Origin of the sequence: Methylotenera versatilis 7 (assembly GCF_000799165.1) — a bacterium.
GTDB classification, from domain to species: Bacteria; Pseudomonadota; Gammaproteobacteria; order Burkholderiales; family Methylophilaceae; genus Methylotenera_A; species Methylotenera_A versatilis_A.
The window spans coordinates 346,030-461,372 of sequence record NZ_JUGF01000002.1 but is presented as its reverse complement, the minus strand read 5'-3'; the positions used below and the strand labels follow the sequence as shown (position 1 = coordinate 461,372).

The 115,343-nt window shown below is 42.9% G+C and carries 112 protein-coding genes, 1 tRNA gene, 1 other RNA gene, 1 pseudogene and 1 riboswitch (2 of these 116 only partly in view); of the genes and pseudogenes, 83 read left to right on the top strand and 32 right to left on the bottom strand.

The genetic code is table 11. The annotated features are described in order from the left end of the window. From K370_RS06230 to xerD, 29 genes are all read left to right on the top strand, one after another. Positions 1 to 331, top strand: partial view of a YybH family protein gene (locus K370_RS06230; protein ID WP_047539918.1) — the 3' portion only. 47 nt of this gene lie to the left of the window's left edge; the window shows 331 of its 378 coding nt (coding positions 48-378); the start codon falls outside the window, past its left edge; its stop codon occupies positions 329 to 331. An 84-nt stretch (positions 332 to 415) separates the two neighbouring features. After that, entirely contained in the window at positions 416 to 1,336 is a 921-nt protein-coding gene (locus tag K370_RS06225) for a DMT family transporter (protein ID WP_047539915.1), read from the top strand. Between the two features lie 224 nt (positions 1,337 to 1,560). Next, on the top strand, positions 1,561 to 2,880 hold the full coding sequence (locus tag K370_RS06220; RefSeq protein ID WP_047539913.1) for a hemolysin family protein: 1,320 nt from the start codon (positions 1,561 to 1,563) through the stop codon (positions 2,878 to 2,880). A gap of 98 nt (positions 2,881 to 2,978) precedes the next feature. Continuing rightward, positions 2,979 to 3,704, top strand: coding sequence for a YebC/PmpR family DNA-binding transcriptional regulator (locus tag K370_RS06215; RefSeq protein ID WP_047539911.1), 726 nt, complete (start codon positions 2,979 to 2,981; stop codon positions 3,702 to 3,704). Next, a complete protein-coding gene (ruvC, locus tag K370_RS06210) occupies positions 3,704 to 4,264 on the top strand; it encodes a crossover junction endodeoxyribonuclease RuvC (protein ID WP_047539909.1) in 561 nt (186 codons plus the stop codon). Before K370_RS06215 ends, ruvC begins: the two co-directional genes overlap by 1 nt. Continuing rightward, entirely contained in the window at positions 4,261 to 4,839 is a 579-nt protein-coding gene (gene ruvA, locus K370_RS06205; protein WP_047539907.1) for a Holliday junction branch migration protein RuvA, read from the top strand. The genes ruvC and ruvA overlap by 4 nt, the downstream gene beginning before the upstream one ends. 162 nt (positions 4,840 to 5,001) lie before the next feature. After that, positions 5,002 to 5,853 carry a DUF4349 domain-containing protein gene (locus K370_RS06200; protein ID WP_047539905.1) on the top strand — a complete coding sequence of 284 codons (852 nt, stop codon included), beginning with the start codon at positions 5,002 to 5,004 and terminating at the stop codon, positions 5,851 to 5,853. A 157-nt stretch (positions 5,854 to 6,010) separates the two neighbouring features. Next, positions 6,011 to 8,071, top strand: a complete 2,061-nt coding sequence (locus K370_RS06195; RefSeq protein WP_047539901.1) for a TonB-dependent receptor plug domain-containing protein — start codon at positions 6,011 to 6,013, stop codon at positions 8,069 to 8,071. Positions 8,072 to 8,152: 81 nt separating this feature from the next. After that, a complete protein-coding gene (locus K370_RS06190; RefSeq protein WP_081977173.1) occupies positions 8,153 to 9,079 on the top strand; it encodes an ABC transporter substrate-binding protein in 927 nt (308 codons plus the stop codon). Then, complete coding sequence (locus K370_RS06185; protein WP_047539896.1) at positions 9,069 to 11,210, top strand: EAL domain-containing protein; 2,142 nt, start codon at positions 9,069 to 9,071, stop codon at positions 11,208 to 11,210. The genes K370_RS06190 and K370_RS06185 overlap by 11 nt, the downstream gene beginning before the upstream one ends. A 34-nt stretch (positions 11,211 to 11,244) precedes the next feature. Then, positions 11,245 to 12,282 (top strand): Holliday junction branch migration DNA helicase RuvB, encoded by a 1,038-nt coding sequence (gene ruvB, locus K370_RS06180; RefSeq protein WP_047539894.1) that lies wholly within the window; start codon positions 11,245 to 11,247, stop codon positions 12,280 to 12,282. 32 nt (positions 12,283 to 12,314) lie between these two features. Then, positions 12,315 to 12,725 carry a tol-pal system-associated acyl-CoA thioesterase gene (gene ybgC, locus K370_RS06175; protein WP_419177399.1) on the top strand — a complete coding sequence of 137 codons (411 nt, stop codon included), beginning with the start codon at positions 12,315 to 12,317 and terminating at the stop codon, positions 12,723 to 12,725. Then, a complete protein-coding gene (gene tolQ, locus K370_RS06170) occupies positions 12,722 to 13,396 on the top strand; it encodes a protein TolQ (RefSeq protein ID WP_047539889.1) in 675 nt (224 codons plus the stop codon). The genes ybgC and tolQ overlap by 4 nt, the downstream gene beginning before the upstream one ends. Positions 13,397 to 13,411: 15 nt before the next feature. Beyond that, positions 13,412 to 13,801, top strand: a complete 390-nt coding sequence (locus K370_RS06165; RefSeq protein WP_047539887.1) for an ExbD/TolR family protein — start codon at positions 13,412 to 13,414, stop codon at positions 13,799 to 13,801. A 51-nt stretch (positions 13,802 to 13,852) separates the two neighbouring features. Then, positions 13,853 to 14,692, top strand: a complete 840-nt coding sequence (gene tolA, locus K370_RS06160) for a cell envelope integrity protein TolA (RefSeq protein WP_047539885.1) — start codon at positions 13,853 to 13,855, stop codon at positions 14,690 to 14,692. A gap of 176 nt (positions 14,693 to 14,868) precedes the next feature. Then, positions 14,869 to 16,143 (top strand): Tol-Pal system beta propeller repeat protein TolB, encoded by a 1,275-nt coding sequence (tolB, locus tag K370_RS06155; RefSeq protein ID WP_047539884.1) that lies wholly within the window; start codon positions 14,869 to 14,871, stop codon positions 16,141 to 16,143. 107 nt (positions 16,144 to 16,250) lie between these two features. Then, positions 16,251 to 16,814, top strand: coding sequence for an OmpA family protein (locus K370_RS06150; RefSeq protein WP_047539882.1), 564 nt, complete (start codon positions 16,251 to 16,253; stop codon positions 16,812 to 16,814). 5 nt (positions 16,815 to 16,819) lie between these two features. Then, on the top strand, positions 16,820 to 17,647 hold the full coding sequence (gene ybgF, locus K370_RS06145; protein WP_052185189.1) for a tol-pal system protein YbgF: 828 nt from the start codon (positions 16,820 to 16,822) through the stop codon (positions 17,645 to 17,647). Between the two features lie 59 nt (positions 17,648 to 17,706). Further along, on the top strand, positions 17,707 to 18,414 hold the full coding sequence (locus K370_RS06140; protein ID WP_047539880.1) for a phosphatase PAP2 family protein: 708 nt from the start codon (positions 17,707 to 17,709) through the stop codon (positions 18,412 to 18,414). A gap of 59 nt (positions 18,415 to 18,473) precedes the next feature. After that, positions 18,474 to 20,114 carry a phosphoethanolamine transferase gene (locus K370_RS06135; RefSeq protein ID WP_047541715.1) on the top strand — a complete coding sequence of 547 codons (1,641 nt, stop codon included), beginning with the start codon at positions 18,474 to 18,476 and terminating at the stop codon, positions 20,112 to 20,114. A 132-nt stretch (positions 20,115 to 20,246) separates the two neighbouring features. Then, positions 20,247 to 20,885 (top strand): 7-carboxy-7-deazaguanine synthase QueE, encoded by a 639-nt coding sequence (gene queE / locus K370_RS06130; RefSeq protein ID WP_047539878.1) that lies wholly within the window; start codon positions 20,247 to 20,249, stop codon positions 20,883 to 20,885. Beyond that, a complete protein-coding gene (gene queC / locus K370_RS06125; RefSeq protein ID WP_047539876.1) occupies positions 20,882 to 21,559 on the top strand; it encodes a 7-cyano-7-deazaguanine synthase QueC in 678 nt (225 codons plus the stop codon). Before queE ends, queC begins: the two co-directional genes overlap by 4 nt. A gap of 52 nt (positions 21,560 to 21,611) precedes the next feature. Further along, positions 21,612 to 22,238, top strand: a complete 627-nt coding sequence (locus K370_RS06120) for a helix-turn-helix domain-containing protein (protein ID WP_047539875.1) — start codon at positions 21,612 to 21,614, stop codon at positions 22,236 to 22,238. A gap of 135 nt (positions 22,239 to 22,373) precedes the next feature. Continuing rightward, complete coding sequence (gene rpsP, locus K370_RS06115; RefSeq protein WP_047539873.1) at positions 22,374 to 22,814, top strand: 30S ribosomal protein S16; 441 nt, start codon at positions 22,374 to 22,376, stop codon at positions 22,812 to 22,814. A gap of 100 nt (positions 22,815 to 22,914) precedes the next feature. After that, entirely contained in the window at positions 22,915 to 23,409 is a 495-nt protein-coding gene (rimM, locus tag K370_RS06110; RefSeq protein ID WP_052185251.1) for a ribosome maturation factor RimM, read from the top strand. A gap of 20 nt (positions 23,410 to 23,429) precedes the next feature. Continuing rightward, positions 23,430 to 24,191 (top strand): tRNA (guanosine(37)-N1)-methyltransferase TrmD, encoded by a 762-nt coding sequence (trmD, locus tag K370_RS06105; RefSeq protein WP_047539870.1) that lies wholly within the window; start codon positions 23,430 to 23,432, stop codon positions 24,189 to 24,191. Positions 24,192 to 24,391: 200 nt separating this feature from the next. Further along, positions 24,392 to 24,787 carry a 50S ribosomal protein L19 gene (gene rplS, locus K370_RS06100; RefSeq protein WP_047539868.1) on the top strand — a complete coding sequence of 132 codons (396 nt, stop codon included), beginning with the start codon at positions 24,392 to 24,394 and terminating at the stop codon, positions 24,785 to 24,787. Positions 24,788 to 24,924: 137 nt separating this feature from the next. Continuing rightward, the gene (locus tag K370_RS06095; RefSeq protein WP_047539866.1) at positions 24,925 to 25,491 is read left to right on the top strand and encodes a methylated-DNA--[protein]-cysteine S-methyltransferase; all 567 of its coding nucleotides are present in this window, start codon (positions 24,925 to 24,927) and stop codon (positions 25,489 to 25,491) included. A gap of 16 nt (positions 25,492 to 25,507) precedes the next feature. After that, positions 25,508 to 26,437, top strand: a complete 930-nt coding sequence (xerD, locus tag K370_RS06090) for a site-specific tyrosine recombinase XerD (RefSeq protein ID WP_419177398.1) — start codon at positions 25,508 to 25,510, stop codon at positions 26,435 to 26,437. Here the strand turns inward: xerD and K370_RS06085 are convergent. After that, positions 26,434 to 26,688 (bottom strand): DUF2007 domain-containing protein, encoded by a 255-nt coding sequence (locus tag K370_RS06085; RefSeq protein WP_047539862.1) that lies wholly within the window; start codon positions 26,686 to 26,688, stop codon positions 26,434 to 26,436. The genes xerD and K370_RS06085 overlap by 4 nt on opposite strands. Further along, positions 26,685 to 27,038: a dihydroneopterin aldolase gene (gene folB / locus K370_RS06080; protein ID WP_047539860.1), complete on the bottom strand. Its 354-nt coding sequence runs from the start codon at positions 27,036 to 27,038 to the stop codon at positions 26,685 to 26,687. Before folB ends, K370_RS06085 begins: the two co-directional genes overlap by 4 nt. A 52-nt stretch (positions 27,039 to 27,090) precedes the next feature. Between folB and plsY the strand changes: the two genes are divergently transcribed. Further along, positions 27,091 to 27,708 carry a glycerol-3-phosphate 1-O-acyltransferase PlsY gene (plsY, locus tag K370_RS06075; protein WP_047539858.1) on the top strand — a complete coding sequence of 206 codons (618 nt, stop codon included), beginning with the start codon at positions 27,091 to 27,093 and terminating at the stop codon, positions 27,706 to 27,708. A 50-nt stretch (positions 27,709 to 27,758) separates the two neighbouring features. Here the strand turns inward: plsY and tsaD are convergent, their stop codons facing one another. Further along, the gene (gene tsaD / locus K370_RS06070; protein ID WP_047539856.1) at positions 27,759 to 28,799 is read right to left on the bottom strand and encodes a tRNA (adenosine(37)-N6)-threonylcarbamoyltransferase complex transferase subunit TsaD; all 1,041 of its coding nucleotides are present in this window, start codon (positions 28,797 to 28,799) and stop codon (positions 27,759 to 27,761) included. Between the two features lie 188 nt (positions 28,800 to 28,987). On the opposite strand from tsaD, the gene rpsU reads away from it, so the two are divergent. From rpsU to crcB, 7 genes are all read left to right on the top strand, one after another. Then, positions 28,988 to 29,200, top strand: a complete 213-nt coding sequence (gene rpsU, locus K370_RS06065) for a 30S ribosomal protein S21 (protein WP_020167545.1) — start codon at positions 28,988 to 28,990, stop codon at positions 29,198 to 29,200. A 9-nt stretch (positions 29,201 to 29,209) separates the two neighbouring features. Next, positions 29,210 to 29,533 (top strand): DUF3144 domain-containing protein, encoded by a 324-nt coding sequence (locus tag K370_RS06060; RefSeq protein ID WP_047539854.1) that lies wholly within the window; start codon positions 29,210 to 29,212, stop codon positions 29,531 to 29,533. A gap of 18 nt (positions 29,534 to 29,551) precedes the next feature. Then, a complete protein-coding gene (locus K370_RS06055) occupies positions 29,552 to 29,995 on the top strand; it encodes a GatB/YqeY domain-containing protein (protein WP_047539852.1) in 444 nt (147 codons plus the stop codon). Positions 29,996 to 30,121: 126 nt separating this feature from the next. Continuing rightward, entirely contained in the window at positions 30,122 to 31,867 is a 1,746-nt protein-coding gene (dnaG, locus tag K370_RS06050) for a DNA primase (RefSeq protein WP_047539850.1), read from the top strand. 250 nt (positions 31,868 to 32,117) lie between these two features. Further along, positions 32,118 to 34,064 (top strand): RNA polymerase sigma factor RpoD, encoded by a 1,947-nt coding sequence (rpoD, locus tag K370_RS06045; protein WP_047539848.1) that lies wholly within the window; start codon positions 32,118 to 32,120, stop codon positions 34,062 to 34,064. A gap of 80 nt (positions 34,065 to 34,144) precedes the next feature. After that, positions 34,145 to 34,223: transfer RNA gene (locus tag K370_RS06040), tRNA-Ile, on the top strand. A 302-nt stretch (positions 34,224 to 34,525) separates the two neighbouring features. After that, positions 34,526 to 34,602, top strand: a riboswitch (Fluoride riboswitch). A 67-nt stretch (positions 34,603 to 34,669) separates the two neighbouring features. Then, the gene (gene crcB, locus K370_RS06035) at positions 34,670 to 35,050 is read left to right on the top strand and encodes a fluoride efflux transporter CrcB (protein ID WP_047539846.1); all 381 of its coding nucleotides are present in this window, start codon (positions 34,670 to 34,672) and stop codon (positions 35,048 to 35,050) included. Positions 35,051 to 36,108: 1,058 nt separating this feature from the next. Here the strand turns inward: crcB and K370_RS12390 are convergent. Further along, a pseudogene (locus K370_RS12390) lies at positions 36,109 to 36,271 on the bottom strand (IS481 family transposase); the annotation flags it as partial. A 250-nt stretch (positions 36,272 to 36,521) separates the two neighbouring features. Continuing rightward, a complete protein-coding gene (gene gdhA, locus K370_RS06025) occupies positions 36,522 to 37,874 on the bottom strand; it encodes an NADP-specific glutamate dehydrogenase (RefSeq protein WP_047539844.1) in 1,353 nt (450 codons plus the stop codon). 355 nt (positions 37,875 to 38,229) lie between these two features. Here gdhA and K370_RS06015 point away from each other — a divergent pair, with 355 nt between their 5' ends. The 6 genes from K370_RS06015 (at position 38,230) to K370_RS05990 (ending at position 42,895) form a co-directional block, all read left to right on the top strand. Continuing rightward, a complete protein-coding gene (locus tag K370_RS06015; protein WP_047539841.1) occupies positions 38,230 to 38,436 on the top strand; it encodes a hypothetical protein in 207 nt (68 codons plus the stop codon). A gap of 215 nt (positions 38,437 to 38,651) precedes the next feature. Then, the gene (locus K370_RS06010; protein ID WP_047539839.1) at positions 38,652 to 40,034 is read left to right on the top strand and encodes a diguanylate cyclase domain-containing protein; all 1,383 of its coding nucleotides are present in this window, start codon (positions 38,652 to 38,654) and stop codon (positions 40,032 to 40,034) included. A 93-nt stretch (positions 40,035 to 40,127) separates the two neighbouring features. Continuing rightward, positions 40,128 to 40,472 carry a PepSY domain-containing protein gene (locus K370_RS06005; RefSeq protein WP_047539837.1) on the top strand — a complete coding sequence of 115 codons (345 nt, stop codon included), beginning with the start codon at positions 40,128 to 40,130 and terminating at the stop codon, positions 40,470 to 40,472. A gap of 123 nt (positions 40,473 to 40,595) precedes the next feature. Further along, positions 40,596 to 40,850, top strand: coding sequence for a PepSY domain-containing protein (locus K370_RS06000; RefSeq protein ID WP_235272703.1), 255 nt, complete (start codon positions 40,596 to 40,598; stop codon positions 40,848 to 40,850). 2 nt (positions 40,851 to 40,852) lie between these two features. After that, a complete protein-coding gene (locus tag K370_RS05995) occupies positions 40,853 to 41,536 on the top strand; it encodes a response regulator transcription factor (RefSeq protein WP_052185188.1) in 684 nt (227 codons plus the stop codon). 36 nt (positions 41,537 to 41,572) lie between these two features. Next, positions 41,573 to 42,895 (top strand): sensor histidine kinase, encoded by a 1,323-nt coding sequence (locus tag K370_RS05990; RefSeq protein ID WP_047539833.1) that lies wholly within the window; start codon positions 41,573 to 41,575, stop codon positions 42,893 to 42,895. A 104-nt stretch (positions 42,896 to 42,999) separates the two neighbouring features. Here the strand turns inward: K370_RS05990 and K370_RS05985 are convergent, their stop codons facing one another. Next, entirely contained in the window at positions 43,000 to 44,241 is a 1,242-nt protein-coding gene (locus tag K370_RS05985; RefSeq protein ID WP_047539831.1) for an OmpP1/FadL family transporter, read from the bottom strand. Positions 44,242 to 44,531: 290 nt separating this feature from the next. On the opposite strand from K370_RS05985, the gene K370_RS05980 reads away from it, so the two are divergent. Beyond that, the gene (locus tag K370_RS05980) at positions 44,532 to 45,431 is read left to right on the top strand and encodes a crotonase/enoyl-CoA hydratase family protein (RefSeq protein WP_047539829.1); all 900 of its coding nucleotides are present in this window, start codon (positions 44,532 to 44,534) and stop codon (positions 45,429 to 45,431) included. Between the two features lie 17 nt (positions 45,432 to 45,448). Here the strand turns inward: K370_RS05980 and K370_RS05975 are convergent, their stop codons facing one another. The 6 genes from K370_RS05975 to pip form a co-directional block, all read right to left on the bottom strand. Then, positions 45,449 to 47,665 (bottom strand): ATP-binding protein, encoded by a 2,217-nt coding sequence (locus K370_RS05975; protein WP_047539827.1) that lies wholly within the window; start codon positions 47,663 to 47,665, stop codon positions 45,449 to 45,451. A 9-nt stretch (positions 47,666 to 47,674) separates the two neighbouring features. Next, positions 47,675 to 48,115: a response regulator gene (locus K370_RS05970; RefSeq protein WP_047539825.1), complete on the bottom strand. Its 441-nt coding sequence runs from the start codon at positions 48,113 to 48,115 to the stop codon at positions 47,675 to 47,677. A gap of 30 nt (positions 48,116 to 48,145) precedes the next feature. After that, positions 48,146 to 49,219 carry an HD-GYP domain-containing protein gene (locus K370_RS05965; RefSeq protein ID WP_235272702.1) on the bottom strand — a complete coding sequence of 358 codons (1,074 nt, stop codon included), beginning with the start codon at positions 49,217 to 49,219 and terminating at the stop codon, positions 48,146 to 48,148. 273 nt (positions 49,220 to 49,492) lie between these two features. After that, entirely contained in the window at positions 49,493 to 51,028 is a 1,536-nt protein-coding gene (locus K370_RS05960) for a tetratricopeptide repeat protein (protein ID WP_047539823.1), read from the bottom strand. Positions 51,029 to 51,079: 51 nt separating this feature from the next. Then, complete coding sequence (locus K370_RS05955; protein ID WP_047539821.1) at positions 51,080 to 52,453, bottom strand: YhjD/YihY/BrkB family envelope integrity protein; 1,374 nt, start codon at positions 52,451 to 52,453, stop codon at positions 51,080 to 51,082. 33 nt (positions 52,454 to 52,486) lie between these two features. Next, a complete protein-coding gene (gene pip / locus K370_RS05950) occupies positions 52,487 to 53,473 on the bottom strand; it encodes a prolyl aminopeptidase (protein ID WP_047539819.1) in 987 nt (328 codons plus the stop codon). A 287-nt stretch (positions 53,474 to 53,760) separates the two neighbouring features. On the opposite strand from pip, the gene K370_RS05945 reads away from it, so the two are divergent. From K370_RS05945 to K370_RS05925, 5 genes are all read left to right on the top strand, one after another. Next, the gene (locus tag K370_RS05945; RefSeq protein WP_047539817.1) at positions 53,761 to 55,638 is read left to right on the top strand and encodes a PQQ-dependent dehydrogenase, methanol/ethanol family; all 1,878 of its coding nucleotides are present in this window, start codon (positions 53,761 to 53,763) and stop codon (positions 55,636 to 55,638) included. 268 nt (positions 55,639 to 55,906) lie between these two features. Next, positions 55,907 to 56,794, top strand: a complete 888-nt coding sequence (locus K370_RS05940; protein WP_047539815.1) for a quinoprotein dehydrogenase-associated putative ABC transporter substrate-binding protein — start codon at positions 55,907 to 55,909, stop codon at positions 56,792 to 56,794. Between the two features lie 260 nt (positions 56,795 to 57,054). Continuing rightward, positions 57,055 to 57,570: a c-type cytochrome gene (locus K370_RS05935; RefSeq protein ID WP_047539813.1), complete on the top strand. Its 516-nt coding sequence runs from the start codon at positions 57,055 to 57,057 to the stop codon at positions 57,568 to 57,570. Positions 57,571 to 57,694: 124 nt separating this feature from the next. After that, entirely contained in the window at positions 57,695 to 58,237 is a 543-nt protein-coding gene (locus tag K370_RS05930) for a c-type cytochrome (RefSeq protein WP_047541706.1), read from the top strand. 85 nt (positions 58,238 to 58,322) lie between these two features. Next, positions 58,323 to 59,645, top strand: a complete 1,323-nt coding sequence (locus K370_RS05925) for an NAD(P)/FAD-dependent oxidoreductase (RefSeq protein ID WP_047539811.1) — start codon at positions 58,323 to 58,325, stop codon at positions 59,643 to 59,645. Positions 59,646 to 59,720: 75 nt separating this feature from the next. Here the strand turns inward: K370_RS05925 and lplT are convergent, their stop codons facing one another. From lplT to moaA, 9 genes are all read right to left on the bottom strand, one after another. Next, positions 59,721 to 60,887, bottom strand: a complete 1,167-nt coding sequence (gene lplT / locus K370_RS05920; RefSeq protein ID WP_047539810.1) for a lysophospholipid transporter LplT — start codon at positions 60,885 to 60,887, stop codon at positions 59,721 to 59,723. A gap of 50 nt (positions 60,888 to 60,937) precedes the next feature. Next, a complete protein-coding gene (locus K370_RS05915; RefSeq protein WP_047539808.1) occupies positions 60,938 to 62,386 on the bottom strand; it encodes a PhoH family protein in 1,449 nt (482 codons plus the stop codon). 14 nt (positions 62,387 to 62,400) lie between these two features. Then, positions 62,401 to 62,856, bottom strand: coding sequence for a peroxiredoxin (locus tag K370_RS05910; protein WP_047539806.1), 456 nt, complete (start codon positions 62,854 to 62,856; stop codon positions 62,401 to 62,403). A 172-nt stretch (positions 62,857 to 63,028) separates the two neighbouring features. Beyond that, positions 63,029 to 64,471 carry a sensor histidine kinase gene (locus K370_RS05905; RefSeq protein ID WP_047539803.1) on the bottom strand — a complete coding sequence of 481 codons (1,443 nt, stop codon included), beginning with the start codon at positions 64,469 to 64,471 and terminating at the stop codon, positions 63,029 to 63,031. A 33-nt stretch (positions 64,472 to 64,504) separates the two neighbouring features. After that, entirely contained in the window at positions 64,505 to 65,257 is a 753-nt protein-coding gene (locus K370_RS05900) for an energy transducer TonB (protein ID WP_047539801.1), read from the bottom strand. A 111-nt stretch (positions 65,258 to 65,368) separates the two neighbouring features. Next, a complete protein-coding gene (gene glp / locus K370_RS05895; protein WP_047541704.1) occupies positions 65,369 to 66,640 on the bottom strand; it encodes a gephyrin-like molybdotransferase Glp in 1,272 nt (423 codons plus the stop codon). Between the two features lie 14 nt (positions 66,641 to 66,654). Then, positions 66,655 to 67,203, bottom strand: coding sequence for a molybdopterin-guanine dinucleotide biosynthesis protein B (gene mobB, locus K370_RS05890; RefSeq protein WP_047539799.1), 549 nt, complete (start codon positions 67,201 to 67,203; stop codon positions 66,655 to 66,657). Further along, positions 67,196 to 67,807: a molybdenum cofactor guanylyltransferase MobA gene (gene mobA, locus K370_RS05885; protein ID WP_047541702.1), complete on the bottom strand. Its 612-nt coding sequence runs from the start codon at positions 67,805 to 67,807 to the stop codon at positions 67,196 to 67,198. Before mobA ends, mobB begins: the two co-directional genes overlap by 8 nt. A gap of 7 nt (positions 67,808 to 67,814) precedes the next feature. After that, positions 67,815 to 68,813, bottom strand: coding sequence for a GTP 3',8-cyclase MoaA (moaA, locus tag K370_RS05880; RefSeq protein ID WP_047539798.1), 999 nt, complete (start codon positions 68,811 to 68,813; stop codon positions 67,815 to 67,817). A 184-nt stretch (positions 68,814 to 68,997) separates the two neighbouring features. Between moaA and K370_RS05875 the strand changes: the two genes are divergently transcribed. The 5 genes from K370_RS05875 to K370_RS05855 all read left to right on the top strand — a co-directional run bounded on the left by K370_RS05875 (position 68,998) and on the right by K370_RS05855 (position 73,100). Next, entirely contained in the window at positions 68,998 to 69,192 is a 195-nt protein-coding gene (locus tag K370_RS05875; protein ID WP_047539796.1) for a YezD family protein, read from the top strand. An 82-nt stretch (positions 69,193 to 69,274) separates the two neighbouring features. Next, positions 69,275 to 70,849, top strand: a complete 1,575-nt coding sequence (locus K370_RS05870) for an OprO/OprP family phosphate-selective porin (RefSeq protein ID WP_047539795.1) — start codon at positions 69,275 to 69,277, stop codon at positions 70,847 to 70,849. A gap of 99 nt (positions 70,850 to 70,948) precedes the next feature. Further along, the gene (locus tag K370_RS05865; protein WP_047539792.1) at positions 70,949 to 71,959 is read left to right on the top strand and encodes a sulfate ABC transporter substrate-binding protein; all 1,011 of its coding nucleotides are present in this window, start codon (positions 70,949 to 70,951) and stop codon (positions 71,957 to 71,959) included. A gap of 83 nt (positions 71,960 to 72,042) precedes the next feature. Continuing rightward, positions 72,043 to 72,381 (top strand): DUF2325 domain-containing protein, encoded by a 339-nt coding sequence (locus tag K370_RS05860; RefSeq protein ID WP_047539790.1) that lies wholly within the window; start codon positions 72,043 to 72,045, stop codon positions 72,379 to 72,381. Positions 72,382 to 72,410: 29 nt separating this feature from the next. Next, the gene (locus K370_RS05855; protein WP_047539789.1) at positions 72,411 to 73,100 is read left to right on the top strand and encodes a peroxiredoxin; all 690 of its coding nucleotides are present in this window, start codon (positions 72,411 to 72,413) and stop codon (positions 73,098 to 73,100) included. A 92-nt stretch (positions 73,101 to 73,192) separates the two neighbouring features. Here K370_RS05855 and K370_RS05850 read toward each other — a convergent pair whose 3' ends face one another. From K370_RS05850 to epsC, 3 genes are read right to left on the bottom strand one after another with little or no spacing between them, the layout of a single operon-like run. After that, positions 73,193 to 75,055 carry a family 2A encapsulin nanocompartment cargo protein cysteine desulfurase gene (locus tag K370_RS05850; protein WP_047539787.1) on the bottom strand — a complete coding sequence of 621 codons (1,863 nt, stop codon included), beginning with the start codon at positions 75,053 to 75,055 and terminating at the stop codon, positions 73,193 to 73,195. Then, complete coding sequence (locus K370_RS05845) at positions 75,042 to 75,956, bottom strand: family 2A encapsulin nanocompartment shell protein (RefSeq protein WP_047539785.1); 915 nt, start codon at positions 75,954 to 75,956, stop codon at positions 75,042 to 75,044. Before K370_RS05845 ends, K370_RS05850 begins: the two co-directional genes overlap by 14 nt. Before the next feature lie 22 nt (positions 75,957 to 75,978). Then, a complete protein-coding gene (gene epsC / locus K370_RS05840) occupies positions 75,979 to 77,007 on the bottom strand; it encodes a serine O-acetyltransferase EpsC (RefSeq protein ID WP_047539783.1) in 1,029 nt (342 codons plus the stop codon). A 427-nt stretch (positions 77,008 to 77,434) separates the two neighbouring features. Here epsC and K370_RS05835 point away from each other — a divergent pair, with 427 nt between their 5' ends. From K370_RS05835 to modC, 12 genes are all read left to right on the top strand, one after another. Continuing rightward, a complete protein-coding gene (locus K370_RS05835; protein WP_047539781.1) occupies positions 77,435 to 78,445 on the top strand; it encodes a sulfate ABC transporter substrate-binding protein in 1,011 nt (336 codons plus the stop codon). Between the two features lie 55 nt (positions 78,446 to 78,500). Continuing rightward, entirely contained in the window at positions 78,501 to 79,376 is an 876-nt protein-coding gene (locus tag K370_RS05830; protein WP_047539780.1) for an EAL domain-containing protein, read from the top strand. A gap of 98 nt (positions 79,377 to 79,474) precedes the next feature. After that, entirely contained in the window at positions 79,475 to 80,305 is an 831-nt protein-coding gene (gene cysT, locus K370_RS05825; RefSeq protein WP_047541700.1) for a sulfate ABC transporter permease subunit CysT, read from the top strand. A gap of 45 nt (positions 80,306 to 80,350) precedes the next feature. Next, positions 80,351 to 81,274: a sulfate ABC transporter permease subunit CysW gene (gene cysW, locus K370_RS05820; protein WP_047539778.1), complete on the top strand. Its 924-nt coding sequence runs from the start codon at positions 80,351 to 80,353 to the stop codon at positions 81,272 to 81,274. 77 nt (positions 81,275 to 81,351) lie between these two features. Continuing rightward, positions 81,352 to 82,428 carry a sulfate/molybdate ABC transporter ATP-binding protein gene (locus tag K370_RS05815; RefSeq protein ID WP_047539776.1) on the top strand — a complete coding sequence of 359 codons (1,077 nt, stop codon included), beginning with the start codon at positions 81,352 to 81,354 and terminating at the stop codon, positions 82,426 to 82,428. Positions 82,429 to 82,625: 197 nt separating this feature from the next. Beyond that, positions 82,626 to 83,123 (top strand): formate dehydrogenase subunit gamma, encoded by a 498-nt coding sequence (locus tag K370_RS05810; RefSeq protein WP_047539774.1) that lies wholly within the window; start codon positions 82,626 to 82,628, stop codon positions 83,121 to 83,123. Further along, on the top strand, positions 83,123 to 84,736 hold the full coding sequence (locus K370_RS05805) for a formate dehydrogenase beta subunit (RefSeq protein ID WP_047539772.1): 1,614 nt from the start codon (positions 83,123 to 83,125) through the stop codon (positions 84,734 to 84,736). The genes K370_RS05810 and K370_RS05805 overlap by 1 nt, the downstream gene beginning before the upstream one ends. A 22-nt stretch (positions 84,737 to 84,758) precedes the next feature. Further along, positions 84,759 to 87,674 carry a formate dehydrogenase subunit alpha gene (fdhF, locus tag K370_RS05800; protein ID WP_047539769.1) on the top strand — a complete coding sequence of 972 codons (2,916 nt, stop codon included), beginning with the start codon at positions 84,759 to 84,761 and terminating at the stop codon, positions 87,672 to 87,674. Positions 87,675 to 87,793: 119 nt separating this feature from the next. Continuing rightward, a complete protein-coding gene (fdhD, locus tag K370_RS05795) occupies positions 87,794 to 88,615 on the top strand; it encodes a formate dehydrogenase accessory sulfurtransferase FdhD (RefSeq protein ID WP_052185250.1) in 822 nt (273 codons plus the stop codon). 25 nt (positions 88,616 to 88,640) lie between these two features. Continuing rightward, on the top strand, positions 88,641 to 88,862 hold the full coding sequence (locus tag K370_RS05790; protein WP_047539767.1) for a formate dehydrogenase subunit delta: 222 nt from the start codon (positions 88,641 to 88,643) through the stop codon (positions 88,860 to 88,862). Between the two features lie 94 nt (positions 88,863 to 88,956). Further along, positions 88,957 to 89,685: a molybdate ABC transporter permease subunit gene (gene modB / locus K370_RS05785; RefSeq protein ID WP_047539765.1), complete on the top strand. Its 729-nt coding sequence runs from the start codon at positions 88,957 to 88,959 to the stop codon at positions 89,683 to 89,685. After that, positions 89,678 to 90,763: a molybdenum ABC transporter ATP-binding protein gene (modC, locus tag K370_RS05780; protein ID WP_047539764.1), complete on the top strand. Its 1,086-nt coding sequence runs from the start codon at positions 89,678 to 89,680 to the stop codon at positions 90,761 to 90,763. Before modB ends, modC begins: the two co-directional genes overlap by 8 nt. Before the next feature lie 12 nt (positions 90,764 to 90,775). Here modC and K370_RS05775 read toward each other — a convergent pair whose 3' ends face one another. The 5 genes from K370_RS05775 to K370_RS05755 all read right to left on the bottom strand — a co-directional run bounded on the left by K370_RS05775 (position 90,776) and on the right by K370_RS05755 (position 96,436). Next, positions 90,776 to 92,428 carry an ArnT family glycosyltransferase gene (locus K370_RS05775; RefSeq protein WP_047539762.1) on the bottom strand — a complete coding sequence of 551 codons (1,653 nt, stop codon included), beginning with the start codon at positions 92,426 to 92,428 and terminating at the stop codon, positions 90,776 to 90,778. Between the two features lie 141 nt (positions 92,429 to 92,569). Next, on the bottom strand, positions 92,570 to 92,812 hold the full coding sequence (locus K370_RS05770; RefSeq protein ID WP_047539761.1) for a type B 50S ribosomal protein L31: 243 nt from the start codon (positions 92,810 to 92,812) through the stop codon (positions 92,570 to 92,572). A gap of 138 nt (positions 92,813 to 92,950) precedes the next feature. Continuing rightward, entirely contained in the window at positions 92,951 to 94,210 is a 1,260-nt protein-coding gene (rho, locus tag K370_RS05765; RefSeq protein ID WP_047539759.1) for a transcription termination factor Rho, read from the bottom strand. Positions 94,211 to 94,329: 119 nt separating this feature from the next. After that, positions 94,330 to 94,656, bottom strand: a complete 327-nt coding sequence (gene trxA, locus K370_RS05760; RefSeq protein ID WP_047539757.1) for a thioredoxin TrxA — start codon at positions 94,654 to 94,656, stop codon at positions 94,330 to 94,332. Positions 94,657 to 94,879: 223 nt separating this feature from the next. After that, positions 94,880 to 96,436, bottom strand: a complete 1,557-nt coding sequence (locus tag K370_RS05755) for a hypothetical protein (protein WP_047539755.1) — start codon at positions 96,434 to 96,436, stop codon at positions 94,880 to 94,882. A 214-nt stretch (positions 96,437 to 96,650) separates the two neighbouring features. On the opposite strand from K370_RS05755, the gene K370_RS05750 reads away from it, so the two are divergent. Further along, the gene (locus K370_RS05750; protein WP_047539752.1) at positions 96,651 to 97,151 is read left to right on the top strand and encodes a TlpA disulfide reductase family protein; all 501 of its coding nucleotides are present in this window, start codon (positions 96,651 to 96,653) and stop codon (positions 97,149 to 97,151) included. 35 nt (positions 97,152 to 97,186) lie between these two features. On the opposite strand, the gene K370_RS05745 is transcribed toward K370_RS05750, so the two are convergent. The 3 genes from K370_RS05745 to K370_RS05735 are packed head-to-tail and all read right to left on the bottom strand — an operon-like array spanning position 97,187 to position 98,478. Next, positions 97,187 to 97,486, bottom strand: a complete 300-nt coding sequence (locus tag K370_RS05745) for a DUF3579 domain-containing protein (protein WP_047539750.1) — start codon at positions 97,484 to 97,486, stop codon at positions 97,187 to 97,189. Between the two features lie 24 nt (positions 97,487 to 97,510). Next, positions 97,511 to 98,080, bottom strand: coding sequence for a BON domain-containing protein (locus K370_RS05740; protein ID WP_047539748.1), 570 nt, complete (start codon positions 98,078 to 98,080; stop codon positions 97,511 to 97,513). 44 nt (positions 98,081 to 98,124) lie between these two features. After that, entirely contained in the window at positions 98,125 to 98,478 is a 354-nt protein-coding gene (locus K370_RS05735) for a YraN family protein (protein ID WP_047539746.1), read from the bottom strand. Between the two features lie 97 nt (positions 98,479 to 98,575). Here K370_RS05735 and rsmI point away from each other — a divergent pair, with 97 nt between their 5' ends. The 16 genes from rsmI to K370_RS05655 form a co-directional block, all read left to right on the top strand. Next, a complete protein-coding gene (gene rsmI, locus K370_RS05730; protein WP_047539744.1) occupies positions 98,576 to 99,433 on the top strand; it encodes a 16S rRNA (cytidine(1402)-2'-O)-methyltransferase in 858 nt (285 codons plus the stop codon). Between the two features lie 15 nt (positions 99,434 to 99,448). Then, a complete protein-coding gene (gene pyrC, locus K370_RS05725; protein WP_047539742.1) occupies positions 99,449 to 100,510 on the top strand; it encodes a dihydroorotase in 1,062 nt (353 codons plus the stop codon). Between the two features lie 29 nt (positions 100,511 to 100,539). Further along, positions 100,540 to 100,890: RNase P RNA component class A (gene rnpB / locus K370_RS11905), an RNA gene on the top strand. A gap of 444 nt (positions 100,891 to 101,334) precedes the next feature. Next, a complete protein-coding gene (gene mraZ, locus K370_RS05715) occupies positions 101,335 to 101,781 on the top strand; it encodes a division/cell wall cluster transcriptional repressor MraZ (RefSeq protein ID WP_047539738.1) in 447 nt (148 codons plus the stop codon). Then, positions 101,778 to 102,809, top strand: a complete 1,032-nt coding sequence (gene rsmH / locus K370_RS05710) for a 16S rRNA (cytosine(1402)-N(4))-methyltransferase RsmH (RefSeq protein WP_047539736.1) — start codon at positions 101,778 to 101,780, stop codon at positions 102,807 to 102,809. Before mraZ ends, rsmH begins: the two co-directional genes overlap by 4 nt. 10 nt (positions 102,810 to 102,819) lie before the next feature. Beyond that, entirely contained in the window at positions 102,820 to 103,125 is a 306-nt protein-coding gene (ftsL, locus tag K370_RS05705) for a cell division protein FtsL (protein WP_081977170.1), read from the top strand. Positions 103,126 to 103,154: 29 nt separating this feature from the next. Continuing rightward, positions 103,155 to 104,882, top strand: coding sequence for a peptidoglycan D,D-transpeptidase FtsI family protein (locus K370_RS05700; protein ID WP_047539734.1), 1,728 nt, complete (start codon positions 103,155 to 103,157; stop codon positions 104,880 to 104,882). After that, on the top strand, positions 104,879 to 106,330 hold the full coding sequence (locus K370_RS05695) for a UDP-N-acetylmuramoyl-L-alanyl-D-glutamate--2,6-diaminopimelate ligase (RefSeq protein WP_047539731.1): 1,452 nt from the start codon (positions 104,879 to 104,881) through the stop codon (positions 106,328 to 106,330). The genes K370_RS05700 and K370_RS05695 overlap by 4 nt, the downstream gene beginning before the upstream one ends. Next, the gene (locus tag K370_RS05690; protein WP_047539729.1) at positions 106,327 to 107,718 is read left to right on the top strand and encodes a UDP-N-acetylmuramoyl-tripeptide--D-alanyl-D-alanine ligase; all 1,392 of its coding nucleotides are present in this window, start codon (positions 106,327 to 106,329) and stop codon (positions 107,716 to 107,718) included. The genes K370_RS05695 and K370_RS05690 overlap by 4 nt, the downstream gene beginning before the upstream one ends. Beyond that, a complete protein-coding gene (gene mraY, locus K370_RS05685) occupies positions 107,709 to 108,812 on the top strand; it encodes a phospho-N-acetylmuramoyl-pentapeptide-transferase (RefSeq protein WP_047539727.1) in 1,104 nt (367 codons plus the stop codon). Before K370_RS05690 ends, mraY begins: the two co-directional genes overlap by 10 nt. A 10-nt stretch (positions 108,813 to 108,822) precedes the next feature. Further along, positions 108,823 to 110,247: a UDP-N-acetylmuramoyl-L-alanine--D-glutamate ligase gene (gene murD, locus K370_RS05680; RefSeq protein WP_047539724.1), complete on the top strand. Its 1,425-nt coding sequence runs from the start codon at positions 108,823 to 108,825 to the stop codon at positions 110,245 to 110,247. Next, positions 110,241 to 111,407, top strand: coding sequence for a putative lipid II flippase FtsW (gene ftsW, locus K370_RS05675; protein ID WP_235272701.1), 1,167 nt, complete (start codon positions 110,241 to 110,243; stop codon positions 111,405 to 111,407). The genes murD and ftsW overlap by 7 nt, the downstream gene beginning before the upstream one ends. Further along, positions 111,404 to 112,516 carry an undecaprenyldiphospho-muramoylpentapeptide beta-N-acetylglucosaminyltransferase gene (gene murG / locus K370_RS05670; RefSeq protein ID WP_047539723.1) on the top strand — a complete coding sequence of 371 codons (1,113 nt, stop codon included), beginning with the start codon at positions 111,404 to 111,406 and terminating at the stop codon, positions 112,514 to 112,516. Before ftsW ends, murG begins: the two co-directional genes overlap by 4 nt. 12 nt (positions 112,517 to 112,528) lie before the next feature. Beyond that, entirely contained in the window at positions 112,529 to 113,962 is a 1,434-nt protein-coding gene (gene murC / locus K370_RS05665; protein WP_047539721.1) for a UDP-N-acetylmuramate--L-alanine ligase, read from the top strand. Next, positions 113,962 to 114,855, top strand: a complete 894-nt coding sequence (gene murB, locus K370_RS05660) for a UDP-N-acetylmuramate dehydrogenase (RefSeq protein ID WP_047539719.1) — start codon at positions 113,962 to 113,964, stop codon at positions 114,853 to 114,855. Before murC ends, murB begins: the two co-directional genes overlap by 1 nt. After that, positions 114,848 to 115,343 carry the 5' portion of a D-alanine--D-alanine ligase gene (locus tag K370_RS05655; RefSeq protein WP_047539717.1) on the top strand. The gene runs 449 nt beyond the window's last position, so 496 of the gene's 945 nt are visible here — the first part of the coding sequence; its start codon is at positions 114,848 to 114,850; its stop codon lies beyond the right edge, outside the window. The genes murB and K370_RS05655 overlap by 8 nt, the downstream gene beginning before the upstream one ends.

The window sequence follows — 115,343 nt, the reverse complement described above, 5'->3', positions numbered from 1 at the left end:
CCAGGCATTTAATGCAAAAAAACCAGCAGATATTGCGCAATTATATGATGCAAACGCAACAGTAATGCCGGCACCGGCTGGTGCGCCAGTTGTTGGTGCGGAAGCAATTCAGGCATTTTTTGCAGGTTTGATTGAAGCAGGTGTTATTGATCATAAACTTACATTGACTGAGGCAGTAGCCGATGGCAATTTAGCCTATCAACGTGGTAATTGGGCTGGCGCGATGATTGATGCAGAGGGTGTGCGCCAAACTTTTGGTGGCAATGTGCATCTTGTTTATCGCAAACAAGCTGATGGTGTTTGGAAAGCAGTAACGCATATTTGGAATTAATGCATTAATTAAAATACAGTCAAATTCCAGTCGATAAATTTAAGCCTATTAAAACTACAGCGCGCAAATAAGGTATAAAAACGTATGCAAAACAGCACAAAAGTGACTATTCGCGCGTTTATCGCGCTGCTGATATTAACCATTATTTGGGGTTATAACTGGGTGGTGATGAAAAGCGCGCTGCAATATGCAGGGCCTTTTCAGTTTGCCGCGATACGTACTTTTTTTGGCGGAATTGTGTTGTTTGTGGTGATGTACTTCACTAAAAGACCAATGGGCTTAAAAGAGTTTCCCACCATGCTAGTGCTGGGTTTGCTGCAAACAATTGGCTTTACAGGGTTGCTGGTATGGGCGCTGGTAGAAGGTGGCGCAGGCAAAACTGCTGTTTTGACTTACACCATGCCATTTTGGGTGATGTTATTCGCATGGCCAATGTTGGGTGAAAAAGTGCAAGGCTGGCAATGGTTGGCAGTATTCTCCGGAATATTTGGCATGGTGCTGATTTTTGATCCGCTGCATATCAAGGCAGATGGATTCAGCATGTTTTTGGCCTTATGTTCAGGCGTTTCATGGGCGTTATCGGCGATTATTTCTAAAAAACTGCATCAGCGTCGCCCGAATTTGGATTTGCTAAACTTAAGCGCTTGGCCAATGTTGCTAGGCTCAGTGCCGATGTTGGCAATTGCCTTTATCGTACCTGCACCGCCGATTCAATGGACTGGTTATTTTATTGGCTCGGTGTTGTTTAACGTGTTTTTAAGTGGTGCATTGGCTTGGTTATTATGGTTATATGCGCTGCAACGTTTGCCTGCAGGCGTGGCCAGCATGGCATCTATGTTGGCGCCTGTGATTGGCGTAATAGCAGCTTGGATACAGCTAAACGAAGTGCCTGATCGTATGGAAACAATTGGCATGCTATTAATCGGCTTGTCACTCGTCACCATTTCTTATATCAGCATTCGTCAACATAAACCGATAGAACCAGCTATGGCGCAAGACAGCTAGTGATTCAAAACTTAACCAATCAAATTAGGTTAAATAAAAGGTTAAGTCAGAAGTTTTACCAAGAATTTAACTAGACTATCTGTCTTAATTAAGCATTTAACAAGTATCCATCGCGCCTATTCGCTATATTAATCAGCCTGCTTTGTAGCTGTCATTTAAGAATAACCACTTCATGTTAAACTTGAAGGCTGTTATTTGCATAATAAAAAGTACTTTTACCAGCCATGAGCGCCAATCTGTTTTTAATTTTTCTCGCCGTACTACTAGTTCTGTTGAATGGTTTTTTTGTTGCAGCGGAGTTTGGACTAGTCAAGCTTCGTAGCACGCGCGTACGTGCCATTGCAAATAATTTAGGCTGGCGTGGCAAAATGCTGGCCAAAGTACATGGCAGTTTAGATGCATATTTATCTGCTTGTCAGCTGGGAATCACGTTAGCATCGCTGGGCTTAGGCTGGGTGGGTGAACCTGCCTTTGCGGCATTAATTGAGCCAGCTTTAGTCAGCGTTGGGGTGGAAAGTCAAAAACTTATTCACGGCATTGCGTTTGTCGTCGCCTTTTTTACCATTTCTTATATGCATATTGTGCTAGGTGAATTAGTACCTAAAACATTGGCTATCCGCATGGCAGAACGTGTGAGCTTGTGGACAGCGCCATTATTGTATGGATTTTACTGGTTAATGTTCCCTGCTATTTGGGTATTAAACAAAAGCTCAAATATGATCATTAATGTCTTAAAGTTAAAAAACAAAGCCGGGCATGAGGTGCAATATTCCAATGAGGAATTGAAGCTTATTTTGCGTAGTTCGCATCCCAATGAAAGTTTCAGCTCATCAGAATGGAAAGTGCTGGCGCAGGCGATTGATTTTAGAGAGTTAGCCGTGTCAGATCTGATGCACCCTTTTCATGAAGCCATCGCTTTGCAGGCGGACGAAACCTTTAAGCAGAATATGGAACGCATCGTGCAGCATCGCTACAGCCGGTACCCGCTGGTGGCGAGTGATGGACAAGTGATTGGTATTGTTCATATTAAAGATATTTTTATCGCGCTCACAAAAGACAGCCAATTTACCGATATTCAAAGCCTGATGAGGCCGGTGAAAATGGTTTCGCCCAATACATTAGCGACTGAGCTTTTTAGAAAACTGCAGCGTGGTGCGCCACATTTTACGGTGGTTGCGTATCCCGATAATCCGCCAGTGGGATTTATTACATTGGACAATTTGTTGTCTGCCTTGGTTGGTGATATTCATGATGAATTCAGGCAATCGCAAAGTGAATGGACTAAATTAGATGATGGGTCTCTGCTGGGCAAGGGTTCATTGTCAATCAACACGTTGGAACGCACGCTGGGTATTGATATCGAATCAGACGATGCCGATACGGTTGCGGGATTGGTTTTGTGGAAATTAACCGAATTGCCGGAAGAAGGTCAGCGCATTGAGTTTGACCAATTTTCAGTGGTGGTGAAGAAAATGGTCGGCCCACGTGTGTTGCTGGTGCGGGTTTATCCTAAAATTGAAGCACAGCACATGAGTGCGCATTAATCCATTATTCGTGATTTGAGTCTTTAAAGCCCACATTTCTCGCACATTTAAAGCCTATGATAAAATGCCGAAGAATCTAAAAATATCAAGGGAATAGCATGGCAGGACATAGTAAATGGGCAAATATCCAACACCGCAAAGGGCGCCAAGACGCCAAACGCGGCAAAATTTTCACCAAAATCATTAAAGAAATCACTGTCGCAGCCCGCTTAAGTGGCGGCGATATCAGCATGAATCCACGCTTACGCGCCGCAGTTGCTGAGGCCAAAGAAGAAAACATGCCAGCAGACAACATTACTCGCGCTATTAAAAAAGGCACGGGTGAATTGGAAGGCGTGAATTACGAAGAAATCCGTTATGAAGGCTACGGCATCAATGGTGCCGCCATTATTATTGATTGCTTGACTGATAATAAACAGCGCGCGGTGGCAGATGTTCGTCATGCGCTGACAAAGTTTGGTGGTAATTTAGGCACTGATGGCTCAGTGGCTTTTATGTTTAAACACTGTGGCAGCTTGGTTTTTGAACCCGGCATCAGCGAAGACAAAGTGATGGAAGCTGCACTGGAAGCAGGCGCGGAAGATGTTGTGACAGATGAAGATGGCAGTATTGAAGTGATTACGGCACCAAATGATTTTCTGACTGTAAAAGAAGCGCTGGAAGCGGCTGGCTTAAAACCTGTATTAAGTGAAGTGACCATGAAGCCGCTGAATGAAGTTGAATTTATGGGTGATGATGCGATTAAAATGCAAAAAATCTTAGACGCATTGGAAGATTTGGATGATGTACAGGATGTCTACACTACCGCTCTAATTGAAGAATAGTGATTACTCGCATACTAGGAATTGATCCGGGCCTTAGATTGACTGGCTTTGGTGTGATTGAAAAAATAGGTGAGAAAATTACTTATATTGCTAGCGGAACGATCAAAACAGCTAGCGGCAAAAAGAATAAAATAGATGGCGAAGAGGATAGAGAAGAATTACCTGCTCGCCTAAAAATCATCTTGGATGGTCTGTTTGAGGTAATCGATACTTACCAGCCTAACCAAGTTGCAATTGAGAAAGTATTCGTCAATGTAAATCCGCAATCGACTTTATTACTTGGTCAGGCGCGCGGTGCTGCAATCAGTGCTGCGGTGATTCGTGATTTAACCGTGGCGGAATATACTGCATTGCAAGTTAAACAGGCTGTTGTCGGTAATGGTCATGCACAAAAAGAGCAAGTGCAGGAAATGGTCAAGCGCTTACTTAACCTTCCCGCAACCCCAAAACCAGATTCTGCCGATGCATTAGCTTGTGCGATCTGCCATGCGCACGGCGGACAAGGATTAGGAAAACTCGCTACAGCGGGATACAGAGTTAAGAATGGACGATTAGTATGATTGCACGATTAAACGGTATTCTGATTGAAAAAACACCGCCGCAAGTGCTGATTGATTGCGCAGGCGTGGGTTATGAGGTGGAAGTGCCGATGAGTACTTTTTATAATCTGCCGGAGATTGGCGCAAAAGTGCAGTTGCTGACTTATATGGTGGTGCGTGAAGATGCACAGCTATTGTATGGATTTGGTTCAGAGCAAGAAAAAAGTACGTTTAAACAATTGCTTAAGGTGAATGGCATAGGTGCAAAGTCTGCATTGTCAATTTTAAGTGGCGTTAGCATTGAAGATTTAATTAATGCGGTCAATCTGCAGGAGGTCGCCATGTTGACGCGTATTCCGGGTATCGGCAAAAAAACGGCAGAACGTCTTTTGCTTGAGCTCAAAGATAAATTCTCTATTAATGGTGTCAACGGTGTTGGCATTGCCCAGCCAAAATCTGCCACTAGCGATATATTAAATGCCTTATTGGCCCTGGGCTATAACGATAAGGAAGCGCTAGCAACGATTAAATTATTACCAAAAGATTTGTCTGTTTCAGAAGGCATTAGGCAATCGCTTAAATTGCTTTCTAAATAGGTTGATTGTGAGTTAATTAATCAATGTTGATAAAAAAGCCGTCACTAAATAAGTGGCGGCTTTTTTATATGCCTTGCCATTGCTAGCTTTTACACATTAAAAAGGTACAATTTGGCAATATAAAAGCGTGATTAGCTTTATAACGAGAAAAAGGATTCGCACATGAAGTACGGTTTAATTGCACTACTGACCTTGTTGTTAATAGCTTGTAATAAGCAGGATGCTACATCTAACTCGTTCGAAATGGCACGATCTGCCCCAACAGCGAAAATGGCTGCTGATTCAGCAGGTGGCGCTGAACTAGGTTTGACTGAGATTAGCGAGCCAATTAATGTCGCCGCTAAAAAATACATCGCGTTGCGTCATCATCTACAAATTGAAACGGCACCAGAAAAAATGCAGGCGAGTTTTGATGCAGCCATCAAACATTGTGAGGCGTTAGGCTGCCAAATGCTCAGCGCCAATTACAATCGCGAAACGCCGTATAGCCCGCCATCTGCATCCTTAAGTTTGCGTGTGCCACCTAGAAATGTCAGCATATTTCTGACTGGATTAGCTGAGAATGGCGAGGTGATGCAGCATGGCCGAGACAGCGAAGATAAAACGATTCAAGTAATGGATGCGGATGCGCGAATTAAAAATCTAACTGATTTGAGGGATAGACTGCGCTTGATGTTAGGTGATAAAACGGCCAAGTTTAAAGATATTATCGATGTAGAGCGTGAGTTGGCGAATACGCAAAGTGAGTTAGATAGCATTGCCAGTATTCGCAAAGTGTTGGCATTGGAAACCGATTTAGTCGCGGTGAATATTAATTTCACCGCCAGCCAAGGTATTACAGAACAAGGTTTTTTTGCGCCAGTAGCGCGCGCCCTGAAAAACGCAGGGCAGGTGATGATGGAAAGTTTTGGTGCTGTGATTACTTTCGTCGTTGGTTTGATTCCTTGGTTATTGATTGGTATTCCCGTGATTTGGCTGGCACGCAAATACTGGGTTAAGCTTAAAATCAAATAAAATGGCTATTTTTAAGATGCTCATTTTTAAGGCAGCTAAATAAAAAAGCAAAAATAGATTTAATTGAATAGTTAACATTTAATTTAAAGCATGATAGTAACCTGTCAGATGAAAGCATCCACGTATACGGTGAGGCCTACCCGAGGGTAATAAAACAATGAAAAGTTACCTGTATCAATTATTGTTTATGGCGATATTTCTCACTGGTGAGTCTGTGGCTTATGCACAAGAATCGTCTTTGGATCTGTTGTCTGAAGATGATTATATTGGGGAGGTACCAAAAGTGCTGACGGTATCGCGTCTGGCACAGGCACCTGCTGATGTGCCTTCTGCGGTGACGGTCATCAATCGTGAAACCATCCGCGCCAGCGGTATCGTTGATTTGCCGGAGATATTCCGGTTAGTGCCCGGCATGTACGTAGGTACTAATGCGGGCTATGTTTACAACACCAATCATACGCTTAGTTATCATGGCATGACGACGGCTTATGCGGGTACGATGCAAGTGATGATAAATGGCCGCTCGGTTTATAGCCCATTGTTTGGCGGTGTTAATTGGAGCGAGTTGCCAATTGCCATCGTCGATATTGAGCGTATTGAAGTCACACGTGGCCCTAACGCTGCCAGCTATGGAGCGAATTCCTATTTTGGTGTGATTAACATCATCACACAAACGCCATCTGAAACACCAAATAACAGTATTGTTGCAACCCACGGCAATGGGCGTAACGAAGTGTTTTATCGTCATGCAGGTAAGGCGGATGATTTTAGTTATCGAGTGACAACTGGTTATCGGCAAGATGATGGTCTGGATAATCGTAACGATTTTAAACGTACACGTTTTATCAGCACGCAAGCAGAGTATCTGCTCGATTCGAATGATAATCTTGAGTTTGAATTTGGTATAACCGACGGCGCACGCGGTGAAGGCAATATTAACGAAGATAATATTATTTTTTTACCGCGCACTAAAAAAATAGACAATCATTTTGGGTTAATTCGCTGGCGGCATAACATTTCGGATACTAGCGATTTAACGCTACAAGCCTATCACAGCTATGACCACTCGGATGATGTAAACACCACCGTAGATTTAAGGCCTTTAATTGCACCACTTGATGCTGGTCTGGCAGCCAGTTTGGTGAATGGTAACGTGGTTATTAATAATGAAGTGGTGCAAAAACGCACCGACATTGAGGCACAGCATACTTTTACACTTGCCAGTAATGCACGCGCAGTGTGGGGTGCAAGCATGCGTCGAGATTCAACTTATGCGCCTTTTTACTTGGCTAGTAAAAATACCGATTATTTTGATCTGCTGCGTTTGTTTGGGCATGTAGAGTTACGGCCACATGAAAAATTGACAGTGAATGCAGGTGCCATGTTGGAACACAACGATTTTACTGGCACGGATATTTCACCCAGAGCGAGTGTTAACTTTAAGCCAAATGCGAATCATAGTTTTAGGTTCGGCGTTTCCAGTGCGTTGCGTACACCCAATTATGTGGAAGAGAAATTTCAGAATCGCTTAGTCATACCAACCACATTGGCAAATCCCAGTGCGCTGATTTATCAATATCGAGCCAATAAGGGCGGTGTAGAGCCTGAACAAATTGTGTCAACCGAGCTGGGCTATATTGGTGAAATTGGCCGTTTGCATTTAGATATGCGGTTGTTCAGTGATCGTATCAATCATGTAGTGAGGGATGTTAGACGTACCAATTTTACTGTGCCTGTAAATACTTATTTGTTAAATCCAGATATCGATAGAGATGTTTTTTCCAGCGAGAATCAAGGGAGTGCAAAGGTAGAAGGTATTGAATATCAGGCAAATTGGCCGCTAACTCGCAATACCCGATTATTGTTTAATCATGCTTATGTGCATATTCGCGAGACACAGGATGGATTAAAGCGTAATTATATAAAGTCAATGCCGCGCAATACGATTAGCACGCTTATAACGCATCGCTTTAATCCTCAATGGGATGGCAGTTTTGCCTATTATCAAACAAGCGCAACTACCCTTTTGGGGGATGGCGACCCAGTCGATTTAATCAGAAAATGTGATGTTAGACTGGCGCGAAAATTTGATTATGGTCGCCGCAATGGCGAAGTTGCGATTGTTGTTGAAAATCTATTCAATGATCATTATCAGGAGTTTGCTGATTACAACACGCTGAAACGGCGCGCGCGTATTAATGTTAAGTTGGATTTCTAATGCATTTAAATGTGAGCTTGCGACGCTAAAGTGATTTATTTGCGTACTAATACAATAAGCAGGAATTTTTTAAAACTGTTAATGCTTGTTGCGTTAATAAGTGGTTTTTTTGCGCCCACACTTTCATTTGCTTATACAGGCGTCACTATTATATTAAGTGCGCCCACACCAACTAATTTAGAGTTTGTAGAGCATTTTAGAGATGAACTTATCAGTTCTAAAAACACGGCACTGCGTGTGAAAGTGATTGATTTACAGGAAACAGAGAGATTAGTGGTCGCCGAAAATAGTGAGCTAGTGATTGCGCTGGGTGTTAATGCACTACAGGCCGCCAGTAAATTAAAACATACCACACCTGTTGTTGGCGTATTTACGCCTTTACCAGCATTTAACAGATTGCTTGCCGCCAGCAGGCGTGATTTGGGTAATTTTAGTGCAATCGTATTGGATCAGCCTTATATGCGACAAATGATGCTTATTAAGACGGTAATGCCTAATATCAGGAATTTAGGTGTTCTGCTGGGTAAAAACTCATCTCAATATGGTGAGTTAATTAAAGATGCAGGTGAAAAGAACGCCATTAATGTCACTGAGGAAAGCATTGTGCAAGAAGCTGACTTAATCCCTAAACTGAATAAAATATTAGACAGTAACGATGCGTTAATCGCGATTCCCGATCCACTTGTGTATAGCCGTGAAACCGCGCAACCTATTCTGCTGACGACATACCGACATCTCAAGCCAGTATTTGGCTACTCTCGGTCATACGTACAAGCAGGTGCGTTGGCTGCAGTGTATAGCACGACTAAGCAACTGGCTAAACAGGCGGCAGAAATTGCAGTGCAATCCCAGGCGTCCCCAGGTCTTTTGCCACCGCCACAGACGCCGCGATATTTTTCAATAGCTGTCAATTATCAAGTCGCACGCTCGCTGAATATCGTGGTGGAAGATAAAGACAAATTGCAGAAAAAAATAGCTGACGCTGAATTAGCACAATATGAAAAATGAGACGGATCGATTAGGCTTTAATAATATAGGTATTAAATCCAGAGTGATTTTGCTGGGGACTATTCCTGCCTTGCTATTCGCGATTATTTTAGCTGGTTACGCTATTTCTAACGTTTTCGGGGTGTTGAATCAATCACTGAGTGATCGTGGTCGCATCATTGCATCGCAATTGTCGCCAGCGGCAGAGTATGGCGTCATATCAGGCAACCGCCAGATATTACAAAAGCTAGTACAGCAAGCGCTATCTAATGAGCAGGAAGTCAGGACTGTGCTGGTAGTTGATAATAAAGGCATGGTGTTGGCATTAAGTGGTCGCCCATTGTCGCAAGATTTAATTAACCGTATTGATAAAAATAATCTGAACGAATTCAAGCTGAGCAATGGCATTATTTTTACCTCACCTATTTACCGCAGTTTGGTTGAAATTGAGGATTTTTCCAGTGGATATGATGCTGGATCGGGTGCAGATATAGTGGATAATCAACTGGAAATTGGGCATGTCTATGTGGCCTTAAGTAATCAGACTTTACAAAATATCAAGCTGGATTTAATCACTAAGATCGTCTTAATCGGCTTGTTCGGGTTGATGGTGAGCGCATTAATTGCATGGCGTCTTGGCCGTAATATCACTAAACCGATTCAGGAAATTGCGAGTGCAGTGAATAAAGTCGGTGAAGGAATCTTTGTGCAAACCATCACTGAAAATTCCAGTGGTGAATTAAAAACCCTGCAAAAAGGCTTTAACTCCATGTCCACTAGCCTTAAGCATGCTTATGAGAGTATGCAGGATAGAATCAATGATGCTACCAGCATGTTACGTCATCAGGCACAGCATGATGATTTAACGGGTTTGGTGAATCGGCGTGAGTTCGAAGTCAGGTTAGAGCGTAGTTTGAAAAGCGTACATGAAATGAACGCGCAGCACGTATTTTGCTATATGGACTTGGATCAGTTTAAGTTGGTTAACGACACTTGTGGCCATGCTGCGGGGGATGAACTTTTAAGACAAATTAGCGTTCTGTTAGCCAATAGAATGCGTGATAGAGACACGTTGGCGCGTTTGGGTGGAGATGAATTTGGCTTGCTGCTTGAAAATTGCAGCCTGTCGGACGCCAGTCAAATCACCAATACCTTATTGAAAATAGTGCACGATTATCGATTCATGCACGATGATAAGATTTTTAATATCGGCGTCAGTATTGGTATGGTCGTCATTAATACTAGCTTTGCTAGCGTGAGTGAGATTGTGCATGCGGCTGATTCTGCCTGCTATTCGGCTAAAAAAGCGGGTCGCAATCAAAGTTTTTTGTTTAGTGCCGGCGATATTGAGGTCACACAGCGACGCAGCCAAGTAGAGGCTATTTCAGATATTACGAATGAAATTGATGATGAACAGTTTATGTTGTACTGTCAGCCAATTGTGCCACTTTCGTCTAATGTGCCGGCACAACATCATTATGAAGTGCTGATCAGAAAAATAAGTTTGGATGGCACGATCATATTGCCAACTTCATTTATTCCTTCTGCCGAGCGGTATCATTTGATGCCTAATATCGATCGCTGGGTGATTCGAAATACTTTTTCGGCTTATCGTGACATGTTGGATAGGAGTAATGAGAAATGTAATTATGTCTTCTCAATTAATCTATCCGGCACGTCACTTGGTGATAAAAGTCTGCTGGGTTTTATTCGCGAGCAATTGGCGGTTTATGCCATCCCGCCAACATCCATTTGTTTTGAAATCACTGAAACTTCTGCGATTGTTAACCTAAAAAACACCATTCAACTCTTTACAGCGCTCAGGAAGTTAGGTTGTAGTTTTGCATTGGATGATTTTGGCAGCGGTATGTCATCATTTACCTATTTAAAAAACTTTGAGGTGGATTTTCTAAAAATTGATGGTGCTTTTGTGAAAGAAATGCACATTAATAAAATTGATCACGCCATGGTGCGCTCAATACATAGTGTGGCGGAAGCCATGAACATTAAAACGGTTGCAGAGTTTGTTGAAAATGAAGCGATTCTGAAAGAATTAAAAACCATTGGCGTGCATTATGGACAAGGCATGCATCTCGGTTCACCAGTCGCTATAAAAAAATTAATTGAGAATTTTTCGCAATTAAACTCATAATAGGGTGTTTTCACGTTTTTAAGCCCTAAATCACATGATTGAAACCGATCGCCTAATTGCTCCCTCCGCTGCCAGCCCACAAGAAGAGGCGATTGAACGCGCACTTCGCCCTAAAGTTTTGGATGAGTATGTGGGGCAGGAAAAAGCACGTGGCCAGCTGGAAATCTTTATCAATGCTGCGCGCGGCCGTAGCGAAGCATTAGACCATGTACTATTGTTTGGGCCGCCAGGCTTGGGTAAAACAACATTGGCTCATATTGTTGCGCGTGAAATGGGCGTTAACCTGCGTCAAACCTCTGGCCCGGTGTTGGAGCGCGCAGGCGATTTGGCCGCTTTACTCACCAACTTAGAACCAAATGATGTTTTATTTATTGATGAAATCCATCGCTTAAGCCCTGTGGTGGAAGAGATTTTATACCCAGCGATGGAAGATTATCGACTGGATATTATGATTGGTGAAGGGCCTGCCGCACGTTCGGTAAGGCTGGATTTGCCGCCGTTTACGCTAGTGGGTGCAACTACTCGTGCGGGTATGCTGACTAACCCACTCAGAGATCGTTTTGGTATCGTATCGCGCTTGGAATTTTATACCGCAGAAGAACTCGGACGTATTGTGCATCGCAGTGCAGGCTTATTGGATGTGCAAATAACAGCAACTGGTGCATTGGAAGTCGCCAAACGCTCACGAGGTACACCGCGCATTGCCAATCGATTATTGCGCCGTGTGCGCGATTATGCACAAGTAAAAGCAGATGGCATTGTCAGCTCGGAAGTGGCGGATGCTGCACTTAAAATGCTGGATGTCGACAGTTTGGGTTTTGACGTGATGGATAGAAAATTATTGCAGGCTGTTTTAGAAAAATTTGGTGGCGGCCCGGTTGGGTTGGATAATTTAGCGGCTGCGATTGGCGAAGAGCGCGACACGATTGAGGACGTGCTAGAGCCCTATTTGATTCAACAAGGTTATTTAATGCGTACACCGCGTGGGCGCATGGCTACCAGTTTGGCATATCAACATTTTGGCTTGGATGTGCCGAAAACATTGGCGACAGGTGAAGCGTGGCAGCAGTAGAATTTGCAACAAAAAGCCAGTTTAATTGGCAAGTGCGTGTATATTACGAAGATACAGATAGCGGCGGTGTGGTTTACCATAGCAACTATTTGAAATACATGGAACGTGCCCGTACTGAATGGCTACGCCATTTAGGGTTTGAGCAAACAGAGCTAAAAGATGCGTTAAACTCCCTGTTTGTGGTGCATAGCATGCAAATTCAGTTTAAAAAACCCGCAAAATTTAACGATTTACTGACTGTTACAAGTGAGCTATCCATGATAGGTCATGGTAGTTTTGTCTTTTTACAAACAATTAGTCTAGACACACAAACTTTAGTTGAAGCCAATGTAAAAATTGCGTGTGTTGATGCATTAACCTTTAAACCCAGCAAGATTCCGAATCAACTTAAATTAAAACTGCAGCAATTATCAAGCGGTAGTTATCAAATGGAGCCAGCATGAGTGTAGCAAGTGATATGTCTTTATTAACCCTAATCACAGGTGCAAGTTTGCCTGTCCAACTGGTGATGGTGATATTGTTGATTACATCGTTATTTTCTTGGTGGTACATTTTTATCAAAGTGGCCACCATTAAACGCGCTGAAACTGAATCTGAGGATTTTGAAAATAAATTCTGGTCTGGCGGTGATTTGAATAAGCTTTATGAAGGCATCACTGCCGGCCGTCGTAAACCAAGAGGCATGGCCAGTATTTTTGAGGCTGGCTTTAAAGAATATATTCGTCACAAACAGCAAGGCAAAATGGAGGTGAGTGATGTAATGGAAGGTTCGCGCCGTGCCATGCGTGCTGCGTACAACCGCGAGCTTGATGACCTGGATGCACATTTACCTTTCTTGGCATCGGTTGGTTCGGTAAGTCCGTATATCGGGCTGTTTGGTACAGTTTGGGGTATTATGAATTCGTTTAGAGGCTTATCCAGCGTAGCGCAAGCTACATTAAGTCAGGTGGCGCCGGGTATTGCAGAAGCATTGATTGCCACGGCAATTGGCTTATTTGCAGCGATTCCAGCAGTGATTGCCTATAACCGCTTTGCTTCCAACGTGGATAGATTATCGGTGCGCTACGAAAGCTTTATGGAAGAATTCACCAACATCTTGCAACGCAAGTCATAGCGTTAGGAAATTAAAATGCGAACTCGTAAACGCCGCATGATGAATCAAATTAACGTTGTGCCTTATATCGACGTGACTTTGGTGTTGCTGGTTATTTTTATGGTGACTGCGCCAATGACCAACCCTGGCGTGGTTGAATTGCCTAAGGTCGGTCAAGCCTTAAAGCAAACTGGCGCGCCGATAGTTGTGACGATTAAAAAAGATGGTATGGCCGAAATTAACGGTAAAAGACTGCAGCGAGATGAATTGTTGTTTGAAATCAAAAAACAACTTGAAACTAAAGAGCGTCCAGTAGTGGTCGCGGCTGACGAAAAAACCCAGTATGGCAAAGTGGTTGAAGTGATGGATTTATTGAAACAAGCCAAAGTCGATAAAGTGGGTTTGCTATTCAAACCTGCATCTTAATTATTTCTAAAATTAAGTAGCACAAATAGTTAATGCAAAAGTAATCATCAAATGTTAAGACCTCACGAAAGTACCGACTCATGGAAAGCAGGCGCACTGGCGATCGCTGTGCATGTATTTTTGCTGGGCGCCATGCTGGTTTCATTTAATTGGAAAGCGGCACATCCTGTGTTGAGTGTGACAGAGGTTGAATTGTGGGATAAATTGCCCAGCACTAAACCCGTGATTAGCGAACCGCCTAAGCCTGAACCCAAACCTATTGTTGAAGAAAAGCCAGAAATTAAACCAGAGCCCAAGCCTGAACCTAAACCCGTTGTCGAAGAGAAGCCTAAGCCAGAAGAGCCAAAAGTGGATATTGAGCTTGAGAAAAAGAAAGAAGAGCTTAAGAAAAAAGAAGAGATAAAACAAAAAGCGCTAGACGAACAGCGGAAAAAAGATGTGTTGGAAAAACTCCAAAAAGAAGCGCGTGAAGATGAGTTGCGTGAGAAAAAAGCGTTAGAGAAAAAACAAGCGGATGCACTGAAAAAAATGCAACAAGATATGTTGTCTGAGGAAAATGCAGCGGAAAATAAACAGGCAAATGCCGCAAGTGCTGCTGCAAATGCCAGTGTTATAGGTGAGTATACCGATAGGATTAAATCGAAAATTCGCGGCAATGTGAATAAAACGTTGTGTGGCGATGGTAATCCAGAGCTTAGATTTACCATTGGTTTGTTGCCAACGGGTGATTTTAGCAGTGCGCCTAAGTTGATAAAGTCCAGTGGGAACGCTGCATGTGACGCCGCTGTAGAACGTGCTATTGCTGCTTCTGAGCCCTTGCCACTGCCATCAGATCCCGCGATTTATGCCAAATTCAGGAACCTGAATCTGACGTTTAGACCAAACGAGTAATGAGCTGAGTCGATTGGCGATCAATGTATTTGGTCTATTTTAACAATGTAACAAAGCGTAAAAAATGTAATAAAGTGTAATTGCGGTAATATCAGAATCTGTTTGCAGTAAAATTTGGCGGAACCTTTTTAAAAACTGGATTACCAACAGTTGAAACTAATCACACACTGGGCACAATGAATTTTTCAAAATTAATCGTTTTTATCATCAGTTTTTTTATTGTTGTTAGCGCGCATGCTGAGCTTGATATTGAAATCAGTGGTGGTGGTGCACAACAAATCCCTATCGCAATAGTGCCTTTTGGCGACGCTGCTAGTATCAAAGATAGTATTGGTGATATTGTGGCGGCCGATTTAAAGCGCAGCGGTTTATTCCGCGTGTTGGAAACGCGTGGCATGGCTAATTTGCCAACTACGCCTGCACAGGTTAAATACGCTGAATGGTCTGCTTTGCAGGCACAGGTGCTAACTGTCGGGCGTGTTGAGCCTATTGCTGGCGGCCGATTGAAAGTGACTTTCCAATTGTTGGATGTATTAAAACAAACACAATTGGCAGGCATGGATTATCAAATTTCGCCGAGTCAAGTGCGCACTACTGCACACAAAATTGCTGATGTTATTTATCAGAAATTGACGGGTGAGTCTGGCATATTTGCCAGTCGTATTGCCTACATCACGAAAAAAGACAAACGTTATGTCTTGCAAGTGGCAGACGCCGATGGCTTCAATCCGCAAACCGTCGTGTCATCGAATGAGCCGATTATTTCGCCAGCCTGGTCACCAGATGGGTCAAAATTAGCTTATGTTTCTTTTGAAAAGAAAAAGCCGATTGTTTATGTGCAATCACTCAGCAGTGGTAGCCGCCAAGTTTTGGCTAACTTTAAGGGTAACAACAGCGCGCCAGCTTGGTCGCCAGACGGTAGCAAGTTGGCAGTTGTGCTGACTTACGGCGCAAACTCACAGGTCTATACCATCAATGTAGGTGGCGGTGGTTTAAAACAAATTACAAAAAGTAGTGCAATTGATACCGAACCAGTATTTTCACCAGACGGCAATTCGATTTACTTTAGCTCAGACCGCGGCGGTAAACCGCAAATATATAAAGTTTCTGCTAATGGCGGCACACCAACGCGCGTGACGTTTGAGGGAGGTTACAATGTTTCGCCAAAATTTTCACCAGATGGTAAATCTTTGGCCTACATACGTAACGATGGCGGCAAATTTAGAGTTGCTTTACAGGATTTAGCCACAGGCCAGGTGCAATTGTTAAGCGAAGGCAGTCAGGATGAATCGCCCAGTTTTGCGCCAAACGGACGTGTCATTTTATACGCGACTAAAATACGTGGGCGCGGAGCATTGGCGGCGGTGTCATCTGATGGTAAAGTACGCCAACGCTTAAATGATGCAACGGGTGACGTGCGTGAGCCAGCTTGGGGGCCGTTGCTCAACTAGCAGTAATAGTATCGGATATGGTTAACGCCATTTTTAAATGATTTGTACCAAATGAGTTTTTAATTTAACAACCTTACCCAAATCTGGGTAATAAACGGGAGAGTAATATGTATAAACCATCAACAATTAACGCAAAATTAGCATTAGGTTTAAGTTTGGCTATGCTATTGGTTGCTTGTAAAAGCACACCAATCACACCAGCTAAAGTAGAAGATAAAAGCGCAGGTTCATCACAAACAGGCGCAAACGACGGCGCTGATACCAATGGCGTGAAAGAAGTTGTTATTGATAGTAACGAAAACGGTGGTGATAGCGCATTACGTGATCCAAACAATATCCTATCAAAACGTAATATCTATTTTGATTTTGATAGTGATGCAGTTAAAGCAGAATATCGTCCGCTTATCGAAGCACATGCCAAATATTTGTTAGCGCATACTGATGCTAAAATTGTTTTGCAAGGCAACACAGATGAGCGCGGTACACGTGAATACAACTTGTCATTGGGCCAACGCCGTTCAGTAGCTGTTAAGCAAACATTCAATTTATTAGGTGTGCAAGATAAACAAATTGAAACAGTGAGCTACGGCGAAGAAAAAGCAACGCAAAATTGTGCCGGTGAAGCTTGCGATAAAGATCGTCGCGTTGATATCGTGCATGCTGGCGAGTAATAGTTTTGGTTAATCAATCGATTAAAAATCTGATTGTACTGGTGATTGCTACAACGGCAATCACCAGCCATGCCGCAATATTTGACGATAAAGAAGCGCGCAAGAAGATTTTAGAAGTAGAGGCTACTAGTCAGGCCTCAATTAATGATTTGAAGAAAAACCAGGCTGCAATTGAAAAGCGACTGGTTGCGATTGAGGCGGTTATACAAGGCCAGGGTTTGGTTGATATGCAGAACCAGATTGAGAGCCTAAAGCAGGAAGTTGCCAATTTAAAAGGTGAGCTGGAAGTTGCAAGCCATAATATTAATACCACGCAGCAGCGCCAAAAAGATTTATATACCGATACCGATACTAGGTTGCGCAAAATAGAAAGTGGCGTTACGCCATCGTTAAGTGGTACTGGAGCAAATAGTGATAGTCCAGCGAATACGGCAGCCCCAGCGGTAGAGGAGAGAGATATAAAAGCTTTTGCTGACGCTGACGGTTTAAGTAAGTCTGGCAAGCACAAAGAGGCTTTTACTGCGTTTGATGCTTTCTTAAAAGAATATCCAAATAGTAAGCTTACAGCTGATGCGCTGTATGGCATGGGTTATTCACAGTTTGCGTTAAAAAATTACAAATCCAGCATTGCCACGCAACAAAAAGTGGTTACTTTGTATGCAGAAAGTGCAAAAGCGCCAGATGCGATGTATAGCATCGCAAATAGCCAAATTCAGTTGGGACAAGTGACTAATGCAAAAAAAACCTTGCGAGATTTAGTGACAAAGCATCCCAATGCAGACGTAACGCCTAATGCTCAAAAGCGATTAAAAGCGCTAGAGTCATTGAAATAGCTTGTATATAATGCGTTGCAATCCACTATTGCGGCGCATTATGAAAATTATGCTACTGAATGACTTTTCCTAAAGTACATTTCACTCTCTATAAGCGTTGCGCGATTGCGCTCTGTATATTTGCTGTGCTTAATATCCTTATAGGACAATTCACTCATATCGATTTAATCATCGAAGACTATTATTTCGATATAAACACGCAGCAATTTCCCTGGAAAGACACGTGGTTTGCCAAAGACTTAATGCATGGTTATGTGAAATACGTCATTACAGATATTGGTCGCTTGTTATGGTTAATCGTACTTTTAGATATTATTTACCCATGGCGCATTATTGAACAATGGTTGCGTGTGCGCTTGCGCTTTGTGGCTATTGCCTCAGTCTTGATACCTTCTCTTGTTGCAATACTGAAACATTTTTCTGCCCTGCATTGCCCGTGGGATTTAACGCGCTATGGCGGGTTTGCGCCGTTTGTTCGGCTACTTGACCATGTGCCCAGCGCGATGAAGGCCGGTGCTTGTTTTCCTGCTGGACATGCGACAGTTGCTTTGTGGCTGGCCGCATTTTGTGTATTTTGGCTTCCAACTAAACCAAAAACGGCTTTGGTTGTCTTTTTGTCAGGCTTAAGTGTAGGATTCGCACTCGGTTGGGTACAGCAAATGCGTGGTGCACATTTTTTATTTCACACATTATGGTCTGTATGGTTGGCGGCATTGGTCATATTCATCATGTTAGGTTTTACCAAACAATTCAAGCCACAGTTTTAAACTAAAAATTAAACAAAACAATTCAAACAAAACAGAAATAAAATAGGATGATGCCAACCATGAATAAATTTTTATTAGCTTTGCATAGCTTGTTGAGCAAGGTTAAGACGCAAACACAAGCCATACTGCTAACTGCGGCATTTATCATGTTAACGGGTAACCATGCGCTATTTGGCAGGATTTTAGAAGTGTACCCGGCAAAATTATCCAACCTGCCATTTTTAGCTTCTCTGGTAGTATTTTTTAGCATACTGACCACTTTATTTTTACTGGCGATTTCGCATGGCAGATTTACGCGCTGGGTTCTCGCGTTCTTTCTATTTGCGGCATCGCTTGCTGCTTATTATATGGATCAATTCGGCGTCATTGTTGACGTTGTGATGCTGGATAATATTGCACAGACCAATCCGCAAGAGTTTGCTGGTTTAGTTACCCCAATGTTTATTTTAAGGGCAATATTTTTTGGTGTTATTCCCGCGTGGCTAGCGATTAAATACACGCCTGCAGCCAAAAAAGTATGGCCGGAACTTAAATCTCGCTTGCTGGCAGTAGCTGTTCTTTTGTTGCTATTAATCGTGGTTATCGTGCCATTTACCGCTGGCTATACGTCGTTTATCCGAGAGCATCGTGTGACGCGCTTCTATGCAAATCCAACCTATTTTACTTACTCTTTGATTAAGTATGTGCAAGAACAACTACAGCCAGCGCCTTCAAAAGACATTACACGAGTCGCGCTGGATGCAAAAAACCTGGACACGTACAAACATCATGAGCTGATAATTATGGTGGTGGGCGAAACTGCGCGTGCAGACCGGTTTTCGTTAAATGGTTATGAAAAATTAACCAACCCACTGTTGGCAAAAGAAAATGTTGTCAGCTTTAGCAATGTAAGTTCTTGCGGGACTTCTACAGGCGTCTCTGTGCCGTGTATGTTTTCAGTGTTGGGCCGAGAAAAGTATGACAAAGAAAAAGCCTTGCATACCGAAAATGCTTTAGATGTTTTATTTGAAAACAAAGTACAAATTTTATGGCGCGATAATAATTCAGATTCAAAAGGTGTGGCTACTAGGCTTAAGTATGAAAACTTTAAGACGCCAACATTAAATCCTGTCTGTGATAAAGAGTGCAGGGATATTGGTATGTTGAGTGGCTTGGATAAATATATAGAGGCCAGAAAAGACCAGGATATTTTGATTGTACTGCATCAGATGGGTAATCATGGGCCTGAATATTATCGCCGTTATCCAGCGGAATTCGAGCGATTTAAACCAATGTGCATGACGGGTGAGTTGAGGGATTGCAGTCAGGAAGAAATAGATAATAGCTACGATAACGCGATTTTATACACGGATTATTTCCTATCTGAAGTTATTCAATTTCTAAAAAAATATGATGATACACATGAAACAGCTATGCTGTATGTCTCCGATCATGGTGAATCGCTGGGTGAGCATGGGTTATATCTGCATGCTGCCCCATATTCAATTGCACCAAAAGAGCAAACCCATGTACCGGCAATCGTTTGGATGGGCAAGAATTTTGACTTCACAGTTGATCAAGCCAAACCTTTTAAAGATTACCCGTTAAGTCATGATGATGTATTTTGTACCTTGTTGGTAGCGTTTGAGATGCAATCGAAAACTTGTGAGAGCAAGCAGCAAATATTAATGCAGAATAATGATTTAAGAGTGACGCATTAAAATACTTAACCATTTTTTTTTGAGGAAATTTTTAAGTATCGTTAATCATTAATTCTTTAGTCTTTTCGCGGTAAAATAGCGCCAACATAACGTTGGCGTTTTGCTTTTTATGTATTCAAGTAGTTAAAACTAATGGCTTTAAAAATTTACGAAATATTTCATTCACTGCAAGGCGAAACCAGTCGTTCTGGTTTGCCTACGGTATTTGTGCGTCTGACGGGTTGCCCTATGCGTTGTACTTATTGCGATACCGAATACGCTTTTAGCGGCGGATCCAATATGGAAATTGCGGATATTTTAGCTAAAGTGGCCGAGTTTGGTGCGCATTATGTAACGGTGACAGGTGGCGAGCCGCTGGCGCAAAAGCAGTGTCACGATTTGCTAAAATCTTTATGTGATGCGGGCTATAGCGTGTCGCTAGAAACTGGCGGTGCAATGAACATTGCACCGGTTGATAAGCGCGTGTCAATTATCTTAGATATTAAAACACCTGCTTCAAATGAAGAGAAAAAGAATCTTTGGAGCAATTTAGCGCATATTAAACCCAGCGATGAGATTAAGTTTGTGCTGTGCAATCGTGCTGATTATGATTGGGCAAAAGCTAAACTGAATGAGCTAAAGTTGGTTGAAAAATGCCCAGTGTTATTCTCACCCAGTTTTCATGAGTTGGCTGCCAATGAGTTAGCTACTTGGGTTTTGGCCGACAAGCTGCAGGTGCGTATGCAAATTCAGTTGCATAAGATTTTATGGGGTGAAAAGCAAGGCGTATGACAAAAAAAGCGGTTGTTTTGCTCTCTGGCGGACTGGATTCTGCTACTTGTTTGGCGATTGCAAAATCGCAAGGCTTTGATTGTTATTGCTTAAGTTTAGACTACCATCAACGCCATATCGCTGAGTTACAGGCGGCCAATAATGTCGCTTTGAAACTAGGTGCTATCACCCACAAAACGGCGCAATTGGACTTAAGTTTATTTGGCGGTTCGGCATTAACGGATAACGCAATTGATGTGCCGATGACAGAAACAGCAGGCATTCCAGTCACTTATGTGCCTGCACGCAATACGATTATGCTGTCATTAAGCTTAGCTTGGGCAGAGGTGTTGGGTGCGCAAGATATTTTTATCGGTGTGAATGCGCTGGATTATTCCGGCTATCCGGATTGCCGCGGTGAATATGTGGCGGCGTTTCAGCAAATGGCTAATTTGGCGACTAAAAGCGCAGTAGAAGGCCAGAAAATCACCATACATGCACCGTTAATCGATATGACTAAAGGGCAAATAATCAGTCTGGGTACGCAACTGGGTGTGGATTATGCAATCACAGTTTCCTGCTATCAGGCCGATGATTTGGGTCGTGCCTGTGGAAGGTGTGACTCTTGTCGTTTGCGACGCGACGGTTTTGTTCAGGCCAATATGCAAGATCCTACCCGTTATAGAGTTGCTTAATAACTTCAATACGTTATAGTTTGTTTTCCCTTATTCGGGCGGCAATAAAATAATGAGTGTGAGTCAATCAAATCAGGATGATAGTTGGCGCATAAAAATGCTAGAGCAAGGCTTGGCGCATTTGGGTCAGGCATTAATTATTGTTTCTAGTCGTGCAGAAGTTTTATTTGCATCAAGCGCTGCGGAAGTACTGCTTAAAAATCAGCATGGCCTCCGTGTTGTGAATCAGCAATTAACTGCAGATTTGGCACCAGATAATACGCGCTTGCAAAAAGCGATACACACGGCAATAGACGCGAACCATACGCAAGAAAACTCAATCAGTATTTACGTGCACCGTAGTGAACATCCTAAGCCGTATTATTTATCAATCAGCAGCATGCAAAAGCAAGAAGATGAGCGCAGAGATGGCCATAGTGTATTGATTTTGGTAAAAGATTTAAGTTTAAATTATGAGTATTGGACCGATAGATTAAGTGCAGAATTTAATCTATCGCGCCGTGAAGTTGAATGCGTTGTGTTGTTAACTGAACGTAGAAGTACCAAAGAGGTATCCGAAGTAATGGGTATCAGTACGGAAACCGTGCGGCAGTATATTAAGAATGTATTCAAGAAGATGGACGTGCAAAAACAGCACGAACTGGTTAGTATGGCGCTGGAATATCGTAGAAACCGATAGTTAATCATTAAAATTAACTGTTTTTAAGCGCGTAAAGTTTGGATTGCCTAAATATTTTGCTTGTCAGTATTCTGGTTTTTCAAGTATAATCCGCGCCTTTCTGCATAACCTTTTCTATTAAAGAGAAATATAGCTATGGTAGTGATTCGTTTATCTCGTGGTGGTTCTAAAAAGAGCCCATTTTACAATGTAGTAGTAGCTGATTCACGCAATCGTCGTGACGGTCGCTTTATTGAGCGCGTTGGTTTTTATAATCCATCCGCCAGAGCTAATGCAGAAGGTCTGCGTATTGATGCTGAACGTGTTAGTCATTGGACTAGCAACGGCGCACAATTGTCTGACACTGTTGCGCGTTTAGTAAAAACGCACGCTAAAGGCCCGGAAGCGGCATTAGCGGCTAAAGCTAAAGACGCTGCTAAAGCAGATGCTGCAAAAGCGAAAGCAACTGCATTAGAAGCGGCAAAAGTAAAAGCTGCTGCAGATGCTAAAGCAGCAGCTGACGCAGAAAAAGCTGCAGAGGCAGCCGCAGCAGAAGTTGCTGAAGCTCCAGCAGAAACTCCTGCAGCTGACGCTTAACCTCACGTTATTTCTACTAAGCATCTTTCTATTAAGCTTAAGGCTGGTTTAAGCGGTGGCTTTGGTAGTAAGTAATTTAGAATCAAGCAACTTGGTAGTCATGGGGCGCATCGTTGCGCCCTACGGCGTTTTTGGCTGGCTTAAAGTGCTGCCTGATACCGAAACAATGGATAGCTTGTTTGATTACGACACTTGGTGGGTTGGCAAGGATGGCAACTGGCGCGAGCTAAATGTCATCGAAGCAAAAATACATAACGATGTATTGGTTGTGAAGTTGCAAGGTATAGACGACCGTGATGCGGCGTTTGCTTGCAAAGGTAAGCAGGTAGCAGTTCCACGAGATGCGCTGCCTGAAGCTGCAGAAAACGAATATTACTGGTCCGATCTAATCGGGTTAACAGTAAAGAATCAGCAGGATGTCGTGTTTGGGCAAATTGCCGATGTGTTTGAAACAGGTGCTAATGATGTGATTGTCGTGAATGGCGGACAGTTGAATGGTGAGCGAGAGCGCTTGATCCCATTTACGCCACACGTTATTTTAGATGTGGATTTGGCTGCAAAAACTATGTTAGTCGATTGGGATGCGGATTTTTAGCATTCGGCATCTAAAATAAAATGCGCTTTGATGTTATTAGCTTGTTTCCCGATATGTTTGATGCAATCAGCCAATATGGCATTACATCACGGGCATTAGAACGCAAAATTTATGATTTAAACGTGATTAACCCACGGGATTTTACCAAGGATAATCATAAAACTGTCGATGACAGGCCTTATGGCGGTGGCCCGGGCATGGTGATGTTGGCGGAGCCACTGGCACAATCGATTGCTTTGGCAAAAAAAAATCAAGCGGCTTTGGGTATTAAGTCGCATGTGATTCATTTATCGCCGTGTGGTGTGCCGTTAAATCACCAAAAGGTGATGCAGTTAAGCCAGCAGCAAGGCTTAATATTGTTGGCAAGTCGCTACGAAGGTGTAGATGAGCGCTTGTTAAACGCGCTGGTGGATGAAGAGATATCGATTGGTGATTATGTATTAAGTGGCGGCGAATTGCCCGCCATGGCGTTAATAGATGCAGTTGTAAGGCAATTACCAGGTGTGTTGGGTGATGCAGATTCAGCAATAGAAGATTCGTTTGTGAATGGCTTGCTGGATTATCCGCACTATACCCGACCAGAAGAATATGTAGGGGCTTTTGGTAAAGTTCTTAAGGTGCCGGAAGTATTGTTGTCTGGCAACCATGCAAAGATTAGAGAATGGCGATTGAAACAATCGTTATTGCTAACAAGGGCGAAACGCCCTGATTTATTGGCCGCAAGGTCGTTGACGAAAGAGGAAGCTCGGCTGCTTAAAGAAATAGATGCTGAAAGTAATTAGCGCTATTTTTAAAACAAAAGTGCTTTGGAAAAATGTGGGTTGCGTTTAGTTACAAGGCGCACGGAACACAGTAACCGGAATGTACATTTAGTACATGAGGATTGCGAGTACCGCGCAACGCAGTAATCTGAATGCAAGACAGGTTTTTACGAAGTGCTTTTAGCAGGAACAAGCTTTTTTACAATTAAAAGGAGCACAAAGTGGCAGATATTATTAAAATGTTGGAAACGGAAGAAATTGCGCGTTTAGGCAAAACTATTCCAACTTTCGCACCAGGCGATACCGTTGTTGTTGGTGTGAACGTTGTTGAAGGTACACGTAAACGTGTGCAGGCTTATGAGGGCGTTGTGATTGCGATCCGTAATCGTGGCCTTAACTCATCATTCATCGTGCGTAAAATCTCATCTGGTGAAGGTGTAGAGCGTACATTCCAAACTTACTCACCATTAATCGCTTCAATTGAAGTGAAACGCCGTGGTGATGTACGTCGTGCGAAACTGTACTACTTGCGTGAGCGTTCAGGTAAATCTGCACGTATTAAAGAAAAATTAGTAGCGCGTGAAAAAGAAGTATTGGCACCAGAAGTTAAAGCGTAATACCGCGATTAGTTGCTGTATTCAGTAAGTTTCTACTGAATATTTAAAGCCTTAAGCAATGTAAATTGTTTAAGGCTTTTTTATTGGCTTTTGCTTTTTAATTTGCTTTCACTTTAAGGTTTAAGTTAAATTAGCATATGCAAAATAAAAGCCTATCGCAAGTTACAAAAAACAAGCATCCATTGCAATACGATGCGATAGTGACAGCACCATTTGGTTCTGTTGGTATTGCGATACAAGGTGTGCAAGTCGCTATTGAATTGCTGCCTCAGCAGCATGATGCTAAGCCAGCCGTACATAAATTAACATCACAGGTAGCCAGCCAAATTGCTGCCTATTTTGATAATGCGCATAACGATTTTAATCTACCGCTTATTTATAAAGGCACGCCATTCCAACGCCGTGTATGGCAAGCAATCAGCGCGATTCCTTGCGGGCGAGTGCTCACTTACGGCGAAATCGCCCAGCAGATTGGCTCTGGTCCGCGCGCCGTTGCCAATGCCTGCGGTGCTAACAACTTACCCCTAGTGATTCCCTGCCACCGAGTAGTGGCAAAGAATGGTTTGGGTGGGTTTATGCAGGGCAATAAAGATGGACTTAAAATTAAAAAATGGCTGCTTAAACATGAAGGCGTTTTAATTAAACAGAGCCAAAAAACAAAAACAGTAAAAGCAAAAGTAGTCGAAAAAGGCACATTAGCTTGAGAGGTGTCTTGGCTTGATAGATAGCACTACCGATAACGCCGGTAAAAGTACGACAGAGATTAACGGCACAAGCCAAATTGATACGTTTATTGATCATCTTTGGCTGGAAGATGGCTTATCTAAAAATACATTGGAAAGCTATCGCGCCGATTTAAGCCAATTTAATGCATGGTTGAACAAGCAGGAAGTTCAATTGTTCTCTGTTAGCCAAGCGGATATTCAGCAATATCTGTCCATTAAATTCCCACAAAGCAAACCACGTAGTATTAGCAGGCTTATTGCCAGTATGCGGCGGTTTTATCGTTATGCGTTGCGTGAACATTTAATTGGAATAGATCCGACGCTACAAATTGAATCACCCAAATTGCCACGCAGTTTGCCTAAAAGTTTAAATGAACAAGAAGTGACCGATTTGCTGAATGCGCCTGACATCAGCCAGCATATCGGTTTACGTGATAGGGCGATGTTGGAGTTGTTGTACGCCAGCGGGCTGCGCGTTTCAGAGTTGGTGACTGTTAATGTGAATGAGGTTAGTACACAGGACGGCGTGGTGCGCGTGACGGGTAAAGGCAGTAAAACGCGGTTGGTGCCAATGGGCGAAGAAGCGGCAGATTGGATTGATCGCTATTTAAAATATGCACGACCAGAAATTTTGCAGAAGCGGCCTTGCGATGCGCTATTTGTAACGAATCGCGCAGAAATGATGACACGCCAAGCCTTTTGGTACTTAATTAAACGTTATGCATTAATCGCTGGCATTACTAAGCACATGAGCCCACACGTGCTACGCCACGCATTTGCCACACATTTGCTCAATCATGGCGCAGATTTGCGTGTAGTACAGATGCTACTGGGGCATTCGGATATTTCGACTACACAGATTTATACGCATGTGGCGCGAGAGCGTTTGAAAAAGCTACATAGTGCGCATCATCCACGCGGTTAAGTTGGAGTTAACGCATAGTTAGTATCAATATTTTCAATAATGGTGCTGCTATCCCAAGCATCAACGATTTCTTTGGCGTTTGTATAATCTGAATCACTCACGTTTACGGTGACTAAGCCAATAGCCGGTATATCACCAACACCGCCCTGTAAGTAATCGCCAAAAACATAAGCAGGAATTTCTTGCTGTTCTAACAAGTTTTTAATCAAATAAGCTTCGATACTATTCGATGCGTTGTAAACAGCTATCATTTTGCAAGCCTTTCTATTGACACACCAAGCGCCTTCAACCCTGGCAATATTCCAGGTTTAGCTACTCTCACTTTTACACTTAACCCGCCAAACTCACTCAAAATCAATTGGCAGATATGTTCTGCTAAAGACTCTACCAATTTGAAGCTGCTCAGGCTTAATGTTTCGCGTATGCGTGTTACTACGGCACCGTAGTCGATAGTGTCATTGATTGAATCACTTTTGCAAGATTTGCTTAAATCGTAACCAATTTCAATATCTAGAATGATGGTTTGCGGAATCAGACGCTCCCAATCGGGCACGCCGAGTTTGGTTTGTACTTTAACTTGCTCTAAAAATATGGTGTCCATGAATTTTGCGATGGTTTAGAATGTGTGTAGTTAGATTTTAGAGCATCTTAATATGAATGAGTTAGGTTTTATTCCTGTCACTCTTATTCCAATCGTTTGGATTGTAGCGGCATACTTGCTGGGATCAATTTCGTTTGGTATTTTGATTTGCAGGTTATTCGGTTTGCCAGATCCGCGCACTGTGGGTAGCGGCAATATTGGGGCGACTAACGTTGCGCGTAGCGGTAAAAAATTACCGGCGATTTTAACTTTGCTGGGTGATGCATTTAAAGGCTGGTTGCCTGTTTGGCTGGCCTTGCAGTCGGGTATGTTAATGTGGGTTGTTGCGGCGGTAGGTTTGGCGGTATTTTTTGGGCATTTATTCCCAATTTATCACCGTTTTAAAGGTGGAAAAGGTGTGGCAACGGCGCTGGGAATTATGCTGGCAATCTCGTTAATGCTAGGTTTAGCGGCTTTAATTACGTGGATAATTGTATTTGCAATTTCGCGTTACTCTTCATTGGGGGCGATTGTTGCGGCTGTTTTGTCCCCGTTGTACGCGTGGGCTTTATTGCCTTATAAAGATTACGTGATCATGGTGTTCGTAATTGCCGTGATGTTGGTTTGGCGGCATAAAAGCAATATTCAAAAATTGCGGGCAGGCACGGAATCGGGTTTTGGCAAAAAGTAAGCGATTAGTTCCTAATGCTTAATTATCGTTAGGTTTTATTGGTGATAACGTTATGGCATTTGTAGTTCAGCTAAATCCCATCTCGGTTTGACGCTAACACTATAATTTTGTTGTGGTTTGCCTGATTTGAGTTGCTCCAATCGCATTGCTTCTAGTCTCATCGCCCCCGCAAAGGCAATCATCGCGCCGTTGTCAGTGCAAAACTCTAAACGCGGATAACTCACTTTACATAGTTTACGTTTAGTCGCTGCATTTAATTTTTCGCGCAACCTTGCGTTGGCGCCCACGCCGCCTGAAACCACTAGATTATCCAAGCCAGTTTCGCGCAGGGCGTTCATGCATTTGGTGGTGAGGATTTCCGTTACCGCTTCCTGAAACTCCCAGGCAATGTCGGCTTTAATGGCGTCTGTTAATGGTTGATTGTTATTGGCCAATGTTAATACGGCTGTTTTCAAGCCGCTAAAACTAAAGTTTAAGTCGCCACTATTTAGCATCGGACGTGGCAGCTTAAATTTTGCACTACCCTTATCTGCGAGCTTGGCTAATTCAGGACCGCCGGGATAGCTTAAGCCTAATAGTTTAGCCGTTTTATCAAACGCTTCACCGGCAGCATCATCCAGCGTGTCGCCTAGTAATTGATATTGCCCAATGCCATCAATCCGCATCAATTGGCTGTGCCCACCCGAAACTAATAGTGCGACAAATGGGAATTGTGGTGGATTTTCTTCTAATAAGGGCGCAAGTAAATGTCCTTCTAAATGGTGTACGCCAACGCTAGGCACATTCAGCGCAAAGGCCAGTGATTGTGCAATACTGGTACCGACCAATAACGCACCAGCTAAACCGGGGCCTTGCGTGTAGGCGATGCCGTCAATATCTGCCAGTGTTTTGTTGGCTTGTTTTAATGCGATTTCCGTTAATGGCAAAGCGCGGCGAATATGATCGCGCGACGCAAGTTCAGGCACCACGCCACCAAATTCTGCGTGCATGGCAACTTGTGAATGTAGCGCATGCGCTAATAAGCCGTGCTGCGTATCGTAGAGTGCAACGCCTGTTTCGTCGCAAGATGATTCAAAGCCTAAAACCAACAAATGAGTATTCCTAACGTGAATGGGTGGCAAATATGCATGGTATTTTAATTAACTTGCACCATTTGCGATGTAAATGCACAAAATCATTGAACAAAAGCAATTATACGATTAAAATGGCGGACTTTTCTTGAGTTTCTGAACAGAAGCTTAAGTGTTATTTTAAAGTAATTGCCGATAAGAGAGAACGAATGTCTAGTGTACGTGTAAAAGAAAATGAGCCGTTTGACGTTGCATTACGCCGTTTTAAACGCCTAATTGAAAAAACAGGTTTGTTAAACGACCTTCGCGCACGCGAATTCTACGAGAAACCAACTTGGGAACGTAAACGTAAAGCTGCTGCAGCGGTTAAGCGTCAATATCGCCGCTTACGCAACCAAACATTGCCTGCAAAACTTTATTAAGTTTTAATAGTGGCTGAAAATAATATAGCGGACAGTAAAGCCGCTGATACGGCAGCAAATGAAGTGCCGGCTTTTCTGCACATTGCAGATCGTTTTATTGCGTTGGCTAACGAACAAGCGCAACAGAAAGATCTTGCAACTGCGAGTGCCGGTTTTTTATATGCCAATGCCCGTTTTACTGCATTTTTAGTTGCTTCTCAGTGTGGAACTCCTGAAGCGCTTGCAGCAGAAAAAGCGGCGGCTATTGAGTACTTTGTGAATCAATACGCACAAGCATTGACCAGCAATATTGCCGATTACGAAAAAAACTTTGCCCAATATTTCAGCAAGTAAATTTTAAGTAAGTAAATCGTGACTTTAAAAACCCAAATTACTGAAGACATGAAAACCGCAATGCGTGCTAAAGATAGTGCGCGTTTAGGTGCGATTCGTTTGCTGCAATCTGCCATGAAGCAACGCGAGGTGGATGAGCGCATTGAATTAAATGATAGTGATGTGATTACTATCATTGAGAAAATGCTTAAACAACGTCGCGACTCGATTGCTGCGTTTGAATCTGCTAACAGAACTGATTTAGCTGATATTGAAAAGTTTGAAGTCACTGTTTTACAGGGCTATTTGCCACAGCAATTGACGGAAGATGAAATTAAAGTCATTTTGGATCAAGTTGTGACCGATACAGGCGCTGAAGGTGTTAAGGATATGGGCAAGGTAATGGCGGCGATTAAGCCGTTGGTTGCTGGCAAGGCTGATATGGGTAAGATATCGGGATTGATTAAAGCGCGGTTGACTTAAGCAGCATGTAAGTGATGAAAATTAAGGAGCGAAAGCTCCTTTTTTGTTTTCTAATTAGGCTAAAATTATTAACTTACCTATTTATAATTTCTGGCAAATATAACTATTAAATAGCGCAGATGCATTTTGATTCCAGATAGTTTCATTCAAGATTTGCTTAATCGCGTTGACATTGTTGATGTGATTGATAAAAGCGTGCCACTTAAAAAAGCGGGTGCGAATTACTCTGCCTGCTGTCCTTTCCATAATGAGAAGTCTCCCAGTTTTACGGTTAGCCCTACCAAGCAGTTTTATCATTGCTTTGGTTGTGGCGCACATGGCACAGCCATTGGCTTTTTAATGGAATATGCAGGCTTAAGTTTTGTAGAAGCCATTCACGATTTGGCCAAAAATGTAGGCATGATAGTGCCTCAGCAAGACTCAACACCAGCCTCGCGTGAAGCAGATGCTGCGAATAAAACCATCAAATTAGGCTTGCAGGAAACTTTGCAACAGGCGGCTAGTTATTACAAAGCAGAATTAAAAAAATCAGACCGCGCGATTGAGTATTTAAAAGCGCGTGGTTTAAGCGGAGTGATTGCTGCCAAATTTCAAATTGGCTATGCGCCCACTGGCTGGCAAAACTTACAAAGCGTATTTGCAAATTATGAAAATGAAGCTTTGCAAACCGCTGGTTTGGTTGTTGAAAATGAGCAAGGCCGTCGCTACGATCGTTTTCGTGACCGCATTATGTTTCCGATTCATGATCAGAAAGGCCAGGTGATTGGTTTTGGTGGGCGGGTGATTAACCCGGAAGATACACCCAAATATTACAACTCGCCAGAAACGCCACTGTTTCAAAAAGGCCATGAGCTATATGGTTTATTTGTCGCTAGACGCGCTATTAGAGATGCTGGTCGCGTGCTGGTGGTTGAAGGTTATATGGACGTGGTGGCGCTGGCGCAATATGGCATTGAATATGCCGTTGCGGCTTTGGGCACAGCAACTACGCCATTTCACATCACCAAGTTAATGCGCCAAACAGACGAAATTGTATTTTGTTTTGATGGCGACAATGCTGGCCGAACAGCCGCTTGGCGTGCAGCCATCAATGCACTTCCTGCTTTAACGGATGGCTTAAAACTACGCTTTTTATTTCTACCTAAAGAGCATGACCCTGATAGCTACGTTAGGGAATTTGGTAAAGAAAAATTTGAGCTTGAAATGCAAAATGCCATGCCACTTTCGCAGTACATTATTCAGCATTTAGGTGAACAAAATCCGCTTAATTCACAAGAAGATAAAGTGAAGTTCTTAAACGAAGCTGAGCCTATTCTGCGCCAAATTGTAGCGCCGCGGTTTTCGTTATTATTACGCAAACGCGTTGCGGAAATGGCAGATGTGACTGACGCAGAAATGCGAAGTTTGTTAAAACTGCCCACGCTCAACAAGGCGCCAGCTAGAGCCACGCAAAAACAATCTCGTGCGCCTTTATCGATTGAAAAACGCTTCATATTGATGTTGATGATGCAGCCCGGTTTAGCCAAACCTGAGTATCTGGATTTTAGTTTAGGGTTCAGCGAACAAGACATATTGTTAAAAGCCGCGATCAACGCCGCATTACAACAGCCGCAATCTAAGCCGGCCGCGTTATTGCACACCATAGAGACGCAAGTTGAGCCGCGGTTGTTACGTGAATTACAGCGCGAATTACAATTATTGGATGAAAGTTTGGACTTTAAACTTGAATTTGAAGGTGCTTGTACCCAATTAATGGAAGCGATACAGCAAAAGCGCGAAGGCAATATGTTGGATGCGTTGAAAGAAAAACCATTAAGTGCTTTGACTGAGCAAGAGCGCGAAATGCTAAAAAAACTGACAGTTAAAAGGTAGTTAAGTATTAGCATTGCGCAATATAAAAGGCTCGATTGTTGAAAATAGAAAACCAAAACAAGTAGTTAAACAAATCATTAAATTAGGATTTTAAATACGTTTTAGAATGTCACTTGGCAAAGCGCGGTATATTTTGCTTAAATTTTGACACTTTTTACGGTATAATTTAGGGTTGTTCGTCACCGTTAAAATGCCCTTTGTGACGAAGCGCCAGACTCAATAGCAGTAGACTCATAGAATAGGATCAGGCATGGCCAGACCAAAATCAGACAAAACACTAGAAAAAGAACGCAACAAGCTGGCGGCTGAAGCCGCGCTTGACCCTGTAGCGCAGGCTTTAGACGCCGAAGCGCGTCGTACACGCCTGAAAACGCTGATCATTTTGGGTAAAGAGCGTGGTTATCTAACTTACGCTGAGATTAATGACCATTTGCCTGATGATACACAGGATTCAGAGCAAATTGATGGCATTATCGGCTTAATCAATGACATGGGTATTCAGGTGTATGAAGAAGCGCCTGATGCTGAGGTGTTGTTAATGTCTGATGCGCCAGCTGCTGTGACGGATGAAGATGCGGTAGAAGAGGCTGAAGCGGCACTTGCTACAGTCGATTCTGAATTCGGCCGTACTACCGATCCTGTGCGTATGTATATGCGCGAAATGGGTACAGTCGATTTGCTGACTCGCGAAGGCGAGATTGAAATTGCCAAGCGGATTGAAGATGGCCTCAAGCACATGGTACAAGCCATTGCTGCGTGTCCGACCACAATCGCTCAATTGTTGGACATGGTTGATAAAGTAGAAAAAGATGAAATCAGCGTAGACGATTTGGTCGATGGTTTAATCGACACGGATGTTGGTCTGGATGACGCGATGGCAGCGGAAGCGGACGAAGAGGAAGAGCCTGATGCTGAAGAGGATGAAGACGACGATGAAGATGGTGCAAAAGCTGCAGCCATCTCTGCGGAGGCTTTAGCCAAACTAAAAGAAGAAGTATTAAAACGCTTTGCGGTGATTCGCAAGGCTAACGCTGAAATGAATGTGATTCGTGCGCAAAAAGGCTCGCAAGATGCTGATTACAAAAAACTGCATGAATCTGTATTGGAAGAATTAACGGCGTTTCGATTCTCTGCTAAACAAGTAGAAGCCTTGTGTGAGCAAGTGCGTGGCTTGGTAGAAGAAGTGCGCAGCCATGAACGTAAAGTGACGGATTTCTGTGTAGAAAAATCTGGTATGCCACGCCCGCACTTCATTAAAAGCTTCCCAGGTAACGAAATTAATTTAGATTGGCTGGACGCTGAACTAGCTTTGGACAAGCCGTATATTGAAAAGTTAACACGTTACAGACACTCCATTATTGATCAGCAAGATCGCTTAATCGCTCTGCAAATTAAAGTCGGTATTCCGATTAAAGAGCTAAAAGAAATCAACAAGCAAATGACAACCGGCGAAGCACGTGCGCGCCGTGCCAAGCGTGAAATGATTGAAGCTAACTTGCGCCTAGTGATTTCAATTGCTAAAAAATACACCAACCGTGGTTTGCAATTCTTGGATTTAATTCAAGAAGGTAATATTGGCCTGATGAAAGCGGTAGATAAATTTGAATATCGCCGTGGCTATAAGTTTTCAACCTACGCGACTTGGTGGATTCGTCAAGCGATTACACGCTCAATTGCTGACCAGGCACGTACCATTCGTATTCCTGTGCACATGATTGAAACGATTAACAAAATGAATCGTATCAGTCGTCAGATTTTGCAAGAAACTGGAGTAGAACCCGATCCGGCGCTGCTGGCTGAAAAAATGGAAATGCCTGAAGATAAGATCCGCAAGATTTTAAAAATCAGCAAAGAACCAATTTCGATGGAAACGCCGATTGGTGATGATGAAGACTCGCACTTGGGTGACTTTATTGAAGATAACACAACATTAGCGCCAATAGATGCCGCAGTATATGCCAGCTTACGTGATGCAACGAGCGAAGTGTTAGAGTCGCTCACGCCGCGTGAAGCAAAAGTGTTGCGCATGCGCTTTGGTATTGAGATGAATACTGACCATACGTTAGAAGAAGTAGGCAAACAGTTCGACGTAACACGTGAACGTATCCGTCAAATTGAAGCAAAAGCCTTGCGCAAACTGCGCCATCCAACACGCTCAGAACGTCTGCGCAGCTTCTTGGAAACGGGTCAGGATTAACGCAATAATTCAGATGATTTTTTAAACGTTTTTATGTTTTGTTCCAGTCAAATTGGTTAATCAGAACATGACAGCTTATCGGCCCCTTAGCTCATGCTTGGTTAGAGCAGCGGACTCATAATCCGTTGGTACTGTGTTCGACTCACAGAGGGGCCACCATTTAAGACGACTTAGGGAGAAATCTCTAGGTCGTTTTTCGTTTCTGCTGAAGAGGGCCTCATGCAAGTCCATTGATGTGACTTTTAGTAAGCCAAAGAGCACGATGGGAACTGGCCTAATGTCACAGAAATAGCAATGTCGTGGGATGTTCGCCATTACCTAGATGAAACCTCCAGTGATTCCAGTCAAGGTTAGATCGACTGGAAAATTGTCATTTACAACAAAGCACTTTTAATCACAACGAAACCGCTGGCTTGAGAAGTTGTTATCAATTTGACTAGTCGAGAATTCATGTCTATGATTGGCTAGTAGGAGATGGCATTCCTCCTTCAGGCAAACCCTGACAACCGCTCAAAAAGCTAATGATGCCTACACTTACCCGGGAACGGGTGTGTAGGCATATCTATACATCTTGTCCCGTAAATTAATTTACTAAGGACAAGCATATGAATCAAATATTACTCGTTGGACTCGGCGGTGCATTAGGATCAATCGCAAGATTTAAACTCTCAGTATTGATTCTAAGACATACAATTGAGTGGCGTTTCCCTTTACCTACTTTCACTATTAACATTATCGGCTGTCTTGTCATTGGCATTCTTGCTGGCTTGGCAACAAAAGAGAGCTTCTTCTCAAATGACATAAGGGTATTTTTATTTACGGGGTTAGTCGGTGGATTCACCACCTTCTCAGCATTCGGATTAGAAACGCTCCTTCTTCTACGTCGTGAGGAGTTTGCAATCGCAGCACTATATGTTGCCCTCAGTATTTTGATTGGTATAGCAGTGATGTTTATGAGTTACAGTGTAGTAATGGTTAAGAGTTAGTTTCTGTAGTAAGGGCTGTATATACAATATGATTCCTTTGCCTACTTCAGCATTCATGAAGATAACCATGGAAATGAACGTCCGCTTTGGGGCGCTTATTGTCTATTTACTGAAATGGTACAGTTCAACCTAAATGACTTGTACAAATAAATTCTAGCCTTAGCTGAGGGCACAATTAAACTGGACCCAGCTGCTCATATTAATAGATTCCTACATAAAAATCAGACAAACTCCTACAAATAAACAAATTAAATACGCGTAATCTGTAACCGTCGCGTTTGAATTGAATTCAAAATTTAATTTCGGACAAGACAAAAACGGCAGTTTTAAAAGCTGCCGTTTAACTTTATTTTGCATTTCTGGATCGGTTTTCATAGAAAGTACTTTTGAATCGTTTGCGACAGCAAGTGAATCTGGTGCATTAGTAATGACGTGTATAACGTGGTTGCGGTATATGCTTAGAAAAAAGAAAATACTAAGAAAAACTTAGCCATGATTCAACTTTAGAATTTATTTCAATATTTAAGTTAGCTAAATAACAGCGTCGTAAAATAAATAGTTCAATACCTAATCCATATTCATTATTTAATGGAGGTTGATTGTGACACTATTTAACGAAGTCTACTCAGAAGAATTAATTCCCGGTAAAGTTTCACCTTGCTATGCTTTTCTAGCATTAAATGATTCCTCGTATATTTAGTGGTCAACCCCTTCATCCAAATAGTGGTGAAATTATCAACACCTAAATATTAAACGCGGAGATGGTAATGTTTAACAGAGATGATAAGGAATCAGAAAAAATTGTAAAAATGGCTCTTAAATTGGTTTTAAGTAAGGACTTTCTAATAGCTAGACAGTTTATGACTGAATCAGGAATATCAAATAAAGTGATTGAAAGAGTGATATATGAGCCACATAACATCCGGGAATCGGACTTGCATAATAAGAACAATTAATCTGTGTGATTCATAGATATCGTTTCAATTTTCTTAATTGTAAATCGACCTTGTAATTGGCTATCGTTCGATAATTCAAAGTACTTTTAAGTTGTCAGCGACCAAGTCAACCGTTGCATAGAACTCAGTTTTACCCGTTTTCTGAGAGCGCTCAACTTTGCCATTAAGATATGGAGAGCTTGGTTTATTGGGTTTAAAATTTAATACCGAACCCCATCAGTTTTTCTTGAACTTTAGCAGCGAAGAATTCACGTTCTCGATCTGTTTAAAAGCTCTGTAACGAGTGCAATCATCCACAGAAGTTAATTGATAAATGCCTGGTGCAATTTTGCAGGTGACCATATGTAACCCTTCACCACCATTTGCGTAAAGTGGGCCTTGTATGCCGCATTGACGGCATACAAGGCCAGCATCTCAGAGTTTATCCACTGAAGACGCTGTTGTTATCTCGCCTATTCATTCTAATTATATTGAAACGATGTCTCTGAATCACACAGTTTAGATCAGCTTGATAATTACATAACACCTTGGTCAATCATCGCATCAGCCACCTTACGGAAGCCGGCAATGTTGGCACCAAAGACTAAATTACCTGGCTGACCAAACTCTTTTGCAGTTTCACTTGCGCTCGTGTAGATGTTTTTCATGATGTTGAATAACTTGCCATCCACTTCTTCAAACGTCCATTGCTGCATGCTTGAGTTCTGTGCCATTTCCAGCTGACTTGTGGCAACACCGCCAGCATTGGCTGCCTTACCAGGACCATAAGCAATATTTGCCTTAAGGAACTTCTCTACTGCCTCAGGTGTTGAGGGCATGTTCGCTCCTTCCGAGATACATATACAGCCGTTCTTCAGCAACACTTCTGCATCTGCTTCATTGAGTTCGTTTTGAGTCGCAGATGGGAATGCTGCCTGGCATGGCACTGACCATACATGATTTCTACCGGTTGGATAGTCAGCGACAGATGTATATTTTGCATCCGGATGATGCTGTAAATATTTGGATAAGCAGGCAGCCTCGACCTCTTTCAGCTGTTTTAGCGTCGCAAGATCAATGCCTTTTTCATGATAGATCATGCCGCGTGAGTCACTGCATGTAACTGGTTTTGCACCAAGTTGGTATAGTTTTTCAATCGTGTAAATTGCCACGTTGCCAGCACCAGACACTACGCAGGTCTTTCCTTCCAATTTATCGCCGCGCCCTTCCAGCATATTCTGCGCAAAATACACTGCGCCATAGCCTGTCGCCTGTGTACGTCCAAGCGAGCCACCCCAAGGGACTTTTTTACCTGTTAGCACGCCATCGAAGCTTCCCGTGAGACGCTTGTACTGACCATACATATAACCGATTTCACGGCCACCAACACCAATGTCACCCGCAGGTACATCAGTTGTAGGGCCGATATGACGGTAGAGCTCTGTCATGAAGGCCTGACAGAAGCGCATGATCTCATTATCGGATTTACCTTTAGGATCAAAATCGCATCCCCCTTTGCCACCGCCAATTGCTAGGCCTGTGAGTGAGTTCTTAAAGATCTGCTCAAACCCCAAAAACTTGATGATGCCACCATAAACGCTTGGGTGAAAACGGATACCGCCTTTGTATGGGCCAAGCGCAGAATTAAACTGGATGCGATAACCTTTATTGACCTGCACATGACCATGATCATCAACCCACGCTACGCGGAACATGATTTGACGTTCTGGTTCTACAATACGCTCTATGATGCCATTTTTTTTGTATTTCGGATTTTTATCCAGCAATGGGCGTAGTGAGGTTAAAACTTCATCCACAGCCTGATAAAACTCAAATTCTGCAGGACCAGATTTTTTCAATCTGGCTATGGTATCTGCTACGTACGGCATGCATTGCTCCTTAGATCTAAAATTGCACCAAAATGGCGGTCATTATAATATGGCGCACCAAAATAGAGCGAAATAATGCGCGTAAGGCTCCACTAAAATTGACTGTCTTGGCACAAACGATAAAAAATCGAGATTGGATGGTGTTAAATCTAGTGAAATTAACTTCCAAAGTGGCGGGCGTTTTAAATTATCGCACTGAGTATGTCAGCCATATCTGACAGAAGATTCAGCAGTTGTATGCTATTGCCTGAGATTATTTTTAACTAATATGCAGACATTGCTTAAAAACTATCTTGTAACAATAGTTTTTAAGCTTAAATACTTTTTAGATTAAAAAATACATGGGAGCTTTAAAATGAATATGAACAAACTTTCGATTGCAGCATTAACACTTTTGTTTGCCCTTGGGTTATCTGCTTGTGAAAAAGGCCCTGCAGAAACCGCAGGTGAAAAAATCGATAATGCAGTTGAAAATGCTGGTGATAAAATCGAAGATGCAACAGATAATGCCGGTGATAAGCTTGAAGAAGCTGGCGATAAAATTGAAGATAAGACAGATTAATGATTGATTCAGTTAATCAGTTTTAATTAACGATTTGTTTCAACGTGTTAATAAACGGCTCGGCAGAAATGCCGAGCCGTTTTATGTTTTATATTACTTTGATTTTCATTTCTCAATATATTGACATCTTAAACTGAGATACGTGATGAAATGATTTTTATAAGGGTGGTAATTTTATAGATGGGATGATTTAGCAAAATGATTATAATCTAGGCATGAATATGTACCGCTTGATGAAGTATGTTAGTTATTTAAAAAATAACTCTGCATCATTTGCCTATGCTTTTCTGATTTTTATCATATTTGCCTCTATTTTTGAGCTGCTAGTAAGTGCCGAATATGAAAAAGCGGAAGCCAGAGTGACGGTAGAAGCGACAGACTATGCCAATGCACTGAAGACAAAAGTCGATCGAGAGTTAAATGCTTTGTTATTCGTGTCAAACGGCTTATCCAGTTACTTAACGGTTTATCACCAACATCTTGATAGCAATAAACTGAGTGCGATACTTGCTGATTTGTACGTCAGAACAAAACATGTACGTAATTTGGGGGTGGCGGTTGGTTACAAGCTCACCTACGTTTATCCCGTCAAATCGAATGAAAAGTCAATCGGTATTGATTACCGCGATATCACTCAGCAATGGCCGCAAGTGAAGCAAGCGGTTGACAGTCGTGAGGGCGTATTGGCTGGTCCTCTGGATTTGGTGCAGGGTGGTAGAGGATTAATCTATCGATATCCAATCTTTGTCGATGGGCAGTATTGGGGATTATTGTCGACCGTGATTAATACAGACTCCTTTTTTAAAGCTGCTTTTCACAACTTAACTGATGATGAGTTTGATTTTGCGATTAGGGTCAAAGGCTCATCAACTGTTTTTTACGGTAATCCCAGTTTATTTCAAAATCCCAAAGCCTTGATTTCCGTCAGTGATTTGCCCAATGTGCAATGGGAGTGGGCTGTACTGCAAAAAGCAGAAAAGACGCCTGAGTTAATATTAATCACCAGATTAATGAGCATCGCGATAAGCCTGTTGTTAGCAACGCTAGCGTATTTCTTTTTAAGCGAGCGCAAGACCTTAACTTCGCAAGCAATGCAAGATAGCCTGACTGGCTTAGCCAATAGGCGTTTGCTCGACTTTAGAATGGCACAGACTTTTGCGCAATCAAAACGATTCAATCGATTAATGGCTATTATGTATATCGATATTGATCATTTTAAAAAGCTGAATGACAGTTATGGGCATGATGTGGGCGATGAGCTGCTCAAAATAATTGCCAAGAAATTAAACCATTGTATTCGTGATGTGGATATTTTAAGTAGGGTTGGTGGTGATGAGTTTGTTATCGTACTGGATGAACTTAACCATATAGATGATGCAAATTTAATCGCAGATAAAATAATGGCATCATTTGAGAAAAATATAACGGTGATGAATAAAACTATTAAAGTGAGCGTGAGCATCGGTATTGCGGGCTATCAAAAAAATAGTGAAGAAACGCTTAATAGCCTGATGAAGAAGGCAGATATTGCTTTATATGAAGCAAAAGCATCTGGTCGAAATATTTATAAAATATATCCGGAATCCAGAAAAATATAACAACAAGTTAAATTTAAAAATTCAGTTTGGTTTAAGGTTGGGTCGTTAAAGTAGTCTTCGTAATATCAATATATATTTATTCAGGAGATTAAAATGACTCATTTAAACAAAGCCAAATTTAATAAAGCGATGCTACTGACATTAACCGTCGCAAGCCTTAGTGTTTTCACAATCAGTAATGTAATCGCTGATGACGATGATGCCGCAGAAATGCTATTAATCGCAAAAGCCGCTGGATTAATTTCTGTTGAGCAAGCTACTGAAAAAGCATTGGTCGCAAAACCTGGTACGGTGATTGAAGTTGAGCTTGATGATCGCAAATGGCCACAAGGCTGGGATTATGAATTTGAAATTATCGATGCTCAAGGCCAAGAGTGGGAAGTGAAAATTGATGCAAAAACCGGCGAAACACGTAAAGTATCTCGCGATTGGTTCTAACCTTAGCTTTGGTCTAAGTTGAGCAAACAAGTGTATAAAAGGTAGCCAATTGATATGTGTTTTCTAAAGTTATATTGCAGGGGTATTCTTTGTGTCTGTTTAGCATCAGGCAGTTTGCTGAACATGAATAGTTTGTCTGCGGAAGAAGATTATCAATTGGCTAAAAAACTCAGGCAACAAGGTGAAATATTACCTTTAGAGAAAATTTTAGCATTCGCCCGTGCCAAAAAAAATGGTGAGGTGCTTGAGACTGAGTTTGAAAAGAAAGGCGGCCGCTATATTTATGAGGTTGAAATTTTGGACATTCAGGGTCAAGTGTGGGAATTAAAACTGGATGCAAAGACTGGTCAGTTAATCAAGATCGAGATTGATGATTAAGCATGCGACTTTTATTAGTTGAAGACGATGCTGTTTTGGGGCCGTCTGTCCGCTCTGCATTGCAGCGTGCGGGCTATGCGGTTGATTTAGCCACCGATGGGCTTGAAGCGGAAGCATTTGGCGACATTGAGCCTTATGATATTGTGGTGCTTGATTTGGGTTTGCCTAAACAATCCGGATTGGTCGTTCTGGCTAACTGGCGCAAAAAAGGTAATCAGGTGCCAGTGGTTATTTTAACGGCGCGTGATACCTGGCAAGAAAAAATTGAAGGTTTTAAGCTGGGCGCGGATGATTACGTTGGCAAGCCTTTTCAAATGGAAGAACTGCTTGCGCGATTGAACGCTGTATTAAAACGCAGCCAGAATACAACCGCGACAGCACTTTCTTTCAGTGGTATTGAGCTGGAAGAAGACACGCAAATGTTAATCCATGCGGATGGGCAACGCCACGCACTCACCAGCACAGAATATCGTTTATTGCGCTACTTTATGTTGAATCCGGGTAAAGTGCTGTCAAAAACCAGATTAACCGAACACGTTTATGAATACGATAGCGACAAAGACAGTAACGTGATTGAAGTGTATGTGAAACGCCTGCGGCAAAAAATCGGTGAAGAGCTCATTCAAACCAGGCGCGGCCAAGGTTACGTGTTTAATCCAGATAACGCTAATCCACCATCCATCTAAATCCAGCCAAGTTTAACCCTGCTTAAATCGTCAAATATGCTAAGTCTCAATAAACGTCTTTCTTATGGGTTAACTTTTAGCCTGATTGTTTTGCTCGGTTTGCAGTGGGGCGTCATTAGCTATGTTTTTAGCAGTTTGTCTGAAAAGCAGTTAATCAATCGGCTGAGCCAAGATAGTGAGAGCTTACTTTCAGGTATTACTTTTGATGCACAAGATAACTTATTGCTGAACCCGCAAAGAGTCAGCGCGGTGTATCAGCGACCGTTGTCAGGCCATTACTACGTGATCACAGCGGCCAGTCAGCATCAATATTCGCGTTCGCTTTGGGATAATAGTTTAGCGATTCCTGAGGTTGAAGCTGGTTCAGTAATCACGTTTCGCACAAAAGGCCCTGAAGGGCAGACTTTGTTAATGGCTGTGCAGGGGTATAAAAAGCATCAGCAAACTATCACGATTGCGGTTGCGGAAGATCTCACCGCTGTCAATCAAGCCTTGCGCCAATTTCAGTGGATTTATGGTGCTATCTCTTTGCTGATATTGCTGGCACTGTTGCTGATACAGCGTCAGATTGTGAGTAATAGCCTTAAACCATTGCAAGTGATTCGCGACAATTTGCTCCGTATAGAATCTGGCGAAGTGAGCCAGATTGAATCGCTTGGCCCCACAGAAATTGCGCCGGTGATTGCCGAATTTAATCGCTTGCTGAAAATGATGGGTAATCAGAGTCGTCGATCTAGAGAAGCGTTGGGTAATCTTGCGCATGCACTTAAAACACAATTGACGATATTGAATCAAACCGCAGAGCAGTTTTCGGCCGCCGAGAATAAACAGTTTTCTGCCACGATATATGAAACGACAGAAATCATGCGGCATATTGTCGAACGTGAATTGAAACGCGCACGTTTGATTGGCAATACGTTGCCTGGCCGTCGCGTGGATGTGCAAGAAGAAGTTACGTTAATGGTCAAAACCTTGCGGTTAATGCATGTTGCAAAGATGCCGATAATCACGTATCAAATCGATGACAATATTAGCTATATCGGTGATCAGGAAGACTTTTCAGAGTTACTTGGCAACCTGCTGGACAATGCTTGCAAATGGTGTAAACAAAATGTGTATTTAACCATTAAAGCCGAGCAGGGCATGATTTTGATGGTAGAGGATGATGGCGTTGGTTGTGAGTTAGATAAATTGGATGCATTAACGCAGCGTGGATTCAGGTTGGATGAAACCACGCCTGGCAGCGGCCTTGGTTTAGCCATCGTACATGATATTGTCGAGAGCTATAACGGCAAGTTGTCCTTTGACCAATCCACCAAATATGGTGGATTGCGTGTGTGCGTGTGGTTGCCTGATTGATGATCACTATTTTTTTGTATGGCTAATGCAATTTGTATTCAGCTAGTGTTGCTGATTTTGATTGGGCTTAGATATGAACCTAAGCCCTTTATAGTGAAGATAAACTAAAAATTGTGGGTAATTTGCATACTTAAAATATCAACACTGCCATCGTAATCGCCATTTACAAAGCCTTTGCCAGGAAATGGGCTTGTTTGATCGTCTGAAATTTTAGGATCCTTAACAAACAGATGCGCATAACCAACATCTAATTTTGTCGTCGGTGTTGTTTGCCAACCAACACCAAAAGATAGCCATTTTCTGTCGTTGTCAGGAATGCGAGTTGTTCTGAATTGATTGTCAATCGGTCCCTCATCAAAAGCTAGACCAGCACGTAATTTTAAAGTGTCGCTGTAATGGTAATTGACGCCAACTGAATAGCGCATTGTGTTATTCCAGTTTTCAGTTGTACTGGGAAGTAATAATGCACCGCTATCACGATAAATTGCCAACTCATCAAATTGACTCCAGCGTGTCCAGGTAATGTCGCCCATTAAATCCCATGTGTCATTCAGTTTGCTAAATGCACTGACAGAAAAAGATTCTGGTAAGGTTATATCTGCATTTACATCACCATTAGGGGTGGGGCCATTTGAAATTGAAAACTTCACATCGCCTTTCAAATGTTGCTCTACCTTAGAGCGATACGCCACACCAATTCTAGTGTCATTTGTTGCTTGGTAAATAGCGCCTAAGTTAAATCCAAATCCCCAATCATCACCCTTAACGGTAGAGCTTCTTTCAGAGGTCACTAGATTAACGGCACTTGTTAATTCAGCCTCTATGCGCATGGCAGAAAGCCCAAAACCTAAAGACAGTTGGTCATTCACTTTAAAAGCGAGAGAAGGATTAATATTGATGGTTTTTAAGTCAGATTTAATGCCTTGAAAACGACCAATCCAATCTTTGTCATATTCAGTTTTTAAGCCAAATGGCGCATTAACACCCAAGCCGAATTTAACATTGTCAGTTAAAGGTGTTACCAAATAAAAGTTGGGTACGAAAGCTAAGCTGCCTGCATCACCACCTTCACCACCTGGAGTTCTGTTGAAACCGGCTGCAGAGTTTTGATTGTTAAATTTCACACTCGGTTTAATCAAATGTAATACGCCGGCTGCCTGCGTGCCTTCAATATAAGTCATACCAGCGGGGTTTGTGAATACAGTGCTGGCATCTTCGGCAATCGCTGCCGCCCCTGCGTAGGCATTACCTAATCCGCTTGCACTTTGTTCTGCAAGTGCAAATCCAGCTGCTTGAGCCGTGAATGGTGTTGTAAAAAGAACAAAACCGAATAACAATTTATTCATAAAAAAGGCTTTCAATATAACGAGTTAACTAAATTTCAAAAAAGAATATCACATCAATAACTTATTAGATTATTTTAGTGCGATTTATTGAGAGTGTTTTTAGTTTTGTTGTTATAGAACAACGGTTTATATGGGAATTGGTTGCTTTTAAAAAAACATTCTCTTGAGAGCATAAATTATTAAGCTTATAGTCCTAATCATCAATACTTCTATTGAATAATTGTTTAATTTATGCTTATTAAAATAAATGATTATTTGAAAAAATCCTTAAACTCATCTGGAGGCATATTATGAATACAGTCGTAGATTTTCAACAATTTAGTAGTCCTATTTTAGAGCAAGTTAGAACGCAGTTTGATGATGAGTTTGGTGTGATGACTTATTACATGAACCCAGCACCAAGGCCGTGTTTCAATAAAATCTGCATGTCGGAACTCAATCAAAGCCAGACAGACTTGGAGAAAATGCAAGGTCAGGTTGTGGTAAATAACCAGCTTAACCAAGCCAATTACCTTGTTCTGGCTTCGGATATTCCAGGTATTTTTAATTTAGGTGGCGATTTATCTGTATTCAAAGAATTGATTCGCACCCAGGCACGTGAGCATTTGCTTGAGTACGCTAAATTGTGCATTCACAACGTTTGGACTTTTTATAATATGCAAGCGCCTGTGACCACCATCTCTTTGGTACAAGGCCAAGCAATGGGTGGTGGTTTTGAGGCGGCACTTGCGGCACACATCATGGTTGCAGAGAAAAGTGCCATCATGGGTTTACCGGAAGTGTTGTTTAATTTATTCCCTGGTATGGGTGCGTTGAGCTTTTTATCGCGAAAAATTGGCATGCCAGCCGCAGAGAAAATGGTGCGTTCCGGTAAAATATATACAGGTGAAGAGCTTTATCAATTGGGCGTGGTGGATGTGCTGGCCGAAGATGGGCAAGGCGAATATGCTTTAAACACTTGGATTAAAAAGAATCATCGTTCTTTAAATTCCTTTCAGGCGATTAATCGTGCAAAACAACGGGTTAATCCACTGACTTATGAAGAGTTGTACGATATTACCGAAATATGGGTTGATGCAGCATTGCGCTTGGATGAGCGCAATTTGAAAATAATGGAACGTTTAGTACGCGCACAAAATACAAAAGTGAATGCAGAACCCGCGCCGTTGAATATGCAACAATTTGCTTGAGTAGAGCAATTTTTTTGTTAGCTTGCCTCGGTAGCCTTACTCATTGGCCGCCTGAGGTAATCTTCAACGGCAACTGTTAAGCGGGCGAAATCGGCATTCAATATCTCTAACATTTCAGCGCTTTGCGTCACAGTGGCTGAGCGACTAAGCTTACTGATGGATTCTGTTGTTGTAGCAAGTTTGATTGCACCAACGCTCAAGCTGTTTCCTTTAAGGGCGTGGCAGAAGTCGTGCAGTTCGCCATAATGTTTTTGCTTAACGGCCATTTCAATCTTGTTGATTAGTTTATCCGAATCATTTAAATAATTTCTGAGTAAGCGATGCATAAATAGATCGTCACCGGCACCAATCTTCTCCAATTCTTTCAGTGTGTTCAAATCAAGATCACTGTTGTTCGCGCCAAGATTGGATTCGGTTTCAACTGGAGTGCTTAGCGCATTAGACATCCACAAATCTGCAGTATTGGCTGGCAGACTCAGAATGTTTTCGATAGTGTTGAATAATGTTGCCGCTTCAATTGGCTTGGTTAAAAATGCATCAAATCCAGCCTCGACAGCAATTTGTCTGGCGCCGGGCGTGGCATCTGCCGTAAATAAGATAAAGCGCGTATTGGTATCGGTAGGATTGGTAAATTTGTAAAGTTTCATGGCATCGGCACCACTCATGCCAGCCATATTTAAGTCGGTAATAACCAAATCAAATGTACTCCGTTCCAGCGCATCCAGCATTTCATCGCTATTTTCTGCGATTTCGACTTGATGTCCTGGTAGCGATAAGAGGCGCATGATGATTTTTTGATTGGTTGCTTCATCTTCACACACCAATATATTCAGCTTAGTCAGCGCATTAACATTGTTTGGCGCCTTAATGCCATTGGCGGATTTAGCAGTATTCTGGCTAATTTCTGCTTCAGATTTGGCTGATTCCACGTCACTTGGTAAGTGATTCTCAACGACTTTTTCGAGAGTCAAATCAAACCAGAAACGGCTTCCAACGCCTTCTGTACTTTGGAATTGTAAATTGCCGCCCATGGCTTCTACCATGTGTTTGGCAATAGTCAGCCCTAAGCCGCTGCCACCAAATTTTCTTGTGGTAGATGAATCTGCCTGGGTGAAGCTATCAAATACTTTATTTTGTTTATCTTGAGGGATGCCGGTGCCAGTATCGGCTACTTCAAAGCGGACAAGAATTTGTGCGCCATCGTCCTGCAAGGTAATTGCCGAAAGTGTCACGCTGCCTTTTTCGGTAAACTTGATGGCGTTGCCCATTAAGTTGGCTAATACTTGACGGATGACGAAGGCATCGCCTTTCACCGCATGTAATGAATCTGAAATACTGAGGCCAACTTGAATGCCTTTGGTTGCGGCTTGTGAGCGGAATATCTCTAACGTGTCGCGAACAGCTTCTTCCGCAGAAAAATCAATATGTTCAACGGTAAATTTGCGCTCCTCAATTTTAGTGAAATCGAGCACATTGTTTAATAGAGAAAGTAATAGTTTGGAAGAGCTGTCTAGTGTTTTGAGCAAATCTCGCTGGTCGGCATTCAAGGGTGTGGTTTTAAATAAAGTGCTGATACCGATAATGCCATTTAATGGGGTTCGAATCTCATGGCTCATATTAGCGACAAATTGTGTCTTTGCTATGCTGGCTTCAGCTGCACGGATACTTTCTTTTTCTGCCTTACTTCTGGCTTCGTGTAACCTTTCGATTAGCTTGGCTACATAGATTGGCAGGGCAATCAGCATCAAAAGGAAACCATAAACGATTGGCTGGTGTGCCGCCCAAAACGGGTTGACTAGTGTGGCAACAAAAAACCCGATAATGCTGATGACTTGAGAATGGTATAGATATTTTTTACCGAAACGGAAGCCATTGCCGAAAGTAACCCACAAATAAACACCGATTAAAACCACGCCGATATCGCCACTTAACGATAAGAAAGTGGAGGTGCCGATTACATCTAGCCAGTTGCCTAATAAACGTCTTATGGGCGATTTTTTTTCTGCTTGGCTAACGACTATTAACAAGATTAAAGTGGCTAGTTCAAAGACAGCCAGGCAATAAAAACCGATTAACTCACCATGCGAAATGCTTTTACCAGCCGCTAATGAAATTAGCAGGTATAGGGTAAAAAAAGTACCAATGGCTAATCGAGTAACTGCCTGTTCCAGTTCAAGCGGGTCGCAGTGGCTTGCTGAACTTTTGTACCAGTTTTGGATTTTGGTGAATGTCATTAGATACGCCTAAGCAATTAGCCCAATACTATAATACTCTTTGCTTTGCTCTAGTAACTGCTTGGCAATTTTTGCAAGTTCCTGTGTTTGTACTGGTTTGGTTAAGCAGGCCGAAGCACCTGCAGCTAACAATTCTTGATGGATACTGATTTCTTTTAATACCGTTACTACAATGATGGATCTTGTTAATACATTGCTGGTGTTTTTAATCGCCTGCACAAATTGCATGCCATTCATCTGATGCATGCGAAAGTCGGTAATAATTAAATCAACCTGCTTATTTTTCATCCACGCCAAGGCCTCAACAGGATTGGTCATGGTGACTATTTTCAGGTTCATTTTAAGTGATTTTAAAATAGCAGCATGAATGTCCAGCACAGTTGGCTGATCATCAATCAACAATGCGGTTTGTTTAAAAGTTGTTGCGCTTCTGATATTGCTAATCGACATGACTTTGTTACTCAGGCTTTTATTAAGCGCTTAATGAATCGCAGTTGCGTGTTCGTTGAGAATTTTTTCGATTTTGCTGCGAATCGAGCACATGGCAATAACGAGCTCGGGATCGAAGTGTTTACCGCTTTCAGCTTGGATATAGTCAAATGCTTCATCAACGCTCCAAGCTTTTTTGTATGGCCGTACGCTGGTTAAGGCATCAAATACATCGGCAACCGCTACAATTCGTGCAGATAAAGGAATCTCGTTGCCTTTAAGCGCATATGGATAGCCAGTTCCATCGTAGCGTTCATGATGTGCCAGCGCAATTTCACCACCTTTTTGCAGATATTTGGAAGGACTGTTTTCCAGAATCTCATAACCAATAAGTGGGTGTCTCCGCATGATTTTAAGTTCTTCTGCGTCTAAAGGGCCTCTTTTCAGCAGAATGCTATCAGGAATACCAATTTTGCCAATGTCATGTAATGGTGACGATAGCTCAATGATTTCGGCTTCCTCCTCATTTAAGCCGATTGCTTCTGCAATTGCACGGCTATACAAAGACATGCGATGCAGGTGCAAGGCGGTATCGTAATCTTTATGTTCGCCAGCGCGCGCGAGACGCATCAATGTTTCCTTTTCGCGCGCTCTGATTTCTGCAGTAGCTGCCTTTACTAAGCTTTCTAGTAGCGTACTTTTATTTTGCAATGAAATATGCTGGCTACGCATGGTTAATAAGTTGCGTGTTCGTGCGGTGCACTCATGCACATCAACAGGCTTGCTTACAAAGTCAGCTACGCCCGCATCCAAGGCAGAATAACGCGTTTCCACATCCTTTTTAATGGTAATCATCACCACTGGAACTGCGTCATATTTAGGTAGTGTTTTAAGAAGCCGAATAAAATCAATGCCATTCATTTCTGGCATTACATAATCAACAAAAACTAAATCGGCAGTATTTTCGGTTGCCCACTCTAAAGCTTGTTCAGGATTATGTTTTTCAATTACTTTAGTTTTCGGGTTAATGTTTTTGACCACGTGCGAAAGAATAGTCCTGCTGGTAGATTGATCATCCACAATCAGTACAGAGCAATCATCGAACATTTGTCCGTTTTCTATCATTTAGTTACCTTAAAAGTGCAATTATTGCTTATTAGTGAATAGCTTAAGTCATATTAACTTAAGCAATATTTAAGCCAAAAGCGTCAATATTAACAATGCGAAAATAAACCTGCGATTAATAAAAATACTTAAATATAATCAATAGCTAAGTGATGTTTGACCAGTATGCGATAAAGTCGAATTTTTAATAGCCGACGGTTTCTGCCGAATCTATTAAAATTATTGACCAAATTTCGTCAAAAGATGATTAATTTTGACACACTACACCAACAATTAATAACTATTTTTTGATTTTTTGTTGGGACTATTCTGTGTGGCTGGTTTTAAATCGAACGCAATGCAAATGCGCTTATCCACACTGTTAAAAGGGATTGTCCTGTGAAAAAGTGATGACGGAAATAACACAATGTCGCCAACATTCGGGATGATCTGTTTAACAGGAAATTTTGCATGGTTTTCCAGCTGCTTAATCGGATAGTCATCGCCATGTGTGCCGTATTCAAATGCCCCTTCCAATCCATTCGCACTAGGCATTGCTAAATACACTGCGCCACTTATCCAGCCTATTTCATGAATATGCGCGCTTAAATGTCCACCTTGCTGCATTTTGACATACCAAGAGCTAGTAAATTCCAGTTCATCAGGAAATGATTGGATCAGTTCACAATCGGCATCGGAAAAATGGTTTTGATAGGCTAAAAACTCTTTTTTAATAAGGCTTGCCAGTGTTTGAAATGATGCTTCATGGCGCTTAAATAAATTACCAGCCGATTGCTGGCCATTGGTTAAACGGCCTTGTTTACGTTCTGCAATGTCTGCATTATTAATGTCGTTTAATAAGGCTTGCAATAAATTCGTATCAACTAATTCTGGAATCGATTTTCGATATACAAAATCCAAGCCGTTTTTACAAAAATTATACGGGTCTGGCTCATTAAAGTTAATGCTGTAATGCGTGGATAAAGTGGCTAGGAAAGGGGATGTATGTTTGCTGGTTTGAATAAGTGCATCCCTATTTATTTTAAAAGCATCAAATTTTTCTGCTTTGTACAGGCAATACAGTTTTCGCTCTTGCCAATCATCTAGTTGAGAAGCTTCAAAATATGGAATCGCCGCATCATATTTTTTAGCCAAATATAAAAATTCCGCCATATTGTAATTGGCATTTGGATGTTGCGGATTAAGCGCTAAGGCGTTTTGATAGCTTTTGACTGCTGCATCCATATCGCCTAAATCGCGCAGCGTTTCACCTAAATTATTATGCGCATCGGTGTAATTGGGGAATAGCTCGATAGCCTTTTTGTAGCTATTTACGGCATCGCTTAATGCACCATTATCGCGTAATGCCGTGCCCAAATTAAAGTAGCCGCGTGCATCTTGCGGATTGATCTTTAAACCTTTTTGATAGCTTTCTATTGCAGCATTTAATTGCCCTTGCCCTTGTAAAACTGTACCCAAATTGCCATAAGCCTCAAAAAAATCCGGTTTTAACTGAATGGCTTTTTTATAAGTTGCAATGGCTTCATCCAGTTGTTGGATATGCGTTAAAGCGATGCCTAAATTGAATAGCAAGTCTGGCGTATTCGGTTGTAGCTTAAGTGCATTTTTATAACTGATGACCGATTCAGTAAATTTTTGCTGGCCATCTAAAGCCAGACTTAATATGTGATGCAAAATAAAAACATTGGCGTGCTTGCTAATTAAATTTTTAGCTTGGCGTTCTGTTTCGGCTAATTGGTTGTTATTAAGATGCCCAATCAGTTGTTGGATTTCTTGTTGTGTTGGTTGTGAGTTGGTTAAGTTTGCCATGCTTTTTTCATGCCGTTTTATTTAAGCTGTTGCTGATTTAATGTGGATAGTTTAGTTGAAGCTATTCTGTAATCTTGCCGCCATGCGTTTTAATAGCTGCACCGCGACTCTTGGTTCATCAGCCATCATCGTATCAATATATTCTGCATAAATCACAATAATGCGCGCTTCGCTGGAAGCAACGATTGCATCAGCCATTGTCGGTTTTTCGCTTAACATGGCCATTTCACCAAAATAGTCACCGGCATTCAGCTCGCGTACTACAGTCCCGTTATCAATTAAATTAACGCTGCCATCCACTACATAATACAAATTGCGCTCGGTATTGCCGCGTGCATAAATCGTTTCACCTTGCCGTAGCGTGTGGCCATAGCGGCGCATTAATGTTTCAATGTAATTGGATTTATTGGGCATGCCATTAAACAAGCCTTTGAGCAGCAACACATCTTTTTTGCGCAAGGTGGCGATGAGTTCTATGCCCAGTAAAAATACCGCGAAATTAAGATACAGCCAGGTAATGGACACAAACATGGCTTTCATGCTGCCAAAAATAGCGCCATAATTTTCGTTAATGGATAAAAACAGGCCAAATGCTGGTCGCATTAATATCCATAATAAAGCGGTTAAGCTGGCGCCTAAAAATAGATGCGCAAAGGCGATGCGCATGGGAAAAAATATTTTGTAAAAAATGGCAATTAACAGCGTAATCAATACTAAGGTGCTGATAGAGCCAACAAGATTGATTTCTAAAACAGGCAGATGCACAGCCAGAAAGCGCACCACTTTCTCAATCATGAACCCTGCGAATGTGAATAGAAAAAACAGTAGCAAAATGCCTAACACAGACAGTACATCTTTAATTTTGCGCTTAAAATAAGATGGTGCTTCGACCATCGTTGCAATGGTGTAAAACGCAGAGCGCATATTGGCCGCCAGCGGGGTGACTGTCCATAGCAGCACAAATATACCTAAAGCACCCCACGCGGCCTTTGTTTGGGTGGCACGATAGACTTCTGTCATGATTTTATTGCTGAAGTCTGGTACTAAGTTACCGGTGAGAATCGCCAATTTAACGATGGCATAGTCTGAGGAAAAGACCAGATGGCTTAATAAAAAGAAAATGAGCAGAATTAACGGGATTAAGGCAAATAGCGCGTAAAACGATAGTGAAGCCGATAAGCTTAATATATTGTGGCGCGCAAATCCGCCTAATGTTTCGCGCAATATAAATAATGGTGTTGCATATTCATGGCTGGCATACGTTGCAAGTGGTTTTAGAAAAGCAGGGTGGTGCGCGAGATTTTTAATCCGTGATAATTTATTCGCAATTGAATTATTAGTCACTTTGTTCAGCGCAATACTATCTTCAGCCGAGAGTTTTTCAGCTGAAGAGCTTCTAACGTCTTGAGGTAAAGGTTTAGCCAATTAAATCTTTTCTCTTAAATTTAACGAACATAATTAACGAAGCGATTTAAACTGTTCTGTCGCTGCCACCAGTGCACTGGTAATACCGGGTTCCATGGCTGAGTGCCCAGCATCCGCCACCATTGTCAATTGCGCATGAGGCATCATTTGGTGCAATGCCCAAGCAGTTTGTGGTGGGCACACCATATCATAACGCCCTTGTACAATAATCGTCGGAATATTTGCCAATGTTGCGGCCTGTTTTAATAGCGTTTCACCATCAATAAAACATTGGTGCTGAATATAATGTATTTGCACACGCGCCCGCGCGACTTCTGTTGCTTGCTCTTTTTGTAACTGCTCTGCTGTTTTAATAGACTCTTCTTGCGATGAATCATTCGTAGTCGCTTTCAGACGCATAATTGCATTTTCAAAGGCATTCCATTGAGTTGCCGCTGCTGAGCTGATGTGAATATCATCATTAAAAATCAATTGAGCATAAGCATTTAATACATCATTTTGCTTATCTGCGGGCAAATAGCTAATCAGTTTGTGCCAAACTTCAGGGTAAAAATGTTGCACATCGCCCAGAAACCAACTCAACTCAGAAGGTCGGCTTAAAAAGATACCGCGCAACACTAAAGAGATGACTTGATTCGTATGCTTAACTGCGTATGCCAGCGCCAATGTGCTGCCCCACGAGCCGCCAAATACATGCCAAGTGTTAATCCCTAAATGCATACGAAGTTTTTCAATGTCGCTTACTAAATCGTCTGTCGTATTGAGTTTCACCTCGCCAACTGGCAGGCTGCGGCCACAACCGCGTTGGTCCAGCAGAATAATCCGGTAATGTTTTGGATCAAAAAAACGACGCTGAGTGGGGTTGCAGCCGCTACCTGGTCCACCATGTAAAAAAATCACTGGTATGCCATGAGGATTTCCACATTCTTCATAATAAATTTGGTGGAAATCGTCTACTTTAAGCCAGTTTTTGTTAAATGGCTCTAGTTCTTGATACAAATTGTAAGATACTTCTGACATTCAGTTTCTCATTCTTTCTGTTTGATTTTATTGAGTATTTTATTAGCTACAAGCACGCTTGATAGTATATTAAAAAATAATTTGATAATTTGTTAATAGATTGTAACTAAAGTGTTGCAATTAATAGTTACTTGTTTTATATTGCACATCACACATGAAAAATGTGGGGAAAATAAACTTTAAATTTTGTATTCCGTGCGCAAAGTTTTCAAAATAACTGTGCATAAATAATTTAACTTAGAGTTTACTTTTAATTAACCCTTAGTAATATCACTTTGGAGATAAAAATGAAATTCAATACAATCAAGCTAGCTCTAGGCTTAGTTGCAGGCGCTACATTGGCGATGCCAATGGTAGCCCTTGCAGCAGCAGATCAAGAAGCGGCAATGAAGGACGCGAACAACTGGGTACACCCACGTGGCCAACACAACAACCAAGGCTACAGCACATTATCTCAAATCAACAAAGGTAACGTAAAAAACCTTAAAGCTGCCTGGACATTCGCAACCGGTGTAAACCGTGGTCACGAAGGCTCACCAGTGGTTGTTGGTAACATGATGTATCTACATACAGCATTCCCAAACAACGTATACGCATTAGATTTAAACGATAACCAAAAAATCGTTTGGTCATATTTCCCAAAACAAGACCCATCAGTACAAGCTGTACTATGTTGCGATAACGTTTCACGTGGCTTAGGCTACGGTGACGGCAAAATCTATCTACAACAAAACGATGGTAACTTGGTTGCTTTAGACGCTAAAACAGGCGCTAAAGTATGGTCAGTATTAGTGAACGATCCAAAAGTTGGCGCGACAAACACTAACGCACCACACGTGATTAAAGACAAAGTATTAACCGGTTGTTCAGGTGCTGAATTCGGCGTACGTTGCTTCTTAGCTGCTTACAACCTAAAAGACGGTTCATTGGCATGGAAAGCCTACTCAACAGGCCCAGATGCTGAAATGTTGATCGGTGCAGACTTCAATAAAGAAAACCCACAATACAGCGCATTGTCAGTTTACCAAGACGTAAACGGCGGCAACAAACAAGGCGGTTCTTTCAAAGCAGTGCCTAACGACCAATTGAAAATTGGCGAAAAAGAACTAGGTACACGCACATGGTTGAAACCACAAGCCGTTAAAGATGGCTGGCAACATGGTGGTGGTTCTACATGGGGCTGGTGGCCGTATGATGCACGTACTAATCTAGTATATTACGGAACAGGTAACCCATCCGTATGGAACCCAGATGTCCGTCCAGGCGACAACAAATGGTCTATGACTGTATTCGCACGTGACTTAGACACAGGCGTTGCAAAATGGGGCATGCAAATGACACCACATGACGAGTGGGATTACGACGGTATTAACGAAGTGATCTTGTTCGACAAAGGTGGTAAAACATACGCATGGCACCATGACCGTAACGGTTTTGCGTACACATGGTTAGCCAGCAACGGTACATTGGTTGCAGCTGAAAAAGTGCACCCATTCGTTAACTGGGCATCAAGTGTTGATTTGAAAACAGGCGTACCACATAAAGACGCTAAATACTCAACTCACCAAGACTACAATGCTAAAGGCATCTGCCCGGCTGCATTAGGTACGAAGGACCAACAACCAGCGGCTTACTCACCAAAAACTGGCTTAGTCTATTCTCCATTGAACCACGTATGTATGACATACGAGCCAGTAGAGTCTAAATACGTTGCTGGTCAACCATGGGTTGGTGCGACATTAACCATGTTTGCTGGTCCTGACGGCGTGATGGGTGGCTTTGCTGCTTACAACCCAATGACCAACAAAAAAGTTTGGTACAACAAAGAGAAATTCTCTGCTTGGGGCGGTGCTTTAACGACTGCAACAGACCTAGTGTTCTACGGCACACTAGACCGTTGGTTAAAAGCGGTTGACGCACAATCAGGTAAAGAACTCTGGAAATTCCAAGTGGGTTCTGGCGTGATTGGTAACTCATTCACATACGGTCAAAAAGGCAAACAATACGTGGGTGTATTCTCAGGTATCGGTGGCTGGGCTGGTGTGGCGATGAACCTTGGTATGACTAACGACACAGACGCACTGGGTGCTGCTGGTGGTTATAAAGAACTAACTAAATACAACGCTGCTCCTGGCGGCGGTGCATTAACAGTATTCTCACTATAATTAATCGGAAGATTAGTTGTAACTGAATACACGTTAACAAGTTAGTTAATGTCTTAAAGAAACACCCTGCTTAGGCAGGGTGTTTTGCTTTGAACAGGGCGTAGACAGTGGGTCTGGTGGAAATATACAGATAGGTAAACTAAAGGATGTAATTTTGGTTACAATGGGAAAGTTTCATGGTTTTCATTAAAGAACTTTTGTCTATTTGAGTTACTCTTAACAAAGTTAAGTTGAGAATTTGTCCCGATTTTAAATAAGGAAATAAATAATGTTAAAACAATTAAAAGGATTGACTGTATGCCTTGCCTTGATTTCTGGTTATGCATTCGCCGCAGGAGAGCCAATTGATATTAAAGATGTTCCATCGTTGAGCGCTGATGAAGGCCGTGTTGGCGAAGTGCGTCGAGTGGATGATGGTACGGAATTTAAGGTGTGTGCAGATCCTGACAATATGCCTTATTCAAATCTTAGAGGTGAAGGCTTTGAAGATAAAATTGCTGCAGTATTAGCTCAAGATATTGGTAAGAAATTAAGTTTTGCTTATGCCTATAACCGTCAAGGCTTCCTCAGAAATACAATTAACGCGGGTCGTTGTGATGTGATTATTGGCACAACATCCGATTTTGACGCATTAAGAACATCAGAGCCTTACTACAGATCAGGTCATGTATTTGTTTGGCGTAAAGAGAGTAACTTCAAAATTACTGATTGGGACTCCCCTGATTTACGTAAAGGCATCATTGGTATCGTTGATAAAAGCCCGGCTGCCGTACCTTTAAATGATCATAATTTGATGGCAAATGCGCGACCATATCGTTTACAACGCGATTTAAATTTACCAACCAGTTTTTTAATTGATGATTTGGCAAAAGGTGATATTGATGTGGCGATTGTGTGGGGTCCGATAGCAGGTTATTACGCCAAGCAATCTAAAGTGCCGTTGGAAATGGCATTCGTTCCCGAGTACAACAAAGTTAATTTACAGGGCAAGGAATATTGGAACATTTCTGTAGGAGTGCGTAAAAAAGATAAGGAAAGAATGGAAGTAATCAATGCTGCTTTAGCGAGAAATAAAGACAAAATTGCACAAATTTTAGCGGATTATGGCATTCCAACTGTGCCAGTACTTGCGGGAGACAGTGTCTTTAAAAAATAGTAAAAACGAGTGTCATTAGGGTGACATAATTTATAAAACCAAGTAGAATCACGCGTTCGTTTGGAGGCACAATGATGTTAATAAATTATGTCAACCAACTAGAAATAGTATTCGTTAATTGGACATGCGCTCTAAAACAGCACTGAATTTAACTGCGATTTAACAGGATTGATTGAATATAAATATGTTAATCAATTGTTGTAGTTAAGTAAGAGAATGCAAATAGAACGTTGCTCATATTCTATAAATTAGGAGAAAACATGTTAGGCAGTAAAGCATTGAAGTCAACTTTATTTGTTGGTATGTTGGCATTAGCAGGTCTTACACTATCATCGCAGGTAAATGCTGCTTGTAATTTTGTTGCAACGCAAGATGGTAGTCCATTTGTCATTAAAGCAACTGAAGCAGATACGCCACAAGCGAAAGAGTTTCTAGAGACATGTATTAACCCATATACAAAAGCATATGCAAAAGATCCAGAAGCAGCAAAAGCAGGTAAAAAGAAATTTGGATATTACTCATGTACACAATGTCATGGTCCTAATGGTGGTGGTCAAGTAGGTCCGGCTATTACTGATAGCACTTGGCAATATTCAAAACATGTAACAGATAAAGGTATGTTCGAAACCATCGCTCATGGCTCAAATGGCGGTATGTTTGCCTGGCATCAGCAATTGGGTAACCCAGAGAATTTATCAACAGATGATATCTTGAAAGTGATTGGCTGGTTACGCACACAATATAAAGGTGGTACTGATACGCCTTGGTTAAAATAATATAAGCCAAAAGCTTGTTGTTTAACTAAAAAATCAAAAAGACAAAAGGCTACTGTATAATTGCAGTAGCCTTTTTCGTTGATTAATATAAATTAAAAAATGAATCACATTCATGGAGATGAAAATGAATCGCATTAAATTGAGTTTAGTACTTGTTTTACTTACAGCCAGTCTAGCAGCTTGTAATAAGTCAGATGATAAAGCTGCTGCAGGTGGTTCCACTGCAGCGCCTGCTGCAAGCTCTGGTAAAACCATTGAGTTTGTGACTACACAAGATGGCAAGCCTTTAGCTATTGATGCTGCGCTGTTTGATACACCAGCAGCTAAAGAGTTTTTGGCTACAGGTAAAAATATCTATGTTGGAAACGAAGAGGCTATTGCTAAAGGTAAAAAAGTATTTCAGCTTTATTCTTGTACACAATGCCATGGCCCTGAAGCAAAAGGCCAAGTAGGGCCTGGTTTAACAGGACCGGATTATAAATATCCAAAAGATGCGACGGTTAAAGGTATGTTTGAAACTGTTTGGCATGGCACTAATGGTGGCATGGGTGCAAAAGGAATCGGTTTGATGGACCCTACAGATCCAAAAAATGGTATTTCACCAGATGAGTTGCTCAAGATAATTGCTTGGGTACGTAGTATGGGTAAAGAAACTGGAAACGAGTAATATTGTATGAAGTCTACGCGCTTGCTGGTTTCAGCAGGCGCGTTTTTGTTTATAAAACACGCATTAATTATTAAGTAAATTCAGAATGAATACAGAAAAATTACATCATATTGTTATCGTAGGCGGCGGAGCGGGTGGGTTAGAACTGGCAACGCGCTTGGGGGATTCACTGGGTAAAAAAAAGCAAGCGGTCATTACCTTAATTGATAGCACCAGAACGCATGTGTGGAAGCCATTGCTACATGAAATTGCTGCAGGTAGCATGAATCCAGATAAGCACGAGTTAGAGTATTTGGCGCAAGCACATTGGCATCACTTTAATTTTAGACTCGGTCGTATGGATGGCTTGGACAGGGTCAAAAAAGAAGTGACGATCGCGCCTTATTTTGACGAAGATGGCATAGAGGTGATTGCGCGTCGTACTTTTCAATATGACAGTTTAGTCATTGCGATTGGTAGCACGACTAATGATTTTGGCATTAAAGGCGCACGTGAATATTCCATTGCATTAGATACACAAGACCAAGCAGAAAAATTCCATCGTCGCTTACACAACGCTTTAGTTCGCGCGCAAACGCAAACAACACCAGTACAAGCAGGGCAGTTAGAGGTGGTGATTGTGGGCGCAGGTGCAACCGGTGTCGAGCTGGCAGCAGAGCTACATAATACGACACGCGAACTGGCTGCCTATGGTTTAGATAAAATTGATGCTGATCGAGATATTAAAATTTCGATTATTGAAGCAAGTGAACGCGTACTGCCTGCATTGCCACCCAAGCTTTCACAGTCAGTAGATTTAGAGCTGCGAAAATTACGTGTGCATGTTTATACAGGCGAGCGCGTAACTGAGGTGTCAGATAAAGGTGTTTATACACATAGTGGACGCTTTATTCCTTCAGCCTTGGTGGTGTGGGCGGCGGGTATTAAAGCGCCAGATTTCTTAAAAGAACTGGCTGGTTTGGAAACGAATCGGATCAACCAACTAGTGGTTAAGCAAACTTTGCAAACAACTGTGGATGAAAGCATTTTTGCATTTGGTGACTGCGCAGCGTGTCCATGGCTTGGTCACGATGGCAATGTGCCACCTCGTGCGCAGGCGGCACATCAGCAAGCATCACTTTTATTTAAAACGATGAAGAAACGGGTAGCTAATAAAACCAATTTGCCTGATTATCACTATACCGACTATGGTTCACTGGTTAACTTGGGGCGTTACTCTACCGTAGGTAGTTTAATGGGTACACTTTCTGGTGGCAGTATGTACATTGAAGGTTTATTTGCGCGATTAATGTATCAATCGTTGTATAAAATGCACCTAATGACACTGCACGGTGTATTTACCGTGATATTGCAGACAGTGGCCAGGTTAATTACCCGCAGAACAGAAGCGCAAGTAAAATTGCATTAGCTCCAATACTCACTTCATAATATAAAAAGAAAAAGCCTCGATTAAAACCGAGGCTTTTTTTACTAATACATTCTATTAAGCTTGCACCTGCTTGCGATATAAGCGATTAATTAAGCTCATTGAAATTATCACAAATAAACCAAATACAATCACGATATGGTTGATATGTAAGTTGGCTTTAACCATCAGCGTGTAAGCACCGCTTAATAATAGAATACCTAAGTTTTCGTTAAAATTCTGTACCGCAATAGAATGTCCAGCCCCAATCAGTATATGGCCTCTGTGTTGTAGTAGTGCATTTAGCGGCACAACAAAAAAACCACTTAAAACGCCAATGATAAATAACAGGAAAGCAGCCAAGTGCCATTCTGTTATAAATGCCATGCTAATGACTAAAATGCCCATTACAATCCCTGCTGGTAATACTTTTACCGAATTCTCAAGCGTGATGTAGTGCGCAGCAATAACCGAGCCCAGCGCTACACCTGCGGCGACTGTGGCGGTGAGTTGTGTCGCATGATCTAAGCCAAAGCCCAACACAATACCAGCCCAAGCGATGACAACCAGCCTTAAAGTTGCACCTGCACCCCAAAAAAGTGTAGTGACAGAAAGTGACACTTGCCCTTGTGGATCGCGCCAAAGTGCAAGAAATGAGCGATAAAAATCACTTAATATAGATAGAGGATCTTTCTTGGCAATTGCATGATCAATCGGCAATTTGGGGATAAACATATTGAAGGCCGCTGCAGCGAGATACATGAACGCGATGGCAATCATGGCGCCTTGAGGGCTGATACTGGCCATTTTTCCGCCAATAATTGCACCCAAAATAATAGCGATAACAGTAGAGCCTTCCATCCATCCGTTGGCGTTGACCAGTTTTTCTGGTGGCAGCAGCTCTGTCAAAATGCCATATTTGGCGGGGGAATACGCAGCAGCACCAACACCTACAATGCCATAAGCATACAGTGGCGGCATACCAAATATCATGGCGATACTTCCAAAGAACTTGATACCATTAGCAATAAACATCACACGGCCTTTTGGTAGCGCGTCTGCAAATGAGCCGACAAATGGAGCGAGTACGATATATGAAATGACGAAGAACTGTAAAAGCAAGGGTTCGTGCCATTCCGGTGCCTGCATTTGCTGTAATAAAGCAATCGCAGTGAACAGCAACGCGTTATCAGCTAGCGCCGATAGAAATTGAGCAACTAAAAGGGTGTAAAAACCTTTAGACATTAACGCTTATTCATTCTTAATATTTAAGAGTGACTAAAAGCCAAGCGTTACTATAGAGCTTCAGCAGCAAAATCTGCCAAACGAGAACGTTCGCCACGCACTAAAGTAATATGTCCGTTATGTTCCCAGCCTTTAAAGCGATCAACTACATAAGTTAAACCGGAGCTGCCTTCGGTTAGATAAGGTGTGTCGATTTGGGCAATATTGCCTAAACAGACTACTTTTGTGCCTGGACCTGCGCGCGTGATAAGCGTTTTCATTTGTTTTGGCGTTAGGTTTTGCGCTTCGTCGATGATCAGAAATTTATGTAAAAAAGTGCGACCACGCATGAAGTTAAGGGATTTTACTTTAATGCGTGTACGGATTAAATCTTGTGTTGCAGCACGCCCCCATTCACCTGCGTCTTCATCCGTTTTATTCAGAACATCCAGATTATCCTCAAGCGCGCCCATCCATGGCGCCATTTTTTCTTCTTCAGTGCCGGGTAGAAAACCAATATCTTCGCCGACAGGTACCGTCACGCGCGTCATAATGATTTCAGAATAGATTTTTTTGTCTAGCGTTTGCGTTAATGCTGCAGCCAAAGTCAGCAATGTTTTGCCCGTACCAGCCTGACCAAGCAGTGTGACAAAATCAATATCCGGATTCATCAGTAGGTTCAATGCAAAGTTTTGCTCACGATTACGTGCAACAATGCCCCACACGCTGTGTTTAGGGTTCATATGATCGTGCACAACCTCAAGCACGGCATGATCGTTTTCCAGCTTACGCACAATGGCATGAAACGGTTTATCAAACTCATAAAAAATGAATTCATTAATTAAAAACGTTTTAACTAGCGGCCCAGTAATGCGATAAAACATACTACCGGCTTCTTGCCACGACTCCATTGCCTTGCTGTGTGTATCCCAAAAATCTTGCGGTAGTTCTTTCATACCGCTATAGAGTAAATCGGTATCTTCTAATACTTTGTCGTTAAAATAGTCTTGCGCCATCACGCCCATTGCGCGTGCCTTGATGCGGATGTTGATATCTTTGCTGACTAAGATAACCTGGCGGTTAGGTTGCTGTTTTTGTTGCGCTAGTACGACGCTGATAATTTGATTGTCGGCTTTGCTGCCGGCTAAACCTGGTAGCTCAATATCCACTTGCGTGGTTTGCAAAAATAGGCGGCCAGCTAAATGCTTATTACCATTAATGGCTAATGGACAGCCTAATTCTAGATTCGTCAGGTCAGTGCCGACAATCTCTTCTAAATAGCGGCTGGCCTGGCGTGCATTGCGAGCGACTTCGGTTACACCTTTTTTATTATTGTCTAACTCTTCTAGAGTCACCATCGGCAAGTAAATGTCATGCTCTTCAAACCGAAACAGGCTTGATGGGTCATGCATTAATACGTTGGTATCCAGTACAAAAAGTTTAGTGCTGGTTGTAGAGTCGCTGGTTATAAATCCAGTTGTGGAAGTCGCTTGCGAGTTATCTGCTAGTTTTTTTGCCATGGTGTATAAATTTTTTATAAAGTTTTAATAAAATCCAGCACTTGTTCTACGTGTCCGTCCACTTTAACGCCACGCCATTCTTTTATCAGAACGCCATTCTTATCAATCACAAAAGTGCTGCGTTCTATGCCACGCACTTGTTTGCCATACATATTTTTCATCTTCATCACATTAAAAATGCCACATGCCAATTCTTGCGTGTCAGCCAGTAGTTCAAACGGAAAGCTAAACTTGGCTTTAAAATTTTCGTGAGACTTTAAGCTATCACGCGAAACACCGACGATTTCAGTATTGGAAGCCTGAAAATCTGCATAGCGGTCACGGAACTGCATGCCTTGTGTGGTACAGCCTGGGGTGGAATCTTTTGGGTAAAAGTAAATAATCAGTGTTTTACCTAAATAATCGGATAGTTTAAAAAGTTGCCCGCTGGTGGCAGGTAATTCAAAATCGGTAACGGGCTTGTTTAGCATATTTGGTTTAGCGTATTAATTATCGTGCAGATAAGATTTATTTAACTACGTTCCTATTGTTGTAAAAAAACGGCATTAAGGCAAGCTAAATTGAAGTAATATTTGAGACAATCACTGAGTGCTTAACGTGCGTGGGTTCAGTAAATAAATTTGGCTTGCGTGATTGTGGCGGTTATTGCGGCAACGTGAGGGTAATAGTAGTGCCTTGTGGTTTAACGGTTTCAAACACGATATTGCCGCCTAACACTTCGCATACTTTAAACGCAAATGGAATGCCCAAACCTGTGCCAAAACGCTTGGTACTGGGGCCTGCGCTGGCGGCATGGGGGTCTGGTTTAAATGGCATGCCTGCGCCTTCATCAATGATGCTGCTGGTAAAAGTATCCTCTGTAAGGTGCGCGGTGATGATGATTTGGCTGTTTTTTGGTGAAGCATCAATGGCGTTTAATATTAAGTTGTAAAAGACTTGTTCTAGCAAATGTTCATCTGTGCGAATATCGGCGCTGCTCGCATGCAGATTTTGGATGATTTTAATATTCTTATCGCGTATTTTTTGTATCAGTGGCAATAGCGCGCCTTCTAAAATCGGCGCAAATTTAACGAATTTTAATTGTGGTTTAATCGGTAATAAATAAGCCAGTAATGAGCCAGTCCAACGCTCAAGTCGATCAACGGTGTTAATGATGCCGTTTAGTGATTCACGTGTATCGACATCGTTATTCGGCACATCAATGACTTGCGCAGTAGCGCGGATGCTAGCGAGAGGGTTGCGAATATTATGCGCTAGCATCGGCACCAATAAGCCCATGGCAGCCTGTTTTTCAGTGCGGACTAATGCATCGCGACTGGTCTGCAACTCGTCTGCCATTTTGTTGATTTCTCTTGATAACGTCACCAATTCTGCTGCGCCGGTTTCTGGAACTTTATGCTGTAGATTGCCGGCGCTAATTTCAGCCGTCGCTTTCATGACTGCATTAATGGGATTAACGATGGCACGTTTTAGGAAAATTCGTGACAAAAATAGTAATAATCCAGCTAAAAGTATTGGGATGAGCAGCACCGCAATGGCAGACTCTTTTGCCTCTACTAAGCGGGTTTTAAGCTCGGTTTGCTTTAAGGTTAGCAAGTCTTCCGTGCGCTTAGAAACGCTTTCGTAATGATTGAAAATACCTGTTTCGATATCTTTGTACAGGGATTTTTGAGAGTCTTTATCAGGTTTGGCTTGGTAGCGATAAAACAAGCGGGGTGCCTCGTTTACAAAGATACGATAGTTATTTTCTAGTTCATTAATCGCCTGTTTTTCTTGCTGGCCTACTGCTAAATTTTGCAATTGGGAAAAATGTGTCAATATCGATTGTGTATAGGCGTTGTACTCCGTTAATGCCTCGCTATCTTGTAAAAAAAACGAGTCAAAAAGTTCTTTCATTTGCCGATATAAATCACCACGTGTTTGCTGGATTTCACGCACAATCAAATTGATGCGCTGTGATTCGTTAGAGGCTTTATCCCAGATATGAATACCATAAAGTCCGCTGGCAAAAGCAAGCAGAATGAGCGCAATAAAAATCAGCTCATGTACCAATAGTAAATCACGTAGCGATTTAGCGGTGCGCATGATTAAGGCGGCTTAAGAGTGACTTGGTTGACACTATTCGAGTTTAAATGAAACGGGCACCGTAATATTAAATGTACGGTTTCTAAGCGCTTCGGGCGGAGCGGGGAAAGGCGATGCTTTGCGCACCATTTCAAGTGCTTGCTTATCTAGTACTTCGTAACCGCTGCCTTGGCGGATAGTCGCCGAGAGCACTTTACCGTTGCCATCCAATTTCAAATCGAGCAAAACATCACCTTGCCAGCCGCGTGTTTGTGCTATTCGTGGATATTGTTTGTGTTTAGCGATTGTCCGACCTAGCAGATTGCCATACTCACCTAAGGCATTATCCACTTCAGCTGGACTACGTTCTGGTGCTTTAACTGTTTCTGTCACTGGTGGTGCGATAACAGCAATTGGTGCGCTATCCACTTTAGGCGGAACTGCGATGACATTCGGAATGGGTTGTGCCTCTACCGGTGGCGTGACTTGTTCCACTTCAGTAACAGGGCTTGGTGCTTCTACCGTTTTTGTGATGGGTTTTGGCTCGATGATTTTTTTAATCGGCTCAGGCTTTTTAACTTCAGGCTTCGGTTGTTCTATCGGTTGTGCAGGTTGGATCACTGCAACAGGTTCTGGTTCTACAGGTTTTTGTATCTCAACCTCTAACTGAACAGGCTTATCTTTCGAAAGATCAATCTTAAAGTTTGGTAATGTAATCGCTAACAAAGCATGCAGTAAAATGGAGCAGATAATCGCCCAAATAAGCGTGCTCTCATTAATGTTGGAATTTTTAATAGAGATGTCCAAAATGCGATAAATTAGGAAAAATATTAAGCTAAGCCGTTGATTATACTCTAGCTTTAATTGAATTGATAATAGCAGTTTTTGGTTGAAATAAACCAGTTATCAGAGGTTATGTTAAATTAATCCTTCTAATAATTGCACTTGAAGCATTTCTCCACTATTGCAATTACCAACTGCTTCATCTAACACAATGAAACAATTTGCGGTACTCATACTGCTTAATACGCCTGAACCTTGATTGGGCAAGGGCTTCACTTTCCAGCTACCATCTTCTACCAAATATAAAACTCCGCGCTGAAATTCCGTGCGTCCTGTAGCCTTCTTAATCGACTCTGTACATTCCACTTTAAACATCGGTAACGGCTTGGGTATGCTGCCCATTAATGTAATCAAAGCTTCACGCACAAACTGATAAAACGTCACCATGGCTGAAACGGGGTTGCCGGGCAGCCCAAAATAGTGCGCTGCGCCTATTTTTCCATAGGCGAGTGGTCGGCCCGGTTTCATATTGATTTTCCAAAATAATACTTGGCCGTGTTTGGTGAGTAAAGCTTTCATATAGTCCGCTTCCCCTACCGAAACGCCACCGCTGGTGATGACTACATCGTTTTCGCTGGTGGCCTTTAATAATGTTGTTTCTAATAAGTCTGGATTGTCGGGCACCACGCCTAAATCGCTGATAACAACACCCAGTCTGGATAACATGCCAAATAGCGTGTAACGGTTGCTATCGTATATCTGGCCTGATTGTAATGGTTTGCCGACACTGATTAATTCATCGCCGGTACTAAAAAATGCGACTTTTAACGGACGGTATACGCTCACTTTGGCAATGCCAAGTGAGGCAATCAAACCTAGATCTGCTGGTCGTAGCATGTGGCCTTTTGCTAGAACAGTCTGACCCAGCTGCAAATCCTCGCCTGCCAAGCGTATATTTGCACCCTGTTTAATAGAAAGCGTATCCAGCAGCGTAATGTGGTTGTCATTTTGCTTAATGCGTTCTTGCATCACAACCGTGTCAGCGCCTGTGGGAATCACAGCGCCCGTCATGATTTTGACACATTCGCCAGCGTTAATTTCCTGTTCAAATGGCCTGCCAGCAAATGCAGTGCCGATGATAGTTAACACTTTATTTGCATCAATAAATTTAAATGCATAACCATCCATTGCTGAGTTATGGTGATTTGGTACATTGCTGGGTGAAACAATGTTGGCGGCCAATACTCGCCCTAAACTATCCATCACATTCAGCTGCTCAGTTTCGATGACAGGTGTTAAAAACTGCTGAATAAAAGCTCTGGCTTGCGTAACAGACATGGCGTTTGGGTCGTAATCGTCCATACAAGAAGGGTCAGAAACAATTTGCTTAAGTGTGGTTTTGGTCATGGATTGATTAATCACTAGTATTTAGTTTGGATTATTTTTAAGACAATAAAGTCTGCGATTTGTTGAATGTCGTTTAAATTGAGTATGGGAATACTGAGAGTCAAATCAGCATCGCTGGCAACCGCAATAATACTACTATCAATCAAGGCTAGCAGTGGCAAATCAAGGCTAGGGCGGTAAACTTCAATTTTAGGGATAGGTTTTTGATGAATCATTGCCTGCTTAAAGCCTTCGATCAATATTAAATCAGCATAATTGGTGTTAATTTGCGCAATTAAATCTGCTAAATTTACTTCAGTTGGTGCTTCTGGTAAGCGATGCATTTCCGTCATCAATGCCCAACGCTTGCCGCTCGCAATCAGTGTTTGTACTGCACCTGCCTCTCGAATCTTATAACTATCTTTGCCAACATGGTCGATATCAAACGCATGATGTGCATGTTTAATCACCGAAACGCGGATATTCCGCTTCGCCAGCACTGGAATAAGTTGGGTAATTAAGGTGGTTTTGCCGGCGTTACTACCGCTGGCGACGATGCCCAATACTGGTATTGTTTTATGCATGGTCAGATTTGAGTTTCAGTGATTGCATTAATTTGGATTCAAGCGCCGCCAAATCTTCGACTGTATTTAGGTTGATAAACGCGTCTGAATGGTCGCTAAAATTAACTTCAATATATCTATGGCCTTTTTGCCAAGCACTTACACGTCGCTCACCAAGTGCCAAATATTGATTGAGTGACGGCAACACAGTTTTTTTGCATAAACTAAAAACAGGATGCGCATGACCATCGCTACTTGCGACGGCAATATCGGCATTGTTTTCCATCAAAGTCGTTAACAGGCGATGTGCCAGGTCGTGCGGTAATAAAGGTGAATCACAAGGTACAGTTAATATGTAATCATGTTTAGCATGCTGCAAACCCAAACTAAAACCAGCCAAAGGCCCAATAAAATTGGCATGCGTATCTTGCAAAACTGGGTAGCCAAAAGCCTCGTACTTAGATATTTCACGGTTAGCATTGATAAGAATTTCATTTGTTTGAGGCTTCAAACGTTCAATCACGTGCTGAATTAACGGCTTATGTTGCAAAGTGATTAAACCTTTGTCGATACCACCCATGCGCGTCGCCCGCCCGCCGGAGAGAATAATGCAGGATATTGCCAATTTGGAACTAACCACCGGTATGCGACATAAACCTTATCACGGCTGGCTGTGCGCGTTTTAGATCAAAGTCATGACCCTTGGGTTTAATTGCCATACTGCCTAAAATAGCGGCAATCAATGGTGCGTCATCATGGGGGAATTCACGTAAAAGTGGCATTAACTCGATTTTGTCTTCTTGCCCTAAGCATAAGTACAACTCGCCTTTACAGGTGATACGTACGCGATTGCAAGACTCGCAGAAGTTATGTGAATGCGGTGAAATAAAGCCGATTTTTGTTGCAGAGTTAGCCACGCGCCAATAACGTGCCGGGCCGCCGGTGGTTTCTAAGCTGGGCGTGAGTAAATACTTACTTTGTAGTAACTTAAGCGTATCGGTATTGCTCACAAATGTGGAGTTGCGTGTATGGTCAACTTCGCCCAATGGCATTTCCTCAATAAAGCTGATGTCGATTTTTTTATCAATGGCGAATTGTACCAAGTCCGCTGCTTCATCATCATTGCTACCGCGCATTAAAACAGTGTTTAATTTGATGCCTTCAAAGCCTGCATCAATGCTGGCTTGTATGCCATTTAACACTTTGTTCAAATCACCTGTACGGGTGATTTTTTTGAATCGCTCGGGTTTTAAGCTATCAACGGATATGTTAATCCGTTTAACACCTGAGTTTTTAAGTGCGACTGCCTGCTTTTCTAATTGGCTGCCATTGGTAGTAAGCACTAACTCATTTAAGCCTTGTAGTTGGCCAACTTCCTCAAATAGCCACAATGCATTTTTACGTACCAGCGGTTCGCCGCCAGTAATGCGCACTTTGCTGACGCCTAAACTCACAAAAACCCTGACCAGCCGCGCACATTCTTCAAGACTTAATACCTCATCGCGCGGCAAAAAAGTCATGTCTTCCGACATGCAATATACGCAGCGGAAATCACAACGATCAGTAATCGACAGCCGAATGTAATCAACCGTTCGACCAAATTGATCTATTAATTTTGGATGATGGCGCATCGTTTAATTTTAAGTCTTATAGCCTGACTACACAATGAAATCAGTATTAAAACTATTTTCTCGAATTCAACCCAAAGCAAATTAATATAACTAAAAGTTATTTAAATATAATTACAAATTCTTTTTGATTATTTAAGTGTTTTGCTAAAGTGCACACATTCTGTAAAAAAACATTGACATGTATATGAGCCAAATTAAACATAAATTGCTAGATAAAGAGGATGAGGTGTTGCAAGCCATTTTGCGTGCAGTGACATCCGTGCAGCAACAAACAGGATATGGCTCAATTGAAATTACTGTGCATGACGGTCGTGTAACTCAAATTGAGCGTAGAGAAAAAGTGCGATTTGAACACAAGGTTGGTCAATCAAAGATTTAAATTTTTACAGCAAAAGAGCGACCCGATAACTGGAGCTAAACCATTCAATCAGACTACTGGAAGATATATAGGGGGTTTTAATATGCAACACAAGAAAATAGTAATTGCTTTAGTTTTGTCTGGGATTATCGGCAGCCCAGTTACAACATTTGCCAATGATAGTACAGAGCTCGAAGAGTTGCGTGCATTAGTGCAAGAGTTGAGTCAACAAGTAAAAGTATTGGCGCGTAAAGGGGAAGTGGCTGAAGAAGATGCAGTCGCTGCGAAGAAAACAACCCCAATCGTAAAGGCAAGCTCAAGTGGCTTCGGTCTTGAGTCGGCAGATGGTAAAAACTCCATTAAATTTAGCGGGTTGTTGCAAGCGGATTACCGCTCTTACCAAGATGGTGCAAATGATGTGCGCAATCGTTCAAACCAACGTGCGGGTAGTCTTGATGAAAACGGTTTCCATGATGCAAATGACACTGCATTGTTACGCCGTGTCCGTCCAACGATTCAAGGTACGTTATTCGGTAAATATGATTTCCGCTTTACGCCTGATTTCGCGGGAGGTGGTGCTTCTGCGGTGGATGCTTATTTAGATGCTCGTTTAGATCCTGCTTTCAAAATTCGTGCGGGTAAATACAAACCGTATGTCGGTTTAGAGCGTTTGCAAGGCGGCGGCGATCTTAAATTTGTTGAGCGTAGCTATGTCACCAATGCGATTTTACCGAATCGTGACTTAGGTGTTTCTATCTATGGCGATGTATTTGGCGACAAATTGAATTATGCATTTGGTGTTAATAATGGCGTGGTAGATGGCGGTAATATTAGTACGGGTACAGAGTTTGATGGTAGCAAAGAGGTGACAGCGCGATTGTTTGCAACGCCATTTAAAGATCAAACAAATGCATTGTCAGGCTTGGGCTTTGGTATCGCAGGTACATATACTAATATTGATGGTGAAAGAAACCTTAACTTCACGGATACTTCTGCAGCTGACGCAACAAGAAACGGCCTACCTAGCTATTTAACGGATGGTCAACAGACTTTCTTTAGATACAACGGAGCTGCCGTTGCTGATGGAAGACGTACGCGTATTACTCCTCAAGCCTATTACTACTATGGCCCATTAGGCGTAATAACTGAGTACGCTAGAGTCAATCAAGAGGTTAGCTTGTCGTCTGGTGGTTCTGCAGCAGCAGGTGGTGCAGGCACTGACACTTTAATCACTTCAGGCACTACAAAGTCACTCTCACATGATGCTTGGCAAGTAGCTGCTTCTTACTTGCTTACAGGCGAAGATGCATCTTTCAAAGGTGTTAAACCAAAACAAGATTTCGACATTGACAAAGGTGGCTGGGGTGCTTGGGAATTGGTCGCGCGTTACAGCGAACTTAATTTAGATAGCGATACGTTTAAAAATAAAGCGGGGACTTCATTTGCAGCTGCAAGTGCTTATGCAGATTTATCTACAAGTGCGAAGTCAGCTAAATCTTGGGTGGCTGGTGTGAACTGGTACTTAAATCAAAACGCTAAAATTCAACTGAACTACACACACACTACGTTTGATGGCGGCGCAGGTATTGGACGTACAGCTATTAACGCTGCTGGTACTAATGTACGTGATCGTGAGAGTGAGAACGCACTACTTGCTCGTTTTCAAGTTGCATTTTAATTTAATTTGAAATGAAATTTGAAGGACATGAAAATGATTTGTTGCTACTAAGTAAAAATTAAAAAATTTAACGAAATTCAACTATTTTAAGGATTAAACATGAAGAAATCATTATTAACCATCGCGTTGCTAGCCACTGTATTCAGTGTCGCGGCACCAGGCGTGGCATCAGCAAAGGACATCTCTTTACTCAACGTTTCATATGACCCGACGCGTGAGCTTTACCAAGATTTTAATGCGGCATTCAGCAAATATTGGTTAGAAAAAACGGGCGATAAAGTCACGGTCAAAGCTTCACATGGCGGTTCTGGCAAACAAGCCCGTGCGATTATTGACGGCTTGGATGCAGATGTGGCGACACTGGCACTTGGCTACGATGTGGATCAGCTTTACGATAAAGCTAAGCTAATCCCTAAAGATTGGCAAAAACGCTTGCCACACAATAGCTCGCCTTACACTTCGACCATTGTGTTGCTGGTACGCAAAGGTAATCCAAAAGGTATTAAGGATTGGGATGATTTAGTTAAACCAGGTGTTTCTGTGATTACACCAAACCCTAAAACATCGGGTGGTGCTCGCTGGAACTACTTAGCAGCTTGGGCGTTTGCACAGAAAAAATACGGCAACGATGAGGCTAAAACCAAAGAGTTTGTCGGCAAGTTATTGAAAAACGTCCCGGTGTTAGATACTGGTGCACGTGGATCAACCACCACATTCGTTGAGCGTGGTATTGGCGATGTATTGCTGGCTTGGGAAAATGAAGCATTCTTAGCCCAAAAAGAATTGGGCGTAGGCAAGTTTGAGATTGTTATCCCGTCGCTATCAATTTTGGCTGAACCGCCAGTAACTGTTGTGGACAAATTTGCTAAAAAGCATGGCACAGAAGTAGTCGCCAAGGCGTATTTAGATTATCTATACACAGAAGAAGGCCAGGAAATTGCGGCTAAAAACTACTATCGCCCTACTTTGGAATCCGTAGCTAAGAAATATGAGAGCCAATTTCCAAAAATTAATTTGGTAACGATCGATGCAGAGTTTGGTGGTTGGGCAAAAGCACAGAAAGAGCACTTTTCTGACGGTGGTACTTTTGACAAGGTCTACCAAAAATAGAAAGTCGTAATTTAGCTATTCGTTTTTAAATCTGCAGAGCCAGACAAAATCTGGTTCTGCAATACTTAAAGGAGACTCTTATCATGAGTTCAGCAGACAGTTCACATTTAAAGCAATCCGCCTTAATCGTGGGTGGTGACCAGATTGATGGCATCAGGCAAGTATTAGCTAATCACGGTATTACAGAAATCAATCATTGGTCTGGCCGTAAAGTTGGCGATAGCAATAAAATTATTCCGCATGACACAAAGTTTATTGTGCTCATCACAAATTGGATTAGCCACTCCATTACCCATAAAGTAAAAAAGAATGCGATGAAGCGTGGCATTAAAGTCATTTATACGCCTAACGGCTCTGCCGCTTTGCACAACAGATTGCTGAATATTGAATCCAGCACAATAAGTACCGCGAACTATCACTAATTCAGTTTAAATTTTAGTAAGGGCAAATCATGAGCAACGCAACGGTAAATAACGTAGCAGAATCATTACCGCGTATTCCAAGAATCAATGAGCAGGCGCCAGATTTTGAGGCGAACTCAACACAAGGACCAATCAAGCTTTCAAATTACATTGGTAAGCAATGGGTGGTTTTGTTTGCACATCCTGCAGATTTCACCCCAGTTTGTACTACCGAATTTATTGGTTTTGCCAAACACGCGAACGATTTTGCGCAACTTAATACGCAATTATTGGGTATTTCTGAAGACAGCAATTTCAGTCATTTGGCTTGGATTGCCAATATTAAGCAAAACTTTGGCGTCAGCATTCCATTCCCGGTGATTGATGATAGAGCTGGCCATGTTGCTGCCAAGTTTGGGTTGATTCATCCAGGCGAGTCGCAAACTGCCACAGTACGTGCGGTATTTATTATTGATGACAAAGGGCTGATACGTGCTTTTGTTTACTATCCGTTAACGACTGGCCGTTCTATTGAAGAGATTTTGCGCGTGGTTGAAGCATTGCAAGTTGCGGATAAATATAAAGTAGCTACACCAGAAGGCTGGCAAAAAGGTGACAAGGTTATTGTACCAGCACCAGCTACGCAAAAAGACGCTGAGTCGCGTGCATCTGAAGGTTATGAAACCGTGGATTGGTACTTCAGCAAGAAATCATTGCCTGTTGATGCCGCAACCAAATAAAACTGCTATGTTTATTTAAAACTGGCATATAAAGACTTCTCCTCATTCCGGTTAACCCTTTAACAAGGTTAACCGGTTTTTTTGACTTTAAACTATAAGCCTTGAGGAGTTTTATGAGAGCTTAAGCGCAACAAAGCATTCACCAATACATCAATTTCAGCGTATGTATTGTAGAAAGCCAGAGAAGGTCTTACAGTCGTTTCAACGCCAAATCTACGTAGGATAGGCTGTGCGCAATGATGACCAGAACGCACGGCGATACCTTCTTGATTCAGCGCTGAGCCAACTTCTTCACTCTTGTAGCCATCAAGCGTAAATGACAGCACACTGGCTTTATCTTGCGCGGTACCAATTAAATGCAAGCCTGGCACTTTGTTAAGCGCCGCAGTCGCATAGACTAATAACTCATGCTCATAACGCGCAATGTTATCAATGCCAATGCGCTCAACATATTCCAGAGCAGCACCTAAACCTACGGCATCAGCAATATTGCCAGTGCCTGCTTCAAACTTAGCTGGTGCCTCGTGATATACAGTTTTATCAAAGGAGACATCCTGAATCATATTGCCGCCACCTTGCCAAACCGGCATATCCTTGAGCACGTCTGCTTTAGCATATAGCGCACCAATACCGGTTGGGCCAAATACCTTGTGCCCTGAAAACACAAAGAAATCTGCATCCAAGCCTTGCACATCCGTGCGCATATGCGATACCGATTGCGCGCCGTCCAATAATACTTTAGCGCCTGCACGATGTGCCATTTGTATCATCTCAGCTGCTGGTGTGACTGTGCCTAGCGCATTTGAAACCTGAGTAAATGACACCAGCTTTACTTTTGGCGTAAGTAATCTTTGATATTCATCCAGCAATATCTGGCCAGAACTGTCCACAGGCGCAACTTTTAACTTGGCACCCGTTTCTTGGCAAAGCTGCTGCCAAGGCACGATATTGGCGTGGTGTTCAAGATGCGAAATCACAATTTCGTCACCTTCGCTTAGATACTTTTTGCCCCACGATTTAGCGACCAGATTAATTGCTTCAGTCGTTCCACGCACAAAAACGATGTTATCCACTGATGGTGCATTAATGAACCTGCGTACGCTTTCGCGTGCTTCTTCGTAAGCATCAGTCGCACGCGCCGCCAACTCATGCGCGGCACGATGAATATTCGAGTTCTCATGCGCGTAAAAATAGGCAATCCTATCAATCACCACCTGTGGCTTTTGCGTGGTCGCAGCGTTATCAAACCATATGAGCGGGCGTCCATTGACAAGCTCACGCAAAATTGGAAAATCTTTGCGTACTAAATTAGCATCAAACGGCGGGTGTGCCGATTGTGCTAACGGCAAGCTTGAATTTTGTGTAAAAGCCGGCAAATCTTGTAAGAAATAATAGCCATTACTGGGGGCTGCTTTATTGATAGAGCTTGAGTTAGCTGTGCTTAAATCTGTCGCAGCGGATTTGGTGCCAATATCCGTGAACAAGCTATTAAGCTGAGCCTGTTGTGGAATCTCTACTCCGCCAAGCAACTCGCCAAGTTCTAATTGATTCTCAAAACCCGGAACATATTGCAATTGAATCGCGCTTAAATCAGCCAAGTCTTTGCTTTGTGCCGATGTGAAGGCAGAGGCAAAAGTCGGCAGTTGAATATCAGCCACAGATGCTGGCTGACCTAATGCAATAGGCTCACGTGCATCAGATAACGATGCGGTAGAAGGGATTTTCTCTGAGCTATTACCAAACGCACCGGCAGGAAACCCCTCCGCATATAACTCACTCGCAATGCGAGACAATTCTGCAACATCCAGATGCCCAGTTTGACTTGCGCCACGCCCTATTGCCAAGCCTGCTGCCATACGCGGATGTTCTCCAGGTAAAGCGGCCAGAATAGCTTCAGGCTCAAAGGATGATAGATCATGCACCACAGATAAGTCTAAGCCACTATTTGTAGTCATAGTAGTTGCCTACATCGACATTCTCAAGCACAGCAATCGCATCATTCGTTAATACGGCTAGTGAGCAATAAAGTGAAACCAAATAGGATGCGATAGCTTTATGGTTAATGCCCATGAAACGTACTGACAAGCCCATCGTTTGTTGGCCGGGCAAGTTTGGTTGATATAAACCAACCACGCCTTGACGACTTTCGCCTGTGCGTAACAACAGGATGTTCGTTTTACCTTTTGTTACTTTAAGTTTATCGCAAGGGATAATCGGCACGCCGCGCCAAGTGATAAATTGTGAGCCAAATAAAGAAACGGTTGGTGGTGGTACGCCACGACGCGTGCATTCGCGTCCAAAAGCAGCAATCGCTTGAGGATGAGCTAAAAAGAATGCTGGTTCTTTCCATACTTTCGATAACAATTCATCAAAATCATCTGGTGTTGGCGCGCCAGTGCGAGACTTTACGCGTTGTGAAGCAGCAACGTTATTCAGCAATCCGTATTCGGCGTTATTGATTAATTCGCTTTCTTGGCGCTCTTTAACCGTTTCAATGGTTAAACGTAATTGTTCTTTAATTTGATTATGCGGACTGCTGTAAAGATCAGAAACGCGGGTATGCACATCAACGACTGTATTAACCGCGTTCAATACATATTCACGACCCCACTCTTCATAATCCACAAATGTCGCAGGTAGTTCACGTTCGTCTTTAGCAGAGCAATCCACTTCGATCGCGTTTGGATCTTTGGCTTGATTGACACGATAAATACCTGCTTCGACTGGTACCCATTGTAATAAATGTACTAACCAACGCGGTGAAATGGTACTGAGCATCGGCACCGTTTTGGTTGCATTGGCAAGCGTCCGTGCTGCTACGTCGCCTAATGCGGTTTGAATATGTTGTTCTGCCATTTAAATCTCCTAGTAATATGGGCTAATGCGTTTGTGAAGTTTCTTGTGTGTTAATTGAATTGCTTTTATTTGATGTGGCAGGGGCCGTTAATGGACTAGCCAGCATTTGTGCTTGTGTAATGTTGCTGTTGGCTGGCACGCTACGAGTGAGCCATACGTTACCGCCAATAGATGAGCCTTGACCAATTGTGATGCGCCCTAAAACTGTGGCTCCGGCATAAATCACTACATCATTCTCTACAATCGGGTGGCGCGCATGGCCTTTTAATAAATTACCATCTTCATCAGTTGGGAATCTTTTTGCGCCAAGCGTCACTGCCTGATAAATACGCACGTGCTTGCCGATAATCGTCGTTTCGCCAATCACTACACCAGTTCCATGGTCGATAAAGAAACTTTCATCAATTTGCGCACCTGGGTGAATATCAATGCCGGTTTCTGAATGCGCAATTTCAGAAATCATGCGGGCAATCAGTGGTAGCCCTAATTGATGCAATACGTTGGCGAGGCGGTAATGCATAATCGCCAATATGCCCGGATAGCACACCAATACCTCGTCTATGCTTCTAGCGGCTGGGTCGCCTTCAAATGCCGCTTTAATATCGGTATCCAGCAATAGGCGGATAGATGGCAGTTTTTTAGCGAACTCACGAACAATTTCTATGGGAGTTTTAGAGGTTAATTTTTCAGGTTTTTTAATGTTTGTTTCTAATTCGTTGAGTGTGTCTGCCGCAAAATTTAACTCGAGTATGACCTGCGTTACTAAGTCGCGTAAAACTACATCTAATGTATGGCCGACAAAATAATCCAGACTTTCGTCTTTTAAATCAGGCAGGCCTAAGCGATTCGGAAACAACGCTGCGCCTAATCCTTCCACAATAGCTTGAAGTGATTTGCGTGATGGCAATTTAGGCGGTTTATCGCGTCTTTTTCTATGTTCAAGCGAGGATAGTCTTAAATCGCGGAGCGCCGCAACAATTTCGCCGATGCCCAAATCGTTGCTTGCAGATGCAGATTTATCTGCTTGATATTTATCTGAGTTGTTTTTCATAAGTGCTTAATTGTTAAGGTGTTTAAATTTTTACAAATTTAATTTATAGCTGGTTAATTGATAGCGCGTTAATTATCAAAATAATTTGCCGCGTTAACCTCATCTTTCGTTAAAAAACAAAAAAGCCAGCGGTCTATTCGACTCGCTGGCTTCCGGTTGTCCGGTCAGCACACGCTAACACTCTAAATTTTTACAGCTTTAAAGCTGCAGGGTATTTACTTGGCCTATAATCTTTATGCTTCTTTTCATTAAGAATGTACCAAATATACACCACATAAAAGATTCGCTGCAAGCCATTTAATGCTTAATTGGCGTACATTTTTAATATAACATTTAATTATAAATATAGTATTTATTATTCTTTTACATTATTTAAAGCGTTGGGTAAAGTGCGTGTATTCAAATTTACTTAGCAAAGGTATTTTATATGTTTAAAAAAGCGGTATTTAAACAAGGTTTAATCGGCGCATTGATTTCAGCAAGCGTGCTTTTATCAACATCTGCGCTGGCAGACAGCAGTTTGCTGAATGTTTCTTACGATGTAACGCGTGAATTTTATAAAGACTTAAATCCCGCTTTTGCTAAGTTCTGGAAACAAAAAACTGGCGAAACCGTGACGATTAATCAATCGCATGGTGGGTCTAGCAAGCAGGCACGTTCAGTTGCGGATGGTCTTGAAGCCGATATTATTAGTATGAATCAAGCACCAGACATTGATGTTTTGTATGATCGCGCTAAATTAATTCCAAAAGATTGGCAAAAACGTTTGCCGCATGGCAGTTCACCCACTTCTTCAACCATCGTGTTTCTGGTGCGCCAAGGCAATCCAAAACAAATTAAAGATTGGGATGATTTGGTTAAACCTGGTACTGCAGTTGTGATTCCTAATCCTAAAACTTCAGGTAATGGTAAATACAGTTATCTGGCGGCTTGGGGTTATGTGCTTAAAAAAGGAGGTACAGAAGCACAGGCAAAAGATTTTGTGGGCAAATTATTTAAAAACGTGCCAGTTTTAGATACGGGCGGCCGTGGCGCAACGACCACTTTTGCACAGCGTGACATTGGTGATGTATTGCTGACGTTTGAAAATGAAGTGAATTTAATTAATAAGGAGTTGGGCAATAAGTTTGATGTGGTTTATCCGACAACCAGTATTTTGGCTGAAAATCCAATCGCAGTGGTCGATAAATATGTAGATAAGCACAAAACTCGCACAGTTGCGCAGGCTTATGCCGATTTTCATTACTCTGAAGAAGGGCAAGAAATTGCTGCCAAGCATTACATAAGGCCAAGTCTGGCTTCTGTGCTGGCAAAACATAAGGCAGATTTTAAGCCGATTGATTTATTCAGCGTAGATGATGTATTTGGTGGCTGGACAAAAGCGCAGAAAACGCACTTTGCGGATGGCGGTACTTTTGATGCGATTTACGCCAGATAATGCCCATTAGCAGGACGAATAAGTGGTAGATTAAAAGCAAGATAGGAATATACAAATGGCAGAAATAAAAATCGCTGCTGCACATGTAGAGCAGCTTAGGTTACAACTGAAAGAATCATTATTTTTAGATTTAGATGAGTATGGTTTGGCTGAACAAACGACAGGTGAATTCAATAGTACATTCTTGGGCGTACAATTGAACAGTGCCTTTCAGCCAATTTATGACCGCGTAGCGGGAGACTTGTTTGGGCATGAAGCACTGTTGAAGCCATCACTTGGTGGGGAATTGCCCAGCACATCAGATTTTGCATACAGCTATGCCGAGCAATCTGGAAAACTGGTGCAGTTTGATCGTGTAAGCCGCGCTTTGCATGTGCTGAATTTTAGACAGATTTATGCCGAAAACGGCTTGTTGTTTTTGGCGGTACATCCCAATCTTTTAATTTCAGTGAATGCGCACGGAAAAGTATTTGAGCGTATCCTGCATGCCAATTCCGTGCCAACTGAACGAGTAGTGATTCAGATTGATGAAGGCTTGGTGACCCAAGATAAGCAATTGATCGAGGCAATTAATAATTATCGTGATCGAGGCTATCGCATTGCCATCGATCATTTTGGCAACGCGCATTCGCATATTGATCGTTTATGGAAACTGGCGCCAGATTTTGTTAAGTTTGATGCCAGCTTAATTCAGCAAGCAGAGACTAATGATAATTTGTATAAGGTGTTGCCAAGTCTGATTGATGGCATAAAAGCACTGGGTGCGCATGCCGTGATTACTGGTGTTGAAACGCAATCACAGTTAAATATTGCAGTAGAAAGTGGTGCAACATTGTTACAGGGCGATTTTCTTGGTAAAGCTGTGGCAGCAAAAGAATTGCAAAAAACAGACTTATTTAAACCTGCAGCGAATAAGCTTGCAGTCGCTTAAACCTGAGATTGCGTAATTCCTTAAGTGAAATAACCCTGAAGTAAAATAACCTTAATTACTTAACATAAGCTACTAATGTAAAAGTTGGATTGATTGATATGGCAAAACAGAAAAATGTACTTCCTGGTTTTAATCTATCGCTAGGATTTACGATCTTTTATCTCAGCCTGATTGTGCTTATCCCACTTTCAGCTGCATTTATTAAAACCACTGACTTAAGTTTAAGTGAGTTTTGGACTATCGTAACTGCGCCTAGGGTGGTGGCTTCTTATCAGCTCACTTTTGGTGCTTCATTATTAGGTGCGCTGATCAATGCGGTATTTGGTTTGCTTACTGCTTGGGTGTTGGTGCGCTACACTTTTCCCGGCAAGAAAATCATCGATGCATTGGTGGATTTACCTTTTGCCTTGCCAACCGCAGTGGCGGGCATTGCCTTAACCGCTGTATACGCAGGTAATGGCTGGATTGGTCAGTGGCTGGAGCCACTTGGTATTAAAGTCGCGTTTACGCCAATCGGCGTCATTGTTGCGCTCACCTTTATTGGCTTGCCTTTTGTGGTGCGCACCGTGCAGCCCGTATTAGAAGATTTAGAAGCCGAAACGGAAGAAGCTGCGGCCAGTTTGGGCGCTAATCGTTGGCAAACGTTCTCAAAAATTATTTTCCCGGCAATTTGGCCGGCATTATTAACTGGCTTTGCTTTGGCGTTTGCAAGAGCGATTGGTGAATACGGCTCGGTTATTTTTATTGCAGGGAACGTACCTTTTGTATCTGAAATCACACCGCTGATTATTATCACTAAATTGGAACAATATGAATATGCAAGTGCCACCGCCATTGCAGTGGTGATGTTGATAATTTCATTTTTACTGTTATTTGCGATTAATGGCTTGCAATGGTGGGTAAGTCGGCGCGCCAGTTCTGATAACTAGCCCAGTCGCCAATAAATCATATTAAGAGAATATTAGGAACAATATATGCCCGCATCCACTTCGCTGCTGACAACACAAACATCAGCAGTTCAATCAACACAGTACAGCAATTATCAAAATAAAGTCGCCCGTAGCCGGGCGACATCCGAGCCGGTTTGGGTACGCTGGACGTTGATTGCCATTGTATTGCTATTTTTAGGCTTATTTTTAATTGTGCCCTTAGCGGCCGTTTTTACAGAAGCTTTGCGCAAAGGTTTTGATACTTATATTACGGCGTTGATCGATCCTGATGCGCTTTCTTCAATTAAGTTAACCTTGATTGCAGCAGCGATTGCCGTGCCGTTAAATCTGGTATTTGGCGTTGCGGCGGCGTGGGCAATCGCTAAATTTGAATTTCGTGGCAAAAGTATATTAATTACCTTAATCGATTTGCCATTTGCGGTTTCGCCGGTGATTGCTGGTTTAATTTACGTGTTGATTTTCGGCCTGCAGGGCTGGGTAGGTCCAACTTTAATGGACTACGACGTTAAAGTGATTTTTGCCATTCCTGGCATCGTTTTGGCGACCATTTTCGTGACTTTCCCTTTTATTGCACGTGAGCTCATTCCTTTAATGCAAGCGCAAGGTAAAGATGAGGAAGAGGCTGGTTTGGTACTAGGAGCTTCTGGTTGGCAGATTCTATGGCGCATCACGCTGCCAAATGTTAAATGGGGCTTGCTGTATGGCGTGATTTTAACCAACGCACGCGCCATGGGCGAATTTGGTGCTGTGTCAGTGGTTTCTGGGCATATTCGCGGCATGACGAACACGCTGCCATTACACGTTGAGATTTTATATAACGAATATAACTACGCAGCAGCCTTTGCTGTTGCTTCACTGCTGGCCATATTGGCGCTGGTGACGTTAGTGTTGAAGAGTTTTATTGAGTGGAAAGTTGCACGAAATGCAGAGATTGATGAAAAATCTTAATGTGAATTTTGAGTGAATATTGAATTAAGACCTAACTAGCTTGTTCATGCAAATTATTATTAAATTGGAATTTAAGTATGAGTATCGAAATTAAAAATATCCGTAAAAATTTTGGCAACTTCAGCGCACTTAACGATGTGAGTCTTGATGTGCCAAGTGGTGAATTAGTTGCATTGCTTGGTCCATCGGGTTGCGGAAAAACAACACTGTTGCGCATCATTGCTGGGCTGGAAACGCCGGATTCAGGCAGTATTCACTTTCATGGTACAGATGCGACTACGCGACAGGTGCGTGAGCGCGAAGTGGGTTTTGTGTTTCAGCACTATGCTTTGTTCCGCCACATGACAGTATTCGAAAATGTCGCTTTCGGTTTGCGTGTGCGCCCAAAAGAAACGCGACCAACGGACGCTGAAATTAAAAGACGCGTGCATGAGTTATTAGAGCTTGTACAGCTGGATTGGCTGGCTGATCGTTATCCACCGCAATTATCAGGCGGCCAACGTCAACGTATTGCTTTGGCACGTGCGCTAGCAGTTGAGCCAAAAGTATTGCTGCTGGATGAGCCTTTTGGTGCATTAGATGCGAAAGTACGTAAAGAATTGCGCCGTTGGCTACGTCGATTGCACGATGAGCTACATATCACCAGTATTTTTGTGACGCATGATCAGGAAGAGGCGCTGGAAGTGTCAGACCGTGTTGTGGTGATTAATAAAGGTCAGGTCGAGCAAATAGGTTCGCCGCAAGAAGTTTATGACCACCCTGTGTCGCCTTTTGTTTATCAATTTTTGGGTAATGTTAACCAGTTTAATAGCCAGATTCATGAAGGTGAAGCTAACATTGGCGGTGTGGCTATAAAATTTGATGCGCGGCATGATACTAAACTGAATGATGTTAAGCACAGCCCTGGTTTGGCTTATGTGCGTCCGCATGACATCGAAATTCGCAAGGAACTGAATGGCACTACGCCTGCTTTTGAGGCGGTAGTTAGCTACATACATGCAATTGGCCCATTGGTTAGATTGGAACTGCAACGGGATGATCAGTCTGAGGTGATTGAATCAGAATTAACCAGAGAGCGATTTCTGCAATTGAATGTAGAGGTAGGTAATAAAGTATACGTTTATCCACGCAATGTTCGGGTATTCTTATCTTAATTAATTGGGCGTTTCATCGACAATGTCATTGGTCTATCCATTGATTAATTGTCACTCGCTTCAGTGTCATTATTAGGATTTGAATTTAGCAAAAAACACGGTGTCCAAGCCGAATAGTTGAATAGCTTGTCTCGTCTTTAATATGCCTGCAAATAGGTATATTATTACGTTAAATCTATTGGATTGTTAGGATTCGTGTGGCCAACGTATTATCGACAGAAACATTAGACGCAGAAGTACTAGACAAAGTACAAGCCTTAATTGCGCAGCATAAAGACATGCCAGGGGCCTTGTTGCCCCTGTTGCATAGTATTCAAGATGGTATTGGTTATGTGCCAGAGGCATGTTACCTGCCTATTTCAAAAGCATTGGCACTCTCGGTGGCAGAGGTGCACGGTGTGGTCACGTTTTATCATCATTTTCGTTCGCATCCCGCTGGACGGCATATCCTGCAGATTTGCCGTGCAGAATCTTGCCAGGCAATGGGCTCAGAAAAATTAGAAGCGAATATTAAGTCTTCGCTAGGAATTGATTATCATCAAACGACTGCTGATGGCGCCATTACATTAGAGCCAGTGTACTGTTTGGGCAATTGCGCCTGTTCACCCGCACTGATGATGGATGATGAGGTATATGGACGGATGAACAGTCAAAAAGTGGCTGAACTCATTAGTGATGCGAGGGCTACTTCATAATGGGTAACGTTAACGCAATCAAAGTATATGTTCCGCGTGATTCAAGCGCATTATCACTTGGTGCAGATCGTACCGCCAAAGCAATTGCCGCAGAAGCTGAAAAACGCGGTATTGACATTCAGTTAGTTCGAAATGGTTCACGTGGTTTATTTTGGCTAGAACCATTTGTAGAAGTGGCAACTGAAAAAGGGCGTGTGGCTTATGCGCCCGTACAGCCGAATGATGTGCCTGCTCTATTTGATGCAGATTTTCTGAATGCGCACTCAGAAAAAGCCGTCGCGCATCCGCTTAATTTAGGGTTGACTGAAGAGTTAACTTGGCTTAAAAACCAGCAACGCTTAACTTTTGCCAGAGTGGGTATTACTGATCCCGTTTCATTAGAAGACTATCTTGCTCATGATGGCTATAAAGGTTTAGCAAATGCACTGAAATTGACTGGTGCCGATATTGTTAAAACAGTCACTGATTCTGGTCTGCGTGGTCGTGGCGGCGCGGCTTTTCCTACTGGTATTAAATGGAAAACGGTTTTAGATACGAAAAGTGAGCAAAAGTATATTGTCTGCAACGCGGATGAAGGCGATTCTGGCACTTACTCTGACCGCATGATTATGGAAGATGACCCGTTTGTGCTGATTGAAGGCATGACGATTGCGGGTATCGCCGTAGGCGCAACACAGGGTTACATCTATCTTCGCAGTGAATATCCGCATGCACTTAAAATATTGAATGAAGCGATTGATAAAGCAAAAGGCGCGGGTTATTTAGGCGAAAATATTTGTGGTTCACAGCACGCTTTTAACTTAGAAGTACGTCGCGCAGCGGGTGCTTATGTGTGCGGTGAAGAAACCAGTTTGCTTGAAAGTCTGGAAGGAAAACGTGGCTTGGTGCGTTTTAAACCACCCTTGCCGGCGATAGAGGGTTTGTTTGGTAAGCCAACCGTTGTGAATAACGTGATTTCACTGGCAACGATTCCCATCATTTTAGATAAAGGTGCACAGTTTTATGCCGATTACGGCATGGGGCGTTCACGCGGCACTTTGCCAATACAGTTGGCTGGCAATATTAAACATGGTGGTTTAGTAGAGTTAGCGTTCGGCGCGACCTTGCGTGATTTGTTATACGGTTTTGGTGGCGGTTCTGCTACTGGCAGGCCAATCCGCGCTGTTCAAGTGGGTGGGCCGCTTGGTGCCTTTTTGCCAGAAAGCCAGTTTGATACACCGCTGGATTATGAAGAGTTTGGCAAAATATGGGCTGTATTGGGTCACGGCGGCATCGTGGCGTTTGATGACAGCGTCGATATGGCAAAAATGGCGCGCTACGCGTTTGAGTTCTGTGCGATTGAAAGCTGTGGTAAGTGTACGCCTTGCCGCATCGGCTCAGTGCGTGGTGTAGAAGTCATTGATAAGATCATTGCTGGCACGGAATACAACAAAAATATGCAATTGGTACGGGATTTAAGTGACACTATGTTAAACGGTTCCTTGTGCGCATTGGGCGGTATGACGCCGTATCCTGTGTTAAGTGCATTAAATCATTTTGCTGAGGATTTTTCTCCCAGAGGTTCTGGTCTGAATAATCAATTACAGAATCAAGAGAAAGCGAAAGCCGCGTAATCAGGCGGCTGGAGAGAATATCATGGACGACATCAAATACACCACACACACGCAGCCAGTGAATCGATACGATTCAGATAAAGACTATGGTACGCCAAAAAAATTAAGCGAAAAGTTGGTTAAGCTCAATATTGATGGCGTAGAAATTACCGTACCAGAAGGCACATCCATTATGCATGCCGCGCAATTATGCGGTGTAACAGTGCCGAAATTATGTGCAACGGATTCATTGGAACCGTTTGGTTCTTGTCGATTATGTTTAGTGGAGATTGAAGGTCGCCGCGGTTATCCCGCCTCTTGCACTACACCGGTAGCCGAGGGCATTCAGGTGCGTACGCAAACCAGTAAGCTGGCAGATGTACGCCGTGGTGTGATGGAGTTGTATATTTCAGATCATCCTTTAGATTGCTTAACCTGTGCAGCCAATGGTGATTGCGAATTACAGGATATGGCAGGCGCTGTAGGTTTGCGCGAAGTGCGTTATGGCTATGATGGTGAAAATCACCTGAAATCAACGAAAGATGAATCTAACCCTTATTTCACGTTTGACCCGAGCAAATGTATTGTTTGTAGCCGTTGCGTGCGCGCCTGCGAAGAAACACAGGGTACATTTGCATTAACCATTGAAGGTCGTGGTTTTGGTAGCAAGGTTTCTGCTGGCAATAAAGACTTTTTAGAATCTGAATGCGTTTCTTGCGGTGCGTGTGTACAAGCTTGCCCAACAGCAACTTTGATGGAAAAAACCGTGATTGAGGCGGGAACGCCTGAGCATAAAATCACAACGACTTGTGCCTATTGTGGTGTAGGTTGCAGCTTTGACGCTGAAATGAAGGGCGAAGAAGTGGTGCGCATGACGCCAAATAAAGATGGCGGCGCCAATCACGGACACTCATGTGTTAAAGGTAGATTCGCTTGGGGTTATGCGACGCACCAAGACCGCATCACTACACCGATGATACGTAAAAGTATTCATGATGAATGGCAAGTAGTGAGCTGGGATGAAGCGATTAATTATGCTGCCAGCGAGATTAAACGTATTGAAACCAAGTATGGCAAAGAGGCGATGGGTGGTATTACATCCAGCCGTTGTACCAATGAAGAAGTATACGTGACACAAAAGCTGGTGCGTGCCGTATTTGGCACGAATAACGTAGATACTTGTGCGCGTGTGTGTCATAGCCCAACTGGTTACGGGCTCAAACAAACGTTGGGTGAGTCTGCCGGTACGCAAACGTTTGATTCCGTGATGCAATCAGACGTGATTATGATTATTGGTGCTAATCCAACCGATGGTCACCCTGTATTTGCATCATTGATGAAGCGTCGTTTGCGCGAAGGTGCTAAATTAATTATTGCCGACCCGCGCGCGATTGATTTGGTTGAAAATTCCCCTCACGTTCGAGCCGATTATCACCTTAACTTGCGCCCAGGTACAAATGTGGCATTAATTTCAGCCTTGGCGCATGTGGTGGTAACAGAAGGTTTGGTAAAAGAAGACTTCGTGCGTGAGCGTTGTGAGTGGGACTCGTTTGTCGTTTGGCGTGATTTTGTAGCCAAACCTGAAAACTCGCCAGAGGCCTTAGAAGCCACGCTCGGTGTTAAAGCCGAGTTCGTGCGGAATGCTGCGCGCCTGTTTGCAACAGGCGGCAATAGTGCAATTTATTATGGCTTGGGTGTAACAGAACATAGTCAGGGCTCAACCACGGTAATGGGTATTGCTAACCTTGCCATGGCCACAGGCAATGTGGGTCGCGAAGGTGTAGGAGTTAACCCATTGCGCGGACAAAATAACGTGCAAGGTTCTTGTGATATGGGCAGCATGCCGCATGAGTATCCAGGCTATCGACATGTATCTGATGATGCAACGCGCACCTTGTTTGAATCTGCCTGGGGCAGACCGCTTAGCAACGACCCAGGTTTGCGTATTCCTAATATGTTGGATTTAGCCGGTGAAGGTAAATTCAAAGCTTTATATTGCGTGGGCGAAGATATTGCACAATCTGACCCAAATACACAGCATGTCACGCATGCGCTCGAAAATATGGAATGTGTGATTGTGCAAGACCTGTTCTTGAATGAGACAGCCATGTACGCGCATGTGTTTTTCCCCGGCGCATCATTCTTGGAAAAAAATGGTACTTTTACCAATGCAGAACGTCGTATTTCACCCGTGCGCCGCGTGATGGCACCTAAAAATGGGCATGGGGAGCGCGGAATGGAAGATTGGGAAATCACTGCCCGGTTATCTAAAGCCTTAGGCTATGAGATGAGGTACAGTCATGCCTGCGAGATTATGGATGAAATTGCGGCATTAACCCCTACCTTTAAAGGCGTAAGTTTCAAAAAACTGGATGAATTAGGCAGCATTCAATGGCCTTGTGACGATGCAAACCCAACTGGTACACCCACCATGCATGTTGACGAATTTGTGCGTGGAAAAGGCAGGTTCTTTATTACCCAATATGTACCAACTACCGAAAAAGTGAATGCAAAATATCCATTAATCCTCACTACAGGGCGTATTTTGTCGCAATACAATGTGGGTGCACAAACGCGCCGAACCAAAAACAATGTCTGGCACGCGGAAGACTTAGTGGAGATTCATCCGCATGATGCAGAAGATCGCGGCATTAAAGACGGCGATTGGGTTGGTATTACCAGCCGTGCGGGAGAAACAGTGTTGCGTGCAACATTAACTGAGCGTGTGCAACCCGGTGTGATTTACACCACTTTTCATCACCCAGAATCAGGTGCCAACGTAATTACTACGGATAATGGCGATTGGGCAACGAATTGCCCTGAGTTTAAGGTAACGGCTGTTCAAGTAAATCGGGTTCACCAGTTGTCTGATTGGCAGAAAGATTATCAATCTTTTAGTGAAGCCCAAATTGCTTTTACAGGGAAAAAATCCAATAAAATAATTAAGCAGCCCGCTTAATCGTTGATTGAATTATTGAAACTGAATTGGTGGCTGAACTTAAAAAAAATGCTTTATTTGCAAAGAATGTTTCATCTGTAAAAAATATATTGCCTACAGAAGTTGCATCAATAGAGTCTATTTCGCCCGCGCTTATATCTGCAGATGCGTGCTTAACTCAAGTAGAGGTGGCGCGCTGGCGAAATGGTGAATTGAGCAGCGCTGTTGATCAGGTGGCAGAAGAAGTGCCAATTGCGCTGATTTACAATGGAATATCACATGTGGTCATGTTGGCAACACCTTCAGATTTAGCGGATTTTGCACTTGGCTTTTCGTTAAGTGAAGGGGTTTTGCACGACAAAAGTGATTTGTACGGTGTTGACGTTGTACTGCAGTCACAAGGAGTCGAGTTGCAGATGGATGTCGCTACCGCATGCTTTATGCAATTAAAAGAACGCCGCAGAAATTTAACTGGCCGTACAGGTTGTGGTTTGTGTGGTGCAGAAAGTCTAGATCAAGCGCTGCGTTTACCCGCGCAAACAATCAATCTTTCAGCTTCAAAAATACTTGTTAAAAGTATCGAATTAGCTTTTAAAACGATGCAATCACATCAACCGTTACAGCAAGCTACTGGCGCAACGCATGCCTGTGCCTGGGTGAGTACGCTAGGTGAAATACAATTGGTGCGTGAAGATGTTGGTCGACATAATGCAATGGATAAATTGATTGGTGCATTAGCCAAATCGCCAGTACAGCCAGATGGTTTTGTGCTGACATCCAGTCGTGCCAGTGTTGAAATGGTGCAAAAAGTGGCGAATGCCGGCATTAGCATATTGGCTGCAATCTCTGCACCAACGGGTCTTGCCATACGTTTGGCTGATACATATGGTGTGACATTAATCGGTTTTTTGCGCGATAATCAATTTGTAATTTACACACACAAACATCGAATACAATTTTAATAAACCCAAATTTAAACTTAGACTTATGCAAACAGAACAACTAATCAAAATGGCAAATCAAGTGGGTGATTTTTTTGAATCGTATCCCGACCAAGTTCAAGCGCAACAGGGTATTGCAGAACATTTAAATCGTTTCTGGGCGCTAGCCATGCGCCGGCAAATTGCCGCGCACGTCAAAGAAGCCAATGGCGTTGGCTTACATGCAAAGGTAATATCGGCTATTTCTAGCTATCTTGAGGTTGAATGAACCCAGTGGCATTATATTGTTCAGTGCCCATGAAGTTAACCTGCTTCAAATCATAAAATCAGCTATTAATAATAACGATATGAATAATTAAGCCGTGAATCTTTCTTTTTTTATATTAAGCCCAGCAGAAATTGAAGCGCTACTGCTTTCGGCGAGAGTAGCTATTTTTTGTACGCTTGTTATTTGTATTCCGGGTGTTGCCATTGCTTGGCTTCTAGCAAAAAAATCATTCATTGGCAAATCATTATTAGATAGCGTTGTGCATTTGCCATTAGTGTTGCCACCAGTAGTGCCCGGTTTTCTTTTGCTACTACTGTTGGGCAGTCAGGGATTAATCGGCAAATGGCTACAAGCCACTTTCGGTATTAATATCGCATTTACTTGGATAGGTGCCGTCATCGCATCGGCAGTCATGGCGTTCCCACTCATGGTGCGTTCTGCGCGATTGGCAATTAATCAAGTGGATACAGGTTTGGAAGCTGCTGCGCAATCCTTGGGCGCACATCCATTAAGAGTCTTCTTCACCATTACCTTGCCGCTTGCGCTGCCGGGAATCGTTACCGGATTGATTCTTGCATTTAGCCGCAGTTTGGGCGAATTTGGTGCGACCATTACATTTGTTGGCAATATTGAAGGCGAAACACGTACTTTGCCATTAGCTATTTACACGTATACGCAAGTGCCTGGTGGTGATATGGCTGCCATACGCCTGGTGATTTTAAGCATGATTATCGCGCTGGGCGCATTAATGATTAGCGATTTACTCGAGCGTAGAGCCATCAAGCACATAGGACGTGATTTACGGGAGAAAGGCAGTGCTTGATTTCAATCTCCAGCGCACGCAAGGCAATTTTGCTTTAAATATAAAAAGCACTCTGGATACACCTGTTGTCGGCTTATTTGGTCCATCTGGCGCAGGAAAAAGTACCTTGCTAGGCATGATCGCAGGCTTGGTTAAACCGCATTCTGGCCATTTAATACTAGATGGTGAAACTCTATTTGATAGTCAGCGTGGGATTGATATTCCCCTACATCAGCGGCGGATTGGTGTGGTGTTTCAAGACAGCCGGCTGTTTCCACACTTGAATATACGCGATAATTTAAACTACGGGTTTAATTTGCTGGCAACAAAAGATAGGCGCTTCAGCTTTGTACAAATAGTTGAGCTGTTGGAAATCGGCCATCTACTTTTACAAAAACCGCATCAAATTTCTGGCGGTGAAAAACAGCGCGTATCACTTGGGCGCGCATTGCTTACCTCACCGCGCTTATTACTATTAGACGAGCCACTTGCTTCCTTGGATGTACGCTTAAAACATCAGATACTGCCGTTTTTGCGGCGTGTAAAAGATGAAATCAATATCCCGATGGTTTATGTGAGCCATGCGATTGATGAAATTTTATATCTCACGTCACAAATCGTGATGATTGAACAAGGCAAGTTATTAGCACAGGGTCATTTTCATCAGATTATTCATCAGGATAATTTACAGAATATGGCGTATTCGTTGGGATTGGAAAATGTGATTAGCGCAACGATTGCCAGTCATGATAAGGTTTATGCGTCTACGCTGTTAACGCAGGGTAAGCAAGCAATTGTTATACCGCAGATAGCGGCAGAAGCGGGTACGCAAATAACTATTTCTATCCCGGCATCCAGTGTTGCACTGTCATTATCGCATTTGGACAATGTCACGATTCAGAATCAGTTGCAGGGTTTTGTGACAGAGATAAAACAGGTTGGCTATCGCGTATTAGTCATGGTGGATATTGGCGAGAGTCGAATCACTGCTGAAGTAACAACAAAAGCTTTAGAAATGCTGAATATTGCAGTTGGAAGTAGCGTGTATTGCTTATTAAAAGCGCAGGCAATACGCGCACATGGATTTATTGCCAGTTAAGGCAGTTGTTAATTAGTTAACACGCTGAAATAGTCTAAAACTTTCACGGCGATCGCTGATGCGCTTGCCGTCCCAAATTAGCTTCCAGTCTGCGCCAGGCTCGATTTTCTTACTGCCTTTCTCATCCTGAATTAAATACAAATCACAATTAAGATTTTGCTCTGTTTCAAACGCTTGAGTTTTTATGTCTGTATAGTAGTGCAATAAATCGCGCTGACTTTCACCCAAGCCATTGCTGATGATGCAAGCATATTTTTCAGGTAGCGCATTTTTAAATTGCGTAAACACAGTGCTATAACTACGCGCTGAATCAATCATTGGTAGCCATAAGGTCATTAGCAACGTCCAAACACAAGTCATGCCAATGGCCCAATTGGTCGCGCTTGAGCGGTTAGAATGTTGTGCGCGAAATATCGCGAATAACCATATTAAGCTGACGGCGATTGCCATTACCACCGCAATAAAATTGAAATCGAGCTGTGGCATACCAGATAAAAATGTCAGTCTTTCTTTGATTTTGGCGGGGCTGCCCGTCATCATTGCAATCCAGCCTAACCAGATAAGACTACTCATTAAGCCAAATAAAATCAGGCCAAACCAGTTCAGCGCGCCAGCTGTGCCCCGTTTTAATGTTTCAATGCTACCGCCAGCCATGGCCGTTAATGGAACCAGTAATGGCAGTGCATAGATATCTTTACGCTCTGCGCCAAAACCGATTAATAGCCAAGCGATTAATGTAAATATGAGGATAAGTTGAAATCTTGGCTTGTTCAATAATTGTGTGCGATAACGCCAAGCGCCCCAAATGGCAAGCGGTAATGCTGGCCACGCATACCACAGCAATGTTTTGAGAAAATAAAGATGATAAGACTGGTTGAATTGTGCAATGGATTGTAGCCACCAAGTATTAAAAATAGCCGGATGAAAAATCAGGCATAAAGCAATCCATGCTGCTAAAAAGGGGCTAGCAATGGCAATTGATAACGCAACAACGTAGAAAAAGCTTTTGCTTCGCCAAAAAGCAAACAAGCTAGGTAGTACTAAGCATGTGGCCAGAATAATTAATATAGGCAGAAAACCTGTTGATAAGAAAGTGACAACCATACCTGCCGCAAGTAGTACACTGGCTCGATAAGGGCGTCTTTTACTTAAGGCTAATGCATAAAAAGCAGTCGTGAGGCCAGTTAAGCTTGCAACCTCTGGTGTTAATGTATGCGCGCTGATAATTAAGCCAAGTGAGCCCATGAAGACAAAAGTTGTTTGTCGACCAATGCCTTTTCCCCACAACTCACGTCCAGTCATACCAATCATGAGTAGCGTGATTAGCATCCATAAACCCGTCGCAATGCGTGCAGCATCATGCAAAGGCAATATTGGCTGTAGTGTTTTTGCAAGCAAAGCGCTGCTTAAGTAGAATAATGGAGGGTCTATGATGTTAGGGCTGCCAGCAGAATTAGGCATCAGGTAAAGGTTAGCATCCAGCATGTTTTTAATAATACTGATGCTATGCGACTCAAACGGCTTCCAAGGTGCGTGTCCAATTAAACCCATGAACAGCCAAACGGCACATAGCACTAACAGCAAGTGCGTTTTAGCACGCTCACCCACGCGCGCGCGCGGTGTGGACATATTACCTTGCCAGTCATGATCTAAATCGAAGCGCATTGATTGTCGTTATTAAATTTATTTGTTTATTTTAGCACTGCTTATTTTGCATGGCTTAAATTAATCGCTTAAGGAATGAGCGATTAAGCGGAAAATAAAAAAGGCAGCCAAGCTGCCTTTTTTGCAAAACACAGACGTAAATTACATGCCGTATTTTTGTTTGAATTTCTCAACACGACCAGCCGTGTCTAAAATCATTTGTTTGCCAGTGTAGAACGGGTGTGATTTTGAAGAAACTTCAATTTTAACCAGTGGATATTCTTTACCATCTGTCCATTTGATGGTGTTACGCGTAGCAATGGTTGAGCGTGTAAGAAAACTGAAGTCGGCGCCGATGTCTTGAAACACCACTTCTCTGTATTCTGGATGAATTCCGTCTTTCATGATATAGCCTCACTATTTGGTTGCCGAAAGATACGGCGGTAATTAATTTGCACTAAAATTGCAATAGACGCGCATTATATTTACTTTTGCACTGATGCGCAAGGTTGAATGTTCAGGCGCAATTATTGTAAAGACCTATTAGCCGCGACGCATACTGTCAAAAAAGTCAGCATTATTTTTAGTGGCTTTGATTTTGTCTAACAAGAATTCCATCGCCTCTAAATCATCCATTGGATAAAGCAGTTTACGCAGTACCCAAATTTTCTGTAATACGTCTTTTTCGATGAGTAACTCTTCTTTACGTGTGCCGGATTTATTAACATTAATCGCTGGATAGAGGCGTTTTTCGGCCATTTTGCGGTCAAGATGGATTTCCATGTTGCCCGTGCCTTTAAACTCTTCGTAAATCACGTCATCCATACGCGAACCGGTATCTACCAAGGCTGTTGCGATAATGGTTAATGAGCCGCCTTCTTCAATGTTCCGCGCGGCGCCAAAGAAACGTTTAGGGCGTTGCAGTGCGTTTGCATCCACACCGCCAGTTAACACCTTACCAGATGAAGGTATTACGGTGTTGTATGCGCGCGCTAAGCGGGTGATTGAGTCCAGTAAAATCACTACATCTTTTTTATGCTCAACCAAGCGTTTGGCCTTTTCTAACACCATTTCGGCAACTTGCACATGACGCGTTGCAGGTTCATCAAAAGTTGAAGCGACTACTTCACCTTTTACTGAGCGCGTCATTTCAGTCACTTCTTCCGGGCGCTCGTCAATCAGTAACACAATGAGAACAACATCGGGATGGTTGGCCGTGATGGCATGCGCAATATTTTGCATCATGACGGTTTTGCCACTTTTCGGGCTGGCGACTAATAATCCGCGCTGACCACGACCAATTGGCGCAATCATATCAATCACGCGGCTAGTGATATTTTCTTCGCCGCGAATATCACGTTCTAGTGTCAGGGGAATTGTTGGGAAAAGCGGTGTTAGGTTTTCAAATAGAATTTTATGCTTGGTATTTTCAGGCGCTTCACCATTCACGACATCAACTTTTACCAAGGCAAAATAGCGCTCGCCATCTTTAGGTGTGCGAATCTCACCTTGAATGCTATCGCCGGTGTGTAGGTTAAAACGACGAATTTGCGATGGGGAAACGTAAATATCATCAGGCCCGGCTAAATAAGATGTATCAGGTGAGCGTAAAAATCCAAAACCATCTTGTAGTACTTCTAATGTGCCGTCACCAAAAATGCTGTCGCCTTTTTTTGCTTTATTTTTTAGGATGGCGAAAATCAAATCTTGCTTGCGCATGCGGCTCGCATTGTCAATTTCGTTGGTAATTGCCATTTCAACAAGTTCGGTGACAGGTAGGTGTTTTAAATCGGATAAATGCATGAGAGAACTCTCTAGAAGTGACTAACTAAGGGATAGTTTGTATGAAGTGTGATGGTAAAAAAATGTCTAGTTTCTGATTGGGTTTGTAGAAACTAGACCTATTGGAAAAGATTAATAATTTAGATGTTGCTATCAATAAATGCAGTTAATTGAGATTTTGATAGCGCGCCCACTTTAGTGGCTTCAACATTGCCATTTTTAAATAACATTAAAGTTGGAATGCCGCGAATACCGTATTTCGGCGGTGTTTGCTGATTATCATCAATATTTAATTTAGCGACTTTCAAACGGCCAGCATATTCTTTACTGATATCATCCAAAATTGGTGCAATCATTTTGCAAGGTCCGCACCACTCTGCCCAATAATCCACTAAAACGGGAAGGGGAGATTGCAATACCTCTTGCTCAAAAGCAGCATCGCTTAAATGGGTAATATGTTCGCTCATTGTGGCCTCGGTGTAGAAATTTGACGATTGACTGAATAGTGTACGATAACTTAAATTATGATGGCTATCTTTGATAATTAAATAGCGTCGTTTAATCTATTTTCAAGTAATTAACAGAAATTTAGTTAAACTTTAATTAAGTTGAGATGAAAATAGCTTATTCAGTACTGACTAAATTGTCACTAAAAATAACAATATCACTAGTATAACAATAGTAATTGATTTATATCAAGCTGTATTGAAAACGTTCAAAACTCGCAGTACGTTCTACCAACTTGGTCGTTAGCACGTGACTTAACGTATTGTTGTGGTGAAGTTCTAGCGTACTACCTACCTTGCATAACCCAACAGAAAGAATGATGCTTGCAGGTTGTTTTAATGCAGGCAATTCAGGCAATAATAATGCTTCACTTTCTAGTGCGCTATTGTCTGCTCTAACGCTCACAGCCGAAGCGCTGGGAGAAATAAGTTGCAAGCCAACATCTAATTGTTTTAATTCGTTTACACTGGCCCAGCGTAGCACGGCGAGTTCCCAGGTTTTTGTACTGTTATCTTTCATCGCGACGACATCGCCAATTTGTGCGGTTGCCTGAGAAGAGTTGAATTTACGCAGTGCATAGCCACCTGCGCTGACATTTAAAATCTGCCAGCGCGAAGGCTTGTAAGTGCCATTGGTACCCAAGCCGCTTATGCCTTGGCGGCTATTAAAAGGCGATCCTGCCTCACTAATTAAATGATGCGTGGTATTGATGCCAATACTTAGTTCTACACCATCACTTTTTTTGCTTCGTGAGAATAAGCGTTGTGGTGTTCTGCCATATTGTTTAATCAGGTATGCCAGTAAGTCTTCAAAATGACTTTCAATGGCATTGCTCGGCATGCTGCCATCGTTAGGCGTAATGCCTTCTTGCAATAATTTAATGTGCTGATGGATCTGTCTGGCTAAATTCACAGTAATCAGCAGAATGTCGGTGCTTCCATCAGGGATGGCTTTATTTTTAACAAAAGCAGTTGGTGGTTTATTACCACTTAATGATATTAAAAATACACCGGTTGGATTTTCGATAAAACCTAGCGGTCTTAATTCTGCTTGATGTGCGATACTGCCTAAATAGACGTCAACTTTAATGATGTCTTGATTGGCTAAATGTTGCGGATTTGCCAAATTGAGCAGCAAGATTTGTGTGTAAATTAAATTGACAGAGCTTGCATTGGCACTAGTGTAATGCTCGGCCACTGGCAGATTTTCAGCAGATTGCTGTAGCGCACAGTAATAAAGTTGATGTAGTTCACTCCACAAGGCAATCGGTGTGCTGGCATAGGTAAGATGGTGAATCAGCGCGATTTCTTTGCACGCATGGATGGCACGTTGAATTACCAGCGCAGTGGTTTTGCTGCTATTCAAATTCAGGATTTTGTTTTGTAAGTCGATCAGTGCGAATTTATAACCAAATGCGAACTCCTGCCATAATTGTTCGGCAGCACTCGCAAAAGCTTGCTCGTTTTTTGAAATAGGTAAGTTCGCATGGCTGAAATGCGGGATTAAATCTTGATAGATTTGAATCGCTGCCGGGCGATAAAGCTCAAGCGCGTTTAAGCGATTGGTAAATGCGACCTTTTGGCTGTTAATAATCTGCAATTCTTCGATTAAATCAGTCGCTGCGCGAATTGGGTCGCCAAAAGGAAGGTTTTGTATGAATTCGTTGATTTTGTGAGCGCGAGTTTCAGCCAACAAAATTGGATTATTATCTAGACTTGGTAGCTTAAGACTAATCGGCATATAAACTCCACACAATGCTTTATATTAAAAGCTAATGATCAATTTGTCACCTTAATTTAATTGAAAATTTATTGCTTGTATAAAACAGCCGTTGAATGAAAAAATGTTTAAATTAGGCGAGTCAATAGAAGAAGGATTTTTAGCTTTTATGTAATGAGCAGAAGTTAATAATGAATTTTATAGATAGTTATATAGGTTAGGATTGGGAGGTACAATGTTAGGCAAAAAAGCGTTCTTGTTTGTATTAATGATTGCTTTCTTTGGCATGAGTTTAAGTGTTTATAGCGTAGAACGTTCGCAGGGTAAGGGCTTTGTCTTAAGCGATACTAACGGAAAAAAACATGCTTTATCTCAATATAAAGGCAAATGGGTGATTGTGAACTATTGGGCGACATGGTGTCCGCCATGTTTGGAAGAAGTGCCTGATTTGGTTGCGCTGTACGATAGCCGTAAAAATAATGATGTGATGTTGCTGGGCGTTTCGTTTGATTACCAGGATGCAAAAGAAGTTGCCGATTATGTGGATGATATGCTGATATCTTATCCAATTGTGCTGGGTGACGATGATGTTATCAGGCAAATTGGCAGTGCAGAGGTGATGCCAACAACTTTTATTTACAACCCACGCGGTGTTTTGGTTAGAACTAAGCGCGGGTTGGTCACGAAAGCTTATCTTGAAGATTTTATTGCAAATGAGACTTTAAAAAAGCATTAACGAAAATGCGGGCAACATTTTAAAAAAGTATTTATTTAAACTGGTGCTGTAATGCTATTTCCATCCGCATCTAAAATATTGAGCTGATTTTCATCGGCAAACTGCATCAACTGTGCGAAACCTTCTGGGCTGCTATCTTTTAAGCGCATATCCACTGCCAGACAGCGTACACCATTCATTACTTTTGGTTTTAAATAGGGCGAGTACACCAGTTTTTTATTCGGTCCAAAGCTGGCGTAGGTGCTACAAGTTCTATCTACCCAATCGCTGGGCCGGAATGGTTTGCCGGCACGCGTCAGGCCTTCAATAATAATTTCTACTGCTTTTTTAGTCATTTTTCAGCTGCTTTAAATTTTTAGTTAATTAATATATTCAAATACTTTGACGACTTTACTGACGCCGTCAGTGTTACGTGCAATTTCTACGGCCGCATCTGCTTCAGCCTGATTGACTAGCCCTAATAAGTAAACCACGCCATTTTCGGTAACTACTTTAACGTAGTTGGCGGGAAATTTATTTTCAGTGATAAATTTTGTCTTAATTTTAGAGGTGATAAAAGTATCATTGCTGCGCGACCCAATCGTGCTTTTAGGCGCTATAACAATTTCATTGGTCACTGTGCGAATATTTTCAATTTCTTTTAATAGAGACTCTGCCTTAGCCAAGCGTTCTGCATCCGGCACTTCACCTGTTAGCAACACGTTACGGTTGTAGCTCGTCACGTTAACATGTGATTGTTCACCTAAATTGCTTTCCATTTTTTTTACTGCTTTAAGCTCGATACCTTCATCTTCAACAAAAAATCCTGAAGTGCGTCTATCCGATGCAACTGCGCCGCCAGCGGCAGCGCCACCAATAGCGATAGGCACGCAGGCTGCCAATTGGCTCACAAATGCGGTAGTTAGAAAAAGTTTAGTTGCTATATTCATTGCATACTCCAAATAACGGTTAATTTTTGCGAATCATACGCCCTTTATGCGTCAAAAGCATTACGCACCCATTCGATGTGTGCTAAGTCAACTTTGGACATTAAAATTGCATCGAAACGGCATTGTCTTTCGCCGTGTGTTTGTAAATAATGTTGTGCGGTTAAGATTAATTTCTGCTTTTTTTGTGCGGTGATGCTAGTGCCAGCATCACCAAACTGCTGGTTACTTCGTAGACGCACCTCAATAAAAACCAGCGTTTTGGCGTCCATCATAATCAAGTCAATCTCGCCAAAACGGCAGTGATAATTTTGCATTACCATTTTAAGTCCATGATTCATTAAAAAAGTTGCAGCTAATTTTTCTGCTTCAAGCCCCGCATTGTTTTGATTCATTTTCATAAATTTAGATGGAGCAGTTTATTTTTGGGTGCGATATATTTATTAAGTGCACTATATTTTTAATATTTTAAGCATAGCTTTGGCTTAAAATTACAGAATGAATGATTTAAAAGCAACCGGTACATTATATGTGGTGGCAACGCCAATCGGCAATTTGGGTGACATTACCCTGCGTGCGCTAGAAACGCTAAAAGTGGTAGATGCGATTGCGGCGGAGGATACGCGTCATACGTCGGGCTTGCTGTCACATTTTGGCATCTCAAAAAAACTCATTGCCGTGCATGAACATAATGAGCATCAATCGGCTGAAAAATTATTAACGCAACTAAAAGCGGGCGCAAACATTGCCTTGGTGACGGATGCTGGTACACCCGGTATTAGCGATCCGGGTGCGGTAGTTGTTGATTTTGTGCGAAAAGCGGGTATTAAAGTTGTACCTATTCCTGGCGTGAGCGCGGTGATTGCTGCATTGTCCGTTTCAGGTATTACTCAAAATGGTTTTTTATTTTACGGCTTCTTGCCTGCCAGCGGCGCAGCAAGGCGCAAATCTTTAGAAGTTCTGAAAACACAAACAGTAACCTTGGTGTTTTATGAGGCGCCACACAGAATTGTGGAAAGTATCGCGGATATGGCGACTGTATTAGGTGCAGAACGCCGTGTTACTTTTGCGCGTGAACTGACTAAAACTTTTGAGACAATTTATAGCTGTGATTTGGTGGATGCGGTAACCTGGCTGCAAGCTGATACGAACCAGCAGCGTGGCGAGTTCGTGCTTTTAGTTGAAGCGGCTGCGGTAAGGGAGGCTGAAGAGTTCTCAGAAGAAGTTGTGCGCATATTAAAATTATTATTGGTGGATTTACCACTCAAACAAGCAGTAAAACTGACCGCCGAAATCACCAACGAAAAGAAAAATTATTTGTACGAATTCGCCCTTACTCTAAAAAATGCTCAATAAAAGAATCGCCATAAAATGACTCATCCACACACATTAACCCAAACAAGTTTAACAATCACGCGCCCAGACGATTGGCATTTGCATTTGAGAGATGGTGCAGCCCTAAAAGCAGTGCTGCCCGACACCGCGAAACAATTCGCTCGCGCCATTGTGATGCCTAATCTGCGGCCACCAGTGACAACAACTGAATTGGCAATCATCTATAGGCAACGTATTTTAGATGCGTTGCCAAAGGGTGCGTGCTTTGAGCCATTGATGACTTTGTATCTGACGGATAATACTTCGGCTGAAGAGATTGCCTTGGCTAAAGCCAGTGGGGTTGTGCATGGTGTGAAGCTTTACCCAGCGGGCGCGACTACTAATTCAGATTCAGGTGTCACAAATCTAGGTCATTGCGTAAAAGCGCTTGAGGCGATGGAAAAGCTGGGCGTACCTTTGTTGGCGCATGCTGAAGTGACTGATGGCGATGTTGATGTGTTTGATCGCGAACGTGTGTTCATTGAGCGCAACATGATTCCCTTGCTCAAAAAATTTCCAGCATTAAAAATTGTGTTTGAGCACATCACCACTAAAGATGCGGCAGACTTTGTGATGGAAGCTCCGAATAATGTTGCTGCAACCGTCACCGCGCACCATTTGTTGATGAATCGCAATGACATGTTTAAAGGCGGTATCCAGCCGCACCACTATTGCTTACCAATCTTAAAGCGTGAAGAGCATCGTGTGGCTTTAGTGAAAGCAGCAACTTCTGGTAATGCCAAGTTTTTCTTAGGAACAGATAGCGCGCCGCACGCAAAACTTACTAAAGAAGCCGCCTGTGGTTGTGCTGGCATGTATACGGCACATACAGCAATTGAGTTGTATGCGGAAGTGTTTGAGAATGCAAATGCGTTAGATAAATTAGAAGGTTTTGCCAGCTTTTATGGTGCTGATTTCTACGGTTTGCCACGTAATTCTGAGCAAGTCACGCTGGTGAAAGAAAGCTGGAAAGTGCCTGAGAACTTGCCTTATGTTGATGGAGATGTTCTGGTGCCTTTGAGAGCTGGGCAAATCTTGCAATGGAAATTACAGAAATAATAACTGTCTCAGCATGTTAAAATAACGATGAAGCTGGCCAGACAGTCGCCGCTCACGAAAGTGAGGGGAGGAAAGTCCGGGCTGCATAGGGCGAGATGACGGCTAACGGCCGTACGTTGAAATTTTTGTGGTGAAAGCCACAGAATATAAGGCGAGGAATAGGGCCACAGAGACGAGCGTATTTAGTTACGGTGAAACGCGGCAACCTCCATCTGCAGCAATATCAAATAGGCTGGCATTTTTACGCAAGTAAATAGGGCGTGGCTCGCGCTGCCAGCGGGTAGATAGCTTGAGCGTACAAGTAATTGTGCGCCTAGATGAATGACTGTCAACTTTAGCGATAAAGTCTACAAAACCCGGCTTATCGGCCAGCTTCACTTTCGTTTTTATTATCCTCTTGATTGTATTCAAATACATAATTCCCAACGCTTATATTTTACATTCACTTGATTTGGTATCTTATTGATTATTAAGGTTATTGTTTTTATGATAAAAATGCGCTAAGTCTTTGTCTTATAAAGAAAAAATAGTGAAAAAGTACTTGCTAAGTACTTTTTTTTTATCTATAGTGCAATTTAGTGGTGAAAAGTGGAGTTTGGTGGGGAGTTGGTGGGTTTAAAAGTTCTCCTTTGGGTTCTGCTAAGTAGCTTGACGGCTATCTATACACAAATAAAGTTAATAAATTTTGAGATAAATGAAGCGCGAATATAAGTCATTTAACAAGAGCCACTAATTTGACGGCTGAGTAAATGCATTAAAAATAGCCTGCTTAAGAATTAAGTGCGCATTTGAGAATAATTATTTAAGGGATGTCCATTTCAATCATGTTTCGCGGTGCAACACATTTAAGTATGGATGCTAAATACAGGCTTGCAGTGCCTGCTAAGCATCGTGATGCTTTGTTGGCACAAAGTGCGGGCAGTTTGATATTGACTGCGCATCCGCACCGTTGCTTATTGTTGTATCCGCAACCAGCTTGGGCGCCAATTGAAGCCAAAATTAATGGTCTGTCCAGTTTCAACCCGCAAACCAGTGTTTATCAGCGCATGATGGTGGGTCAGGCAGAGGATATTACGCTGGACGGTACGGGGCGTTTGTTGGTTTCGCCGGTATTGCGCCGATTTGCGAGTTTAGATAAAGATGTGATGTTTGTGGGACAGGGCAGTCATTTTGAGATATGGAATATGGATGCTTGGAACAAGCAGTTGGAAACTTTAATAACGGGTGATGGTTTTGAAATGCCCGCAGAATTAGAGGGCTTTTCGCTATGATGCTGGGCGCAAAATCTGCGCCGCCAATAAAAGAAAATTCAGCCTCACTGTCAGCATCAAATATGACTCCCGCATTAAACTCTACCGCTAAATCGCCATCGGCTGCACATATCACAGTATTGTTGAATGAAGCGGTGGATGCGCTTCATATTAAATCCAATGGTGTTTACATTGATGGTACTTTTGGGCGTGGTGGTCACAGCCGGCTCATTTTGTCCAAATTGAGTGGCGATGGTCAATTGTTCGCAATAGACCGGGATTTGGCGGCATTGGCAGAAGGTCAATCCATTCAAGATGCGCGATTCAGTATTGAGCATCGGCATTTTTCAGAAATCAATCAATTAGCAATCAGTAACAATCTCACAAAAGTAGATGGAATTTTGCTGGATTTGGGTATTTCGTCGCCGCAAATCGATGAAGGTGAGCGGGGTTTTAGTTTTAGGTTTGATGCGCCGCTGGATATGCGTATGGACCAAACGCGTGGCAAAACAGTGGCAGAGCTGTTGTCCACAATTTCAGAGCAACAGTTAGGGAAAGTGATAAAAGACTATGGTGAAGAACGGTTTGCTAAGCAGGTTGCAAGGGCGATTATTAAGGAGCGCACAGACGGGCGCTCCATCACCACTACAGGGCAGCTTGCCAAGGTCGTGGCAAGTGCAATCCCTAAGATTGAACCGGGGCAGAACCCTGCAACGCGCACCTTTCAAGCTTTACGGATTTACGTCAATTCGGAGCTTGAGGAGTTATCGCTAATTTTGCCGCAATGCCTGAATCTATTGGCTGAGGGCGGGCGTTTGGTAGTGATCAGCTTTCATTCGCTGGAAGATAGAATCGTTAAGCAGTTTATTCAAAGGGAACAAAACCGCGATGATTTGCCTTCTAATTTTCCAGTTAAAGCGAAAGATTTGCCGCAGCCCAGATTGATGGCTATTGGTAAAGCGATTAAACCAAGCGCTGCTGAAGTGAAAACGAATCCGCGTAGTCGAAGTGCGGTGATGCGTGTGGCAGAAAGAACGGCGACAGCTTAATAAGCTGTTTATGCAAACAATAGAAACCATGACCCGATTAAATTTTATTTTATTTTTTGTGTTAATTGCTGTGAGCTTAGGTGTAATCACGTCGCAGCATAAGGCGCGCAAATTATATTTTGAGCTTGAGCAGCAACAAAACTTGATACAGAAGTATGAAACAGAATTTGGACAGTTGCAGTTAGAGCAAAGCACTTGGGCGATGCATTCGCGCATTGAAGAATTGGCAGCCAAGAAATTAAAAATGCAAGTGCCTGATGCAAAACGTATTCAGGTAATCGCAAAAGAAGAAGTGACTTTGGAAGTCATACGCTAGAACTGATTAGTGAAGAAATTTAGAGAAAAATGGCCTATAACCCAATACAGCACCATATAGTAAAGCTGCCATCATGGCGGCGTAGGCTATTGCTGATTTGCATCTTGCTGGGTTTTGCAGGCTTGTTTGCGCGTGGTATTTATTTGCAGAGTCTGCATAAAGAATTTTTACAGCAAAAAGGCGATGCACGTTACAGCCGCACATTGGCGCTGCAAGCGCATCGTGGAAAGATTACCGATAGAAATGGCGAACTGCTAGCGATTAGTAGCCCGGTTGAATCTGTTTGGGCAAGTCCGCCAGATGTGAAAATCACTGCTACGCAAAAAGTAAAACTTGGGCAATTGTTAGGTATTAAAAGTAAAGAAATAGATAAGAAGTTTGCCAATTTACAGCGCGGATTTGTGTATATAAAGCGCAGAGTTTCACCGGATTTAGCAGCAAAAGTCATGAGCTTGGGTATTCCTGGTGTTTTTCTACAGCGCGAATACAAGCGTTTTTATCCTGCTGGAGATGTGACTGCGCATGTAGTTGGATTTACCGATATTAATGACAAAGGCCAAGAAGGTTTTGAGCTGGCACAAAATGCGCTGTTGTCAGGCAAAGCAGGTAGCCGCAAGGTGATTAAAGATAGGCAAGGTCGCATTGTTGAGGACTTGGAAGATGTAAAGGTGCCGCAAGATGGGCATGACTTGGTGCTAAGCATAGATAGGCGCATTCAATATTTAACTTATAGAGAATTAGCGCGCGCAGTCGATTTATACAAAGCCAAAGCCGGCGCGGCAGTGGTGCTGGACGCCAAAACTGGTGAGGTGTTGGCGATGGTTAACTTACCTACATATAACCCGAATAATCCGGTGAATATCCAAGGTAAAACGCGCAATCGTGTGATTACCGATGTGTTTGAGCCTGGCTCCACTTTAAAGTCGATTGCCGTTTCAGCTGCGATGGAATTTGGCGATTTCAAACCAGATACGCCGATTCAAACTGCGCCGGGTTATATGAAAATCGGCCCGGCAACTATTCATGATACGCATGATTATGGCGTGCTGACGGTGGCTGGTGTGATACAAAAATCATCCAACGTGGGCGCCTCCAAAATGGTGTTAAGTTTAAAACGCGAAGAACTTTGGAGCGTGTTCAATCAACTGGGTTTTGGCTCGCGTATGGATATTGGTTTTCCAGGTCAAGCATCAGGACGCTTGCGTCCTTATAAATCCTGGCGTCCGATTGAGCAAGCCACGATGTCGTATGGACATGGTATCAGCGTGACTTTATTACAGCTGGCGCGTGCGTACACGGTTTTTGCAAATGAAGGCGAGTTAATGCCTATTTCATTGTTAAAAATTAAAGACGCACCAGTAGGGCATCAGGTATTTTCGGCGCAGGTAGCCAATGATATGAAAACCATGATGGAGCAGGTTGTATTGCCCGGCGGTACGGCATTAAAAGCGCAGGTAGCTGGTTATCGCGTTGGAGGCAAAACTGGTACCGCGCATAAATTAGGCCCAACAGGTTATGAAAAAGATAAGTATGTGGGTTCATTTGTTGGTTTAGCGCCTGCATCTAATCCACGTTTGATTATGGCGGTGATGATCGATGAGCCAACAACCGGAAAATATTACGGCGGCACGGTCGCCGCACCCGTATTCAGTGCTGTGATGTCAGATGCATTGCGCATGCTGGCTGTGCCGCAAGATGCACCTAATAATAACGTCGTTATACCGCCTGATGTTGAGGATGTAAAAGAGGCGATATGACAAAGCCCATTCAAAACTACACGATTAAAACGTCGATTAAAGATATGACTGCCGATAGCCGTCGGGTAACGCCTGGCAGCTTATTTTTAGCGTACCCGGGTGATAAAAGCGATGGGCGCAATTACATTGCCGATGCTATTAATAATGGCGCAAGCGCAGTGTTGTGGGATTCGACCGATTTTGACTGGAATCCAGAATGGACAGTTGAAAATATCGGTATTGCGAGCTTGCGCTTGCAGGTTGGCAATATTGCTGACCAATATTATAAAAAACCATCCGAAAAATTATGGACGATTGGTGTAACTGGTACCAATGGTAAAACTTCCATTACGCAATGGTTAAGTCAGTGCTTTAACTATCTGGGGCGCAAAACAGCGGTGGTTGGTACGCTGGGTAACGGCTTTGTCGATGCGTTAAGTGAAACGCAAAATACCACACCCGACGCGATTCTATTACAAAGTATGTTGGCTGATTATTTAAATCAGGGTGCTGAAGTGGTGGCATTAGAAGTTTCATCGCATGGTTTGCACCAAGGTCGCGTTAATGGCGTGCATTTTGATGTGGCGGTGTTAAGCAATTTATCGCGCGATCATTTGGATTATCACAGCACATTCGCAGAATATGCCGCTGCAAAACGTCGTTTATTCGATTTTGCTGATTTGAAAATGTCGGTGCTGAATTGCGACGATGATTTTGGCCAGGAGATTGAAGAAGACTTGAAACTGGCTGTTGCGCCAGTGATCACTTATGGCATTGAGCATGGCGACGTGCGTGCGACGCAATTACATTTTGAAAATACCCATTTCAGTTTTGTTGCTGTTACCCCACAAGGTGAAGCGACGGTAAAAGCCAATTTAATCGGCCGTTTTAATGTGTATAACGTGTTGGCAGTATTGGCTACTTTATTGGTTTCAAAAGTCAGCTTAACAGATGCAGTCGATGCCATTGCACAGATTCAATCAGCCGCAGGGCGTATGCAGCTACTCGGCGGCGGTGTGCTGCCATTGGTCGTTGTCGATTATGCGCACACGCCTGATGCACTGGAAAAAGTATTAAGCACATTAAAAGAGCAAAAACCATTAAGTGCAAAATTAGTATGCGTGTTTGGCTGCGGCGGCAATCGCGATGCGGGTAAGCGAGAATTAATGGGCAAGATTGCCTGCGATTTGGCGGATGCGGTAGTGGTGACTTCTGATAATCCGAGGCATGAGAGCAAGCGCAAAATCATCAATGAAATCCTGCAGGGTACGCAGGGTAATTATTTGATTGAACAGGATCGCGCAAAAGCGATTTCAGTTGGCATATTTGCGGCTAAAGCGGGAGATATCGTACTGATTGCAGGCAAAGGACATGAGCAGTATCAAGAAATTAAAGGCGTAAAACATTATTTTAGCGATATGGAACAGGCCGAAAAAGTGTTGAAATCATACGCGGAGTCGCTGTCATGATGAAGCTATCAACCATTGCAAAAGCGGTGAACGGCATACTCTTGGGTGAAGATGTTGAGGTGCAAAGCGTAGGCACAGATAGTCGCGCGATTGTGAATGGTCAGCTTTTTGTGGCTATTAAAGGTGAAACTTTTGATGGTAATGCTTATGCGGTAGATGCCATCAAGCAAGGTGCGGCGGCAGCTTTGGTGTCAGATGCGCAGACAGTTGCCTCCCCTGCCGTTCTGGTAGATGACACGCGCTTGGCGCTTGGACAGTTAGCACAGTATTGGCGCAATCAGTTTGCGTTGCCGCTGATTGCTATTACCGGCAGTAACGGCAAAACCACCACCAAAGAGATGTTAACCGCTATTTTGGGCGTGGCGGCAAAAGATGCACAGAAAGTGCATGCCACAGTCGGTAATTTTAATAATGACATTGGATTGCCGTTAACTTTGCTGAAGTTGTGCAAACAACATGCTTATGCCGTGATTGAAATGGGCATGAATCATTTGGGTGAAATCGACTATTTAACCCGTATCGCGCAGCCTACTGTGGCGCTGATTAACAATGCAGGCACTGCGCATATTGGTGAGCTTGGTTCGCGTGACAATATTGCCAAGGCTAAAGGCGAGATTTTTAATGGTTTGAGTGCAGGCGGTATGGCTGTGCTGAATGCAGATGATGCATTTTTTACGTATTGGCAATCATTAAATACAGGCAAAAAAATCGTTACTTTCGGGCTGAATAACGTGGCGGATGTCACTGCCGTTTTTGAAGAGGTTGATGGGTTAAGTCATGTGCAGCTGACTACACCAACTGGCATGGTCAGCTTTAATCTGAATATATTGGGTAAACACAATATCAGTAACGCACTTGCTGCCAGTGCTGCAGCGGTTGCACTGGGCGTGAGCAATCAGGATATTGCAGATGGTTTGCAAAATATGCAAGCCGTGCATAGTCGCTTGCAGCGCAAACTGGGTTTGAATGATGCACTGTTGATTGATGATACTTACAACGCCAATCCTGATTCGATGAAAGCCGCGATTGATGTATTGACCGCGATGAATACGCACCGCGTTTTTGTGATGGGCGACATGGGCGAATTGGGCGCGGAAGCGGCAGAAATGCATGCTCAAATCGGCTTGTATGCCAAGCAAAAAGGCATTGCCAGGTTATTGGCATTTGGTGAGTTAAGCGCAAATGCTGCAAACAGTTTTGGTGATGGTGCACAACATTATTTAGTACTAGACGATGTGATTGCGCAAGCAAAAAACCTGATGCAAAAAAATGTAACGGTTCTGGTGAAAGGCTCACGTTTTATGAAAATGGAGCGCGTGGTGAATGCACTGACGAATCAAACAAAATTACAACAAAAAAGTTTAATGGAGGACGCATCATGTTATTAGAACTTGCCCGTTGGTTAGCGCACGATATTCGTGGTTTTAATGTGTTTAATTACATTACATTGCGCGCGGTTTTGGCGACTTTAACTGCCTTAATCATCTCATTTTTAGTTGGCCCGACCATGATTCGTAAGCTGACCCAATATAAAGTGGGGCAAGCGGTGCGGGATGATGGTCCGCAGACGCATCTAGTAAAAGCAGGCACGCCGACCATGGGCGGTGCACTGATTCTGGTGGCGATTGGTATTTCGACCATATTGTGGGGCGATTTGCATAATAAATATATCTGGGTGGTACTGGTGACTACTTTAGGTTTTGGTGCCATTGGCTGGGTAGATGATTATCGCAAAGTGGTTTATAAAAATCCGAAAGGCTTATCCGCCAAAGCCAAGTATTTTTGGCAAAGTGTGATTGGGCTTGGCGTGGCGATATTTTTATATCAAACATCTGCCAGCCCAGTTGAGACGACTTTAATCGTGCCGTTCTTCAAAACTTTAGTGCTACCTTTAGGTGCAGTAGGTTTTATTTTGCTGACTTATTTAGTGATTGTCGGCTCAAGTAATGCGGTGAATCTCACTGATGGACTGGATGGTTTGGCCATTATGCCAACCGTGATGGTGGGTAGTGCGCTGGCGATATTTGCCTATATGGCAGGTCATTTATATTTTTCTAAATATCTGGGTATTCCTTATGTGGCGGGAGCAGGCGAATTGATGGTGTTTTGCGCAGCCATGGCGGGTGCAGGTTTAGGCTTTTTATGGTTTAACGCTTACCCGGCTGAAGTGTTTATGGGCGACGTAGGTGCGCTGGCTTTAGGTGCTGCACTTGGGGTTGTGGCCGTTATAGTGCGCCAGGAAATCGTGTTGTTTATTATGGGCGGCGTGTTCGTGGTGGAAACATTCTCAGTGGCGCTGCAAGTCCTGTATTTCAAATATACCAAACTCAGAACAGGCGTTGGGCAGCGTATCTTTTTGATGGCGCCGTTGCATCATCACTACGAACAAAAAGGCTGGAAAGAAACGCAGGTAGTGGTGCGATTCTGGATTATTACGATGATGCTGGTTTTGATCGGCTTATCCACATTAAAACTCAGATGATTAGAACAGAATGAAAATCGCGTTAAAAGACAAAAAAGTATTGGTACTGGGCCTGGGTGATACCGGCCTATCTGCCTTGCATTGGCTTGACCGCCAAGGTGCGATTTTGTCTGCGGCTGATTCTCGCGTTAATCCACCAAGCGTGGATGATGTGATTAAACGCATGCCGCAAGTGCATATTCATACAGGGCCGTTTGATCCGGCCGTATTGCAGCAAGCCGAGTTAATTGTGATTAGCCCCGGTGTGGCTATCACTGAGCCAGCGGTGCAGGCGGCTATTGAGCATGGTGTGCCAGTGATTGGCGATGTGGAATTGTTCGCGCAGTATCGTCCCAAACATGCAAAAGTCATTGCAATAACGGGCTCCAATGGCAAAACAACGGTAACGACATTAGTAGGCGAAATCTGCAAGGAAGCAGGTTTGAAAACGATTGTGGCGGGCAATATCGGCTTACCGGTATTAGAAGCGCTGATGATGCAAACACCCGATGTGTATGTGCTTGAACTGTCTAGTTTTCAATTGGAAACAACGCATCATTTAACATGTGACAGTGCAACTGTGCTGAATATTAGTGAAGACCACATGGATCGATATGCGGATATTGATGCATATACTGCCGCCAAAGTACGCATTTTAGCGCATGCAAAAACGGCCGTTTTAAATCGTGATGATCCAGCAAGCTTAAGTATTCGGGCTCAAACGATGCAGCAAGCTAAGCACATGGTGACATTCGGCTTGAATGCCGCGCCGACTATAGAGGATTTTGGTCTGATTGAATGCGACGGTGAGTCGTGCTTAACCAGTGGCCAGCGTAAAGTTCTGCATGCAAATCAACTGAAAATCAGTGGCTTGCATAACGTAGCCAATGCACTTGCAGCGGTGGCTTTGTGCAGCGCTATCGGTATTGAAAAAACAGTTATTGCCAGCGCATTACGTCATTTTAAAGGCCTGCCACATCGCGTGGAATGGGTTGCTACGATTGATAATGTTGATTTTTTTGATGACTCAAAAGGCACGAATGTGGGCGCGACCTGCGCTGCTATTGCCGGCATGGTTAAACAAGGGAAACCGCAAAAAGTGGTATTGATTGCTGGCGGCGATGGTAAAGGACAGGATTTTGCACCGCTATTACCTGCTGTAAAAACTAACGCACGCGCTGTGGTTTTAATCGGGCGCGATGCAGCATTAATTGAAGCAGTTTTGTTGCTGTCAGAAATGCCGATATACCATGCCGCCGATTTACCAGAAGCAGTAAATATTGCGCAAAAAATAGCATTAAGTGGTGACGCCGTATTGCTGTCACCGGCTTGTGCCAGTTTCGATATGTTTAAGAATTATGTGCATCGTGCAGAAGTGTTTGTAGAAGCGGTGAAACGCCTGCAACAAACAGCGGCGCAAAAGTCAGGCAGCACACTAGGAGTTTCAATATGTTAGCCCCTGTTATGCATAGCCGTGAACGCATGAATGCCGCCAGCTACGACCAGATGTTGTTGTGGGTGACTTTAATATTGCTCGGTTTAGGCTTGGTGATGGTGTATTCGGCTTCAATTGCCATTGCAGAAGCCGATAAAGCGGTTGGCCATCAAAGTACTTACTATCTGATTCGGCAGGCAATTTTTATTGTCGTTGGCGTAATGGCTGCCTTTGTCACTTTTCAAGTGCCGGTAGCTGGCTGGCAAAAAATGGCGCCGTATCTATTTTTGCTGGGTTTGTTCTTATTGGTACTGGTGCTTATTCCAGGTGTTGGGCGCAACGTCAATGGCAGTCAGCGCTGGTTGTCCTTATTTGTCATTAACCTGCAGCCATCTGAACTGATGAAACTATTCGCCGCCATGTATGTGGCTGATTACGCCGTGCGTAAAGCACCGCAGATGGATAGCATCGTTAAGGGATTTTTACCGATGGTAGCGGTGATGGTGCTAGTTGGGTTCTTGCTATTACGCGAACCGGATTTCGGTGCATTTGCAGTGATTGCGGCTATTTCAATTTCCATACTCTGGCTGGGCGGCATTAACGTTAAGATTTTTGTCGCTTTGCTGGCGCTGCTGCCCGTGGCAATTTATGTGCTGATTGTTAGCTCGCCTTATCGCATGCAGCGGGTGATTGGTTTTATGGACCCATGGGCAGATCCTTATGGCAAAGGTTATCAGCTTTCCCATGCACTTATCGCGTTTGGTCGTGGCGAATGGTTTGGGGTAGGATTGGGCGCCAGCGTCGAAAAATTACTATATCTGCCAGAAGCACACACAGACTTTTTGTTGGCGGTGATTGCAGAAGAATTGGGCTTTGTCGGGGTGTTAACTGTATTGGGATTGTTTTGCTGGATTGTGATTCGCGCCTTTGGTATCGGTAAAGAAGCGGTTGCTAATGAACGTTATTTCGCTGCTTTGTTGGCGCAAGGTTTAGGTGTATGGATGGGCGTACAAGGCATTATTAATATTGGCGTGAACATGGGCGTGTTGCCAACTAAAGGTTTGACATTGCCTTTGCTGTCATTCGGCGGTAGCGGGATATTGGCTAATTGCATCGCTATGGCGGTGTTGTTGCGTATCGATTTTGAAAATCGCCGTCTTCAAAAAGGGCTGCCAGCATGATGCTCGCTTCTCCAGTGACTGAGTTTGGTAAATTCACCATCATGATTATGGCGGGTGGTACGGGTGGTCACGTGTATCCGGCCATGGCAGTTGCTGACTATCTAAAAGAACATGGCTGGAATGTGGTTTGGTTATGCACTGAAGGTGGCATGGAAAATAGATTGATTGAAGGTAAAAACTACAGCAAAGCAATCATCACCATGCGTGGCGTACGCGGAAAAGGCTTGTTGAACTGGCTGTCCTTGCCACTTAAGTTAGCCACCGCGTTTAAGCAAAGTTTTTCAGCTATTCGCCTGCATCAGCCGGATGTGGTACTGGGTATGGGCGGCTTTGCTGCATTTCCTGGTGGCGTAATGGCGAAATTGTTAGGCAAATCATTAGTGATTCATGAGCAAAATTCCATTGCCGGGTTAACCAATAAAATCTTGAGTTTAGTTGCAGATAAAACTTTGGTGGCGTTTCCTTCGGCATTTGCTAAAGGAACAGTTTTTGGAGATGAAGCGATTTTGGTCGGTAATCCTGTGCGCAAGGATATTACACAATTGCCATTTCCTGCACAGCGTTATGCATCGCGCACGGGTAAATTGAAATTGCTGGTAGTTGGCGGAAGTTTGGGTGCGACAGCGTTAAACGAAGTTCTGCCCAAAGCCATTGCAACGCTGTCAGAAAACAGTCGCCCGGAGGTGATTCATCAAGCGGGTGAAAAACATATTGCAGCCTTGCAAGCTAACTATCAAGCGGCAGGTGTAACGGCGGATACAAAAGCATTTATCCATAATATGGCAGAGCTATACGCTTGGGCGGATGTGGTGGTTTGCCGTTCAGGCGCACTGACCGTTGCTGAGTTGTCTTGTGTTGGCGTCGCCAGTATTTTGGTGCCTTTCCCAAGTGCGGTGGATGATCATCAAACGTATAACGCGAAATACTTAAGTGATGCGGGCGCTGCAAAATTAATACAACAGACCGAGTTTAATGTGGCAAAAGCGAGTGAATTGCTAGGCAGTTTAACGCGCGAAATTTGCTTGGAAATGGCGATTAAAGCAAAAAAACTAGCCAAGCCAGAGGCAACAGAAGTGGTTGCCAATATTTGCATGGAGGCAACGCTTTAGGCGTCATTCAATATGAAACATAAAGTAAAAAACATACATTTTGTTGGTATCGGCGGCGCAGGCATGAGTGGCATTGCTGAGGTGCTGATTAACTTGGACTTTAAAGTATCCGGTTCAGATTTGGCGAACAACGCGACCACTAAACGGCTGACGCAGTTTGGTGCAACAGTGCATCTTGGGCATACGGCAGAAAATGTGAGTAATGCTGATGTAGTCGTCGTGTCATCTGCGGTGAATGAGGCGAACCCTGAAGTGATTGCTGCGCGTGCAAGAAATATTCCAGTAGTGCCACGCGCATTAATGCTGGCAGAGCTGATGCGCTTTCGGCAGGGAATTGCCGTTGCAGGTACGCACGGCAAGACAACCACAACCAGCCTAATTGCCAGTATTTTGAATGAAGCTGGCATGGATCCTACTTTTGTTATTGGAGGCAAATTAGAAGCGGCCAGCGCCAACGCACGTTTGGGTACAGGTGAATATATTGTGGCTGAAGCCGATGAGTCCGATGCTTCATTCCTGCATTTAACACCTGTGATGGCGGTAGTCACCAATATCGACCAGGACCACATGGATACCTATGAACATAGCTTTGAGAAATTAAAAAGTGCATTCGTAGAATTTCTGCAGCAGCTGCCGTTTTGGGGCATGGCCGTGATGTGTATTGATGATGCTAATATTCGTGAAATTTTACCGCGCGTGACCAAACCCGTGATGACGTATGGTTTTAGTGAGGATGCGCGCATCCGCGCAACAAATGTGCGTGCGGATAATGGCCAAATGCATTTTACGGTTGAGCGTATCAATGGCATCACCACTACGTTTGACGTGACGCTTAATTTGCCAGGTAATCATTATGTGTTAAATGCGCTGGCAGCGATTGCGATTGCCAGTGAGTTAAATGTCAGTGATGCCGCGATGATTAAAGCACTAGCCGAGTTTAAAGGTGTTGGCCGACGTTTTGAGCGTTATGGCGAAGTCGCTGTGAAGCAAACAGAAGAAAAAACAGGCGGCACGTTTACTTTGATTGATGATTACGGCCATCACCCAGTTGAGATGCAAGCGGTGATTGCCGCCGCACGCGGTGCTTTTCCGGATCGCCGCTTAGTCATGGCATTTCAACCGCATCGCTACACCCGTACACGCGATTGTTTTGAGGATTTTGTGCGCGTACTTTCTACTGTCGATGCAGTGTTGCTGACGGAGGTGTATTCAGCAGGTGAAGCACCGATTGTAGCCGCTGATACGCGTAGTTTGATTCGCTCCATTCGTTTGGCTGGCAAAGTTGAGCCGCAGTTTGTAGAAACGACTGATGAATTGCCCGTCGCTATTTTAAATGCAGTACAGGCTGACGATGTGGTGATTGTGATGGGCGCTGGTTCAATTGGCCAAGTGGCAAGTAAAACCAAGGATTTAGCAATTAATCTGTTAGAAGGTTTATCAAGTTAATGGTGCAAACAGAGATAAAAATGCAGTCGCAATTGCTCGAAAACGAGCCATTGGCACGCTATACCAGTTGGCGTGTCGGTGGGCGCGCTGATCGTGTATTTATCGCAGAAAATTTAAGTGAGTTACAGGCATTTTTGCAAAGTTTAGACCATACGGAACCGATTGTTTTTATGGGTTTGGGCAGCAATTTATTGGTGCGTGATGGTGGCGTACGCGGCACGGTGATTGTGATGCACCAGGCGCTAAGTGATTTGAGAATGGATGGGCAATATATCTATGCCGAAGCGGGAGTGACTTGCGGAAAACTGGCTAGATTCAGCGCAAACAATGCAAAAGATGGTGCTGAGTTTATGGCAGGCATTCCCGGTACGGTAGGCGGCGCCTTGGCGATGAACGCGGGTTGCTACGGCAGTGAAACCTGGAGCATTGTGCATCAGGTATTAACAATTGATAGAACAGGCATAACGCATGTGCGTAATGCTGCAGAATTTGTTGCTAGCTACCGACATATAGAGATGCCAGTACGTGATGAATGGTTTTTGGGTGCTTGGTTTAAGTTGGATGTGGGCGATGCCAATCAATCGCTTAAAAAGATTAAGAATTTACTGGCAACACGTTTAGCGAGTCAGCCGCTTAATTTGCCTAGTGCCGGTTCTACTTTTAGAAATCCGCACGGTGATTTTGCAGCAAGGTTAATTGAGGCCAGCGGCTTAAAAGGCTATCAAATTGGCGGCGCACAAGTATCGCCGAAACATGCCAATTTTATTGTGAATGTAGGTGAATGTACCGCGCTGGATATTGAGATGTTAATTAAACACATGAAAGACGTGGTTTTAGAAAAGCAGGGTGTGGCGTTACAACAAGAGGTAAGAGTGATTGGTGAATATGCGTGATGAAATGAAAAAATTTGGCAAAGTAGCCGTGCTGTTTGGAGGCAAATCGGGCGAGCGTGAAGTGTCGATTAAAAGCGGTACTGCTGTGCTGGCGGCATTAAAACGTCAAGGTGTGGATGCAGTCGCGTTTGACCCTGCGACTGAAGCACTCAGTGAGTTAAGCAGATTTGATCGTGCATTTATTTCCTTACATGGTCGCTTTGGTGAGGATGGCACTATCCAAGGCGCGCTGGAGTTAATGGATATTCCGTTTACCGGCAGCGGTGTGATGTCATCTAGCTTGGGTATGGATAAATGGCGTACGAAATTATTGTGGCGTGCCGTGGGTATTGCAACGCCGGATTTTGAACTGGTAAGTGAGACCAGTGATTTTGCTGCAATTGAGCAGAAATTGGGCTTGCCGATATTTGTAAAACCTGCCAATGAAGGTTCCAGTATTGGCATTAGTAAAGTCAAACAAGCGGGTGGATTAAAAGCCGCTTATGAGT

Coding starts and splice junctions, on each gene's coding strand:
- K370_RS06225 (WP_047539915.1), top strand. CDS start 416: ATGCAAAACAGCACAAAAGTGACTATTCGCGCGTTTATCGCGCTGCTG.
- K370_RS06220 (WP_047539913.1), top strand. CDS start 1,561: ATGAGCGCCAATCTGTTTTTAATTTTTCTCGCCGTACTACTAGTTCTG.
- K370_RS06215 (WP_047539911.1), top strand. CDS start 2,979: ATGGCAGGACATAGTAAATGGGCAAATATCCAACACCGCAAAGGGCGC.
- ruvA (WP_047539907.1), top strand. CDS start 4,261: ATGATTGCACGATTAAACGGTATTCTGATTGAAAAAACACCGCCGCAA.
- K370_RS06200 (WP_047539905.1), top strand. CDS start 5,002: ATGAAGTACGGTTTAATTGCACTACTGACCTTGTTGTTAATAGCTTGT.
- K370_RS06195 (WP_047539901.1), top strand. CDS start 6,011: ATGAAAAGTTACCTGTATCAATTATTGTTTATGGCGATATTTCTCACT.
- K370_RS06190 (WP_081977173.1), top strand. CDS start 8,153: ATGCTTGTTGCGTTAATAAGTGGTTTTTTTGCGCCCACACTTTCATTT.
- K370_RS06185 (WP_047539896.1), top strand. CDS start 9,069: ATGAAAAATGAGACGGATCGATTAGGCTTTAATAATATAGGTATTAAA.
- ruvB (WP_047539894.1), top strand. CDS start 11,245: ATGATTGAAACCGATCGCCTAATTGCTCCCTCCGCTGCCAGCCCACAA.
- tolQ (WP_047539889.1), top strand. CDS start 12,722: ATGAGTGTAGCAAGTGATATGTCTTTATTAACCCTAATCACAGGTGCA.
- K370_RS06165 (WP_047539887.1), top strand. CDS start 13,412: ATGCGAACTCGTAAACGCCGCATGATGAATCAAATTAACGTTGTGCCT.
- tolA (WP_047539885.1), top strand. CDS start 13,853: ATGTTAAGACCTCACGAAAGTACCGACTCATGGAAAGCAGGCGCACTG.
- tolB (WP_047539884.1), top strand. CDS start 14,869: ATGAATTTTTCAAAATTAATCGTTTTTATCATCAGTTTTTTTATTGTT.
- K370_RS06150 (WP_047539882.1), top strand. CDS start 16,251: ATGTATAAACCATCAACAATTAACGCAAAATTAGCATTAGGTTTAAGT.
- K370_RS06140 (WP_047539880.1), top strand. CDS start 17,707: ATGACTTTTCCTAAAGTACATTTCACTCTCTATAAGCGTTGCGCGATT.
- K370_RS06135 (WP_047541715.1), top strand. CDS start 18,474: ATGAATAAATTTTTATTAGCTTTGCATAGCTTGTTGAGCAAGGTTAAG.
- queE (WP_047539878.1), top strand. CDS start 20,247: ATGGCTTTAAAAATTTACGAAATATTTCATTCACTGCAAGGCGAAACC.
- queC (WP_047539876.1), top strand. CDS start 20,882: ATGACAAAAAAAGCGGTTGTTTTGCTCTCTGGCGGACTGGATTCTGCT.
- K370_RS06120 (WP_047539875.1), top strand. CDS start 21,612: ATGAGTGTGAGTCAATCAAATCAGGATGATAGTTGGCGCATAAAAATG.
- rpsP (WP_047539873.1), top strand. CDS start 22,374: ATGGTAGTGATTCGTTTATCTCGTGGTGGTTCTAAAAAGAGCCCATTT.
- rimM (WP_052185251.1), top strand. CDS start 22,915: ATGGGGCGCATCGTTGCGCCCTACGGCGTTTTTGGCTGGCTTAAAGTG.
- trmD (WP_047539870.1), top strand. CDS start 23,430: ATGCGCTTTGATGTTATTAGCTTGTTTCCCGATATGTTTGATGCAATC.
- K370_RS06095 (WP_047539866.1), top strand. CDS start 24,925: ATGCAAAATAAAAGCCTATCGCAAGTTACAAAAAACAAGCATCCATTG.
- K370_RS06085 (WP_047539862.1), bottom strand. CDS start 26,688: ATGATAGCTGTTTACAACGCATCGAATAGTATCGAAGCTTATTTGATT.
- folB (WP_047539860.1), bottom strand. CDS start 27,038: ATGGACACCATATTTTTAGAGCAAGTTAAAGTACAAACCAAACTCGGC.
- plsY (WP_047539858.1), top strand. CDS start 27,091: ATGAATGAGTTAGGTTTTATTCCTGTCACTCTTATTCCAATCGTTTGG.
- rpsU (WP_020167545.1), top strand. CDS start 28,988: ATGTCTAGTGTACGTGTAAAAGAAAATGAGCCGTTTGACGTTGCATTA.
- rpoD (WP_047539848.1), top strand. CDS start 32,118: ATGGCCAGACCAAAATCAGACAAAACACTAGAAAAAGAACGCAACAAG.
- crcB (WP_047539846.1), top strand. CDS start 34,670: ATGAATCAAATATTACTCGTTGGACTCGGCGGTGCATTAGGATCAATC.
- gdhA (WP_047539844.1), bottom strand. CDS start 37,874: ATGCCGTACGTAGCAGATACCATAGCCAGATTGAAAAAATCTGGTCCT.
- K370_RS06015 (WP_047539841.1), top strand. CDS start 38,230: ATGAATATGAACAAACTTTCGATTGCAGCATTAACACTTTTGTTTGCC.
- K370_RS06010 (WP_047539839.1), top strand. CDS start 38,652: ATGAATATGTACCGCTTGATGAAGTATGTTAGTTATTTAAAAAATAAC.
- K370_RS06005 (WP_047539837.1), top strand. CDS start 40,128: ATGACTCATTTAAACAAAGCCAAATTTAATAAAGCGATGCTACTGACA.
- K370_RS06000 (WP_235272703.1), top strand. CDS start 40,596: ATGAATAGTTTGTCTGCGGAAGAAGATTATCAATTGGCTAAAAAACTC.
- K370_RS05995 (WP_052185188.1), top strand. CDS start 40,853: ATGCGACTTTTATTAGTTGAAGACGATGCTGTTTTGGGGCCGTCTGTC.
- K370_RS05990 (WP_047539833.1), top strand. CDS start 41,573: ATGCTAAGTCTCAATAAACGTCTTTCTTATGGGTTAACTTTTAGCCTG.
- K370_RS05985 (WP_047539831.1), bottom strand. CDS start 44,241: ATGAATAAATTGTTATTCGGTTTTGTTCTTTTTACAACACCATTCACG.
- K370_RS05980 (WP_047539829.1), top strand. CDS start 44,532: ATGAATACAGTCGTAGATTTTCAACAATTTAGTAGTCCTATTTTAGAG.
- K370_RS05975 (WP_047539827.1), bottom strand. CDS start 47,665: ATGACATTCACCAAAATCCAAAACTGGTACAAAAGTTCAGCAAGCCAC.
- K370_RS05970 (WP_047539825.1), bottom strand. CDS start 48,115: ATGTCGATTAGCAATATCAGAAGCGCAACAACTTTTAAACAAACCGCA.
- K370_RS05965 (WP_235272702.1), bottom strand. CDS start 49,219: ATGATAGAAAACGGACAAATGTTCGATGATTGCTCTGTACTGATTGTG.
- K370_RS05960 (WP_047539823.1), bottom strand. CDS start 51,028: ATGGCAAACTTAACCAACTCACAACCAACACAACAAGAAATCCAACAA.
- pip (WP_047539819.1), bottom strand. CDS start 53,473: ATGTCAGAAGTATCTTACAATTTGTATCAAGAACTAGAGCCATTTAAC.
- K370_RS05945 (WP_047539817.1), top strand. CDS start 53,761: ATGAAATTCAATACAATCAAGCTAGCTCTAGGCTTAGTTGCAGGCGCT.
- K370_RS05940 (WP_047539815.1), top strand. CDS start 55,907: ATGTTAAAACAATTAAAAGGATTGACTGTATGCCTTGCCTTGATTTCT.
- K370_RS05935 (WP_047539813.1), top strand. CDS start 57,055: ATGTTAGGCAGTAAAGCATTGAAGTCAACTTTATTTGTTGGTATGTTG.
- K370_RS05930 (WP_047541706.1), top strand. CDS start 57,695: ATGAATCGCATTAAATTGAGTTTAGTACTTGTTTTACTTACAGCCAGT.
- K370_RS05925 (WP_047539811.1), top strand. CDS start 58,323: ATGAATACAGAAAAATTACATCATATTGTTATCGTAGGCGGCGGAGCG.
- lplT (WP_047539810.1), bottom strand. CDS start 60,887: ATGTCTAAAGGTTTTTACACCCTTTTAGTTGCTCAATTTCTATCGGCG.
- K370_RS05915 (WP_047539808.1), bottom strand. CDS start 62,386: ATGGCAAAAAAACTAGCAGATAACTCGCAAGCGACTTCCACAACTGGA.
- K370_RS05910 (WP_047539806.1), bottom strand. CDS start 62,856: ATGCTAAACAAGCCCGTTACCGATTTTGAATTACCTGCCACCAGCGGG.
- K370_RS05905 (WP_047539803.1), bottom strand. CDS start 64,471: ATGCGCACCGCTAAATCGCTACGTGATTTACTATTGGTACATGAGCTG.
- glp (WP_047541704.1), bottom strand. CDS start 66,640: ATGACCAAAACCACACTTAAGCAAATTGTTTCTGACCCTTCTTGTATG.
- mobB (WP_047539799.1), bottom strand. CDS start 67,203: ATGCATAAAACAATACCAGTATTGGGCATCGTCGCCAGCGGTAGTAAC.
- moaA (WP_047539798.1), bottom strand. CDS start 68,813: ATGCGCCATCATCCAAAATTAATAGATCAATTTGGTCGAACGGTTGAT.
- K370_RS05875 (WP_047539796.1), top strand. CDS start 68,998: ATGAGCCAAATTAAACATAAATTGCTAGATAAAGAGGATGAGGTGTTG.
- K370_RS05870 (WP_047539795.1), top strand. CDS start 69,275: ATGCAACACAAGAAAATAGTAATTGCTTTAGTTTTGTCTGGGATTATC.
- K370_RS05865 (WP_047539792.1), top strand. CDS start 70,949: ATGAAGAAATCATTATTAACCATCGCGTTGCTAGCCACTGTATTCAGT.
- K370_RS05860 (WP_047539790.1), top strand. CDS start 72,043: ATGAGTTCAGCAGACAGTTCACATTTAAAGCAATCCGCCTTAATCGTG.
- K370_RS05855 (WP_047539789.1), top strand. CDS start 72,411: ATGAGCAACGCAACGGTAAATAACGTAGCAGAATCATTACCGCGTATT.
- K370_RS05850 (WP_047539787.1), bottom strand. CDS start 75,055: ATGACTACAAATAGTGGCTTAGACTTATCTGTGGTGCATGATCTATCA.
- K370_RS05845 (WP_047539785.1), bottom strand. CDS start 75,956: ATGGCAGAACAACATATTCAAACCGCATTAGGCGACGTAGCAGCACGG.
- epsC (WP_047539783.1), bottom strand. CDS start 77,007: ATGAAAAACAACTCAGATAAATATCAAGCAGATAAATCTGCATCTGCA.
- K370_RS05835 (WP_047539781.1), top strand. CDS start 77,435: ATGTTTAAAAAAGCGGTATTTAAACAAGGTTTAATCGGCGCATTGATT.
- K370_RS05830 (WP_047539780.1), top strand. CDS start 78,501: ATGGCAGAAATAAAAATCGCTGCTGCACATGTAGAGCAGCTTAGGTTA.
- cysT (WP_047541700.1), top strand. CDS start 79,475: ATGGCAAAACAGAAAAATGTACTTCCTGGTTTTAATCTATCGCTAGGA.
- cysW (WP_047539778.1), top strand. CDS start 80,351: ATGCCCGCATCCACTTCGCTGCTGACAACACAAACATCAGCAGTTCAA.
- K370_RS05815 (WP_047539776.1), top strand. CDS start 81,352: ATGAGTATCGAAATTAAAAATATCCGTAAAAATTTTGGCAACTTCAGC.
- K370_RS05805 (WP_047539772.1), top strand. CDS start 83,123: ATGGGTAACGTTAACGCAATCAAAGTATATGTTCCGCGTGATTCAAGC.
- fdhF (WP_047539769.1), top strand. CDS start 84,759: ATGGACGACATCAAATACACCACACACACGCAGCCAGTGAATCGATAC.
- K370_RS05790 (WP_047539767.1), top strand. CDS start 88,641: ATGCAAACAGAACAACTAATCAAAATGGCAAATCAAGTGGGTGATTTT.
- K370_RS05775 (WP_047539762.1), bottom strand. CDS start 92,428: ATGCGCTTCGATTTAGATCATGACTGGCAAGGTAATATGTCCACACCG.
- K370_RS05770 (WP_047539761.1), bottom strand. CDS start 92,812: ATGAAAGACGGAATTCATCCAGAATACAGAGAAGTGGTGTTTCAAGAC.
- rho (WP_047539759.1), bottom strand. CDS start 94,210: ATGCATTTATCCGATTTAAAACACCTACCTGTCACCGAACTTGTTGAA.
- trxA (WP_047539757.1), bottom strand. CDS start 94,656: ATGAGCGAACATATTACCCATTTAAGCGATGCTGCTTTTGAGCAAGAG.
- K370_RS05755 (WP_047539755.1), bottom strand. CDS start 96,436: ATGCCGATTAGTCTTAAGCTACCAAGTCTAGATAATAATCCAATTTTG.
- K370_RS05750 (WP_047539752.1), top strand. CDS start 96,651: ATGTTAGGCAAAAAAGCGTTCTTGTTTGTATTAATGATTGCTTTCTTT.
- K370_RS05745 (WP_047539750.1), bottom strand. CDS start 97,486: ATGACTAAAAAAGCAGTAGAAATTATTATTGAAGGCCTGACGCGTGCC.
- K370_RS05740 (WP_047539748.1), bottom strand. CDS start 98,080: ATGAATATAGCAACTAAACTTTTTCTAACTACCGCATTTGTGAGCCAA.
- K370_RS05735 (WP_047539746.1), bottom strand. CDS start 98,478: ATGAAAATGAATCAAAACAATGCGGGGCTTGAAGCAGAAAAATTAGCT.
- rsmI (WP_047539744.1), top strand. CDS start 98,576: ATGAATGATTTAAAAGCAACCGGTACATTATATGTGGTGGCAACGCCA.
- pyrC (WP_047539742.1), top strand. CDS start 99,449: ATGACTCATCCACACACATTAACCCAAACAAGTTTAACAATCACGCGC.
- mraZ (WP_047539738.1), top strand. CDS start 101,335: ATGTTTCGCGGTGCAACACATTTAAGTATGGATGCTAAATACAGGCTT.
- rsmH (WP_047539736.1), top strand. CDS start 101,778: ATGATGCTGGGCGCAAAATCTGCGCCGCCAATAAAAGAAAATTCAGCC.
- ftsL (WP_081977170.1), top strand. CDS start 102,820: ATGCAAACAATAGAAACCATGACCCGATTAAATTTTATTTTATTTTTT.
- K370_RS05700 (WP_047539734.1), top strand. CDS start 103,155: ATGGCCTATAACCCAATACAGCACCATATAGTAAAGCTGCCATCATGG.
- K370_RS05695 (WP_047539731.1), top strand. CDS start 104,879: ATGACAAAGCCCATTCAAAACTACACGATTAAAACGTCGATTAAAGAT.
- K370_RS05690 (WP_047539729.1), top strand. CDS start 106,327: ATGATGAAGCTATCAACCATTGCAAAAGCGGTGAACGGCATACTCTTG.
- mraY (WP_047539727.1), top strand. CDS start 107,709: ATGTTATTAGAACTTGCCCGTTGGTTAGCGCACGATATTCGTGGTTTT.
- murD (WP_047539724.1), top strand. CDS start 108,823: ATGAAAATCGCGTTAAAAGACAAAAAAGTATTGGTACTGGGCCTGGGT.
- ftsW (WP_235272701.1), top strand. CDS start 110,241: ATGTTAGCCCCTGTTATGCATAGCCGTGAACGCATGAATGCCGCCAGC.
- murG (WP_047539723.1), top strand. CDS start 111,404: ATGATGCTCGCTTCTCCAGTGACTGAGTTTGGTAAATTCACCATCATG.
- murC (WP_047539721.1), top strand. CDS start 112,529: ATGAAACATAAAGTAAAAAACATACATTTTGTTGGTATCGGCGGCGCA.
- murB (WP_047539719.1), top strand. CDS start 113,962: ATGGTGCAAACAGAGATAAAAATGCAGTCGCAATTGCTCGAAAACGAG.